101 protein-coding genes and 2 pseudogenes (1 of these 103 cut by a window edge) are annotated in these 115,343 nt (G+C 61.9%); 46 read left to right on the forward strand and 57 right to left on the reverse strand.

Annotated features, from left to right (window positions below; genetic code table 11):
- Positions 1–220 precede the first annotated feature (220 nt).
- The 3 genes from ACZ1J6_RS24730 to ACZ1J6_RS24740 form a co-directional block, all read right to left on the reverse strand.
- Positions 221–487, reverse strand: coding sequence for a hypothetical protein (locus tag ACZ1J6_RS24730; RefSeq protein ID WP_465128368.1), 267 nt, complete (start codon positions 485–487; stop codon positions 221–223).
- Positions 488–508: 21 nt separating this feature from the next.
- Entirely contained in the window at positions 509–847 is a 339-nt protein-coding gene (locus tag ACZ1J6_RS24735; RefSeq protein WP_465128369.1) for a hypothetical protein, read from the reverse strand.
- Between the two features lie 325 nt (positions 848–1,172).
- Complete coding sequence (locus tag ACZ1J6_RS24740) at positions 1,173–2,069, reverse strand: LysR family transcriptional regulator (RefSeq protein WP_132269071.1); 897 nt, start codon at positions 2,067–2,069, stop codon at positions 1,173–1,175.
- 142 nt (positions 2,070–2,211) lie between these two features.
- Between ACZ1J6_RS24740 and ACZ1J6_RS24745 the strand changes: the two genes are divergently transcribed.
- From ACZ1J6_RS24745 to ACZ1J6_RS24785, 9 genes are all read left to right on the forward strand, one after another.
- Positions 2,212–3,195: an aldo/keto reductase gene (locus tag ACZ1J6_RS24745; RefSeq protein ID WP_465128370.1), complete on the forward strand. Its 984-nt coding sequence runs from the start codon at positions 2,212–2,214 to the stop codon at positions 3,193–3,195.
- A 20-nt stretch (positions 3,196–3,215) separates the two neighbouring features.
- The gene (locus ACZ1J6_RS24750) at positions 3,216–4,073 is read left to right on the forward strand and encodes an aldo/keto reductase (RefSeq protein ID WP_465128371.1); all 858 of its coding nucleotides are present in this window, start codon (positions 3,216–3,218) and stop codon (positions 4,071–4,073) included.
- Between the two features lie 67 nt (positions 4,074–4,140).
- The gene (locus ACZ1J6_RS24755; protein WP_207913077.1) at positions 4,141–4,677 is read left to right on the forward strand and encodes a nuclear transport factor 2 family protein; all 537 of its coding nucleotides are present in this window, start codon (positions 4,141–4,143) and stop codon (positions 4,675–4,677) included.
- Between the two features lie 33 nt (positions 4,678–4,710).
- Positions 4,711–5,877, forward strand: a complete 1,167-nt coding sequence (locus tag ACZ1J6_RS24760; RefSeq protein WP_465128372.1) for a (R)-mandelonitrile lyase — start codon at positions 4,711–4,713, stop codon at positions 5,875–5,877.
- 17 nt (positions 5,878–5,894) lie between these two features.
- Positions 5,895–6,533 carry an aldehyde dehydrogenase iron-sulfur subunit PaoA gene (paoA, locus tag ACZ1J6_RS24765; protein WP_132269208.1) on the forward strand — a complete coding sequence of 213 codons (639 nt, stop codon included), beginning with the start codon at positions 5,895–5,897 and terminating at the stop codon, positions 6,531–6,533.
- Positions 6,530–7,483 (forward strand): FAD binding domain-containing protein, encoded by a 954-nt coding sequence (locus ACZ1J6_RS24770; protein ID WP_465128373.1) that lies wholly within the window; start codon positions 6,530–6,532, stop codon positions 7,481–7,483. The genes paoA and ACZ1J6_RS24770 overlap by 4 nt, the downstream gene beginning before the upstream one ends.
- The gene (locus ACZ1J6_RS24775; RefSeq protein WP_465128374.1) at positions 7,480–9,738 is read left to right on the forward strand and encodes a molybdopterin cofactor-binding domain-containing protein; all 2,259 of its coding nucleotides are present in this window, start codon (positions 7,480–7,482) and stop codon (positions 9,736–9,738) included. The genes ACZ1J6_RS24770 and ACZ1J6_RS24775 overlap by 4 nt, the downstream gene beginning before the upstream one ends.
- Positions 9,738–10,325 (forward strand): flavodoxin, encoded by a 588-nt coding sequence (locus tag ACZ1J6_RS24780; protein WP_465128375.1) that lies wholly within the window; start codon positions 9,738–9,740, stop codon positions 10,323–10,325. Before ACZ1J6_RS24775 ends, ACZ1J6_RS24780 begins: the two co-directional genes overlap by 1 nt.
- A 103-nt stretch (positions 10,326–10,428) precedes the next feature.
- Positions 10,429–11,253: an IS5 family transposase gene (locus ACZ1J6_RS24785; protein ID WP_404477960.1), complete on the forward strand. Its 825-nt coding sequence runs from the start codon at positions 10,429–10,431 to the stop codon at positions 11,251–11,253.
- Between the two features lie 372 nt (positions 11,254–11,625).
- Here ACZ1J6_RS24785 and ACZ1J6_RS24790 read toward each other — a convergent pair whose 3' ends face one another.
- Positions 11,626–12,816 (reverse strand): GAF domain-containing sensor histidine kinase, encoded by a 1,191-nt coding sequence (locus ACZ1J6_RS24790; protein ID WP_465128376.1) that lies wholly within the window; start codon positions 12,814–12,816, stop codon positions 11,626–11,628.
- A gap of 559 nt (positions 12,817–13,375) precedes the next feature.
- A complete protein-coding gene (locus ACZ1J6_RS24795) occupies positions 13,376–16,774 on the reverse strand; it encodes a DEAD/DEAH box helicase (RefSeq protein WP_465128377.1) in 3,399 nt (1,132 codons plus the stop codon).
- 118 nt (positions 16,775–16,892) lie between these two features.
- On the opposite strand from ACZ1J6_RS24795, the gene ACZ1J6_RS24800 reads away from it, so the two are divergent.
- Entirely contained in the window at positions 16,893–17,117 is a 225-nt protein-coding gene (locus tag ACZ1J6_RS24800; RefSeq protein ID WP_465128378.1) for an HU family DNA-binding protein, read from the forward strand.
- 93 nt (positions 17,118–17,210) lie between these two features.
- Here the strand turns inward: ACZ1J6_RS24800 and ACZ1J6_RS24805 are convergent, their stop codons facing one another.
- From ACZ1J6_RS24805 to ACZ1J6_RS24865, 13 genes are all read right to left on the reverse strand, one after another.
- Complete coding sequence (locus ACZ1J6_RS24805; RefSeq protein WP_465128379.1) at positions 17,211–18,233, reverse strand: cellulase family glycosylhydrolase; 1,023 nt, start codon at positions 18,231–18,233, stop codon at positions 17,211–17,213.
- Between the two features lie 9 nt (positions 18,234–18,242).
- On the reverse strand, positions 18,243–21,071 hold the full coding sequence (locus ACZ1J6_RS24810; protein ID WP_465128380.1) for a hypothetical protein: 2,829 nt from the start codon (positions 21,069–21,071) through the stop codon (positions 18,243–18,245).
- A gap of 136 nt (positions 21,072–21,207) precedes the next feature.
- Complete coding sequence (locus ACZ1J6_RS24815) at positions 21,208–22,452, reverse strand: hypothetical protein (RefSeq protein ID WP_465128381.1); 1,245 nt, start codon at positions 22,450–22,452, stop codon at positions 21,208–21,210.
- Between the two features lie 632 nt (positions 22,453–23,084).
- On the reverse strand, positions 23,085–23,672 hold the full coding sequence (locus ACZ1J6_RS24820; protein ID WP_465128382.1) for a hypothetical protein: 588 nt from the start codon (positions 23,670–23,672) through the stop codon (positions 23,085–23,087).
- On the reverse strand, positions 23,669–24,073 hold the full coding sequence (locus tag ACZ1J6_RS24825) for a hypothetical protein (protein WP_465128383.1): 405 nt from the start codon (positions 24,071–24,073) through the stop codon (positions 23,669–23,671). Before ACZ1J6_RS24825 ends, ACZ1J6_RS24820 begins: the two co-directional genes overlap by 4 nt.
- A 342-nt stretch (positions 24,074–24,415) precedes the next feature.
- Positions 24,416–25,711, reverse strand: a complete 1,296-nt coding sequence (locus ACZ1J6_RS24830) for a HipA domain-containing protein (RefSeq protein WP_465128384.1) — start codon at positions 25,709–25,711, stop codon at positions 24,416–24,418.
- Entirely contained in the window at positions 25,708–25,938 is a 231-nt protein-coding gene (locus ACZ1J6_RS24835) for a helix-turn-helix transcriptional regulator (protein WP_465128385.1), read from the reverse strand. Before ACZ1J6_RS24835 ends, ACZ1J6_RS24830 begins: the two co-directional genes overlap by 4 nt.
- A 238-nt stretch (positions 25,939–26,176) precedes the next feature.
- Entirely contained in the window at positions 26,177–26,380 is a 204-nt protein-coding gene (locus ACZ1J6_RS24840; protein WP_465128386.1) for a hypothetical protein, read from the reverse strand.
- Positions 26,381–26,738: 358 nt separating this feature from the next.
- Positions 26,739–27,179: a nuclear transport factor 2 family protein gene (locus ACZ1J6_RS24845; RefSeq protein ID WP_465128387.1), complete on the reverse strand. Its 441-nt coding sequence runs from the start codon at positions 27,177–27,179 to the stop codon at positions 26,739–26,741.
- Positions 27,180–27,207: 28 nt separating this feature from the next.
- On the reverse strand, positions 27,208–27,435 hold the full coding sequence (locus ACZ1J6_RS24850; RefSeq protein WP_465128388.1) for a hypothetical protein: 228 nt from the start codon (positions 27,433–27,435) through the stop codon (positions 27,208–27,210).
- Between the two features lie 542 nt (positions 27,436–27,977).
- Positions 27,978–28,454: a nuclear transport factor 2 family protein gene (locus ACZ1J6_RS24855; protein WP_465128854.1), complete on the reverse strand. Its 477-nt coding sequence runs from the start codon at positions 28,452–28,454 to the stop codon at positions 27,978–27,980.
- Between the two features lie 13 nt (positions 28,455–28,467).
- Complete coding sequence (locus ACZ1J6_RS24860; RefSeq protein ID WP_465128389.1) at positions 28,468–29,553, reverse strand: serine hydrolase domain-containing protein; 1,086 nt, start codon at positions 29,551–29,553, stop codon at positions 28,468–28,470.
- 392 nt (positions 29,554–29,945) lie between these two features.
- On the reverse strand, positions 29,946–30,788 hold the full coding sequence (locus ACZ1J6_RS24865) for an N-formylglutamate amidohydrolase (RefSeq protein WP_465128390.1): 843 nt from the start codon (positions 30,786–30,788) through the stop codon (positions 29,946–29,948).
- A gap of 14 nt (positions 30,789–30,802) precedes the next feature.
- On the opposite strand from ACZ1J6_RS24865, the gene ACZ1J6_RS24870 reads away from it, so the two are divergent.
- The 3 genes from ACZ1J6_RS24870 to ACZ1J6_RS24880 are packed head-to-tail and all read left to right on the forward strand — an operon-like array spanning position 30,803 to position 34,579.
- Positions 30,803–31,741 carry a transglutaminase family protein gene (locus ACZ1J6_RS24870; RefSeq protein ID WP_465128391.1) on the forward strand — a complete coding sequence of 313 codons (939 nt, stop codon included), beginning with the start codon at positions 30,803–30,805 and terminating at the stop codon, positions 31,739–31,741.
- A gap of 5 nt (positions 31,742–31,746) precedes the next feature.
- Entirely contained in the window at positions 31,747–32,562 is an 816-nt protein-coding gene (locus ACZ1J6_RS24875) for a transglutaminase-like domain-containing protein (RefSeq protein WP_465128392.1), read from the forward strand.
- The gene (locus ACZ1J6_RS24880; RefSeq protein ID WP_465128393.1) at positions 32,555–34,579 is read left to right on the forward strand and encodes a M3 family metallopeptidase; all 2,025 of its coding nucleotides are present in this window, start codon (positions 32,555–32,557) and stop codon (positions 34,577–34,579) included. The genes ACZ1J6_RS24875 and ACZ1J6_RS24880 overlap by 8 nt, the downstream gene beginning before the upstream one ends.
- A gap of 305 nt (positions 34,580–34,884) precedes the next feature.
- Here ACZ1J6_RS24880 and ACZ1J6_RS24885 read toward each other — a convergent pair whose 3' ends face one another.
- Positions 34,885–35,103, reverse strand: a complete 219-nt coding sequence (locus tag ACZ1J6_RS24885) for a hypothetical protein (RefSeq protein WP_465128394.1) — start codon at positions 35,101–35,103, stop codon at positions 34,885–34,887.
- 171 nt (positions 35,104–35,274) lie between these two features.
- Between ACZ1J6_RS24885 and ACZ1J6_RS24890 the strand changes: the two genes are divergently transcribed.
- The 3 genes from ACZ1J6_RS24890 (at position 35,275) to ACZ1J6_RS24900 (ending at position 39,563) form a co-directional block, all read left to right on the forward strand.
- The gene (locus tag ACZ1J6_RS24890) at positions 35,275–35,814 is read left to right on the forward strand and encodes a lipocalin family protein (protein ID WP_465128395.1); all 540 of its coding nucleotides are present in this window, start codon (positions 35,275–35,277) and stop codon (positions 35,812–35,814) included.
- Between the two features lie 3,333 nt (positions 35,815–39,147).
- Positions 39,148–39,360 (forward strand): hypothetical protein, encoded by a 213-nt coding sequence (locus tag ACZ1J6_RS24895; protein ID WP_132270082.1) that lies wholly within the window; start codon positions 39,148–39,150, stop codon positions 39,358–39,360.
- Between the two features lie 2 nt (positions 39,361–39,362).
- Positions 39,363–39,563 (forward strand): hypothetical protein, encoded by a 201-nt coding sequence (locus ACZ1J6_RS24900; protein WP_465128396.1) that lies wholly within the window; start codon positions 39,363–39,365, stop codon positions 39,561–39,563.
- A gap of 424 nt (positions 39,564–39,987) precedes the next feature.
- Here ACZ1J6_RS24900 and xdhC read toward each other — a convergent pair whose 3' ends face one another.
- From xdhC to ACZ1J6_RS24960, 12 genes are read right to left on the reverse strand one after another with little or no spacing between them, the layout of a single operon-like run.
- Entirely contained in the window at positions 39,988–40,902 is a 915-nt protein-coding gene (xdhC, locus tag ACZ1J6_RS24905) for a xanthine dehydrogenase accessory protein XdhC (protein ID WP_132270085.1), read from the reverse strand.
- Positions 40,899–43,208, reverse strand: coding sequence for a xanthine dehydrogenase molybdopterin binding subunit (gene xdhB / locus ACZ1J6_RS24910; protein WP_465128397.1), 2,310 nt, complete (start codon positions 43,206–43,208; stop codon positions 40,899–40,901). Before xdhB ends, xdhC begins: the two co-directional genes overlap by 4 nt.
- The gene (gene xdhA, locus ACZ1J6_RS24915; RefSeq protein WP_465128398.1) at positions 43,201–44,625 is read right to left on the reverse strand and encodes a xanthine dehydrogenase small subunit; all 1,425 of its coding nucleotides are present in this window, start codon (positions 44,623–44,625) and stop codon (positions 43,201–43,203) included. The genes xdhB and xdhA overlap by 8 nt, the downstream gene beginning before the upstream one ends.
- Positions 44,626–44,632: 7 nt before the next feature.
- Entirely contained in the window at positions 44,633–44,962 is a 330-nt protein-coding gene (gene uraH / locus ACZ1J6_RS24920) for a hydroxyisourate hydrolase (protein ID WP_132270090.1), read from the reverse strand.
- Positions 44,959–46,401, reverse strand: coding sequence for an FAD/NAD(P)-binding protein (locus ACZ1J6_RS24925; protein WP_465128399.1), 1,443 nt, complete (start codon positions 46,399–46,401; stop codon positions 44,959–44,961). Before ACZ1J6_RS24925 ends, uraH begins: the two co-directional genes overlap by 4 nt.
- Complete coding sequence (gene uraD, locus ACZ1J6_RS24930; RefSeq protein ID WP_132270094.1) at positions 46,398–46,838, reverse strand: 2-oxo-4-hydroxy-4-carboxy-5-ureidoimidazoline decarboxylase; 441 nt, start codon at positions 46,836–46,838, stop codon at positions 46,398–46,400. The genes ACZ1J6_RS24925 and uraD overlap by 4 nt, the downstream gene beginning before the upstream one ends.
- Positions 46,835–47,215 (reverse strand): AtzH-like domain-containing protein, encoded by a 381-nt coding sequence (locus ACZ1J6_RS24935; protein WP_465128400.1) that lies wholly within the window; start codon positions 47,213–47,215, stop codon positions 46,835–46,837. Before ACZ1J6_RS24935 ends, uraD begins: the two co-directional genes overlap by 4 nt.
- Positions 47,212–48,111 carry an allantoinase PuuE gene (gene puuE / locus ACZ1J6_RS24940; protein ID WP_132270098.1) on the reverse strand — a complete coding sequence of 300 codons (900 nt, stop codon included), beginning with the start codon at positions 48,109–48,111 and terminating at the stop codon, positions 47,212–47,214. The genes ACZ1J6_RS24935 and puuE overlap by 4 nt, the downstream gene beginning before the upstream one ends.
- Positions 48,108–49,331: a pyridoxal-phosphate-dependent aminotransferase family protein gene (locus ACZ1J6_RS24945; protein WP_465128855.1), complete on the reverse strand. Its 1,224-nt coding sequence runs from the start codon at positions 49,329–49,331 to the stop codon at positions 48,108–48,110. The genes puuE and ACZ1J6_RS24945 overlap by 4 nt, the downstream gene beginning before the upstream one ends.
- 4 nt (positions 49,332–49,335) lie before the next feature.
- Positions 49,336–50,640 (reverse strand): allantoate amidohydrolase, encoded by a 1,305-nt coding sequence (locus ACZ1J6_RS24950; protein WP_465128401.1) that lies wholly within the window; start codon positions 50,638–50,640, stop codon positions 49,336–49,338.
- Positions 50,634–52,214 carry a gamma-glutamyltransferase family protein gene (locus ACZ1J6_RS24955; protein WP_465128402.1) on the reverse strand — a complete coding sequence of 527 codons (1,581 nt, stop codon included), beginning with the start codon at positions 52,212–52,214 and terminating at the stop codon, positions 50,634–50,636. The genes ACZ1J6_RS24950 and ACZ1J6_RS24955 overlap by 7 nt, the downstream gene beginning before the upstream one ends.
- Before the next feature lie 8 nt (positions 52,215–52,222).
- Positions 52,223–53,587: an AtzE family amidohydrolase gene (locus ACZ1J6_RS24960; RefSeq protein WP_465128403.1), complete on the reverse strand. Its 1,365-nt coding sequence runs from the start codon at positions 53,585–53,587 to the stop codon at positions 52,223–52,225.
- Between the two features lie 521 nt (positions 53,588–54,108).
- On the opposite strand from ACZ1J6_RS24960, the gene ACZ1J6_RS24965 reads away from it, so the two are divergent.
- Together ACZ1J6_RS24965 and ACZ1J6_RS24970 are read left to right on the forward strand one after the other, a co-directional pair.
- Positions 54,109–54,261, forward strand: a complete 153-nt coding sequence (locus tag ACZ1J6_RS24965) for a DinB/UmuC family translesion DNA polymerase (protein ID WP_465128856.1) — start codon at positions 54,109–54,111, stop codon at positions 54,259–54,261.
- Between the two features lie 34 nt (positions 54,262–54,295).
- Entirely contained in the window at positions 54,296–54,460 is a 165-nt protein-coding gene (locus ACZ1J6_RS24970) for a hypothetical protein (protein ID WP_165921560.1), read from the forward strand.
- Positions 54,461–54,510: 50 nt separating this feature from the next.
- On the opposite strand, the gene ACZ1J6_RS24975 is transcribed toward ACZ1J6_RS24970, so the two are convergent.
- The 4 genes and pseudogenes from ACZ1J6_RS24975 to ACZ1J6_RS24990 all read right to left on the reverse strand — a co-directional run bounded on the left by ACZ1J6_RS24975 (position 54,511) and on the right by ACZ1J6_RS24990 (position 59,368).
- A complete protein-coding gene (locus ACZ1J6_RS24975) occupies positions 54,511–55,827 on the reverse strand; it encodes an NAD(P)/FAD-dependent oxidoreductase (protein ID WP_465128404.1) in 1,317 nt (438 codons plus the stop codon).
- 444 nt (positions 55,828–56,271) lie between these two features.
- Positions 56,272–56,592, reverse strand: a pseudogene (locus ACZ1J6_RS24980) (autotransporter domain-containing protein); the annotation flags it as partial.
- Between the two features lie 191 nt (positions 56,593–56,783).
- On the reverse strand, positions 56,784–58,010 hold the full coding sequence (locus tag ACZ1J6_RS24985) for a M24 family metallopeptidase (protein WP_465128857.1): 1,227 nt from the start codon (positions 58,008–58,010) through the stop codon (positions 56,784–56,786).
- 5 nt (positions 58,011–58,015) lie between these two features.
- Positions 58,016–59,368 carry an LLM class flavin-dependent oxidoreductase gene (locus ACZ1J6_RS24990; protein WP_465128405.1) on the reverse strand — a complete coding sequence of 451 codons (1,353 nt, stop codon included), beginning with the start codon at positions 59,366–59,368 and terminating at the stop codon, positions 58,016–58,018.
- Positions 59,369–59,761: 393 nt separating this feature from the next.
- On the opposite strand from ACZ1J6_RS24990, the gene ACZ1J6_RS24995 reads away from it, so the two are divergent.
- The 6 genes from ACZ1J6_RS24995 (at position 59,762) to ACZ1J6_RS25020 (ending at position 68,889) form a co-directional block, all read left to right on the forward strand.
- On the forward strand, positions 59,762–62,185 hold the full coding sequence (locus tag ACZ1J6_RS24995) for a TonB-dependent receptor (protein WP_465128858.1): 2,424 nt from the start codon (positions 59,762–59,764) through the stop codon (positions 62,183–62,185).
- Between the two features lie 89 nt (positions 62,186–62,274).
- Positions 62,275–64,011 carry an N-acyl-D-amino-acid deacylase family protein gene (locus ACZ1J6_RS25000; protein ID WP_465128406.1) on the forward strand — a complete coding sequence of 579 codons (1,737 nt, stop codon included), beginning with the start codon at positions 62,275–62,277 and terminating at the stop codon, positions 64,009–64,011.
- Between the two features lie 17 nt (positions 64,012–64,028).
- Positions 64,029–65,201, forward strand: a complete 1,173-nt coding sequence (locus ACZ1J6_RS25005) for a M24 family metallopeptidase (protein ID WP_465128407.1) — start codon at positions 64,029–64,031, stop codon at positions 65,199–65,201.
- A complete protein-coding gene (locus ACZ1J6_RS25010; protein WP_465128408.1) occupies positions 65,191–66,534 on the forward strand; it encodes an MFS transporter in 1,344 nt (447 codons plus the stop codon). The genes ACZ1J6_RS25005 and ACZ1J6_RS25010 overlap by 11 nt, the downstream gene beginning before the upstream one ends.
- A gap of 18 nt (positions 66,535–66,552) precedes the next feature.
- The gene (locus ACZ1J6_RS25015; protein WP_465128409.1) at positions 66,553–67,923 is read left to right on the forward strand and encodes an LLM class flavin-dependent oxidoreductase; all 1,371 of its coding nucleotides are present in this window, start codon (positions 66,553–66,555) and stop codon (positions 67,921–67,923) included.
- A gap of 30 nt (positions 67,924–67,953) precedes the next feature.
- A complete protein-coding gene (locus ACZ1J6_RS25020) occupies positions 67,954–68,889 on the forward strand; it encodes an alpha/beta fold hydrolase (RefSeq protein WP_465128410.1) in 936 nt (311 codons plus the stop codon).
- On the opposite strand, the gene ACZ1J6_RS25025 is transcribed toward ACZ1J6_RS25020, so the two are convergent.
- The 9 genes from ACZ1J6_RS25025 to ACZ1J6_RS25065 all read right to left on the reverse strand — a co-directional run bounded on the left by ACZ1J6_RS25025 (position 68,886) and on the right by ACZ1J6_RS25065 (position 76,434).
- The gene (locus ACZ1J6_RS25025) at positions 68,886–69,794 is read right to left on the reverse strand and encodes a LysR family transcriptional regulator (RefSeq protein ID WP_465128411.1); all 909 of its coding nucleotides are present in this window, start codon (positions 69,792–69,794) and stop codon (positions 68,886–68,888) included. The genes ACZ1J6_RS25020 and ACZ1J6_RS25025 overlap by 4 nt on opposite strands.
- A gap of 46 nt (positions 69,795–69,840) precedes the next feature.
- Positions 69,841–70,653 carry an alpha/beta fold hydrolase gene (locus ACZ1J6_RS25030; RefSeq protein WP_465128412.1) on the reverse strand — a complete coding sequence of 271 codons (813 nt, stop codon included), beginning with the start codon at positions 70,651–70,653 and terminating at the stop codon, positions 69,841–69,843.
- Positions 70,650–71,972 carry an MFS transporter gene (locus tag ACZ1J6_RS25035; RefSeq protein ID WP_465128413.1) on the reverse strand — a complete coding sequence of 441 codons (1,323 nt, stop codon included), beginning with the start codon at positions 71,970–71,972 and terminating at the stop codon, positions 70,650–70,652. Before ACZ1J6_RS25035 ends, ACZ1J6_RS25030 begins: the two co-directional genes overlap by 4 nt.
- A 1,130-nt stretch (positions 71,973–73,102) precedes the next feature.
- Positions 73,103–73,360, reverse strand: a complete 258-nt coding sequence (locus ACZ1J6_RS25040) for a hypothetical protein (RefSeq protein WP_465128414.1) — start codon at positions 73,358–73,360, stop codon at positions 73,103–73,105.
- Positions 73,357–73,569, reverse strand: coding sequence for a hypothetical protein (locus ACZ1J6_RS25045; protein ID WP_465128415.1), 213 nt, complete (start codon positions 73,567–73,569; stop codon positions 73,357–73,359). The genes ACZ1J6_RS25040 and ACZ1J6_RS25045 overlap by 4 nt, the downstream gene beginning before the upstream one ends.
- A 77-nt stretch (positions 73,570–73,646) precedes the next feature.
- Positions 73,647–73,856: a cold-shock protein gene (locus ACZ1J6_RS25050; RefSeq protein ID WP_465128416.1), complete on the reverse strand. Its 210-nt coding sequence runs from the start codon at positions 73,854–73,856 to the stop codon at positions 73,647–73,649.
- A 196-nt stretch (positions 73,857–74,052) separates the two neighbouring features.
- Positions 74,053–74,253: a hypothetical protein gene (locus tag ACZ1J6_RS25055; RefSeq protein WP_465128417.1), complete on the reverse strand. Its 201-nt coding sequence runs from the start codon at positions 74,251–74,253 to the stop codon at positions 74,053–74,055.
- Positions 74,254–74,511: 258 nt separating this feature from the next.
- The gene (gene infA, locus ACZ1J6_RS25060; RefSeq protein WP_465128418.1) at positions 74,512–74,778 is read right to left on the reverse strand and encodes a translation initiation factor IF-1; all 267 of its coding nucleotides are present in this window, start codon (positions 74,776–74,778) and stop codon (positions 74,512–74,514) included.
- A gap of 918 nt (positions 74,779–75,696) precedes the next feature.
- Complete coding sequence (locus ACZ1J6_RS25065; RefSeq protein ID WP_465128419.1) at positions 75,697–76,434, reverse strand: DUF1838 family protein; 738 nt, start codon at positions 76,432–76,434, stop codon at positions 75,697–75,699.
- Between the two features lie 516 nt (positions 76,435–76,950).
- Here ACZ1J6_RS25065 and ACZ1J6_RS25070 point away from each other — a divergent pair.
- Positions 76,951–77,162 (forward strand): annotated as a pseudogene (locus ACZ1J6_RS25070) (hypothetical protein); the annotation flags it as partial.
- A gap of 560 nt (positions 77,163–77,722) precedes the next feature.
- Positions 77,723–78,247, forward strand: coding sequence for a DUF3598 domain-containing protein (locus tag ACZ1J6_RS25075; RefSeq protein WP_465128420.1), 525 nt, complete (start codon positions 77,723–77,725; stop codon positions 78,245–78,247).
- A 50-nt stretch (positions 78,248–78,297) separates the two neighbouring features.
- Here ACZ1J6_RS25075 and ACZ1J6_RS25080 read toward each other — a convergent pair whose 3' ends face one another.
- Positions 78,298–78,591, reverse strand: coding sequence for a DUF1330 domain-containing protein (locus tag ACZ1J6_RS25080; RefSeq protein ID WP_465128421.1), 294 nt, complete (start codon positions 78,589–78,591; stop codon positions 78,298–78,300).
- Between the two features lie 177 nt (positions 78,592–78,768).
- On the opposite strand from ACZ1J6_RS25080, the gene ACZ1J6_RS25085 reads away from it, so the two are divergent.
- The 6 genes from ACZ1J6_RS25085 to ACZ1J6_RS25110 all read left to right on the forward strand — a co-directional run bounded on the left by ACZ1J6_RS25085 (position 78,769) and on the right by ACZ1J6_RS25110 (position 85,970).
- Positions 78,769–80,049 carry an MFS transporter gene (locus tag ACZ1J6_RS25085; protein ID WP_465128422.1) on the forward strand — a complete coding sequence of 427 codons (1,281 nt, stop codon included), beginning with the start codon at positions 78,769–78,771 and terminating at the stop codon, positions 80,047–80,049.
- Between the two features lie 93 nt (positions 80,050–80,142).
- Positions 80,143–82,359, forward strand: a complete 2,217-nt coding sequence (locus tag ACZ1J6_RS25090; protein ID WP_465128423.1) for a TonB-dependent receptor — start codon at positions 80,143–80,145, stop codon at positions 82,357–82,359.
- 119 nt (positions 82,360–82,478) lie between these two features.
- Positions 82,479–83,159 carry an isochorismatase family protein gene (locus ACZ1J6_RS25095; RefSeq protein WP_465128424.1) on the forward strand — a complete coding sequence of 227 codons (681 nt, stop codon included), beginning with the start codon at positions 82,479–82,481 and terminating at the stop codon, positions 83,157–83,159.
- Positions 83,159–84,049, forward strand: a complete 891-nt coding sequence (locus tag ACZ1J6_RS25100) for a polysaccharide deacetylase family protein (RefSeq protein ID WP_465128425.1) — start codon at positions 83,159–83,161, stop codon at positions 84,047–84,049. Before ACZ1J6_RS25095 ends, ACZ1J6_RS25100 begins: the two co-directional genes overlap by 1 nt.
- Positions 84,046–84,960, forward strand: coding sequence for a polysaccharide deacetylase family protein (locus ACZ1J6_RS25105; RefSeq protein WP_465128426.1), 915 nt, complete (start codon positions 84,046–84,048; stop codon positions 84,958–84,960). Before ACZ1J6_RS25100 ends, ACZ1J6_RS25105 begins: the two co-directional genes overlap by 4 nt.
- Positions 84,957–85,970 carry a zinc-dependent alcohol dehydrogenase family protein gene (locus tag ACZ1J6_RS25110; protein ID WP_465128427.1) on the forward strand — a complete coding sequence of 338 codons (1,014 nt, stop codon included), beginning with the start codon at positions 84,957–84,959 and terminating at the stop codon, positions 85,968–85,970. The genes ACZ1J6_RS25105 and ACZ1J6_RS25110 overlap by 4 nt, the downstream gene beginning before the upstream one ends.
- A gap of 55 nt (positions 85,971–86,025) precedes the next feature.
- Here the strand turns inward: ACZ1J6_RS25110 and ACZ1J6_RS25115 are convergent, their stop codons facing one another.
- Together ACZ1J6_RS25115 and ACZ1J6_RS25120 are read right to left on the reverse strand one after the other, a co-directional pair.
- Complete coding sequence (locus ACZ1J6_RS25115) at positions 86,026–86,838, reverse strand: GntR family transcriptional regulator (protein WP_465128428.1); 813 nt, start codon at positions 86,836–86,838, stop codon at positions 86,026–86,028.
- Positions 86,835–88,013, reverse strand: a complete 1,179-nt coding sequence (locus ACZ1J6_RS25120) for an MFS transporter (RefSeq protein WP_465128429.1) — start codon at positions 88,011–88,013, stop codon at positions 86,835–86,837. The genes ACZ1J6_RS25115 and ACZ1J6_RS25120 overlap by 4 nt, the downstream gene beginning before the upstream one ends.
- Before the next feature lie 261 nt (positions 88,014–88,274).
- On the opposite strand from ACZ1J6_RS25120, the gene ACZ1J6_RS25125 reads away from it, so the two are divergent.
- Genes ACZ1J6_RS25125 through ACZ1J6_RS25135 form a run of 3 tightly spaced genes read left to right on the forward strand, consistent with a single transcriptional unit; the run spans position 88,275 to position 92,874 of the window.
- Positions 88,275–89,969 (forward strand): alpha/beta fold hydrolase, encoded by a 1,695-nt coding sequence (locus tag ACZ1J6_RS25125; protein WP_465128430.1) that lies wholly within the window; start codon positions 88,275–88,277, stop codon positions 89,967–89,969.
- The gene (locus ACZ1J6_RS25130; protein ID WP_465128431.1) at positions 89,966–91,297 is read left to right on the forward strand and encodes an MFS transporter; all 1,332 of its coding nucleotides are present in this window, start codon (positions 89,966–89,968) and stop codon (positions 91,295–91,297) included. Before ACZ1J6_RS25125 ends, ACZ1J6_RS25130 begins: the two co-directional genes overlap by 4 nt.
- Positions 91,294–92,874, forward strand: a complete 1,581-nt coding sequence (locus ACZ1J6_RS25135) for an FAD-binding oxidoreductase (protein ID WP_465128432.1) — start codon at positions 91,294–91,296, stop codon at positions 92,872–92,874. Before ACZ1J6_RS25130 ends, ACZ1J6_RS25135 begins: the two co-directional genes overlap by 4 nt.
- A 38-nt stretch (positions 92,875–92,912) precedes the next feature.
- On the opposite strand, the gene ACZ1J6_RS25140 is transcribed toward ACZ1J6_RS25135, so the two are convergent.
- The 7 genes from ACZ1J6_RS25140 to ACZ1J6_RS25170 all read right to left on the reverse strand — a co-directional run bounded on the left by ACZ1J6_RS25140 (position 92,913) and on the right by ACZ1J6_RS25170 (position 98,698).
- Entirely contained in the window at positions 92,913–93,641 is a 729-nt protein-coding gene (locus ACZ1J6_RS25140) for a hypothetical protein (protein ID WP_465128433.1), read from the reverse strand.
- Between the two features lie 15 nt (positions 93,642–93,656).
- Positions 93,657–94,319 (reverse strand): hypothetical protein, encoded by a 663-nt coding sequence (locus ACZ1J6_RS25145; protein WP_465128434.1) that lies wholly within the window; start codon positions 94,317–94,319, stop codon positions 93,657–93,659.
- A gap of 3 nt (positions 94,320–94,322) precedes the next feature.
- Positions 94,323–95,168, reverse strand: a complete 846-nt coding sequence (locus tag ACZ1J6_RS25150; RefSeq protein ID WP_465128435.1) for an alpha/beta fold hydrolase — start codon at positions 95,166–95,168, stop codon at positions 94,323–94,325.
- Between the two features lie 2 nt (positions 95,169–95,170).
- Positions 95,171–96,061, reverse strand: a complete 891-nt coding sequence (locus tag ACZ1J6_RS25155) for a VOC family protein (protein ID WP_465128436.1) — start codon at positions 96,059–96,061, stop codon at positions 95,171–95,173.
- Positions 96,062–96,193: 132 nt separating this feature from the next.
- Positions 96,194–97,570 carry an MmgE/PrpD family protein gene (locus ACZ1J6_RS25160; protein ID WP_465128437.1) on the reverse strand — a complete coding sequence of 459 codons (1,377 nt, stop codon included), beginning with the start codon at positions 97,568–97,570 and terminating at the stop codon, positions 96,194–96,196.
- A gap of 1 nt (position 97,571) precedes the next feature.
- A complete protein-coding gene (locus ACZ1J6_RS25165) occupies positions 97,572–98,393 on the reverse strand; it encodes an SDR family NAD(P)-dependent oxidoreductase (RefSeq protein WP_465128438.1) in 822 nt (273 codons plus the stop codon).
- Positions 98,390–98,698 carry an REDY-like protein HapK gene (locus ACZ1J6_RS25170; protein WP_465128439.1) on the reverse strand — a complete coding sequence of 103 codons (309 nt, stop codon included), beginning with the start codon at positions 98,696–98,698 and terminating at the stop codon, positions 98,390–98,392. The genes ACZ1J6_RS25165 and ACZ1J6_RS25170 overlap by 4 nt, the downstream gene beginning before the upstream one ends.
- 101 nt (positions 98,699–98,799) lie before the next feature.
- Here ACZ1J6_RS25170 and ACZ1J6_RS25175 point away from each other — a divergent pair, with 101 nt between their 5' ends.
- The 9 genes from ACZ1J6_RS25175 (at position 98,800) to ACZ1J6_RS25215 (ending at position 108,669) form a co-directional block, all read left to right on the forward strand.
- Positions 98,800–100,044, forward strand: coding sequence for a class I SAM-dependent methyltransferase (locus ACZ1J6_RS25175; RefSeq protein WP_465128440.1), 1,245 nt, complete (start codon positions 98,800–98,802; stop codon positions 100,042–100,044).
- Complete coding sequence (locus tag ACZ1J6_RS25180) at positions 100,041–100,400, forward strand: hypothetical protein (RefSeq protein WP_465128441.1); 360 nt, start codon at positions 100,041–100,043, stop codon at positions 100,398–100,400. Before ACZ1J6_RS25175 ends, ACZ1J6_RS25180 begins: the two co-directional genes overlap by 4 nt.
- A complete protein-coding gene (locus ACZ1J6_RS25185; protein WP_465128442.1) occupies positions 100,397–101,806 on the forward strand; it encodes an FAD-dependent oxidoreductase in 1,410 nt (469 codons plus the stop codon). The genes ACZ1J6_RS25180 and ACZ1J6_RS25185 overlap by 4 nt, the downstream gene beginning before the upstream one ends.
- A 95-nt stretch (positions 101,807–101,901) precedes the next feature.
- A complete protein-coding gene (locus tag ACZ1J6_RS25190) occupies positions 101,902–103,539 on the forward strand; it encodes an FAD-binding oxidoreductase (RefSeq protein ID WP_465128443.1) in 1,638 nt (545 codons plus the stop codon).
- A complete protein-coding gene (locus ACZ1J6_RS25195; protein WP_465128444.1) occupies positions 103,536–104,558 on the forward strand; it encodes a zinc-binding dehydrogenase in 1,023 nt (340 codons plus the stop codon). Before ACZ1J6_RS25190 ends, ACZ1J6_RS25195 begins: the two co-directional genes overlap by 4 nt.
- 28 nt (positions 104,559–104,586) lie before the next feature.
- Positions 104,587–105,954, forward strand: a complete 1,368-nt coding sequence (locus ACZ1J6_RS25200; RefSeq protein ID WP_465128445.1) for a 3-isopropylmalate dehydratase large subunit — start codon at positions 104,587–104,589, stop codon at positions 105,952–105,954.
- A complete protein-coding gene (gene leuD, locus ACZ1J6_RS25205) occupies positions 105,951–106,556 on the forward strand; it encodes a 3-isopropylmalate dehydratase small subunit (RefSeq protein WP_465128446.1) in 606 nt (201 codons plus the stop codon). Before ACZ1J6_RS25200 ends, leuD begins: the two co-directional genes overlap by 4 nt.
- Positions 106,553–107,473, forward strand: a complete 921-nt coding sequence (locus ACZ1J6_RS25210) for a hydroxymethylglutaryl-CoA lyase (RefSeq protein ID WP_465128447.1) — start codon at positions 106,553–106,555, stop codon at positions 107,471–107,473. Before leuD ends, ACZ1J6_RS25210 begins: the two co-directional genes overlap by 4 nt.
- On the forward strand, positions 107,470–108,669 hold the full coding sequence (locus tag ACZ1J6_RS25215) for a CaiB/BaiF CoA transferase family protein (RefSeq protein WP_465128448.1): 1,200 nt from the start codon (positions 107,470–107,472) through the stop codon (positions 108,667–108,669). The genes ACZ1J6_RS25210 and ACZ1J6_RS25215 overlap by 4 nt, the downstream gene beginning before the upstream one ends.
- An 86-nt stretch (positions 108,670–108,755) precedes the next feature.
- Here the strand turns inward: ACZ1J6_RS25215 and ACZ1J6_RS25220 are convergent, their stop codons facing one another.
- The 3 genes from ACZ1J6_RS25220 to ACZ1J6_RS25230 all read right to left on the reverse strand — a co-directional run bounded on the left by ACZ1J6_RS25220 (position 108,756) and on the right by ACZ1J6_RS25230 (position 112,470).
- On the reverse strand, positions 108,756–109,499 hold the full coding sequence (locus ACZ1J6_RS25220) for a maleate cis-trans isomerase family protein (protein ID WP_465128449.1): 744 nt from the start codon (positions 109,497–109,499) through the stop codon (positions 108,756–108,758).
- A 45-nt stretch (positions 109,500–109,544) separates the two neighbouring features.
- Positions 109,545–110,762, reverse strand: a complete 1,218-nt coding sequence (locus ACZ1J6_RS25225) for an FAD-dependent oxidoreductase (protein WP_465128450.1) — start codon at positions 110,760–110,762, stop codon at positions 109,545–109,547.
- A 202-nt stretch (positions 110,763–110,964) separates the two neighbouring features.
- Positions 110,965–112,470, reverse strand: coding sequence for an aldehyde dehydrogenase family protein (locus ACZ1J6_RS25230; protein ID WP_465128451.1), 1,506 nt, complete (start codon positions 112,468–112,470; stop codon positions 110,965–110,967).
- 180 nt (positions 112,471–112,650) lie between these two features.
- On the opposite strand from ACZ1J6_RS25230, the gene ACZ1J6_RS25235 reads away from it, so the two are divergent.
- Positions 112,651–114,699: a hydantoinase/oxoprolinase family protein gene (locus ACZ1J6_RS25235; protein WP_465128452.1), complete on the forward strand. Its 2,049-nt coding sequence runs from the start codon at positions 112,651–112,653 to the stop codon at positions 114,697–114,699.
- Positions 114,700–114,712: 13 nt separating this feature from the next.
- Positions 114,713–115,343: the beginning of a hydantoinase B/oxoprolinase family protein gene (locus ACZ1J6_RS25240; protein ID WP_465128453.1), read on the forward strand. It continues 1,259 nt past the right edge of the window; the window shows 631 of its 1,890 coding nt (coding positions 1–631); the start codon lies at positions 114,713–114,715; its stop codon lies beyond the right edge, outside the window.

The raw sequence follows: 115,343 nt of genomic DNA on the forward strand, positions 1-115,343 counted from the left end.
GAAAATGCTCAACCGCTTCATATACAAATCCTGTCGTGATTATGCGTGATGGCTCACGTTCTCGCTAGAACCGTGGAGCCGTTCGATCAATCGACTACTTCGTATTCGATCAGGCAGTTGGAACGGCGAAGGCCGGTCCGCCGCCAACTTCGTCCAGTTTCGGCACTCGGATCTTTGGCAAGTTGCGCCATTTCACCTGGCCGATGCCCTGTTCATCCATCTAACCGGTTTCGATCTTCATCCGGTGGGTCAGGTAATTCACGCTACGCGAGGTATATTCTCCGCGGTTGCGCGGGCTTTCTGTGACGTCGAGGCCGATCAGGTGGAACGCGTCATCTTGGTAGCGGAACTTAAAGGCCCGGGTCTCGGCACTCCAGCCACCTAGGTTAGCGAGCTTGGACAATGCGACGACGAAAACGCCTTTGCCGGTTCTGGCATCATTGAACGGATCGATGAAAACGGGGTCGTCATTGCGCGAAATCAACATGTGTTCCTTTGCGGCCTACACCTAATCGCGCTGCGCTGGATCGTAGAAATTTACGGCTATCCGATAGGGATTACTGTCGAGCGTTTCGTCCGTCCGCTCGTTCAATGGCTTGATCTTGGCCGGATCCTGCTGATGCATAATGATAAGGACGTCCTGATGCCCATCATCGTTGAAGTCGGTCTTGACGGCCTTCTCGGTCGCCCATCCGGTTGGCACAAAAGCGGCCGCATCGGCGCCGCGCTCAGGTAGCATTGCAAAGTCGGGACCGTTTGACTGGTCGTGCGGCTCGACCGACTGAGAGGAGCATGCCGCCGCAAGCATAGGTGGAGCAGCGAACGCATAAATCGAGGACAGTTTCATCATTCCCCCCTCGGTGGCGGGGAACGTATAACAGCAAATTACCAGTGTTCAATAAATGATTTTACATCGATTAATTACGGGACGTTTTAGGAGCATCACAGAATTTTTTTCGAACTGCGATAAAGGAGCGCGGCCGCATCAAAACTCTGATCGGCCTAGCTTCAGCCAGGAAAGTGATGGGTCTCACTCCGATGATCACGGCCTTCGCCAAGCTCGTTCGCAGCCGGATGCGGAACGCCGCATGGCGGGACGAAGCTGCCGTTTCCCATCACCCCTCATAGTCAGGTCGTAGCGAAACGCGCCATTTAATCGAGAGGCGAGAACATCATTGGGACCGGTAGCGAAGCGCTTCAAGCACGATCTGGAACGCAGGAGAGGGCTGTCTGCGACTGGTGTAATACAGATAATATCCATCGAAAGGCTCGCACCATTCGTCGAGCACCCGAACAAGGGATCCGTCAGAAAAGTGATTGAGAACATGATCCTCGATCATGAAGGCAATGCCATGTCCGGAAAGCGCTGCTGTTATGATGAGCTGCGCATCGTTGAATACTAACTGACCCTCAGCCTTAACTCTCAGCTCTTTGCCCCCGCGCTCAAATTCCCAGGCATATAGTCCGCCGGACGAAGACATGCGCAGACTAATGCAATTGTGGTTTGCCAGGTCATAAGGCGTCAAGGGCGTTCCCTCGCGAGCCAGGTATGATGGAGAAGCGAATGCAGCCATTCGGAGTTTGGGACCGATTGGCACGGCAATCATGTCCTGTTCCAACGCTTCACCAAGGCGAACCCCAGCATCATATCGATCGGCAACGATATCTACGAAGCCACCCTCGATACTGACTTCGATGTTCAAGTCAGGATTTTCGCCCGTCAGGCGGTTGATGACCGGCCACAGCACCGCACGCGCCGCATGAGCGCTGGAAGTAATTCGAACAGTTCCTCCGGGACGTTGGCGAAGCTCCGTCAGCGTCGCCAGCTTGTCATCGATCGTATCGAATGCAGGTCGCAGCGTCTCAATCAGACGTTCACCGGCCTCCGTGGGTGCGACGCTGCGTGTCGTGCGGGTAAGCAACCGCAGCCCCAATCTGGCTTCCAGACGTCGCACCGTATGGCTCAGCGCAGATTGCGAAATTCCGAGCTTTGCTGCGGCTTTGGTAAAACTACGTTCTTCCGCGACGGCCAGAAACATCGCGAGATTGCCCAATTCTTCACGTTTCATACCCAGCCTAACCGATCAAGTTTCATGACTTCATGTCATAGACCCAAGCGATTTGCCCTGTCTAATTATCAGAACCGCTTCGCGCTACCTTTTGATCATCCTAGCCCCGCTTGTGACGATGGGCCGAACGAGGATTTTGATGATGCAGAAGCGCGTATTAGGCCGCAGCGGCCTTGAGGTATCGGCTCTTGGGCTTGGATGCATGGGTCTTAGCTTTGGCTACGGTCCAGCTACCGATCGCACAGAAGCGGTTTCACTACTCCGCGCCGCGTACGATCGCGGCGTTACCTTCTTCGACACGGCCGAAGCCTATGGGCCGGGGGACAATGAAGAGGTTGTCGGCGAAGCACTGGCGCCGGTTCGCAGTCAGGTGGTCATCGCTACAAAGTTCGGATTCGAGAACGGCAAACCGGGTGATGGCTTGAACAGCCGTCCCGAGCGTATCCGGCAGGTCGCGAACGAGGCGCTGTCCAGGCTGCGTACCGATCGCATCGACCTTTTTTATCAGCACCGCGTCGATCCCAATGTGCCGATTGAGGACGTAGCTGGAACGGTTCGCGACCTTATCGCAGAAGGCAAGGTCAAGCATTTCGGCCTGTCGGAAGCCGGACCGGACGCTATCCGTCGCGCCCACGCGGTGCAGCCCGTGGCCGCACTTCAAAGCGAGTATTCGATGTTCTGGCGCGAGCCGGAGTCAGAGATCCTGCCACTGCTCGAAGAGCTGGGGATCGGCTTCGTGCCGTTCGCACCGCTCGGAAAGGGCTTCCTCACCGGCAAGCTGAAGGCGGGCACGAAGTTCGCGGCCGATGACTTCCGCAGCACTGTGCCGCGCTTCCAGGCCGATGCGATGGCGGCGAACCAGGCGCTCGTCGACCTGGTCACGACGATCGCCAACGAGAAGGAGGCCACGCCCGCGCAGGTCGCGCTTGCATGGCTGCTTGCACAGCGTCCGTGGATTGTGCCCATCCCTGGTACCACCAAGCTCCACCGGCTAGAGGAAAACCTGGGCAGTGCCGATCTGGGGCTGACCGATCAGGACATGGTGCGCATGGCTGACGCCCTGTCGGGGATCGAAGTCCAAGGCGAGCGCTATGCGGCTTCGCATCAGCAGTTCGTGAATCGCTGAACCGAACGAGGACCAAGCCCATGACCAGAAACGTTCCCAGTGTCACTCTTAACAACGACGTGAAGATGCCGATCCTCGGGTTCGGCGTGTTTCAGGTGCCTGATCCCGTAGAATGCGAGCGCAGCGTCCGCGATGCCATCGACGTCGGTTATCGCCTGCTCGATACAGCCGCGTCCTACGGTAACGAGGAGGCGGTTGGCGCCGCCATCAAGAACCACGGCATCGATCGAAGCGAGTTGTTCGTTACCACCAAGCTCTGGCTGCAGGATGCCAGCTACGAGGGGGCAAAGGCTGCCTTCGAGCGGTCGCTTAATAAGCTCGGGCTCGACTATCTCGACCTATGGCTGATTCATCAGCCCTATGGTGACGTGTACGGCGCCTGGCGCGCGATGGAGGAACTGCATAGGGCCGGACGCATTCGTGCGATCGGCGTCAGCAATTTCTATCCCGATCGCCTCGTGGACTTCGTGCTGCATAACGAGGTGAAGCCGGCGGTCAACCAGATCGAGATCCACCCTTTTCACCAGCAGACCGATGCGGTGAAGATCCTTGAGGAATACGGCGTCCAGCCAGAGGCATGGGGACCGTTCGCAGAGGGCAAGAACGGCCTGTTCACGAACGAGGTGTTGCAGCCGATCGCCGACAAGCATGGGAAGAGCATCGCCCAGGTCGTGCTTCGCTGGCTGACCGACCGGGGCATCGTCGCGATCCCCAAATCGGTGCGCAAGGAGCGCATGGCGCAGAATTTCAACATCTTCGATTTCGACCTCGACGCTGGCGACCTCGATGCCATCGCCAAGCTCGATCAGAACGCCAGCAGCTTCTTCGACCACCGAGATCCGGCGATGGTGAAGTGGCTCGGCGAAAGGAAGCTCTGATCGTCATTGCCAGGCTGATGTTACGGCATCAGCCTGCCCCTTTCAAACTCAAACGGGAGCAGTTGTGATGGACACTCGATCGACCCAGGGAATGAAGCGGCTTTGCCTGCTAGGTGCCGTCGCCTTGTCGGTGCCGCCTATGCAGCCCTTGCTTGCGCAGCAAACGCCGGCTCCTCCCGCCGAGACTATCAAGACGGCCGCCACTCATACCCCGACAGAGCAGCAGGTCATCGACCTGTCGAAGACCAAATGGGCTTGGATGGCGGACAAGAAGGTCGACTCTCTCGAGACGCTCTTTGACGATCGGGCCATGTTCACCCACATGGGCGGAACCTGGGGAAAGACCCAGGAACTCGCCACCATTCAAAACGGCGGTATCTGGTACAAGAAGGCGTCGATCTACGCGGTTGATGTGCGGGTGTTCGGCAACACCGCGATCGTGTTGGAAGACCTCGATCTGGAGGCGGTGGTGGGCGGTCGCACCGTCACCAACCCCTTCATGGTCACGGAAGTTTACAACAGGCAGGCTGGCAAGTGGCGCTTGGCCCAGCTCACATTCTCGCGCCTCGTTCGACCCGTGAAGGCGAACGCTGGCAGCAATTGAGCCTAGTCGAGGACCGGAATGGGAGACGAGACGATGAAGGTCGCTTATGCAACTGCTGCCGCGCTGGCGATGGCCGTGCCGGTCGAGGCGCAGGAGCGTCCGTCGGTCGCGCCCAGGAACATGCAGGCGATCGCTCCCGCGCTTGCCGGCTATACCGACCGGGTGCTGTTTGGCGACGTGTGGGTGCGGCCGGAGCTGACTCCGCGCGACCGCAGCATCGTCACCCTGTCGGTGCTGATTGCAACCGGCAAAACCGCGCAGATGACAGGCCATCTTGGTCGTGGCCTCGATAACGGCATCAAACCGTCCGAGGTGGCCGGCATGGTGACGCAGCTTGCCTTCTATACCGGGTGGCCGAATGCCGTGTCGGCCTTGAACGAGGTCGAGAAGGTATTTGCTGGACGCGATGTCGATCTAAGGTCTCTTGCGACGATGCCTCCGGCCACTGCACCGCTCTCCAGCTCCGATCCCGCGCGTGCCGCGGCCGTCAACAGGACGCTTGACCCGATCGCCCCCAAGCTCGCGCAGCTTACCAACGACGTCGTGTTCGCCGACTTGTGGCGGCGCACCGACTTATCGCCGCGCGACCGCAGCCTCGTTACCATCGCCGCGCTTTCCGCAGGCGGTGATGGCGATCAGCTCGCCTTCCATGTCCAACGTGGCCTCGAAAACGGGCTAACGCAGCCGCAGATCGTTGAGGCCCTGACTCACCTCGCTTTCTACGCAGGGTGGCCAAAGGCGAATGCCGCCATCGGCGTCGCAGGCAAGGTGTTCGCCAGACAAGAGGTTGCCACCATGTCACAGGTTCAAGTTATCCGTCCCGGGCAGGAGCCGAAGGCTGGGCCGGCCGACTATTTCACCGGCAGCGTGTCGGTCGCATCGCCCTTCAAAGGCACCGGCGCGGCGCGCCTTGGCGGTGCTACGGTCACGTTCCAACCAGGCGCGCATACGAACTGGCACACGCATCCGCTGGGACAGTTGCTGATCGTCACTGCTGGACACGGATGGGTCCAGGTCGAGGGTGAGGCCGCGAAGCCGATCGCGACGGGCGAAACAGTGTTTATCTCGCCGGGCGTCAAGCATTGGCATGGCGCCGCGCGAAATAGCGTGATGACGCATGTGGCGGTGTCGGAAGCGCGGGACGGTACGTCCGTGACGTGGCTCGAACCAGTCGCCGACGATTTATACAACAAGCTGTAATGGGAGAGACGGCGATGATGTCGGAAATCGAAATGTCGAGGCGCGGTGTCCTTGCTGGCAGCGCCGCAGCGGCTGCGCTGGCAGCGGCCCCGCCTGCGGAAGCACAACCCGCAAAGGCACCTGCGCCTGCGATCATGCCGGTATCACTCACCATCAACGGCAAGCGTCGCGACCTCAATCTCGACACGCGCACGACGCTGCTCGATGCGCTACGCGAGCATCTGAAGCTCACCGGCACGAAGAAGGGCTGCGATCACGGGCAATGCGGAGCCTGTACCGTCATCGTCAATGGCGAGCGGATCAATTCCTGCCTTAGCCTTGCCGTCCAGCATCAGGGCGACGAGGTGAAGACGATCGAGGGGCTGGGGACACCCGACAAGCTCCATCCCATGCAGGCCGCGTTCGTGCGTCATGATGGCTACCAGTGCGGCTATTGCACGCCGGGCCAGATTTGTTCGGCCGTCGCGGTGCTGGACGAGATCAAGCGCGGCGTGCCGAGCCACGTCCAAGCCGATCTTTCTGCGCGACCGCAACCAACCGACATTGAAATGCGCGAGCGAATGAGCGGCAATATTTGCCGTTGCGGAGCCTATTCCAACATAGCCGAGGCGATGGCGGAAGTCGCGGGAGCTACGGTCAAGGAGATGGGGGCATGAAGCCCTTCACCTATGAGCGCGCGAAGACGCCGGCGCAAGCCGCTGCCGCTGTTGCCCGTCAGCCCGGAGCCAAGTTCCTTGCCGGGGGCACCAACCTGCTCGACCTGATGAAGCTGGAAATCGAAACGCCCCGGCATCTGGTCGACGTCCAGGACCTGAAGCTCGACCGGATCGAGCCGACAACGGATGGCGGCTTGCGGATCGGCGCGCTGGTCACGAACACCGCGCTGGCTGCCGACACCCGCGTCCGTCGCGATTATGGCGTATTGACCCGCGCGATCGTGGCAGGAGCTTCAGGCCAGCTTCGCAACAAGGCGACCACGGCGGGCAATCTGCTCCAGCGGACCCGGTGTCCCTATTTCTATGACTCCAACATGCCCTGCAACAAGCGCAAGCCGGGGTCGGGCTGCGCTGCGATCGGCGGCTATTCGCGCCAACTCGCGGTGATCGGTTCGAGCGACCAGTGCATCGCCACCTATCCCGGCGATATGGCAGTCGCGATGCGCGTGCTGGATGCGATGGTGGAGACGGTCAAGGCGGATGGCACGAGCCGCGCTATCCCGATCGCTGATTTCCACCGTCTGCCCGGCGAAAATCCTCACCTCGACAACAACCTTGAAGCCGGCGAGCTGATTACGGCGGTGACGCTGCCCCGGCCGCTTGGCGGCACGCACCATTATGAGAAAGTTCGCGACCGAGCATCCTATGCCTTCGCGCTCGTCTCGGTCGCAGCCGTGATCCAGAAGGACGGGAGTGGACGTGCAGCGTTCGGCGGGGTCGCACACAAGCCGTGGCGAGTCGAAGCAGCCGACGCCGTGATGACCCAAGGGGCCGCAGCCGTGACGGCCAGAGCGTTCGCGAACGCCCGACCTACAGAGAACAATGCGTTCAAGATACCGCTCGCGACGCGGGCGCTTGCAGCCACCATCGCGGAGGGCAAGTCAGCATGAAGTTCGACACGCCAGCAGGCATCAACCCAATCGATCAGGAAAAGGTCGTCGGCAAGCCGCACCCGCGCATCGAGGGGCCGCTGAAGACAACTGGACGCGCGGTCTATTCCTACGAGAACCAAGAGGCCGCGCCGAACGCCGCCTATGGCTATGTAGTCGGTTCGGGTATCGCGAAGGGGCGAATATCGTCGATGGACGTTCGCGAGGCCAAGGCCGCGCCGGGTGTCCTCGGAATCGTGACGGCTGATAATGCCGGGCCGATCAAGAAGCAGGGGTTCTACGTCGCCAAGCCGCTCGCGGGGCCGGAGATCGAGCATTACCATCAGGCTATTGCACTGGTCGTCGCGGAGACGTTCGAGGAGGCGCGTCATGCCGCCTCGCTGATCCGGGTCGATTACGCGCGTGCGCAAGGCGCATTCGACCTGGCCGCTGCGCGCGGGGGTGCCAAACCGCATCAGCGCCAACCGGACATCCGCATTGGTGACTTTGAAAAGGCGTTCGCGTCGGCACCCGTGAAGGTCGATGCGACCTACACCACGCCTGACCACAGCCATATGATGCTGGAGCCGCACGCCACGATCGCGCGCTGGGAGGGCGATCACCTCACGATCTGGTCCGCTCAACAGATTGTCGGTTGGGCGCGGCGCGACCTCGGCAACAAGCTCAGTATCCCTCAGGACAAGATCCGTGTCGTCGCGACCTACATTGGGGGTGGGTTCGGCGGAAAAGGTAGCGTCTGTTCGGACGCGATCCTCGCGGCGCTTGGCGCTCGCGCTGTCGGCCGCGCGGTGAAGGTGGCCTTGCCGCGCCCGCTAATGCCGAACAACACGACCCATCGTCCGGCCACCATCCAGCGCGTTCGTCTGGCGGCGGGTCGCGACGGTAAGCTGGTCGCGGTTGGCCACGAAACGCTGTCGGGCAATCTGCCGGGAGGCGGTCCGGAGATCGCGGCTGCACAGACGCAGTTGCTCTATGCCGGTGCCAACCGCCTCAACCTGACCCGGCTCGCGACCCTCGACTTGCCTGAAGGCAATGCGATGCGCGCACCAGGCGAGGCGTCGGGCCTGATGGCGCTTGAAGTGGCGATGGACGAGCTGGCCGAGAAGCTGGGGATGGACCCGGTGGAGCTGCGCGTCATCAACGATACCCAGGTCGTACCAGGTGACCCCGGTCGCGTCTCACCCGCTGATCCGCAATCGGCAAGCGGCAATCAGGGCAAGCCGGAACAGGGGCCGCGACCGTTCTCCATCCGGCAGTTTGTCCCATGCCTGCGCACGGGTGCCGAGCGCTTCGGTTGGAAGGAGCGAAGCCTCAGGCCCGGCAGTCGTCGTGAAGGCCGCTGGCTGATCGGCATGGGGATGGCCTCCGCGATCCGCGGTGCGCCGATCATTCCGGCGGGCGGACGTGTTACGCTTGACGGCAAGGGGATCGTGACCGTCGAAAGCAACATGACCGACATGGGGACTGGCAGCTACACCATCATCGGCCAGACGGTCGCGGAGATGATGGGCCTGTCCCTCGACCGCGTTGTGGTGAAGCTAGCGGACTCCAATTTTCCTGAAGCGTTCGGGGGTGGCGGACAGGGTGGTGCCGCATCTGCCACGGCCGGTGCCTACGCCGCGTGCGTCAAACTGCGCGAAGCCGTGGCGATGAAGCTCGGCTTCAACTCTGCCGACGCCGAGTTCGTTGACGGCGAGGTCCGTGCCGGCAACCGACGTGCCCCGCTTGGACAGGCCGCGAAGGATGGTGCGATCACCGCCGAAGACAGGATGGAATATGGCGACCTGTCAAAGCAGTTCGAGCAGCAAACCTTCGGTGCCCATTTCTGCGAGGTCGCGGTCAATGCCTACACCGGCGAAATTCGCATACGGCGGATGCTCGCCGTTTGCGCGGCCGGACGTATCCTCAATCCCATCACTGCCCGCAGCCAGGTTATCGGCGGCATGGTCGGCGGTGCGGGCGCGGCGCTGATGGAAGAGCTGGCGGTCGACAAGCGGTTCGGCTTCTTCGTCAATCACGACCTCGCCGGATACGAAGTGCCGGTTCATGCCGATATCCCACATCAGGAGGTGATTTTCCTTGAGGAGACCGATCCCACAATGTCGCCGGTGAAGGCGAAGGGCGTCGGCGAGCTTGGTATTTCCGGCGTCGCCCCCGCCATTGCCAACGCGGTCTATAACGCGACCGGGGTCCGGGTCCGGGAATATCCGATCACGCTCGACAAGCATCTGGCAAAGCTGCCGGAGATTGTGTGATGCAGGGTGCGGAGCGGTACTCCCGCCGGGACGTCCTAGCGACCTCGGCGATGCTGTCACTGGGTGGCACGGCATGTGCGGAGGAGCTAAAGCAGCCTAGCGCCGGCAAGACGCTGATCGCGTACCTTACCCGCTCGGGCAACACGCGCGTGATCGCAGGAACCTTGCAACGCACGCTAAGGGCTGATCTCTTCGAAATACGTCCCGCGCGACCCTACCCGGATGATTATGAGCAGCATGTCGCGCAGGCAACGCGCGAGCGTGACAGCGGGTTTGAACCTCCACTGACGATCAAGGTCGACAACATTGGCGCATATGGCACCGTCTTTCTTGGCTTCCCCATCTGGGGGGAAACAGCACCTCCGCCAATCCGCTCGTTCCTCAAGGCTCATGATCTAGCTGGGAAGACGCTCCGCCCGTTCATTACGCACGGCGGATATGGTGTTGGCACTAGTCTCACGGTGTTGGCTACCCAGGCGACCGGCGCAAAAATCGAAGACGCCTTCGTCATGGAGGCAGACCAGGAACGGCGCACGCTCAATCATGTCCGCGACTGGCTCGGCCAAATCAATAGCTCACAGAGTTGAATTGCTTTCCGGCAAACTGGCTTTGAAGCGAAGCCCTAAGAGGCTGTTTGGAAAATCGTTGCTGGGGGTTGTCGCGAGGCTCTGCGTCTGATTCACGCTCTGGATGTGGACCCAGCAGAGCCGAGGGCGAATGGCCCAGATTGCCAAGAAGACGAAGCGCTATCCCAGTGATCTGACCGATGAGGAATGGGATCGCCTGGCGCCCCTGATGCCCAAGCCGGGGCGCCGGGGCCGTCCACGCGAGGTGGATTTTCGCGAGGTGATCAACGCCGTGCGCTATCTTGTTCGTTCGGGCTGTGGCTGGCGGATGCTGCCGATCCATTTCGGGGCATGGCAGACAGTCTATGGCTGGTTCCGGGAACTGGCTCGCAGGTTCCTGTTCCAGACAATCCACGACATCGAACTGATGCTCGATCGCGAGCGCCAAGGGCGAGAGGCCAGTCCGAGCGCAGCAGTGATCGACAGCCAGTCGGTCAAGGCGCCATCGGCAGAAAAGCGTGGGTTCGACGCAGGCAAGAAGGTTGTCGGGCGCAAGCGGCATATCGCCGTCGATACCGATGGGCGGCTGCTGATGGTCAATCTGACCACTGCGGACATTTCGGACAGCGCGGGCGCTCAGACCATCCTCGATGGCATCCGCAAACGTTGGCCCTGGATCAAACATCTCTTCGCCGATGGCGCCTATGACCGCCTCAAGCTCATGGACAAGGCAAGCTATCTGGATTTCGTCGTCGAGGTCATTCGACGCAGCGATCAGCAGCAGGGCTTCAAGGTGCTGCCCCGACGATGGGTCGTCGAGCGGACCTTTGGCTGGATGATCCGATGGCGCCGATTGGTCCGTGACTACGAGAAGCGCATCGACGTCTCGCAGGCCATGATCCTCGTCGCTATGGGCGGCAATCTCCTACGCCGAAACGCTCACCCCTGATTTTCCAAACAGACTCTAAAGCAGCCTCATAAGCTCTGAGCGGCTGTTTTCGTCAGATCCGGTGGTTCTCGTTAGCATGGCCAGATGTCCTGATGTAGTCGCTAACTGGCGAAAGCGATCGCCACATCGTGTGACTTTGCCGATATCCGCTGGAGGCAATGGAGGGCCACTCTTACATGGAGCAGACGTTCGCCTGACAACCTTCCTGCATGCCGAAAGGCGGGGTATAAGGAATATCTGCCCCGAAACTGCGGGCTAGTCCCCATTATCCTGGCACTCGTGAGGGTTAGTTTGGAGTCCTTCCAGAGGTTCCGATGCCCACAGCGTCGTGCTTCAAACACTTCGCGCAGAAACCGTATCAATGCTCAAAAATCAATGAGCGATTGCTGGTTGTTCTAATGGCATCTGGAACAAGAAGGTCGTCTCGACTTCGTTAGACGCGACGCTCAGGCTACCGCCATGCGCCTTGGCGATCTGCGAGGCAATATACAGCCCTAACCCAAGGCCTTGAAGGCTCGGCCTGACCTCACCGCGTGAGAATGGCGCAAACAATTTGGCTCTCGCAGCCTCTGGGATTGGCTCGCCTGCATTGCTGACCTTCAGCTCGACGAGGGCTCCGGCGACATCAGCATTCACCCGCACCGGGAAATCGGGCGCACCATGAGTCAATGCATTGCCTACCAAATTCGACAGCAGTTGCCCGACGCGTACTGGGTCGCAGTTTACCACTTCGGGTAAATTGAGGTCAGCCTCGATGACCCGGTCAGGATGACCAGATACCAGTTCATCGATGACTTGTTGCAAGACAGGCGTCAGCGGCGCGAGGGTTCGAGAAAGGGTCAGGCCTCCACCCAGACGTCCACGAGCAAAATCCATGACGTTATCGATCAGACCAGCCATGCGGCTGACGCTATGATTCATCATCCCGAGGATGGACGTTCCACGATCGCTCAGCGTCTCGCCGCTGAGCAAATTCATGCCCGCAGAGATTCCGGCCAACGGATTGCGAAGGTCATGGCCTAAGACCGCGATGAACTGCTCTCGCAGCGCAGATGTCTCCTGCTCATTCAGCAAAGCCGACGCGCTGGCTTTCAGCGTGCGATTGAGTTCAATCTGATGCGCGATCATGTCGGCAAAGAGCTTGAACATCGAAACGATATGCGGCTTTTTCACAGTCGCGGGCTTCGGGCTAATCGCGCAAAGCGTGCCAAAGAATGTCCCATCGGCCAATATGATCGGCATCGAGATGTAACTCTGAAGGCCGTAATGCTTAGGGGTATGGTGGGTAAAGTATACAGGGTCTTTCGACACATCGTCGATGACGACGACTTCTCGATGCTCTCTGATCTCATGGCAGATGGTTGTTTCGATTTTCAGCTCATCGCCCGGCTTTAGCCCAAAACCAATGTCATCCTTCACACTGCAAGTGACCCACCGCTCCTCGGTCACTCGCGCGACTGCGCAGAATCCCATGCCTGTCGTCTGGCAAACAACGTCGAGAATTGTCGGGACAGATTTGATGCCCTCGATCAGTTCAATGTCTTGAGCAAAATCCCGGTTCATGCAGTCGGTCGCGCCTCAATCGAATAGTCATCTGTGTCGGTTCAAAAACCGCTGAGCGGCAGCCATACGCCCTCAGGATCGTGACCCGAACCACAGCAATCGCTTTGTCATACCCAAGCATCGTCTCTAGAGTCCATCAAAGCTTAGCGCCCACTTCGGGTCGTGGGGCGAACGGCAGGTCTAGCAGCCTTCTTTCATCGATTCACTAGCGACAGTGAAGGTAGCCTTGGGACAATCCTGCCGTTCCCAAACACCATCGCGAACGGCAGGTTCTAGATGATGCGGCCGTTTGCAGGGCGGCGCCGGTGACGGCCCTAACAAGAAAGGCAAGCCGTTCTCAACCTGCTTCACTTCTGCATCTGCTCCAAACACCCGGTCTGCGACGATTTGGTGCAGGTCCCAGCCGCTCGCGCTTTCCATTGCCTCCGCTTAGCGGATGGGTACGGCGCAAACTTGTTTTTCGTCTTGCTCATTGTAGACCCATTCTCTCAGGAAACAGGGCCTCCGGCAATCCCAGGGCGGTGCATCACAGCCCGCTTCATATTGTGAGCGCCAACACCTACCCGAGTAGGAAATCGATATCGGCATCTGTCAGACTGGTCGAACCAGGCTTCGCCTCCTCATCCCACAGCATATCGGCAAGTCCCCGCTTCCTTTCCTGAAGCGCTAGTATTTTCTCCTCGATCGTCCCGGTCGCGATAAGTCGATGAACGAATACCGGCTTAGACTGACCAATCCGATGAGCCCGGTCGATCGCCTGCGCCTCGACGGCCGGATTCCACCAAGGGTCATAAAGGATCACAGTGTCAGCTGCGGTAAGATTCACACCCGCGCCGCCCGCCTTGAGGCTGACAAGGATAATCGGAACACCGCCTTCCTGAAAGCGCCGAACCGGCCGTCCCCGGTCCCTGGTTGCGCCGCGCAGTTGCTCGAATGGGATGCCGGTACGCTCGAGATCGACCGCTATGAGATCGAGCATTGTGGTGAACTGGCTAAAGATGATGATCCGGCGGTGTTCCGCAATAAGTTCGGGGACCATCTCCCTCAGCCTCTCCCGCTTGGCGGATGCGACCTCGGCGCCAAGATCATTTGGCAGCAGCACGGGATCGCAACAAATCTGGCGCAGCTTGAGCATCGCGTCGAGCACGATGATCTGCGAGCGCATCAGCCCGACCCGGTCGATCTCGTCGCGCACTCGCTTATGCATCAGCAGACGCTGACTTTCATAGAGCCTCAGTTGCGGGGGCGCTAGATCGATGCGCTCGGGGATGATAGTCTTGGGTGGAAGATCAGCGGCGACGGCATCCTTGGTCCGGCGCAGCATAAATGGCCTGATCCGCCGCGCCAGCGCCGCGCGAGCAGACGGATCGTTGTGTTTTTCTATCGGCGTGTAGTAGTTCGTACGAAACCCTTCATAGGTGCCGAGCAGTCCCGGATTGGTAAGGCTCGCCATTGACCACAAGTCGGTGAGACGGTTCTCGACCGGTGTGCCGGTCAGCGCGACAACCTGGTCGGCCTTCAGCATCGCCGCTGCCTTGAACCCCGCAGTCTTGGGATTCTTAAGCACATGAGCTTCGTCAAGGATGGCCAGCGCAAAATCGCGCGAGCTCAAAAGACCGCTGTCGCGGGCCAACAGCGTATAGCTGGTGAGCACGATATCGGCGCCTGTAAAGTCATCGCCATGCAAGTGGCGTCGATCCGCGCCATGCCACAAAAGGCAAGTTAGACCGGGCGCAAAGCGGGCAATCTCGGCCTGCCAGTTTGGTAACACCGAGGTAGGCGCGACAATCAGCGCAGGGCGTATCGCGGCGGTACCGCCGCGAGTGACCAGAATATGCGCGATTGCCTGGAGCGTCTTGCCCAGGCCCATGTCGTCGGCGAGGATGCCCCCCATGCCCGCTTCGCGCAAAGCTGAAAGCCATCCGCAACCGGTTGCCTGGTAGGCACGCAACTGCGCATCAAGACCTGCCGGCGCCACGAAGTTTTCTCCCCCGGGCGAATTCAGTCTGGCTGCCAGGGCACGCAGGCTATCTTTCGATGCCCATGACAATCCCGCGTTGGCCAGGTCATGAACGGCCCCAAGATCGAACTTGCTGAGCTTCAGGGTCGTCGCACCACGATCGACAAGCGCCATGCGCACGATCGTTTCTATGAGAGGACGCACGGCGCCGAGACGAAGTGCTGTGAACCTGCCGCCGCCAAGCGGCAACGGGATGCGGTATTCGTCGTCTCGCTCGAGAATTTGATCAACGCCACCCGCGAGCAGTCGGCGCAGTGCCGGCAACACATCGATGCGCTGGCCGCCCTCCACGCGCGCGGCCAACTCGACATCGAACCAGTCGATTGCATTGCCGTTTACTGCCGGCAATGACCGCGGCGAAACCTCGATACCCGGCGCCTGCAAGCTGCCATCTTCAGGCGGGATGAGGACGTGCGGCCACTTCGGCGCGAATTCGATCAGCCAGCCCTCATCCCGCAAGGCCTGGGCATCGTTGACGAGGAACTCACAGAAACGCTGGTCATGCTCATCATCCTCATCGTTAAAAGCATGATCCCAGCCTTGCTGTGGCTTTGTCTCATAGCGTCCGGTCAAAACAAGAGGCACCAGTGGCGTCTGCGCCAGACGGTCAACTGCGGCCTGCTCGGCTTCGATATCCCGCACGATACGTATGACGCCTTCGGTGCCGCTTACGATCACTTCGGTTGCGGTATGGAGCGGACCAACCCGGTGCGCGCCGTAATTGAACTCGAGCCGCGCTACTAAAAGACCTTGCGATGCCGAGCGTCCTCGCCAGCCCCGATCGTAATACGGACGCCCGACCTTATCGACCAGACAGCGCAGCACTGGCTGCGGAACTATGTCCGTTAGCGATGTCGACGATATCAGTTCCGGCGCCGGCAGCATGTCGTAGGCAATGTCCTGCCAACGTGCGGCCAGCGCCGGGATCTCGTGGGAGGCGACCGGCGGCATGGCCAACAAGCGGCCGACGACCATTGGATTGCCCGCGTCGATGAGCCTGAGCTCGCTTGTGCCGAGATCATAATGGATCGGCGGATCGCCCGCAAAGATCATGTGCCCGGCGGGCTCGTGACCATCCTCGTCAAGGCCAACGACCTGCCGGCCATCAGCCAGGGTCTCCCAACGAAGCTTGCACGCGAAGTGTTCCCGCCTGACGGTAGCCGCAGGACCATCGGGTCCTTTCCAACGCAGCAGCCCCTCAACACTGGCTTCCCATAGCCAGCTCCAACCGTTTGGACCAGTGGGGCTTCGGTTCGCCGTGAAGTCGCCGCCGGCAGCATGGGACATGCGTGACAGGAGCCGCCCTGCCGCCGGCCGGAGACTGCCCCGTGCGTGTTGCACTTCCCACGGATGAGCAGCACGCCACGTAATCTCGTGGGGCCACCGCCTCCAGGCGCGGACCTGAAGGTAATATCGCTCGGGGAGCACCGAGGCGGGCATCCCCCTGCCCGGGCGCTTGCCCTGCTTGAAGATGCGGACTGGTTCGAGACTGAAGCGCAGCTCTTCGTGCTTGGCGCGCACGGCGAGATCGTCGACAACGGCCGCCTCGAGCCATTCGGCCAATGGACCGGTAACAGCCGGCACGCCCTGTCTCTGTGCCTGAATGCGTAAGCGAGGCCTTTCGCGCTCTAGCTGTCCGGCAGCTTCCGATGCCTGCAGCGCAAAGAGTACCGCTGCGACGTGCTTGCATCCCATGCCGACCGGACATGTGCATTCGCTGGCTGGAAGACCGCCGAATTCTTCGTCTTCGTCAAAAATGATTGAGGTGACATAATGGATTTTGCCGCTGCCGCGCACCAGCGCCGAAACCGTGTCGAACGGCTGATCAATCCGCAGATCCGACACGCGCCCTTGTTGGAAATAACGCTTCCCTGCCTCGACCATGCGGTCGGACTGGATGGTAAAATACAGGATGTCTTCCGAAAGCGCGGGGATCATGTCGCCGTTTTTCCTGGCTTACAACGTATTGGCAAGCGGTAGCGTGGTACATGGCGTTCTTTCAAGCCTGCTGCCCTCGCGCGCGGTTATCTAACCGCCGGCGGCGTGTGGGGGAGCATTGACGTTCAACGACCACCTCATGTCGATGACCCTGCCCGAGGTCCGGACCGGCTGCGGCGGTATGATATGTTTCCGGAAGGGATGTCGTTTCTTCATCCCGAATACCTGGTCCAGGACCTCGAAAGCATCCGATGGCCGCAATCCTGCGACGAGCGAAACCATCCAGATCGCCGCGGCGGAGAAACTCACGTTCGCTCCTGCCAAGACGGACAAGGAATGTTGAACGGCTGAAGCGCCTGAGCCACCTGGGGTCACCCGTGGCTCCGCGCAGGAATTGCCTTGTGCAGCCCGAGCGCCGCGCTAACGCCAAAAAACCTCACAACAGGAAAGGTAGCACGAGATTCGCGTACCGCGCATTGATGTAATAGGGAAAAGTCTTTCCTGGAACGAACGGCTGGAACTCGGGAAGCATGACGTTCATCACGCCGCCGTCCCCGTCCCAGCACCAGGCGAAAACCGGCCAGGAAAGCAATCGCGCGTAGCTCACGATCGCGCGCCAGTCGGTATTCGGCGCTTCGTTGCTTTCGCCAAATTCCCCGATCATGCACGGGCGGCCGGTCGCTGCGAGCAGATCGAGATCCGCAACGGTCAGCGGTCCCTTGCCATTCCACGTCTGCGGATAGACGTGCATCGATAGCACGACATTGCGATCCTGGATCGGGGTGATGCCGCCTGCGCCGGTGACCGCGTCGGCGGCGACGCGCGCCAGCTGCCCGTAGCCGGGCAGATCGATGATGAGGAGGCCGCTGTAATAACTGCGAATGGCAGCGATCGCCTGGTTGTACTGGTCGGCGTAGGCTTTCGCGCCGATCGTCTTGTGTCCCCACTCGTTCATCACGTTGATAATGAAAGGCCCGGCTTCCGCAAGCTTCTTGTAGTTGGCATTCCAGAACTGGATCGCACGGGCCATGTGCTTGGCATCGTCTGCAGGCGAGGGGTGATCGATCGCTTTGAAGCTGTGATAGGTGGCAATGACCGTGTAGCCGCGGGTCGACGCCTCGTAGATCCAGCGCGCAGCGGCATCGACGGCGAAGTCCTCAATTTCCAGGCGAAGTGTTTGAATGGCAGAAAGCGGTTTCATGAGGCTCCAGCCGAGATCGACCTCCCCGCCCGCCTGATAGGATGGCTGAAGATTTATTCCGTTGCCGAAGATCCGGCTTGCCGGCTTACTGTTGCTTCCCCGCCCGTTTCCGGGATCGGGGGTGGTGTATGGCGCATAGGCACGGGAGCTCCCCGCCCCAGGAACCGAAGCACTGTAATCGCCACGCTGCGCGCCGTAAGGCGATATTGGCTGCTGTGACTGACTGTAGCCCGATCCGCCGCCCTCTGTTCCGCTCACGTCCCGCTCCTATCTTAGCGGATAGGTTGGAAGCAGGTCGGTCTTGTTGCGCAAGTAGACGAGTTCAGTCGGCACAACCACTTCCCAAGGCGCGCCAACGAAGACTGCACCAACTGCATGCTTGAGGTTCACCGCGTCGGCACCGCCAAACGGCGGATCGATCGTCAACCTCCAGCTGGAATGATCGGCCGCGCCCGCATCCTCGATCGATACAATGCGGTAGACCTTGTACTGCACCAGGATCTCGCGATCGATGTCGTTGTCGATGGCAAGCGCGGACGGCACATCGTGTACGAGGTCCCAGTAAAGCGTAGACCCAGACAGCTCGAGCTTTTCACTGTCCGTCTTGGCCGCGATCAGGCCCGGCCGGTCGGCATAATCGCCCTGCTCTGCTTCTTTCATCTCTTGAATCATCGAGACGTAGTCGTCATCGCCCGGCAGCGGCGGCTCCCCGCTCTCGCCCCAGATCTCGTGGCGCTTCAAGTACCACAGGAAGACGTTTTCCATCCCTGGGCGGATCGGCACCTGGACGCGCGAGGCGCCCGCCATCAGAAACTTGTCGAAGAGCGGATCACCCGAATCGGCGTCGATCAAGTCCGGCCACTTGCACTTGCGAGCCCACATGCTGTGGTAGAACAGGTAGGTCATGTATTCCCACTCGAATACCTGTTCGAAGAACTGGATGATCGGCATGTCCGCCCCGAGCTTCTCGAAGTCGAATTCGGGGTAGCCGCAAGGCGCCACGTGATCGATCATCGAGCCCATACCGTTAAAATAGTTGCATAGTAGGATCGCGATAATGTGGCGCTTGAACTCGTTGCGCTCAATCTCGCGGTTGAGGAACGGATTGCGCCCCTTGATCCGGACGATATCCGTCGATTGACCCGTGACTGCTTGGTACGCCGCCAGCTTCCGACCGTAGTCTGTCATGATGAGATTGTAGATCTGGGCCTGCCAGACGGCGCGCCGCGAATCCGTCAGCTTGCAGCGGATGCTGATCGATCCGGTGAGCGAGAACGCCATTGAGGAATACCCTGCCACCGCAGCCGCAAGCGTCCCCGTTTCCTTCTGCATCGTAATGCTGCCGACCGCGGCCCAAGGTGTAGCGTCCTGGCCTCCCTGCGACCATTCGTCCATCATGCCCTTGAGCAGGTAGCGATTGCCGAGATTGATCGAGACGGCAACTTCGTCCAGCGGACCGGTGCTGCCGGGTTCGCCTGTATAGGCCCGAATATCGTAGTCGGCGTGCACCGCAGCATAGCCTTCGGGAATGTCCACTTTGCCGTCGGTCGAGGAGAAGCCCACCGACTTATCTCCGTCCGCTTCCGAGACGTTTACGGCAATTGCGATCGAAACCGTGATCTCCTCGTCGGGCGGCGCGATATCGTCGGTCGTCGCAATTGCGTACTGGTTTAGGAGACCGCTGTACGTCGTTACCGTGATGCCCGGGATGTCGACTTTGGGTTTGGGGGGCTCGTTTGCTTCCTTGTCCCCCTTCATCTTGGCGTCGTAGAGCGCCTTGAACAGAGCCGCCGGCTCAGGGATGATCATGTCGAACATCATGTGCCGGCCGTAGTTAAAAACCTGAGCATGACTGACGCGGTTGACCCAGTAGAAGATCCCCGAGCGGTGGTCGTTGCCCGCAACGGTATTGTCGATCGAGCCCTTGTTTCGCTCCTCGGTTTCCAAGAGTATCTTGCTCGTCGCAACCGTACGGATCTTCGTCTGCAGGCTTGAAACGGAGCGGTCGACCACGTCCTTCGAGTAGGATCGGGCCTGGCTCGAGGACTGCGATTTGGCATTGGTGTAAGTCACGTTGGCATGCGGCGTGATCGTGATCGAATTGCCGTACTTCAGCGTTGCGGTCACGCCGGCATCGACATTCACCTTTTTGTCGACGGTCTTCTTGACCTCGGACTGCAGAGCCGACTTCTCGCCGACCTGATGATCGCGTTCCTCACTGGTTTGGGTCTCCTGGTCGGTCTCGTTGCTCTGCTCTTTGCGGCTGAGGAACCGGTGGTTCCTGACCTTCTTTTCGCCCGCAAGGATGTTCTGGATGTCGGCGATATCGCCGGCCTCGTACCGCGCGAGCTCCTCCCTGATCAGGTAGAGATCGGCAACGTACGGCCTGATGCAGATGCAGAAGCCGCTTGGGTTGTGGCAACGCTCGTCACACGTGCAGCTGCATTTCGGGTCACCGCGCAAGAGGGTGGAAACGGTTGCCGATTGATCAACCGGCCTGGTCGCCGAACGGCATTTGCGCGCGCATCTGTCGCGGATCAGCAGCGCGGGGATCAGGATCTGCGCCGTCATGATGCGCGCAAGCAGGGCATCACTCGCTTGCTTGGAAAGCACGAAGGTCTTGCCGCCTTCGCAAGCCTTCAGCGCCAGCAGCAGCAGGTAAAGTGCCCGTATGAGCAGTTGAAAATCGTATTTGCAGCCAAGATCGAACTGCGGGGCAAGAATGGAGATCACGTAGTTGTCGGCGATCCGGGCCCACTCCTTTTCGAGATCGAACGATCCAGAAGCCTCCCAGCCGGCCAGGAACGTCTCAAAGTCCTTCGTCCGGACCGGCTGAGCCTTATAAGAGAGCCAATCGTATAGGCGCAGAAGGTCTGGATCGGGCGGGTTACGGGTCACGAGATCGGCACCCTTGCCACTCTCGGCAAACCGCTCCACCAACGATGCGTATTCCTCCGCACTCTCGGCGGCGAGCAATTGCATGGCGAGCGGCGTCAGCGGGGTAAGGCCGTAGAGCCCGAGTCCGAGGTGCCGTTTACTTTCCTCGGTAATGCGCTGTGCGGGACGCAACATTTGGAATCGACTGAGCTCAGGCATCAGTATCCCCTCCACACCAAGACTATGGTTGTATTTCGGCGCCCTTATCCTTCAGAACAAGACTCAATCACTACCATCTGTTTGAATTGCGCTCATGTAAATCGAGTCGTTTCGCAAAATATTCATGATATTCATTTCATCGGGAAGTTTGTTTGAGCGGCTCGCCGTGGGCGGCGAGAATGCAATCGTCGAGCGCCGCGCCCACTTCTCGGATGTCCGCGTGGCTCTTCCCATTCAAGGCGACGGCCACGTAGACAAGATTTGTGCCTTTGGCGGTCGTTCGCCGAATAATCCCACAGTCAGCGAAAGGCCCCTTCTTCTCGATGTAGCCGACCTTGCCTTGCTGGGTCAGCGTCAGACTTTCGTCGGCAGAGAGGTAATTGTTGATGCCGATCGCGAGATCTTCCTGATCGGTGGCCATGACATCATAAATATCGGGCGCTAGCCCGGGCGCGACGAGGCGGTCGCGCGCGATAAGCATAAGGAGTTCCGTAAGCCAGCGGGCCTTGGCATGCTCGTTGCGTGGCATCGAACCACCCCAGGCCTTGCCGCCGTAATCGAGTCCCAGGCTGAGCCCGTCCTTTTCCAATCCGGCAGCCCGGTGAGCCTCATGAATGAAAGGAAAACCGAGGTCGCGGATGCATAAAGCGGCCGCCGCGTTCACCGAGAGCTGTTCTGCAAGGATTAGGCGCGGTCGGAAACCAGCCTTGGAGAGGACCTTGTGCTGGTGCGTGGTCAGGTCGATCTTCAGCGTCTTCTTGCCCGACGCCCGCGTCGCGCTCAGTATCGCGCGAAGCTTCGGCTTGGTGTCTTTCGCGCCTCCGCCCAAGAACCCGCGCGTGAAATCCTTGGACCAGGCTTTCTCGAGCATAGCGAGAAAATCGGCGGGCACCGGTGGGGGGATGATGCTCGCAGCGGCGCCGCGCGCTGCCTGCCTCAAATGGAAGGCCGGCAGGATAAGCGAAATCTTGTCGGTACTCCCAACGAAAGTGAGGTCGTGGTCTTTGAAGCCGACATACGGCGCGTCACTGCTTTTGATGCCGGTGAGGTCGGCAAGTGCGAGCTTGAGATAAGGCTTCTTCTTGGCGAGGAGATGGAGCGCCTTATGCAACTTGCTGTTCTTGGCGGCATCGACCAGCCCCGGATTGGCCGGCGCCGGATAGGGCGACGGTGGCGGTGGTTGAGCGATCGTTCCGCCCCCGCCGGTGATCCCGCAACCAGCGCCGCCCGATCCTCCGCCCCCCGCTCCATCAGGTGCAAATGCAAGCTGGCCATGAACTGGCGACCCGTCCGGCTCAAGCGCAAGAGCATCACCCGTCCGGAGACCATCGTAGTCATCCGAGGGAAACTGAAAATCGCCGTAGCCAGTAAAGCTGCCCATTTCCGATTTTGCCCTAGAAGAGGTAGTCATCCTACAGGATTGCGCGCCGGAAGGCACGCTCGGCCCGCCGCAGCAAGCATCCACTCCGGCTCCCTCAGCACCTACAGCACCGCGATTCCGCTTGCGGTCCTGCTCACAATCCCGCGCATCACGGCGCTTATGACACCGTATTACAGGGGGGCTAACCGCTAAGTTTCGCCTTACTGAACCACTTGCCAGCGTGCTCTCGAACGGAGACGATTGCAGCCGCCCAATGCTGCGGAGATGATCCGCTCCCTCGTCGAAGGGTGGTTCTCAACCTCGAAAGCGACGAACTCGTCGTTGCGGGCCAACCTCGCTGAAACCCTGACGATTGCCTTACAAAACAAAAAATCCAGGAAAGGATGTGCTGTGTGATGAGCCGGTGTTCTGCCGATATTTTGCATTTTGCCATGATTGCGAGGGCTGGATTTGGCCAATACCGACATTTGCTAACGACTGTGATTTGATCGTTGCTAGAGTGTCTCATCCAATACGAAGTGACCCTTGGTCTGCTCGTCTTGGCGGGATCCCAACATTCCCATGCCAGCAGGCGAACGCACCCACTTTTCAGAGCGCCATCTCGCCTCATTCCGCGGGCGGAATGGCGTCACCTATGGCCGCGGTCGATAGTTTCCAAGAAGAAATGCATGAGGCGTAAGCACAGTGGCGCAAAGCGATATGCGGCGCCCTCTCTGATCGTCGGCGGTCCCGGCGTTAGGTTCGATCACGAGGCAGGATTTGTCTACGGTATCGCGCACGAAGCGATTGCCCGCGCGTCCAAACCCAGGGCCGACCGGGACCCGAGTATCCTCAAGATGAAGATCGAACGCGGTGGCTTTCAGATCGGTAATTTTGAGTGCATATCGCGAACCGAGCACCTCTATGCCGCTAGGAACACAATTCCAGTTACGACCGTCGCTCAAGCATTCGGCGGCAGCAAGGGATTCGCCGAAATAGCGTTCAGATACCATTTCCTCCATGCAGAGGTAGACAGGCATGCCTGCAGCTGCCCTATCCTTCGCGAAAGGCTGGACCGTGGTTAGCGGATTGAAAACGTTGCCTCCGTAGCCCCAGAATGTGTTCCCTAATTGGTCGATTTCCCGTGACTTGCGCGTCACAATGTCGGTCAGTGTTTCCCCAGCATGTGTCCCCACCCGCATGAAGAAAATACCGGTGCCGGGTACCAACGGGAAGGTCACGGTCGGTTCTCCAGATATTCCAATTCGTACTCACTTTCGTCCGCTTTGCCGTAATCTGGACGTTTGCGCTCGCGCACGTAGTGCACGGTGGGGCGTTGGTGAAGTCCATAGAAATGTTCCAGACGGTGATCCGCAATCCGTTCCGATTGCGCATGCGGCGCAATGTTCCCCGGGACTGCGCGCAAGAACAAATTGTACGACAGTATTTCAACGTCCAGGTGGTAATGATGCCGGCAAGGTTGTAGCTGGGAGACCCTGAAGCCATGCGCAGCGGCGAAGTTTACGCTCCCGCCGTGGTTGTGCTCACCCCACGGAGGGTTGGTGTAAAAGCAATCAAACCGACCAGGCTCCGGAAAGGGGTCGAGAACATTGTAGGTCTCTGCCGCAAGAATGTAGTCCAAGCGTTCCTTGTCAGCAAAGCGCCTGACGGCATTGACGATGCGTTCGTCGAAATCGAAACCGTTATCTTGGTAGGCCCGAAGTCGAACACGCCGCCCTTGTAAAGATAGGCTACGCAGACGCTGACCGCATCGCCGTCACCGATAAATGCAAGGCGGCAATCATTCGCCCAAGCTGCGACCACTTGGCTCTGACGGACCATGTCGCCAGTTTTCATGTAGATTTGGTCGAAATTCCTTAAGGGTCGGGGGCGGTTCTGAACCACGTCGGAAACTTTGTTGATCGCATCCAGTATGTCGAAATCCGCCATGTGCAAAACCCGGCCCTCTTCCTGCCGATATACCTCACCTGCGGGTAGCGACGGGAATTGTGAGTGGACGAAGCGATTCGAGCAAGCGTCTGCTGTTTGCCGTCAGTTCCGCGTTGAAGCGCTCGGCCCATTCGCCTTCGACATGCCGGTCTTCAGAGAGCGGCTCGATAATCGGCAAGAGTCGTGACTTCACGAACCGGCTTACGGAAGGACCTTCCATGCCGAATGCCGCTAGAAAGGCCCTCAAGTCCTCAGCGCCAACTTCTGCCGGGTACCGTGCGTTCCCAATTGTGAAGGACAGCTCGTGCGTGTGCACGTGGCTCAATGTGATGGGCACAAGATCATAGAGCGGAGCCAAACGCGGGACGGCTCCCCTATCATATAAAAGCGCATGGTTCTTTGCGTGGTTGTCGGTGTTGCCTATGGCGAGGTTAAAGACTGTTGCACGCAGGAAGTGATCAACGGCAAGAGCAGGGCTCTCTGTCCGCTTCAGGACAGCGGAAATGGCCCCCACGTCAAAGCGGCGATCGTCGCCGCCCTCCCGCTGATACTTGAGACGCGGTGGGAAACCGAGAGCCTGGGCAAAGTCCTCCTGATGAAGTCGGAATACGGCGCCATCAGCAATTCGCCGGTCAAATCGCCTGCTGATTATCGCTTCATATTGACCGATCCATCTCGAGTGCGATTGGGCGGCATCCAGACCTGAATGGGTAGCAAGACTTGCGCAGTTCGCCTCATAATAGGCCTCCCTAGGAAAAGCGCTCTCGGGAACCTTGAGGATGTGTGTGGTGGGTGCGCCTGTCCCCGCCAGCGGTACAGCATAGCGCCCGTCCGGCATCAGTGTCACAGCAATCTTTCGCTGATATCCAGAGACTGGCGAAGGGTCTCGCAGCTCATTCGGGAGAGGCGCATTTTCTCCAAGCCGGCGCACGATATCGATGAGTTGCTCGTCGTCGATTGGCATGTAGTCACGGGCAAGAACGCCGGGGAATTTAACGCGCGCAGCCCCCTCGGGAAGACAGGAGATCGCACCGGAAAGATCTGCCCCCAAGTGCTTCAAAATACCGCCGATATCATGACGCTCGAGGCGCTCGCGCACGATCACTTGGTCGAGCAGATTGTTTTCTGGAAGCAGGTTCTGGAAGAAGGCACGAACAACGCTATCGCCCAGTGAGACCTCCTGCAAAGGAAGGGACAGCGAAATGGCATGAGCTGCGCTATTGCTCAGGTAGGCGTCGCGATATGCGAAGCTGAGCCGGTCCGTCTCGCCGGTTTCAAGCCTGCCGACAGGTTCGTCAAAGGCTTCGAGCCAGACGTCGAGAACACTCATCGGTTGCGTGGTAAGGCAAGAATGTCGATACCCGCGGCCAAGCAGCATCGCAGCATGCGGTCGACCTCGATGGTGGGCTTGCCAGCCTCCAGTTCCGATACGAATCGCCGGCCCACGCCCGCCAGATCTGCGAAACGCTGCTGCGACATACCAAGCCGTCTGCGGGAATCCCTCACCAGATTGCCGATGTCGACAGTGCTAGTGATGAAGTTCTCTGTTACCTGCAAGTTGCTATCTCTCCCGACGCTGCGCGGGACGGAACCGACTGCCAAGGAAGGGGCCGATGCAGGCGAAAGAGATGGATAGGGCACGCCCGCACCGGGCGAAGCGCGTACGGGCATGATATCCTGGTCGGTAGAGTCGCGGCCAGCGATTATATCTGCGATCCTAGCCTGTTCCTGCCTATTCTTGGGCAAGCTGATTCGCAGCAAATCCTCGGACGAGCCTTTCCCGCGAGCCGCACGATCAATCGCTGACTGGTGTTTTGGTGTTTTCATCTCTGATCCTGTACGGGATCATATAGCGGATGTGCTGGTGCCATGCAACCTCAAAGTGCCCGTACGGGATCGCCTGATCCTGAGATTCCGTCCCGAACGGGATCAAAAATGCGTTGGGAACGTTGCTGAGCAACCATTGCTCCCGAGCGGGATCATGGCGCAGCCCAGCCAACCGCCCTTCCTGCTTCGGACACGGTCGTCCGGGGGCAAGGGATCACCTTCGTCAAGACCCCGCTCTGCCAAACGAACGGCATCAATCTTCAGGCGCATTGCGCTACCCCGCCTGCAGCCTGACGGATTACGCGCATTCGAGGCGCGCTCATTTTGCCCAGGATCACGGGCTGCTCTCCGGACGGAGACCGCCCAGCCAAAGCCGAGCGGGCCAACCACTTGGAATCGAAGACGACGAGCTTTCTCTCGTGGTGCCAGCATCAACGTTAATAAATCAGACTTGCGAGCCGTTTCTCAGTTCGGCCCGCTGCCCTGAGAATCACAAAGCGCGATCCCTTTTGGCAGCAGCGGATCAGGTTCTAGGCGCCCGCTTCGTTGTCGGATGCCAGTTCGCCTCCGTAATTGTCTGACGCAGGCGCGACGATCGCCGTGGCCTGGTGCGCAACGTTGATCCAGCCTTCGCCGCGGCGCGCGTACACGCGCATATGACGCGCATGCTTGGTCGGTTGCAGGCCTTCGGCAGTGCGAATGTCAGTATGATAACGCCCGGTCAGGACAGCGGTGTCGCCGTAGATCGTGGCTACATTCTCGTCGATGATGAATCTTTCGAAACGATATATGCCCTTCCGCAATCCATCGATGAATTCTGTCTTTGTGCGCCTCTTGCCCGAGCTTTCGACATGGACGTACGCCTCGTCGGTGACACGATCGAGGGTATCTATGTCGACCTCGACGAGCGCACGCGCCCTGGCCTCATCCAGCGCAAGCAACCGCCGAACTTCCCCCTCGCTCGTCGTCATCGCGGATTCCGGATGAGCTCGTGTCGCTTCATTGTCGACCCGGCCAACAGGCGAGCAACATATCAATCGCAGCGTCCAGTTCTTTCTTCGTAGCGCCGTCGGCCCGCTCGATGGAAATGCCGTTAAGGAAAGTCATGATCGTGGCGGATAACGCCGACAGGTCCGCGTTCAAGGCCACTTCACCGAGACGTTGGCCCTCATTCAGACGGACTTGCAGTGCATCACGCAGCCTCTGACGGGCCTGCCGAAGTACCATCTGCGCCGTCCCATCTCCGCCCGCGCCCCACAGCACCAGCAGACATCCGGAAGGACGATCAGGAACGGTTAAACTGGCAACCCTTGCTGCGGTTTGGGCGAAGCGTCGCGCCTAAACCTCGTGTGAGCGGCAAGCCTCCGGTTCGGCCCAGCGGGCTCAGAATACCGTCGTTTTGGACGACAGCAGTCTTTTGCTCGCATCTCATATTCGCAGGATGGCAAACCACTTTATACGGAAGTTCTAGATGACCTGGACGTTTGTCGGTCCCGACCAATTCTCGCCGTTCGCCTTTAGGACGCGAACGGCCGGATCCGCCTAAACCTGCCGATCTGGTGCCTTGAGCCGCCGGACAGCAGCGTCTCCGACATTGCCGCTAAATGGATCACCACGGCTTCTCAAAACCGGCCACAGAGAATGGCGGACCGCCCCATCTCTACGCTCCGATGCGCGATTTAGGCAAAGCCAAGCGTGCCACCTGGTGCCAGCGCCTGCAGCCACTTGCCGCCCCGCGTCACGTTTCCAATCGGGAAGCAGCCCGCGAGCTATCTGTCAGTGGCGCTTCGCTGCTCCGCAGGCGTCGCCGCGCGGTGCCCGTAACTGAGGACGCTGGTGATCCGCCAGGCGCCATCCTGCTTCGCCCAGACGATCACAAATTTGGCAATCCCTTCGCATCGTCCCGTCGCCAGTTCGCAAAAGCGGTGTTCGCCTTCCTCGATGGCACCATAGTCCTTGATCGGATAGACGCGGAACGTTGCCGGGATCAGCTCGCGCTTCACCTTTCCGCAAATGTATTTGCGAACGCCATCGACCATCGCGTCACGCTCGAACGTCGCACCGCCGGTGTCGTGGTAGAAGGCGACCTTCGGATCAAAATAGCCGGAGAAAGTCGGCAGGTCGCAGCGGTTGTAAGCGCCGAACACCTTCGCATCGAGCGCGCCGATCTCCGTCGTCAACAGATCGGCGGGGGGCGGCACGGACGTGGCGAGCAAAGCTGCGGCAACGGCGATCGCGGTCATCATGCTCATGGCCCTGTCAGTTCATCTGGCCGCGGAGGAAGGCGATCAGCTTCGGATCGCTCCCCGTGCGTTCGAGGATAGGCAGGATGACCCGCCAGCCGTTGTCGCTGTTGGTTAGGATCACGATGCCGTCGCCGCTCGGGCGATCGATCGCGGCGAAGGTGAAGGCCCCTGCATCCTTGCCGGTGTGGAGCATCGTCGTGCCGTCGGGGAAGCCGAGGAGCTGCCAGCCCAGTCCGAAGCCAGTCCAGGGCGGACAGGTGGCCGCTTTCGATCCGGCACATATTTCGGGCGTCAGGTCGCCCTGCGATTTGCTGCGCTCCGCCGCTAAAGACGCGACCAGATGCCGGTCGTTGCGGACATCAATGAGGAAGCGCGCATAATCACGCGCCGTCGCGTGTGCCAGATCGGCAGCGTTGTATCGCGTCACCCGCTCGACCGGCAGCGGCTTGCCTGCGTCGTCGTATGGCACGGCGATCGGCACCGTCTTGCCTTGCGCCGACACATAGCCCGAGCCGTTCATGTGGGCGGGTGCGAACAGCCAGCGGCCAGCAAGCGTCTCGAACGATTGCCCGATGCGGTGCTCGGCGTAGCGCGCCGCATATTGATACCCCTCGCCCGAATAGCCAGTCGTCGTGCCGGGATCATGATCGAACGCCAGTCCCTTCGCGTCGCGCCAGTTCGGCAGGCCGGTGCGATGGCTCAACGCCATGCGGACCGTCAGTTTCTTCCGCCGAGGTTCGCGCGACAAGTCGGGATCGCTCCAGTAGCGATCCATCGGCTCATCAAGGCACAGCTTGCCAGCCGACACCAGTCGCAGAATGACCTCCGCCGTCAGCGGCTTCGTCAGCGAAGCGAGATTGTATGGTGTGGAGACGGTCGCCGTACGGTTCGCCCCCACTATACCCCAAGCCCCAGTAGAGACGATCTGTCCGTCGCGGATCACGGCAATCGATGCGCTTTCCACGCGCTGTTCGCGGAGGGTTGCGGTCATATCCGACAGCGGGGTCTTTGTCTCAGCGTCCGCCATCGAGGCGCAAGCCATCAATGCGACCATGCCGACGCGAATTTTTCGCTTCAACGCGCCAACTGTATTATTCATGTGCAACAGTTAGCGGCACTGAAATTTGTCCGCAACCTTGACCGCATTTGCCAACGATGTGACAGACCTGAGAACCCGTATGAGAATTCCGAAATGGCATCCTTTCCAGGATACTCGCGAACGGCGGCTCTCGGTTGAACCTGCCGGTCGGCGAGGCCGCTGTGGATTACATGTTTGTCCCGTTTCCGACGATCGTGCCTAGTGAAACCGTCCCATCGAAGACCTTCAGTCGCTGATTCTCCGTTGACAGCAGCGGTCCGTCAGCTTTTCCATTTCGGATGCCTCAGGTCAGTCAGGTGACCGGCGGGCTTAGCGCGATCATCTCGGATAGCGGCCTTACTGAGGAGCGCAGGATCGATCCGATGAGGGCCGGCCCTTTCAGGGGATGCTTATCAAGCCATGCCCCCCTGACTGCGTTCATGGCCAGGAGTGGGAGCTTGCTCTGAGCCTTCACGCATCGACGATATTTCAGCGGCTAGTCGTGCCGCATCAGCCAGACGCGTCGCCCACGCTTCTTGTCCAGACGGGTTGCCGACAAGGTCTTGTCGCACCTCGATCTCGGCATAGGGGAGGTTTCGCGGGAACGCGTGGAACGGAACAGTGTAATCGGTCTCATCCATGGCGTAAGGCTCGTTATCGCCAACGATCAGGTCAGCCTGCTCCGCAAGTGCATCGCGCAGTCCAAGGGCAAATTCCGTCCGTCCCGTACCGTGCAGTACCCCGACGTCCCAAGGACGGGTCAATCCGTCCATCTTCGGCGTGAAGCTGTGCAACGACAGTAGGATAGTCTCCTCGACGGAAGTACGCCGAGTATCAAGGATCACTGCGATCGCGGCATGATAAGGTCCGTGGATCGCGGCGCTCCGGGCATGGCGTGCCCGATCACTCAGATGCCGATTTGCGGGAATGGGGGTACCGTCCGAAACCTCCGGGATAGCGTCGGGCCTTGCGGGCAGGCGATTGCAGTCGATGACGAGACGCGAGTAGGCCTGATGCACGAAAGGCGCATCCAGCAGACGCGCCAAGGCCTGGCCGAGACCTAACACTCCGATGTCGATTGCTATGTGGCGCCTCAGATCATCGCGTTGCAAACCAAGGGATTGCAAGCGATGCGGAACTGCAGATCCTGCGTGGTCGCCGATTATTAGGAACGGCGAGTTTCCTGCGGCGTTGAACACCACAAACGGCGCCGGATCTCCCGGACCCAGCACCTTCTCCGCCGTGCGCCCGCTCATCAGGAAACCTTTCCATGCCGTTGCTGACGATCCACCACAAAACGCGGTATCGCTACCAACAGCCTGTTTCGCTCGGTGAACATCGCATCATGATGCGTCCGCGCGAAGCGTTTGACCAGCGATTGCTGTCCGCGCGCCTCATCATTGACCCTGAGCCCAGTGAACTGCGCTGGCTGCACGACGTATTCGGCAATTCGGTCGCCGTCGCCTCTTTCGAGCGCCGCACTGCAGACCTGACAATTACCAGCGAGGCGACGCTTGAGCATGCCCCGCTCGATCAGACGCAGGTGGACGTTGAGAATTATGCGCGCTTGTTTCCCTTCACCTATTCAGCAGAGGACATGTCTGACCTTCTGCGCTCGATTGAGCGGCAGCACCTCGACCCGGAGCGCATCGTCGACAATTGGGCCCGCGCGTTTCTCAACGACGATGCAAGCACCGGGACCATTTCCCTGCTGACCGAGATGGCAACCAGCATCAAACGGGACTTCACATATGTTCCGCGTCATGAAAAGGGCACCCAGGTGCCGATCGAGACTTTGAAGAAGCGCCGGGGGACCTGCCGCGACTTTGCCGTCCTGATGATCGAGGCGGTTCGCGCGCTCGGCTTTGCGGCGCGTTTCGTCTCGGGCTACGTCTACAATCCGTCCAAGACAGAGGGCGTGGTCGGCGGCGGCAACACCCATGCCTGGGTCCGCATCTTTCTTCCCGGCTCCGGCTGGGTCGAATTCGATCCCACCAACGGCATCATCGGCAATCGCGGGCTCGTCCGCGTCGCGGTGGCGCGCGATCCCTACCAGGCATTGCCGCTGTCCGGCACCTGGTTCGGCCTGCCCGCCAGCTTCCTTGGGATGGACGTGACGGTGGACGTCCACCGGGCCGATCCCGAACAATTCCCCTCCACCGGTCATGGGGCCGTAAACAGCCGCCACTCCGGCGCTTCAGGAAAGTGACACTCATGTTGATCCGCTGCGGCTACGATATCCGCTTTGAAACCGAAACAAAGACCGCGATGATGGCGATGCTCAGCCTTCACCCCTCGCGCCACCAGGACCTGCGCACGCCCCAGCGCCTGCTGGCCGACCCCGATATTCCGCTCTATCAGTTCGAGGACGCCTTCGGGAACGTCGCCACGCGCCTCAGCATACCGGCAGGCGGCGTGACGCTGTCCTGCGAATTTGTCATCGAAGACAATGGCGAGCCGGACATGCGCCCTGCCAACGGTCCGCAGATGCCGGTCGAGGACCTTCCGGATTTCGTCATGCCATTCCTGCTGGGCAGCCGTTACTGCGAAACCGACCGCCTCATGGACGTGGCCTGGAGCAACTTCGGCCATTACAGCAACGCCCGCGACCGCGTGGATGCGATCGTCGACTTCGTTCACCGCCATATGGAGTTCGGCTACCACTATGCCCGGCCCGACAAGACGGCCTGGAACGGCTATCAGGAGCAGCAGGGCGTGTGCCGCGATTTCGCTCATCTCGCCATCACACTGTGCCGCTGCATGAATCTTCCAGCGCGCTACTGCACGGGTTATCTCGGTGACATCGGGGTGCCCGCCTCAGACTCGCCGATGGACTTCAGCGCCTGGTTCGACGTCTATATCGATGGCAGCTGGTACACGCACGATGCCCGCCACAACAAGCCACGCATCGGCCGTATCCTGATGGCACGGGGGCGCGATGCCACCGACGTTGCCCTGACGACCGCGTTCGGCCCGGCAAACCTGGTGCGGTTCGACGTCTACACCGACGAGGTCCAATCCCTTGAATGATCCGCTGACTAACCCGCTTCTGCGTCCCTGGGACGGTCCGCTCGGCGCCCCGCCCTTTGCGCAGGTGCGGGCAGAGGACTTCCTGCCCGCGTTCGAGGCCGCCACCGCTTGGCACCGCGCGGAAGTGGCGGGTATCGCCGGGCAGACGGAAGCGGCGACGTTCGAGAACACGATAGCCGCCCTGGAACGGTCGGGCGACGTGCTCGGCCGGGTTCGCCGCCTGTTCTGGACGCTGTCCTCGGCGCAGGGAACTGCTGCCGTCCGCGCGATCGAAGGGAAGGTTTCGGCGCTGCTCAGCGCGCATTCAATCGCGATCAACCACGACTCCGCGCTTGCAGCGCGCATTGCCGCCGTCCATGCCTCACGCCATGCCGCTGGCCTAACGCCCGCGCAGGTACGTCTGGTCGAGGCCAGCTACGCCGGCGCCCGTCGAACAGGGGCGGCCCTGCGCCCCGAGCAGAAGGTACGCTTTGCCGAGATAGACGCACGGCTTTCGGCGCTCTCCGTCCAGTTCGGCCACAACGTCCTGGCGGCGACGGCCGACTGGGTACTGGACCTCGGCGCGGACGACCTCGACGGGCTGCCCCCCTCACAATGTGACGCCGCTGCAGCGCGCGCCGCAGCCGCAGGGGCCCCGGGCCGATTCCACGTCAGCCTCGATCGCACCGACTATGAAAGTTTCCTGGGCTTCTCCCAGCGCCGCGACTTGCGCGAGAAACTGTGGCGCGCCTTTACCGAGCGTTGCGACGGTGGGGCGCAAGACAACTGGCCGGTCATAGCCGAAATCCTCACGCTCAGGCATGAGCGGGCAACCCTGCTAGGGTACGCCGACCATGCGCATTACGCGTTGGAGGACAGCATGGCCCACATGCCTGCCGCCGCGCTCGATCTGCTGCAGCAGTTATGGGAGCCCGGCAAGCGCCGCGCTGCCGATGAGGCGGCGGAACTGCAGGCGCTGATTGATGCCGAGGGCGGCGGGTTCAACTTGGCTCCTTGGGACTGGCGCTTTTACGCTGAGCAGGTGCGCCGTTCGCGCTATGCGCTGGACGGCGCGGCGGTGGCGCAGCATCTGCGTCTGGACGCCGTCCGGCAGGCCGCTTTCGATACGGCCGCCAGACTCTACGGACTGTCCTTCACGCGCCGCGCGGATATTCCCGGCTATCATCCCGATGTCTGGGCCTGGGAAGTGCGCGACGAGGGAGCTGGCCCTGTCGGGCTGCTGTTCACCGACTATCTCGCCCGGCCGGAAAAGCACGGCGGGGCTTGGATGGGCAGCCTGCGCGTGCAGGAATCGATGGACGGCGAGGTGCTTCCGGTCATTTACCTCGTCGCCAATTTCGCAGGCGCACCGCCGCCGGACACCGGAGCCACGCGCCTCTCCATCGACGAGGCGCGCACGCTGTTCCACGAATTCGGTCATGCCTTGCATGGCCTGCTTTCTCGCGTCACCTATCCCAGCCAGTCCGGCACCGCGGTGGCCCGCGATTTCGTCGAGTTTCCGAGCAAGTTGATGGAAAACTGGATCGTAAGCGGGGAAGTCCTGTCCGGATTCGGCGTACCCGATGCGCTGATCACCGCGATCCGGAACGCCGCGAGCTACGGGCAGGGTTTCGCGACGGTGGAACTCATCGGCTGCTCGCTGATCGACCTTGCCGTGCATGGCTCACCGCAGGCCGCCGCCGATCCCCGCGCCTTCGTCGAGGCCGAGCTTGAGCGGCTGGGCATGCCGCCAGCAGTCGGGCTGCGGCATCGCTTCCCGTATTTTACGCATATATTCGACGGCGGCTATGCCAGTGCGTATTACAGCTACGCATGGTCCGAAGCGCTCGACGCAGACGTCTTTGAAGCTTTCGTAGCCTCAGGCGACATCTTTGACGCCCGACTGGCCAAGCGGTTCCGTGAGGAAATCTTGAGCGTCGGCGACACTCGCGACCCAATGGAGTCCTTCACTGCGTTGCTTGGCAGACCCCCCGATCCGAAGGCTCTTATGCGGGCACGAGATCTGGTAGACGTTTGAACTGCCGAACGACACTCCGGTCTGGATCAAATTGAATTAGGTGCCAGCGAAGTGCGGCGACTGGATCTGAAAAAACTTCGGGAAACGTTACGCAGTGGATTCCCGCGCTCGTCAAGGGCAAGGAAATGCCCGACACTGGCTATATCGGCAAGCCGCTGGGCGGAAGCTGCCGGTTCAACAAGGGCCTCTTCAATCGCCCTGCCCCCCCTTCCCCTGCAATTGGTTCTCGCAGGCCGGCCTCGGTGTGTCCTCGATACGCAACAACTGTAGCCACCTGATGCATCTGATCCATCTACGCGGCCCGGTCAGATCGGATCCAGATCCTGGCGAAACGTCAGCGCCGCATTGTAATGGTGCATCGCGGGAAAAACCTCGAAACCGAAAGAGGTGTCCCTGAGGTAGGCGCGCTGGCGCGACCAGATCCCCGAATTATTCCCGTATTCACCGAAAATCGTCGCACTCCCCGACGACCAGACCTTTCCGAGCGTGGCGCCGGGTGCGAGACCTGACGAGATGATTGCCACGCTTCATAGTGAATTCGGGGCTATTATGGAATGGGCATCGCCGCACGAAACCGCCGGAAACCACTGCGGATCCGGATCCGTGTATGCGCCGATGTCGATATCTGTGGTTGCGGGAGCCTGCAACCACATCGCCTCAAATGGCTTATCACGTTTGAGTTTGCAGGAGCTGTCATGAAGAAATCGACGATCGCCATCGCTTTAGCCGGCACCACGATGGTGCTTGGGGCCTGCGCCTTGATCCCGCGGCCTGGCCCAGTGGGCAACTCTGCAGTTCCGCAGCCCTCAAAGGCGGTAGACGTGAAGCGATACTTGGGCCGCTGGTACGAGCAATACCGGTACGAAGCCTCATTCCAGAAAGATATGGATGACGTCACTGCCGACTACTCACTGGATGATGACGGAACCTTGAAAGTAGTGAACAGGGGCCGCCGAAATAACAAGTGGAAGGAATCAACTGGCAAGGCCAAGATAGTCGACGCGGCTATGAGTGCCAAGCTTAAGGTGTCGTTCTTCGGCCCTCTCTATGGCAACTACTGGGTGCTGGATCACGGTGAAAATTATGATTGGTCCATCGTCGGAGAGCCTTCGGGGCGCTACTTGTGGGTACTTACTCGGGAAGCCCGGCCTGACGCTGATTTGCTCGCCAGATTAGAAGCTCGAGTGAAGACGCTGGGTTACGACTGGTCGATGGTTCGTCGCACCAAACAGTAATATTGGAGCAAGGTTGATAAAGAGCGACATGCAGGATCTATTGTTGCCATCAACCCATCATCTGTTGATCGCCGGAATTATCTGAATCTTCAGATGGCATCGGCGGGGCACGAGTCCCTTGCAAATGTTCGGGCCCGCAAAGTTCAATTTAACACCAAGGATCGCGCTTGGAAACTTGGCTGGCGGAAGCGCGAATCTGCCCGCCGAGATCGCCCCCTGAAATGCCAAGCCCCAAGCGTCCCACCGCGGCATTCCTCTTGGTCAATCCAAGCAGATTAAAGGCACGCGGCGAGCGCGGATTACCACGCCCGCGGGGAAGCAATACCGATGAGGCTGCCCGGCAGGGTTTGCCGGGAAACTGCCTTGCTCGGGGCGCCGCTAGCAGACGGTGGTAGGGTCGATTAGCCAGAGAGCCTGGACGCGACCAGATCGGCCGTACTTATCTTTAGCGCGACAGGGTCCATTTGAACGCTGAGGATAGTCCGGCAAGACGGGCACTGATACGACACGGCCTTAAATCCCTCCGTTGAGAACGGAACCTTAGCGTCGACCGGCTGAATATAAACATTCGCGATCGTGTTTTCGCACTTGGGACATTTACCTCCATGAATCGACATGATCATCCTCCCCATCAGAAGTGAATTCGCAGGAAAAACGAGAGCCGCAAAACAGTCAAGGCCGGATTCATAGGATCGGGAACCCGCAACTCCGCAACGGCCTCACCCTAGACGCTTCCCGAATAGTAGCTGGCGCGATGGCTGTTCGCGCATGTGCTTTTCGCACCGGCGTGTCGTAGTACGTCAGCACCAAAATTGATCTCTAGACAAAGCATGCCTTCATAAGACCTCCACTCCCCGAACCGGTTGAAGCGCCGAAGGTGAATGCGCCCAGGTAAACAATCGCATTGGGGAAACGGCGTGGCTGCCTGTCTTCGTCGTCGCCTCCTCCTCCAAACCTTGAAGCGCGGGGCGCTAAAACGCCTATTAAGTCCTTAAGTTCCCGGCCCGCGATCGAACACACATTCTTTCGGACGAAGCGAGAGAATCGCTTGTCATCCACTTTTGTTTGGCGCAGCAATACCTCGCGACCCGAAAGAGATGAGCGTGAGCGACTCTCTGGATAACTACCCGGCCTCTGCAGGCCGGGTATTTTTTATCGCAATCAAGTCGAGTGTGCACAAATACACGATTGATACAACGATTCCGTTTTCAAGCCCCGCAAGCAGCTCTATATTGGGCCCTTACCCCGTCGGGTCGCACCAAGGGGGCGCCGGTGCGTGCCCAAGGCACCACCGGCGCAATCCTGCAGGTTTCAGGATGGCATGCTGCGGGCAATCGCCCCAGCGCATTTCAGCATCGTTTTCGCTGATTTCCCAATCGCGCAAATGAAATAACTTATTCAGCATTTAACGCGCCCCGATGCACCGGATGTTGCCCAGGCTAAGAACCGAGGCCTGCGCACCCGAAGATTTCAGAAACTGACACAAGACGCGGCCGATTTCCTGACCGCTGATCTGGTCGCACTCGACATCAAGTCCAAGATTAACGCCCAAATGCTGGATCTGCAGTGACAGCGTGACCTCAACTTGGTTCACGGTTCCACGAGAGTCGCCGCGGACTTCTTGCCAGGCGGGGTTGCCGCGCTTGCCGAAGATCTTGAAGCCCGCATCTTGAATAAGTCGTCACAGACCTTTCTATGCAAGGTTTCAGGATGACAAAGCCAATAGGTTGAATACATTGCGCGCCATGACTGAAGCCGGGTCTCGCCGGTTTGTGAGATTTCACGACATGCTGCTTTACCTCGGAATGCGCCTCGAGCCTCAAGGACGGGCCATTATCGGGCTGTTTGAATGGCTCGGTGAAACTCGCCATCCGGATACTGGCACTCATTATGGGGAGAAACTGGCCCAACTTGCGCGCCAGCATCGGTAAAGTGTGGTGCCGGCGAAAGTTCAGAGATCCGCGAGCCCTATCAAATGCTCAGCTCGAAAGGTAGCTGCGAGGCACAGCGCGACGGCTTACCTGGAAGCCAAGTCAGTGATCCCGCGATTTGAGGTCAAGCTCAAGTAGGATCGAAGCGGTCAGCGGCCAACCCTTTACTCAACCCACCTTATGCGCAGGCTATTGCCTTTCAGTGGTTTGAGGCCTTAGGGAACGACCTGCAGCGTCGCCTCTAAACGAGCGTTTGCTGCGAGCGTCGACTGGGATCCCCAAATGCCCCCAGATGGCGCGGAGGGGCCGCGGTGTCAGCGAGTGCCACGGTCCCTCCAATTTTGCGACAATGTCGGCCTATCTCGTTCAGGGTATTCCGCATATCGTTTCGGTTAGCTAACTACATGGTGTCCGGCGGGGGTACTGAACGAATACGACCCACGTTCAGAGCTGGTGGCAGCGCTTCCATACCTTTGCTGCCGCTGGCCACAATCGGCCGGAAGCGTCCGACCTTGCTCGATTCCTATGGCATCGGCTGTAACCTTGCACGGCCGTGTTTCTTGACCGTTCCGGCGCTATGCCACTTTGTAAAAATACTATGTTTTCCAGGGATGGCCTCGCTACATGCTCTTTTGTCGCCGGGTTTAAGGCGCAAGACCGTTGAGAGCGGGCTCATCGCCACAGATAGTGGCGGGCACTGATGCTTGCTATCGTCTGGTTAGGCGCTGCGACTGGAGATCTCTCCTGATTGAACAGGGACGTATGGCAACTTCCACGAAGGGTTTGAGGTACCCGCCGAACGCGGGGAGCGCGGCACCTCGGAACTGCTATCCCTTTGAAGTATTATCTCATCGTCATCTCGCGATGGCGCCACGGTGGCGGACCCTCCCCCGGCTACACCGTCAGAGGCCGTCCCTTTAGCGAGGGACGGCCTCACTCCTCCAAAGCCGTTCGGATCAGAATTAACTTCTTGCAAGCGATGGAAATGTTGGCGCCGCTGAGCGATGATGCCGCGGGGCGCTCCTGTACCCTCACAGAAGCTCTGCCCTCCCTGAACGCGCTGCGGCGCATGCGACAGACTAGACCCCGGGCAGATCTCAAGCGGTCCCCGGGGCCTCTTTTCTTCACATATCCTGTGAGGCGCCCGATCGTGGTTCGCGGGCGGTGCCACGGATAGCCTCCCCGCTCTCTAAGCAGCAAGATATCAGTATGACCACTGCGGAAAACAGCCACTTCACCTGGTGTTTCATGCTGGATAACCATATTTTATATCCGGAACGGCCTAGGGTCAGATCGCCGAAACAGCATGCAGGCCCTTGACCTCGAGAGCGGAAATGCAAAATATATTGGACGGCGGAATCACCGCCAAAGCGAGGAGAGTTGGAAGAAAGGAGGCAAAGCAATGTCCCTCTCCAAATTTCATCATCCGTTCGAGTTTATGGGGCGTCCCCAGCTCGAGCCGGAGGTCAAGCGTGCGATTCTGGCGTCTTGGATTTGCGACGCTCACGCAGCCGAAAACCGCCCCGATCTGAGGCGTCCGCCTGGCGGATCGCAGGTCAACCGGCTTGTCGACAAAACGTCTGCTATGCGCAGCGCTGATGCTCACGAGGCGTGACCATGTCGGAGCAGTTATTCACCCTCTTGCGCCAAGAGCGCGAACGCTTGGAAAGAGCGATAGCGAAAGCAGAAGCTGAAAAAGGACATCCTTCCGAAGTGAAGCGCATGAAAGTGCTCCATAGGATAGTGAATGAGCAAATCTGCAGTTGGATGCGAGACCTTTATGGCACCGATCCACAGCGGTTGAAACAAGCCGCATAACTCCAGAGATGAGCCGGAGGCCTGAACTCCGGCTCATCACCGGGACGCATCTCTGCTTAACCTGGGACGCGGGCACAGGCGCGGAGCGCGGACGACGTTTGGCCGGTCTGTCGCAGCCCAGCCTGCTCGGCATGAACCGTCGCTTCTCGGGTGCCAATCGCATCCCGTAGGAACTAGTTTCACCGCAGCGCAGAGTAAGCCACGATCACGCTTCTGCATTGACTATCCGTCACATCTGTCCCCTTCCATCTTTAATTTCCCTCCTCCGCAAGCAAGAGCTACTGGCTAAGACATTCTTATTGAAAGGCAATTCCATCCAAACCCTGCCAACCCCCGGCGGTGATTACTGTCCAAACGCGGCCTAAATCAATTTCCCAAACCCGTATTTGAGACTGTGTTTCTGCCTGCTCGCTTTCAAAAAAGTCTAGCCTTCGATCTGAAGCAGCTGCGCGACCACGGAGATGGCAATCACATCCGGCTCTTTACCTGTCACACCGGGAATACCGATAGGCGCCGTGAGCCGGGCGAGGGCATCCTCACGCACCCCGTCAGCCAGAAGCTTTGACCGGAATCGGGCGATTTTGGTCGACGACCCGATCAGGCCCACGAAAGACAAAGGCGAGCGCCTCATAGCCGCAAGCGTCAGACTGTAGTCCAATGGATGATCGTGTGTGAGGATAGCGAGGGCAGCATCGGCCGGTGCTTCTGCCACACAATGCAATATCTCCGTCTCCTGCATCACCGTGACCCCGTCGATGGCCGCCATTTCGGGCCTCGTATCAAACCATGCAAGTTGTAGGGGGAGGCCAATCATGTGCCGCACGATTGCCTGACCGACGTGTCCTGCCCCGAAAAGATAGAACGGGCGGAGTCGCTGGCCTACCGGCTCAACGATGCGGGCGCCGATGTCGGGCCTTTCGCCCCGCGCAGACTGATGCGTTGCCGTCTCCTGCCGGAAGACGGCGCGTTCGATACGACTTTGTCCTAGTGTCGTCACCAGCATGTGGCCTGGTTCTGCATCCTGCAGCCAGTCAAGCCCGCCGGGGTCCAGGTGCTCGATCAGCAGTCGCACCCGCCCACCGCAACACTGGGCGAGCAGCGGACCAAGCGGATAGTCTTGCACCCGCCAGGTTCCAACAGGCAAGGACAGTACGGCCCGGGCCTGTTCGAGTGCCCGGTATTCCAATTGGCCGCCGCCGATCGTGCCAAACTGGCCGCCTGCCGTCGCTACCATGCGCGTGCCGGCCGCGCGCGGCGCGGAGCCTTCGGTGGCTAAAATAGTGACGAGTGCGCAAGGTTCATCTGGCAGGCGGCCAAGCCAGTCAATCCATTGCGTCACGGTGAGGCAAATTGGGCTATGGCTGCCATAACCCGCTCGGGCGTAGCCGGTGCATCAAGCTGCGCCATTTCCCGGCCATCGGGTGCAGCTGCTGCAATGGCACGGTTAAGGGCTGAAAACACCGAAATGGCCAGCATGAAAGGCGGTTCGCCGACCGCCTTCGATCGATTAATGGTGGGTTCGATGTTTTCTCCGTCCCACAGGTTCACAACGAAATGCTTGGCCCGATCGGACGCCGTAGGGATCTTGTAGGTTGCCGGACTATGGGTAAGGAGCCGACCTTCGTGGTCGAACACGAGGTCCTCAGTCGTCAGCCAGCCTTGCCCTTGCAAAAAGCCGCCTTCGATCTGCCCCTTGTCTATCAGAGGATTAAGCGAGCGGCCAACGTCGTGGAGGATATCGACTGCCAGCACTCGGTGTTCGCCGGTGAGCGTGTCAATCGCCACTTCTGAAACCGCAGCGCCGTAAGCGAAGTAATAAAACGGTCTGCCTCGATGGGCTGCACGGTCATATTGGATGCCCGGTGTTGCGTAAAAACCAGTGGCAGAAAGAGAGATACGCCCTATGTGCGCCTTGCGAGCAGCTTCCGCAAAAGTCATTCTTTCCTCGCCAGCCGTTACACCCTCGAGAGAGAACGCAACGTCCCCTTGCCTGCATCCATACAGGCGGGCAAGGAAAGCAGCGAGCCGCTCGCGGATGGTCATTGCCGCATTATGCGCGGCCATGCCGTTGAGGTCCGCCCCCGAGCTGGCCGCGGTGGCCGAGGTATTGGGAACCTTGTCGGTTCGGGTTGCCGTGACGCGCACCTGTGTGAGTGGCACCGCAAAGACGTCGGCAACGATCTGCGCCACTTTCACATGGAGGCCCTGCCCCATTTCGGTGCCGCCGTGGTTCAGCTGGATCGAACCATCCGCATAAAGGTGGACCAGAGCTCCCGCCTGATTGAGATGCGTCGTGGTGAAGCTGATCCCGAACTTCACCGGCGTCAGCGCAATGCCTCTCTTGATCACCGGGCTGGCAGCATTGGATACTTCGATCGCCCTCACTCTCGCATCGTAGTTTGTGTCGCTGCGCAGCCGGGCGATCAACGCGGGGGCGATGTTATCGCTTACCATCATCCCGTAGGGCGTAACGTCCCGGCCCGGGCCGTAGAGGTTCGCAACGCGAACTTCTAATGGTTCTTTTCCCAGCGCAATAGCGACGTGATCGATGATCCGCTCGATTGCGAGCATACCCTGCGGGCCCCCGAAACCGCGAAACGCCGTGGCTGACACGGTGTTGGTCTTCAGCCTTTCAGAAACGATCTCGACGTCTGGCAGGAAATAGCAATTGTCGACGTGGAACATCGCTCGGTCGTTGATCGCAGGAGAAAGATCCTGGCTCGCGCCGCACCGCGATGCGAGATGCAGCGAAAGTGCCAGGATCTGTCCGGCCGCGTCGAACCCGACCTGATAAGCTACCTCGAATTCATGGCGCTTGCCGGTAAGGATCATGTCGTCGTCACGGTCGACTCGGAACTTCGCAGGTCGCCCGGTCTTGGCAGCAACCAAGGCCGCGGCAGCTGCAAAGCCGGTCGCCTGCGTTTCCTTGCCTCCAAAGCCGCCACCCAACCGCCGCACTTCCACCGTGACATCGGCAGAAGAAAGGTTCAGCAAGTTGGCAACCAGATGTTGCACCTCGCTGGGATGCTGCGTGGAGCACAGCAGGTGCAGCTGTCCATCTTCCCCCGGGGTTGCCACGCAGATATGGCCTTCCAGGTAAAAGTGATCTTGCCCTCCCATCGCAAATTCGCCCGAGATGCGCTGTGGAGCCGCCGCCAGAGCCGCGGCGCAGTCGCCGCGTGCCATGCGCTGAGTTTCCTCGATACGGCTGCCTGCCTTACGCGCTTCAGCAATGGAAACGGCAGCGGGCCGTTTCTCGTAGACCACCTTGCCAAGCCGCGCAGCCTTTCGCGCGCTGCGCTGGCTGGTTGCAGCAACAAGGAACAAGGGCTGGCCAGGAAACACCACTTCTCCATCTGCCAACATGGTTTCATCATGGCGAACCGGCCCAGTGTTGTTTTCTCCCGGGATGTCAGCGGCAGTAAAGACCGCCACCACGCCTTCCGCCGCGCGCACTGCCGATAGGTCCATAGATACGATCCGCGCGCTAGTCTCGCTCGCCTGCCCGAAAGCGAGGTGAAGCATGTCTGATGGCTCAGGCGCATCGTCAGCATATCGAGCAAGACCGGTGACGTGCAGATGAGCAGAATCATGCGGATTGTCTGGCTTCAAGCCGGCGCTCCAGGTGTGATCACGTTCAGCCATCTACGGCTTCCACCTGCAGCACGGAAATGCCGGCGCCCTGTTCCCGAAGCCAGAGGCGGCGCAGCAGCATAGCCGCGGCATCGAGACGGTAGCGCGCCGAACCACGTACATCGCTGAGCGGTGCGAAGTCGGCGCGCAACGCCTCGGCAGCAAATGCGAGCGTTGCCTCGCTGAATGGCGCGCCGATCAAAGCAGCCTCGCAGCCTCGAGCACGGCGGGGCGTCGCTGCCATACCGCCAAAAGCGACTCGCGCATCGACGATCAATCCTTGGTCGAGGGTTAGCTTGATCGCGCCGCAAACTGCCGAGATATCGCTGTCGAAACGGCGCGAAAGCTTGGCGATGTGTATGACGTCCTCCGGCTGGGGACGCGGGATGCTGATGCTTTCTACGAACTCACCGGCCCGGCGGTCCTGCTTGCCGTAATCTAGGAAGAAGGAATCCAGCGGTATTGTCCGGCGTCCGGAAAGCGAGCGCAGTGTCAGCTGCGCTCCCAGGGCGATGAGCCCCGGCGGCCCATCGCCAATCGGCGAGCCATTGGCAATGTTGCCGCCCACGGTTGCAGCGCTCCTCACTTGCAATCCGCCGATACGCCGCACCAGTTCTCCAAGGTCCGGATGAAGTCGCGCCATCGGCCCGTGCGCCTCGGCATAACGGACCGCGCCACCCAGCCTCAGGTTCGATGGGCCTTCGTCTATCTCGCTCAGGTCGGCCACATCGCCGAGGAAGATCACCTCACCGAGATCCCTCAGCCCCTTCGTTACCCACACGCCCACATCGGTTGCGCCTGCCACCATTACTGCCTGGGGATGGTCCGCAAGAAGTATCGCCAGTTCATGCGATGTGCGCGGGGCAAACCACGGTTGGCCGCGCCATTCGCCCTTGGTTCCGCCTTCACCGATGGTACTGAGCCGCGCCGCCAAGGGGGCCTCATCCAGAACACGCGTTTGGACTTGTTCGCCAGCTTCGATGATGGGCCCATAACCGGTACAACGGCACAGGTTGCCAGAAAGCATATCGGCTACCGGCAGGTCGCATCCAAGCGCGCCGATGGCCTTTCCCTGCAGCGACATGACGATTCCCGGGGTGCAAAAGCCGCATTGCGATGCACCATTGGCCGCCATGCAGGCCTGTACGCGATTGAGCCGGCCATCGGCTGATAGACTCTCGACCGTCCGCACTGCTTTACCATGAAGCATGGGTAGAAACTGGATGCAGGAATTGACAGCGCGCCATCGAATCTGGCCGTTGGAAGGTGCGCCGACCAGCACCGTGCACGCCCCGCAATCCCCCTCGGCACATCCCTCCTTCGTTCCCGTCCGTCTGCAGGAATAGCGCAGGTAATCGAGGAGCGTCGTGCCGGGATCAAACTCGGTCAATTCGCAGGCGTGCTCGTTAAGTAAAAACCGGACTGTCATGGCGGACCTAGCTCCCCCGATACGTCGAATAGCCGTGGGGCGAGATTAGCAAAGGTACATGATAATGCCCCGCTCCCGCCACACCGAAAGCTATGGGCACACGGTCGAGGAACGGCGGCTGCGACAGAACGATGCCCTTTGCCCGGAAATAGTCCGCGACCGAAAAGGTCAGTAGATAGGAGCCGGGCCCGAGCCTCGGTATGCCAGGGCACCGTCCATCCGCATCGGTTACACCGGTGAAAAGCACACCGCCATCGGCCGCGGCAAGCTCCAGCGCTATTCCCTCGGCCGGACAACCGAAAGTCGTATCGAGGACATGGGTCGACAAACCCGTCATGCAGCTTCCCCCTGGCCCGGCAACTGGTCTGGCGCCGGCCAGCTGCCCAGAAACTCTTGCTCATCGTACGTCAGGAATTCGGCCATCAAGGCATCGCGATCATCGAGGAACAATTGATTGGCCAAGCCCTTCAACAGGCGCGGCAAGGCATTTTGCAGCCCCGAAAGCGCCGAGGCCGATAGTCCAAGGCTGACCAGCGCGGAGTAATTGAACGCAAACAGGCCGTGGATCCGCGCAGGATCCGCGCCCTGTCGCGCAACAAATTCAAAGGCTGGTCCAAGATATGGATGCGCATCGATCAAGGCATGACGCGGGCCAGACGGCGTCACACGCTCACCCCAACGCAAGATAAGATCGGCCACGTCGGCCAACTCAGGGCGTAGTCCCGGATCGCTTATAAACCCTGTCGAAACCACCACAAAATCGAATTCGTGGCTTGCCTGCGGCGTAGTCACCTGAATGAGCCCATCGCGCGCGGCCACATCGAGCCAAGGCGCGCCAAGATGAAGCGCGAAGCCGGGCTTGGCAGAGGCGTTCTCAAAGGAATCGTTCGTGGGAGGCTGGTTGTGCCCGAGGAAGCAGCGCATCGCTGCATACTTGGTCTCATCGTCGAGCGCCGGGTAGCGGGCGGTAAACCCTACGCGCTCCATGAAACGGATCGGGTTGACGCGGGGCAAGTCCTTGCGGCGGATAAAGACTTCCGCAGCTGCTACACCCTGAGAAAGCGCAAAGCCAGCATTGTCGAAGGCCGAAGCACCGCCGCCTAGAATGCCTATGCGCTTGCCATGAAGAGCAGCGAAGTCGATCGGTTCGCTGGTGTGGGCCCAGAGCCCCCGCGGCAGATTTTCCCGAACCACCGGCGGTGTATACCACTCGCCTCCGCCTTGAATACCCGTTGCAAGAACGACCTTGCGAGCATGAACCGGCGCGCCTTCGGTGAAGTGCAGGCGGTGCAGCCCTTCCGCCTGCAGAGGCTCGATCCGCACCAGTTTCGCGTCATTTTTCACGGGTAGCGCGAGCACGCGGCGATACCACCGTAAATATTCCATCCAGTCTCGGCGGGCAATCTTGTCGACGCCGGCCCAGCCCTGCGCCCCATGCTGCGCTTCCCACCAGGCACGAAAAGTCAGCGAGGGAATGCCGAAGTCGATGGGATTGAGATGCTTGGGCGTCCGCAGTGTCACCATGCGCGCATAGTTCTCCCATGGCCCTTCGAAACCGGCCGGGTTCTCATCGAAAACCATCGCATGCGGAACGCCCTGCGAACGCAGACCAAAAGCGACTGACAAGCCGCACTGGCCGCCGCCAATTACGGCCACATCAAGAACCCGTGCCCCTTCAAAGTCACGAGGGCGCACCCATTCGGGACGGTTGTGGCCGATCAGTTCGAGTTCGCGCGCAAGCTGCGCTTCGAGTGCTGTCAGGCCTATCGCGCTCATGTCGGATCCTCCAGCCTCAGGCGCACGATTTCACCGATCTGTTCGAGCGCAGCGCCGATTTCCTCCTGCCTACCGTTCTCGAGGCGACGTTCCATAGCCGCCAGAATGCTGTTCTTGTCGTTCAGACGCACACAGATGATGAAGGGAAAGTGGAAGCGCGCGCGATAGGCCGCGTTCATGGCGTGGAAGCGTGCGAACTCCTCCGGGCTAAGCCTGTCGAGCCCGGCGCTCGCCTGCTCGATGGCGGAAGCCTTGGTGAGAGTCCCGTCGATCGCTGCCTTGCCGCCCAATTCCGGGTGCGCGCGGATCAGCCCAAGTTGTTCCTCGATATCGGCCTCGTACATCACCGCGAGCAGATCTGCATGACGATCGCCCGACGACGGCCTGGTATCTGCGCGCGCCTCGAGCCATGGACTGTGTTCGAACAGCGAGGTCACGAAACGCCATCTTCAGGGCTGACATTCCCGGAAACAACCTTCCAGCCATCGCCGAAGCGAACCCAGGTAAGTGTCTGAAGATCCCCGTGCTCGGAGCCGTCGCGCAAGAGCTCGGTTTCGACGGTAACGAACCCATCCCCATCAACGGTGATCACGGCCCGGCCCAGCAGTTGCCGCGGAGAATCCCTTGGAACCTCGCGGAACGCAGGAGTTTCCTCGAGCTCGTAAATCACCTCGCCACCGCGGTAACGGTTCTTGGTAACGACCTCATGGACCAGCGCGCCCTTCGCCGGAATGTCGTCCGCCATCAAAGCACTTTCATATGGATGAAATGCAGCGCTTGTTTCGGCGTGGAACCGGGGGGCCTCGATCGTCAAGCCCCTGCTCCCTGATAAGGATGGTGCCTGATCCAGTGCCGGGCTATGTCGATACGACGCGCCACCCAAGCTTCTCCGCTGGACGTGACATGGTCGAGGAAACGCGCCAGCCAGCGGGCGCGGCCGGGCTTTCCGGCTATGCGGCCGTGCAACCCTACCGACATCATTCGGCCGCCCTCCTCGCGCAATTGGTCGAACGTGTCGCGCATGTGGCGGAAGAACTGCTCGCCTTCGGTAAAGCCGTTAAGCGCAACGATCTTCATGTCGTTAACGTCGAGCGTGTAGGGAACGATGAGCTGCGGCCTACCATAACGGTTGTCCCAATAGGGCAAGTCGTCGGCGTAGGAATCAGCGTCATAGAGAAAGCCGGCCTCCTGCGCCACGATCTGCGCGGTGCGCGGCGAGGTGCGGCCCTGATACCAACCCAGGGGACGACTGCCCGTCAGCTTTTCGTGAAGGCAGATGGCCTCCGCGATGTGCGCCCGCTCGGTGGCTTCCGGCACGGACTGGTAGTCGATCCAGCGCAGCCCGTGGCTGGCGATCTCCCAATCTGCATCAAGCATGGCGGCCACGGCCTGGGGATTCATCTCCATAGCCTTGGCAACCCCGAACACGGTAACGGGAAGCTCGCGCTCGAGGAAAAGGCGGTACAACCGCCAAAACCCGGTGCGGCTACCATATTCATACAAACTCTCCATTGCCATCGCCCGGTCCGGGTAGCTCGCCGCGCCAACCATCTCGCTAAGGAAAGCTTCCGACCGTGCATCACCGTTGAGGACGCAGTTCTCGGCGCCCTCTTCGTAGTTGATGACAAATTGCACGGCTACACGCGCGCGGCCGGGCCAACGCGGATCCGGCGGAGTACGGCCATAGCCAACGAGGTCGCGAGGCTTCATGCGTCCCAAGCCCGCATGGCGGCGGGGACTGCTGTGCCCGGCGGCAGGGAGTAGCCTTGCATGCCAAGGCAAGCCTCGAGCGCCGCCAGCGTAAGTAGCACCTTGTGCTTCATCGCATTGTATCCCATCGCTCCGATCCGCCAGATCCTGCCCTCAAGCGGGCCAAAGGCAGTGCCGATTTCGATCTCGAACTGCTCCCGCATGGCCAGGCGTACTGTCTCGCCGTCGACATCTTTCGGGACGAACACGCCGGTAACGTTGGTCATGCGATGAGCATCCTCCCCGAAGATCTCGAGTCCCATCGCGCGAAGGCCTGCCGTCATCGCCCTCCCCGCGGCTTCATGGCGGGCATAACGCGCGGCCAGCCCCTCCTCCAGCACGATGCGCGCACACTCCCGCGCCGCATAGAGCATCGAGGTCGCCTCGGTGTGATGGTTAAGGCGCTTGTCCGACCAGTAGTCCATGACCATGGCGAGATCGAAGTAATTGGACACGATGCGCGGTCCTTGCCCGTCTGCAATGTCGGGGCGGCGAATGCCCTGCTCGAGATGACGGCGCCGGGTTATGTGTTCGGCGGCCGTGTCGGAAATGGTGATCGGTGCTGAGCCCGAGGGACCTCCCAGGCATTTCTGCAGACCGCCGCTCACCACGTCCACCTCCCAGCGATCGGCTGCCAGTTCCATCCCGCCGATGGTGGCGGTAGCATCGACGTAGCTGAGCGCGCCCGCTGCGCGGCATAACGCGCCAAACCCATCCAACGGCTGGACCATGGTGGTCGAGGTATCGCCGTGGATCGTCGCGACCACTTTCGGCTGGCAGCGTGCAATGCCCGCCGCAATGGCATCGAGAGATACGATCTCGCCCCAAGGAGCCTCGACGGTCTCGACGACCGCGCCGATACGAGCGAGGATCTCGCCAAGCAGCAGGCCGAAGCGACCAAAATTGACCACCAGAACCACGTCTCCCGGTGCTACGAGGCTGACCAATGCCGCCTCTATTCCCGCCCGGGCAGTGCCGTCGACAAGCATGGTCCAGCGGTTCGCGGTGCCGAATATCGGCCGGTACAGCGCCATGACCTGATTCATGTAACCAGTCATCTCCGGATCGAACTGTCCGAGGAGGTCGGCGCTCATTGCTCGCAGGACGCGTGGATGAGCGTTGATCGGGCCCGGCCCCATAAGCAGGCGCTGGGGCGGATCGATCTCTCCCAGCAACAGCATCGGATCAAGTTCGATCGGCAAGCGATTCTCCCAAAACTTTCCGGTTCAGTCGCTCAATGAAGCCAAGCATGACCTCAAGCGCAACGTCGGCATCACCAGGCTCGACATGCTCGGCCGGATTGTGACTGACGCCATCCTTGCAGCGAATGAACAGCATGGCAGCAGGGCACAGTGCGGACATGACCATTGCATCATGCCCCGCTCCTGAAACAAGGCGCCGGAGCGGCTGCCCAGCCTCGGCCATGGCGCTCTCCAGCAATTGCATGAGGGCGGCATCGCAGGGGCTGGCAGGCAGATCGTGAACAAGCGCAAGATCGAGAACCAGGCCTCGCTGCGAGGCAAGTAGCTCCAGTTTTTCCTCAATTGCCTTGGCAGCGCGGTCACGCCGTGCCGCCTCGCCGGCACGTATATCGATCGAAAAGCGCACTTCGCCTGCTATCACGTTGGCAGCTCCGGGAGCCGCTTCAAACTTGCCAACAGTGGCCACGAGATCCGACGCGTCTCTCCTCGCTACTTGCTCGACGGCTAGCACCATCTCGGCGGCACCTGCCAACGCGTCCCGGCGTAGCGGCATGGAGGAGGTGCCGGCGTGGCCTGCCGCGCCTCGCAGCGTAACCGCATAGCGCAGCTGCGCGGCGATGCCGGTGACGATACCCAGCGCCAGGCCTTCGGCTTCGAGGACAGGGCCCTGTTCGATATGGGCCTCAAGATAGCCGACGATCTCACCGGGCGAGCGTCGCGCGGCCTCGAAGGTTTTCAGATCAAGCCTGCGAGTAGGCGTGCTGGCGGTAACCACGTCGTAATCGGTTTTGAACGAGGCAAGCGCGGCGGCCAGCGAAACGCCATCGGCATCGGCTATCCGGGCAAGGTCGCCGTCCAGCGTCCCTGCCACTGCCCTGCTCGTCAACATGGCGGCGGGAAAACGCGAGCCTTCCTCGTCCCCGAAACCATAGACTTCTATGGCAAAAGGCAAGCGGCGCTGCTGATCGTTCAGCGCGGCCACGCATTCGATACCCAACAGCACCCCCAACGGCCCATCATAGCGTCCGCCGTCGCGGACAGAATCGAGATGGCTGCCGATCACCAGCGCCGGCGCTCCAGGGTTCTGGCCTTCATAGCGGCCCAGGAGGTTCGCCGCAGGATCGAGGTCCACATGCATTCCCGCCTCCACCATCCAGGCACCGACGAGGTCCAAAGTGGTATGATGGGCAGGCGTCAGATAGCCCCGGTACAGGCCATGCTCAAACTCGCTATAGGGCGCGCGTCCAAGGACGTCGCAGCGGGCCGCCGCGCGGGCTCCGCCTACCATGCCGCCACCGCGCCATCGCTGCGCGGATCGCTGGCGCCTTCGAAAGTACCGTCCGTCAGGCGCACGACGGCGCCGGCATGGCCCATCATCTGAGTAAGCGGGCCGACGCGCTGAAGATCGTGCCCGGCCTCGGCAAGTTCAGCATAAAGCGCCTCGCTAAAGCCTTCCTCCAGCTTGAGGGAAGTCGTGACTTCACCCCATGTGCGACCGAGCAACCAGCGCGGGGCGCTGATTGCCTGCTGAAGATCGACGTCAAAGCGGGCATAGCGGCTGAACAGCGCGGCCTGCGTCTGCGGCTGGCCCTCGCCGCCCATGGTGCCATAGGCCATTACTCGCCCGTCGTCGAAGGCGGCCAGCGCCGGATTGAGCGTGTGGAAAGGTTTGCGGCCAGGTTTCAATGCATTCCAGCCACTTCTGGCAAGCCGGAACGAACTTCCCCGATTCTGTATGATTATCCCGGTCTGCGGAAGGACGAGCCCGGAGCCGAATTCGAAATAAGTCGACTGTATGGCAGAGACCACCCGGCCTTCACTGTCAGCCGCTCCGAACCAGCACGTATCGCCCCATTGCGGCGGTTGGGGCCAAGGCAACGCCTTGTCAGGCTCGATTCGCGCCGCAAGCGCATCGACAGCGTCCGGATCTCTCAGCAAGCCCTGGAAGTCGAACCGCGTGTGGCCCGGATCACCCACATGTAGGTCTCGCAGCAGGAATGCCTGCTTTGTCGCCTCGACCAGACCGTGGACGTGCGCGAAACCATCCGGCGCATCGACGCCGAGGCGGTCAAACAATGCCAAGATTAGGAGAGAGGCGAAACCCTGTGTTGGCGGCGCGGTGTTGAAGAGGCGTGCGCCCTTTATCCTGGCTGTAAGCGGTTGGGGACGGGTCGCCTCGTGAGCGGCGAGGTCCGAAGCTGAAATCGGACTGCCAAGCGCGGCAAGGTCCTCAGCTATGCGTGCAGCAAGGCCGCCCCGGTAAAAGCTGTCGAGCCCGTCCGCTGCAAGCGTTCTGAATGTCTGGGCAAGCGCCAGATTGCACAGAATGTCTCCTTTGGCCAATGGACGGCCGCGGGGCTCGAAAACGGACCTGTAGGCCCCCGGCTGAAGGCGTAGCTCATAGCCCTTGCCAGCGGCGATGGCTGCGCCCCCTGCGGTGACGGGCACTCCTTTTTCGGCATAGTGGATCGCACTAAGCAGCAGCCGTTCAAGCGAGAGTTCTCCGCCTCCTGTGCCGAGGGCTGCGGCCCAGGCCGAGATCGTCCCTGGCACTGTGTTCGCCGCCAGAGGCCCGCGCGCAGGCACTGCTTCGAGCCCGTCGTAGAGCGCCAGGTCGGCACGTGCGGCAGCGCCTCCGCAGCCATGAACAGCGTGAACATGACCATCGGGCTCACGTATCAGCCAGAAACCGTCTCCCCCGATCGCTGTCATGTGCGGATAGACCACGGAAAGGACTGCGGCGGTAGCAACGCTGGCTTCCACCGCGTTGCCCCCGTCGCGCAGGACTGAAACCCCAGCCTCGGCCGCCAGGTGATGCGGCGCCGTCACTATACCGTGAGAGGCCTTTGTGGCCGCGGTCATGCAACGGTTCACGCCGCCGTCCATTGCATATCGAACCACGCTGGCATAGCCGCGGCGGATGACACCACGAAGCCGGTAATGCCGTCGTCCTCAAGCTTCGCCGCAAAATGCATTAAGTCGGGCTCGCCGCCGGGCTTGCCGATCAGTTGCAATCCGATCGGTAACCTTCCTTCTCGGCGCAGCGGAACCGACAGCGAAGGTAACCCAGCAAAGGTGATCGGCTGAGTATGGATCCCGAGGTCAGCGCGGGCGGGTGAAAGTGCGCCGTCGATCAGAATCCGCGGGTCTTCGATCAAAGGCGCCGTGCAAGGCGTGGTCGGCGCGAGCAGTACGTCGAAATCGGCCATTACCTTTTGGAGTTCGCGCAGGAACGACCGCCTGAACCTGGACGCCTCTTCGTAGATACCACGAGGCAACAATACTCCGGCGAGAAGACGATCCCGCGTCGCCGGATCAAACGCCATGGCCTGTTCCGACAGAGCATCGCGATGTTGGCTCCCCCCCTCGAAGGCCGTCATGAGAAACGCAGCAGAACGCGCACGGCCGACATCCGGGAACTCGACCAACGGCGTGCCGCCTGCGATGACGTCAATCGCCGCAAGCTGCTCGGGATCGGCGTTCTCGCGAAACCGTCCTCCAAGGCGCGCTACTCTTAGCGGGCGGCCGCAGGGCGCGGCGTCTCTGCTCGAAAGAACTTCCCATACCAGCGCCATATCGCCCGCGCTGACGGTGAAGGGCCCGACATCATCGAAACTCTTTGCAAATGGAAAGACGCCTGTCAGCGGCAAACCTTCATGGGAGGGCTTCAGACCGTAAATACCCGTGAGGCTGGCGGGAACGCGCACCGAGCCATTTGTGTCCGACCCGAGCGAAAATGGCAGCATGCCACCGGCAACCGCTGCCGCAGACCCGCCTGACGAACCACCTGCCAACCGGCTCTGATCGTGTGGGTTGCGAGTAGTGCCGTGGCGCGCATTGATCGTCGCGAAGCCGTAGGCAAACTCGTCCATGTTGAGCGTCGCAACCAGGATCGCACCGGCGTTGCGTAGCCGGGCGATGGCCTCGGCATCGGCTTTGGCCGGCGGCGCTTCCGCATAGATTGTAGAACCTGCGGTGGTCGGCAAACCTGCAATGTCAAACAGATCCTTGACGCCATATGGCACACCCGCCAGAGGCCCCGGATCCGCGCCAGCTGCCACTAATGCGTCCACAGCCCGCGCTTCGGCTCGGGCGCGTTCGGGCAAAAGGCGAGTTATTGCATGGAGAGAATCACGTGATGGATCCGGCAACGCGGCAAGGCATTTCTCCAACAGGTCGATAGCGGAAATACGCCTGGAAAGAACGGCAGAAGCGATGTCGCGGACCGGGCTCAATGCCGGTTCTTTCCGGAAATCCCCCGCATCGTCGAAACGTGCCTGGAGATAATTTCAAGATTATCCTTCAATCCGGCATGGCACCTTTCCGGAACTGTAAGGCCCTGTGCGCTCGCCGCTTCTGCAATCTGCTCATCTGTCAGAGGAAGCTGGGCTAAATCTGTTTGGTTCTTGTAGTCAGGTATCGTGCTTACCCCTGCCTGGCCGGCAATCAAGGCGGCGAATTGGCGACCTTGGATCGCTCCACGACCTTAGGCGCACTCCCGACCGGGTCTATATCATATTGGCACACGCCCCGTTCGAGAAATGCGGGCGGCTGTCTCTCGAAGCCTCTTGGCGGCATCGAGCTGCACCATTCGGGGTTCATTTTGCGAAGATCACAGACCGGTCAATCCCAACCGGGGTCGTAACTCTTCTGAATCCGAGACAATGTCTGACCGCAGCCTCACAGCTCCTGAAGAGATCAAGGCTGGCGTTGTCAGGATGCCGAACATCATTAGCGCTGGCGCGCGCCTCGGCAGATTTTCAGTCACACCGTTAAGGTGAAAATTAAATACCCCGACTCCAAGCAAATCACCCGCAGTCGCAGCCAAACAAAACCGATGCTAAGGCAGGAGCTTCTGCTGCACGCTGCAAAGGAACTCGGCTGGTTCACGTCACGGTGTGAACCTTAGCAGCCGTCTTCCCGCAGGAGTTATAGCTCCGCCGATGCGCGAAGCCGAGCAGGAGGCATTATGCCTGATTTTGTTCGGCCCCCTGCCCTTCCCTGCCTTGCTACCCGGCTCGATTGTCATCCACGAAACAGAGAAACGGGCGCTGTTCGGCCGCATCGGCGTATGCGACCAGCAGCCGTCCTGTTTCCAAGGCCGTTAGAAGAAGTCATGCGCATTTCAGACAGCAGTGGACAAGCAGCGGCGGTCGCGTCAATGCAGTTTCAGGCGCGGCCGGACGATGCGGTTCACATGACCTACGACGATCAGTGCCGCGCCCTTAATCCAGCCGTGAATTGCAATCAGGTGCATGCGATACAGCGACATGTAGAGGAACCTGGCCAGCCGGCCTTCGACGGCCAACTTTCCGCCGACCAGATTGCCCATCAGCGATCCCACCGTCGAGAAGCGGCTGAGTGACACCAAGGATCCGTGATCCTTATAAACGAACGGAACCGTCGCGTTGCCGGTCATAAGGCGGCCCAGATTGCGGAACACTACGTCGGCCATCTGGTGCGCGGCCTGCGCGCGCGGAGGCACAGGACGTTCCTGGCCCGCCAACACGCAGAATGCACAGTCACCGATAGCGAAGACACGTTCATCTTTAGTTGATTGCAAGCTGGGACGTACCACGACCTGGCCCGAACGAGCCAATTCTAATCCATCCAGTCCACCGTCGATGGGTGCGGCCTTAACGCCGGCCGCCCAGACCTGGAGATCCGCAGCGATCACCTCGCCGCCGCGCGTCACCATACCTTCGGCTGTAGAAGCAATAATTTGGGTATCGGTGAGCACGCGCACGCCCAACGCCTCCAGTTCGTGATGGGCAGCGGCCGCAAGCCGTTCGGGCAGGGCCGGCAGGATGCGCGGCCCGGCTTCGATAAGCGTCACTTCGAGGCGGCTGCCGTCGAACACTTCAAGCCCATAGAAGCCCAGCGCATCTGCCGCGTTGAACAGTTCGGCCGCCAGTTCCACGCCGGTAGCCCCGCCGCCCACGATCGCAATCCGAACTCGCGCGTTGCTTGCCGGATTAGCAGTCATCTCGCGCGATACGCGCAAACACTGGTCGAGCAGCCGATCGCGGAACCGGTCTGCTTGCTTGTGGCTGTCCAGGAAGGTGCAGTTCGCTGCGACACCCGGAGTGCCAAAATCATTAGTAACCGATCCGTAGGCCAGCACCAGATAGTCGTAGCGAATGGTGTGGGCGGCAACCACTTCCCTGCCGGTGTCGTCGTTGACCGGGGCCAGATGGACTTGGCGCGCCGCGCGATCGATTGAGGAGAGCGTCCCGTAGAAGTAGCGATAGCCCCAGCGATGGCAGTGGCTGCGATAGCCTACCTCGTCCATGTTGGCATCGAGCGACCCCGTTGCAACTTCATGGAGCAGCGGTTTCCAGATATGCGTGCGGTTGCGATCGATCAGGATGATGTCGTGGTGCTTACGCCCGTAGCGCCTTCCCAGCTTGGCGGCGAGTTCGAGCCCCGCCGCGCCCCCTCCGACGATCACGATCTGCGTCTTGCCGATCTTCATTATCTACTCCGGGAAATTGAGGCGCTGTTTTATCAAAAAGAAAAGCCGGCCACTTGGGCCGGCTTTGAAAAGTATGGGAGAGGATGCCTGAAAGGCGCTTCGATGTTCCGTCATGCTGCAACGCAGCACAAGTGCAAATTTAGCGCTAAGCGATGAAAATAACTCAAGCGATGTTCCTGGTCTTATCATCGGGCGCCGTGAGCGATCCCGCACCATCCGTAAAAAGCATCTGGCTGCCGCTGCACAAGTTAAGGCGTTGAAATCGATTTGCGTGACGTCAACCCAAACGCACAATTTTCTCGACACTTAAATTCGCCGCTTCTCTCCTGCTACAACTCAGGGGTTTTCATCCCGTTGCACCTACCAGACCAGCCCGCTGCGAAATCGAGGCCGACACCGATCGGTGCAGAGTTGCGGGAAAGTGGCGTACCCGTCACCGCAAAGTTAGGCGCCTGCCCGTCGAAGCCCAGTGAGCCATCGGCAGGCAGGTCCCCGAAACCGTGCTGCCAAGTGCGGCAGCAATGCCGAGTTCTCGCCCATTTCGAAACGCGCTTGCGCCCTGATGCCCAGCGACGAGAACAGTGCATCGGCGTTCGACACCTTACCGGTTAGCGACACAGCCGAACCGCTTTCGTTGATGCTGCACGCGCCGAGATAGGCATAGGACAGACCTACGAAAGGCTTCAATGCCCCCTCCTTCAGGCCGATCGGATGGCTCGCTTCTCCGAACACCTGAGCGGCTGTGGCTTGATAGTCATCGCCCTCCTTGCTGCTGAAGCGGCGAAAGCCACGGAGCGGTCGATCAAAATGTCGTTATCCGCTACGCTGGCCTCAGCGGCGCGTCGCATTGCGCGACTATGGCCTGACCAGCTTCTGATAAGGCTCGAATACCGACGAAGGGTGGCATCCAGCGCATCAGCAGCGCACCTCGCTTAAAGGAGTTTTTGCCCGAGCTCTTAAATTCGCAAGAACGGAGCATCCAGAGCGTTAAGCGGCTCGCAGCCGCTTTCGGTAATCAACCACAGATCCTCCAGATGTACATTTCCGCCAGCATCCAGATGCAGCACAGGGCAATCCACGCTAAGCACCATATCCTTGCCGATAACATGATCCGCCTTGTTGAAATGGATCGTGTCGCCTTCAAAGGCTTCATCGGTATGGTACAGGCCAACGCTATGGGGCGTACAAGCTATATCGACGTCATGGCCCGCTGCGCGCGCCGCCTCCTTCCCAATCCGGCGCACGTCAGAATAGCGCAGACCCGGTGCAAGTGCTTGCGCAATAGCGTTATTAGCGCAGCTGGCCGCTTCCACCATCCGCAGAACTACAGGGTCGGGCTCACCAACAAATACCGTTCGGCCATAGTCGCCATGATAGCCCGCATAGTGGCTGACTGCGTCGACCTGAAAACTGCGTCCCTCACGGATCACACCATCGCGCTGGCGCATAGCCATGCTGTCAGTGGAAATGAACAGCGGAATTCCTCCGCGCCTGCCGGTTTCCGCAAAGAATGCTCTTCGCAGCTCCTCGTAAGTGTTGCCCGCCGAGATCGAACAAATAGCCGCGCGTGCCGCCTCGGCATTGCTTCGCGCCGCGTGACGCATCAGTGCAATCTCCCGCCGAGATTTCACCATTCGTATCCGGCGAAGCAGGGGCTCGGCGGCAAACGAACGGCAAGCCTCACTAAGCAGGCCCCCAACCACTGGCGCGTCGGCACAGAGGCTTCCCAGAAAAGGGGCAGTGGCCGCCTTGAGCGCCGAGGCGACGTCGGGATAAGCCGAAGTGCGCGCGAGAACATTAAGCGTGGATCGGCGGCTGAACCCGTCCCACGGATCCTCCCGGCCGCCAACCGGTTCAGCCAGGAAAACCGGCGCGGCGGCATCGCCTTCAAGCCCTTCGGGCGCGGTATAGAGCAGAATCTCGAGCCCACCTTCGTCGGCGGCATCATCGACGTCATGCAGATAATGGATGAACTGGCTGGTGATGAGCGTTACCGGCCGGGCGGCGTCTGCCGGCACGACCGCGAATGCCGCGCCGGTCTGCCCCATGGCCACCGTTTGCGGCCAAAAACCGCTTGCGTGATAAATGTTGGTGGGATCTGCCAAAACGAGCGCACCGACACCGCGCTCCCCCATCACCCGTTGCGCCTCGGCGCGATTGATCAGCGGGGCCAATCCCGACATGCCCGTCACCAGACCTCCGGCTTGCAGCGCAATTCCGGATGCGTCCCGAACATGTTCTCGGGAACGTCGAGGCCCAGGTTCTCACGTAAAGTCGTCCCTTCGTAAGACTTGCGGAAATGCCCCCGCTCCTGAAGTACGGGCACGACGTGGTCGACGAAGTCTTCCAGTCCGCCTGGAAGAAACGGAGGAGAAATGACGAAACCGTCCGCCGCGCCTTCGCCTTCCCAGTGTATCAAAGTGTCGGCGACATCCTGAGCCGTGCCAACGATCGTGTGCCCGGTGCGCCCCGCCGCAACGCGGCGCGCCAGTTCCCGGATTGGCAAGCGCTCACGTGCAGCCAATTCCAAAACACGGTCACGGGTGGAGTTCTGCCCCGCCAACGCCGCTTCGGGCAGCGACGGCAAAAGCGCATCGGGATCAGCCTGCGACAGATCGATGTTGCCCAAAAGTGCTTCCAGCTTCGAGAGCGCAACCGCCGCCGGGATCAAGTCGTCCAGTTCGCGCTTGAGTTCCTCCGCCTCGCGCCGCGAATGGCCGATGACTGGGGTGACGGCCGGCATGACCTTCAGGCTTCCCGGCAGGCGGCCCAGTACGGCGAGTTGCTCGTGCATGGCCGAGCGGAATGCCTTCGCCGTCTCGATCGAGGGATGGGAGGTGAAGATGACCTCAGCATGCGTGGCGGCGAACTGGCGCCCTGTCGCCGAAGCGCCGGCCTGAACCAGCACGGGATACCCCTGCGGGGGACGCGGTACGGTAAGCGGACCGGCGACGCGAAAGTGCTCGCCGATATGATCCAGCGCACTGATGCGGGCCGGATCGGTGTAGCGACCACTGGCCTTGTCGGCGAGCACCGCCCCCTCCTGCCAGCTGTCCCACAGCCGGCGCGCAATGGAGACGAATTCATCGGCGCGGGCGTAGCGCTCAGCATGCCCCATATGCGCTTCGAGACCGAAATTGTGTGCCTCGTTTTCCATCGTCGAAGTTACGATGTTCCAGCCGGCACGGCCTGCGCTCAGGTGATCGAGCGATGCGAAACGCCGCGCAAGGTCGTAGGGTTGGCTATAAGTGGTGGAAGCCGTTCCGATCAGCCCGAGGTTGCTGGTCTCCGCCGCGATCGTCGCCAGTACCGCGATAGGGTCGAGCTTGGGTGTTTCCAGTCCGGCGAACACGTCCGCGCCTTTGACCGGGTGATAGCCGAGATAGTCTGCCAGAAACACTCCGTCGAACAGACCGCGTTCGGCCGTGCGGCCCAAGTCGCGGAAGTAGTCGGCGTGGCATAAGGCCCGCGTGGCCGCGCGCGAGTGGCGCCAGCCGGCGATATGGCCGCCGGTCTGCATCAGGAAGGCAAGCAGTTTCATGACGTCGTTTTCGCCTCGCCTTTAAGGAACTGGTGCGGAATGAAGCGGCACGGAAAGACGCCCAAGGCTGCCGTGCCGCCGCTGGCATGGGCCTGTTAACAAGCACGGCCTCGTCCCGGGCGCCAATCAGGAATTCTTGGAGGTGATAAGCGCTTCTGATGCCCGGGACGCAAAATAGCGATGATACTATGCACCCATAGAGCGACGGAACGATGACAACAGGGTTTCGTTGAACAGCGAAAATCTGAATTACAACAGATAAAAAGCACGCTCGCAGGAAGAACGATCTCAAAGACTCAGGCCAATAACGGTCGGGGATCGATACGGGGAAGAAACATGACAAGCATCTCCGGGCTCCGCAGCGCCCTTCTATTGTCCTGCGCATCGCTCATCATGAACGCGGGCAATGCCATCTCGGCCAGGGCACAGGATTCTACGCCAAGCGCGGCTACTAGCTTACCCGGCGACATTGTTGTTACTGCGCGCAAGAGGGGAGAAGACATTCTCAAGACGCCGATTTCGGTGACTGCGCTTTCCGGCGAGGACATGAAGGCGCGTGGTGTGCAGTCCGTAACTGACTTGTCCGCCTTCACGCCCAGCATGAAGATCGTCTCCAGTTCCTCCGGCCGCAACGACCGCTCGTTCCAGCAGGTCATCATCCGGGGCTTCACGCCTTCCAGCGCCTCGGTGCAGACCGCCTCGATCTTCATAGACGGCGTGCCGGTTTCCACAGCCACCGGCATCCAAGCGATAACCGATCCCGAGCGCATCGAAGTGCTGAAAGGTCCGCAGAGCGCCTATTTCGGCCGCCAGACTTTCGCTGGTGCGGTAAATGTCGTCACCAAGGCGACACCCGAACGGCTCGAGGGCAGCTTCTCGGGCATGATCGGCACAAGGGACAATCACGAGCTCCAAGCGTCGATCGGCGCGCCGTTGATAGAGGGCCTCGTCGGCTTTCGCGCCACCTTGCAAGAAACCGCGAAAGGCGGATCATGGAAGAACCAGAGCGTCCCCGGCCAGACGCTCGGTGACCAGCGCACCCGGGCCGCGACCCTCGCTATGGAATTCACCCCTGCATCAAATCTCAAGGCCAAGGCATTCGGCCTGATTTCGAAAAACAATGACGGTCCCAACGCCACCGGGCTGCTCGCAGCCCACGCCGTCACCAATCCGGCTAACAGCGCGGTGATCGTGCCCGACAGTTCGAACTGCGCCTTTGGCAACAACCGCTACTTCTGCGGCAGCCTACCTAGCCTGCCCGCCGGCGCCCCTTCGATGAATACGGTCGATACGCCGTTCATCCAGGACTTCCTCGCCAACCCGCGCGGCCGGCTGATTGATCCCAAGGACGGCGTGCAGGGCTACGGCCTGCGCAGCCGCTTCTACCACCTGCATTTCAATGTTGACTGGGAAGTCGGCAGCGGCGTGACGCTGTCCTCCCTCACCGGCTACAACAACGAGCGCCGCAGTCAGCTTTCGGACCTCGATCTCTATTACAACACGACCGCGCCGAATTCGAACAACGCGGTCGGCACCGCGCCGGGCGCGCCGAGCTATTTCGACTATCCCTATCTCGTTGAGGCCGTCAGCAAGGACTTCTCGCAGGAACTGCGTGCCAGCTTTGACGACGGCGGCCCGTTCTCGGCGACGCTGGGCGGCAGCTATCTCAACGCCACCTTCCAGGGCGGCGGCGGCGGCAACAACGGCGCGCTCGGGACCAGCCAGTTCAGCGTCGTCTCCGGCAAGACCCGCAATCGCACGTTCGGTGCATTCTTCGGCCTGGGTTACAAGATCACGCCGGAGCTGAGCGTCAACTTCGACGGTCGCTACCAGATCGACACGATGTACGCCTATGCCCGTCCCGGCGGCCAGACGATCGCCTCTGCCGCCTTCGCGACGCCGGGATTTTACGAGGAAGGTACGATCCTCGCCAAACAGACCTATAAGAACTTCACCCCGCGTGTGATTGTCAATTACGACGTGACCCCGGACATGATGGTCTATGCCTCCTATTCGAAGGGGGTAAACCCGGCGGCGTTCAACACCGTGTTCCTCTCCAACCTGAGCCCCGCGGCGCAAGTGCTGGCGGCCAATGCCGGGCTCCGCATCGCAGTTGAGCCGGAAAAGCTCGACAACTTCGAGATCGGTGCCAAGGGCCGCGCTTTCGGCAACCGCATGCGCTACACGTTTGCCGCCTATTACGGCATCTGGAAGGACCAGCTCAACGCCAACGTCATCACTCTAGTCGATCCGGCGACGAGCGTGGTCTACAATATCCAGGCCCAGCTCAACACCGGCAAGGTCAAGATGTACGGCCTTGAAGGCGACGTCTCGTTCGCTGTAGGCGAACGCCTGACGCTCGGCGTGAACGGTTCCTACAACGAGAGCGATATCAGCAAGCTGAGTGCTCCTACGGTCACCGCTCTGACCGGGATCACGGACTTCAACGGCAACCACAACCCGTTGGCTTCGCGTTACAACGCTTCGGCATCGGTCAACTACACCGTACCTCTGCGCGGCGATGTCGAAGCTTTTGCCCGCGCCGACTTCAGCTACAAGTCGGGCGTCTACACCAATGCCTCGAACCTGACGAAGACCCCTGACATGACGCAAGTGAACCTGCGGCTCGGCTTCGGCAATGACCGGTACACGCTCGAAGGTTTCGTTACCAACCTGTTCAACAACAAGGCTTATCAGGCTGCCACCGACTTCACGTTGCTGGAACGCACCAACGCCTACCTCTCGCCCTTCTCGGCGGTAGCCGTGGCACTGCGCGATCTCAGGACGTTCGGCGTGCGGTCCACTATCAAGTTCTGAGCCCCAGGCTGGTTCGAACCTCTTGCCGGGGCGCCCTATTTTTCCCTCTGGCGCCCCGGCCTCTTTGCCCTGCAGAAATGGAGACGGCGATGAGCGACTATGATCTCGTCATTCGCGGCGGCACCGTGGCCGATGGCACCGGTGCCGGGCTGTGGGACGGCGACGTTGCTATAGCGAACGGGCATATCGTCGCGACCGGGGCCGTCCCCGGTTCGGGGCGCGAGGAAATCGACGCGCGCGGCAAATTAGTTACGCCGGGCTTCGTCGACATCCACACGCATTACGATGCCCAGGTCACTTGGGATACGCAGTTCTCGCCCTCGACCAACCACGGCGTCACCACCGTGCTGATGGGCAATTGCGGCGTCGGTTTTGCGCCCTGCCGGCCCGAGATGCGCGCACAGATGATCGACGTCATGGAAGGCGTGGAAGACATCCCCGGCATCGTCATGGCCAAAGGCCTTCCCTGGAATTGGGAAACTTTCCCGGAATACATGGACGCCATCGCGCAGCGGCAGATGGATGCCGACTTCGCCGTGGCAGTTCCCCATATTCCAGTGCGGGTCCACGCAATGGGCCAGCGCGCGATCGCGCGCGAACCGGCCACCCCCGCCGATATGCAAACCATGGCCGCGCTCGTGTCTGATGGCGTAGCGGCGGGCGCTTTCGGCTTTTCCACCACACGGGTGGTCGGTCACCGCACGGCCAGCGGCGAGCAGCTTCCTGTAACGACCGCGAGCGAGGACGAACTCATGGCCATCGCCCTGGCCATGAAGCCGCATGGGCAGCACCTGTTCATGTCGGCGTCCGAGTTCGACACGGCCAACGGCTTCTCCTCCGAATTCCGCATGCTCGCCCGTATCGCCGAGGCGTCGGGCCATACGGTGACGTTCCCACTACTCCAATACAACGAGGCCCCGGATCGCTGGCAGGAGATTGCCGAGGCTTGCGCCGCCGAGCGCGAGCGCGGGCTCGATATCTATGGGCAAATCGTCGGCCGTCCCGTTGGCGTGCTCTACGGACTGCAACTCAGTCTCAACCCATTCCGAGGCTGTCCCAGTTACGATCGCATTGAGCACCTGCCTGTCGCGAACCGCGCCGCCGAAATGCGCAAGTCCGAGGTGCGCGCGGCGATCTTGGCCGAGATGGAGCTACCGCTCGATCCTGTGAAGTATCCGGCGTTCATGCGCGATATCGCCCGCTGCTACGCGATGGGCGGCACCCCCGATTATGCACCTCCCGAACGCGAGCGCTTCGACAACCTGGCCCGCGAGCGCGGCTGCACAGTTGCGGAAGTGGCCTACGACGCGTTGCTGGAGGATGACGGCCAGGCGATCCTCTATTTCCCAGCACGCAATTTCACCCGCTACAACCTCGACGTCGTCCACGATATGCTGACGCGCGAGGAAACCGTGCTCGGCCTCGGCGACGGCGGCGCTCATGTCGGCGCGATCTGCGACGGCTCGATGCAGACCTTTGTGCTCACCTACTGGACCCGAGACCGCAGGGGCGAGCGCCTGCCTATTGAGGAAGCCGTGCGGCGGATGACTCGTCATACCGCACAAGTAGGCGGGTTCGGCGATCGCGGCCTAATCCTACCGCGCTTCAAGGCGGACCTCAACGTGATCGACTACGACAAGCTCTCCCTCGCCGCGCCGCGCGCCAGCTTCGACTTGCCCGCCGGCGGCCGCCGCCTGACCCAGACCGCCAGCGGCTATGCCGCCACCGTGGTGTCTGGCCTCGTCACCGCCCGCGACGACAGGCCCACCGGCGCGCTGCCAGGGCGTCTTGTGCGCGGACGACGCTCCTCTCCTCGCCCCAACTGACCAGATCGAGAATGCCCTTGCTCCTGAATCGTGAACGCGCCGACGCCCTGATGGACCGGGATCGCATCGATCTCGTCGTCGCATCCAGTCCGATCAACACCTACTACCTCTCCAGCTGGGCGACCGACGCCAGTTGGGGCTTTGGCGATCTTGCCTTGGCGCTCCTGCCCCGCGACCCTTCGCGCGACGCCGCCGTGCTCACCGTCGAAGTAGACATGGGCCAGCCTCAGCAGGGGCAGGGCACCTGGATGATCGTCCGCGGCTATGCCCGCAAGCCCGGCATCGGCGCCGGCGGCGTACAAGGTGTGCTCACCGCCGAGGGCCTGCCGCAGAACCATCAGGAGGCGGTGGCCCAATACTTGCGCGAGCTCGGTTTGGACAAGGGCCGCATCGCCTTCGAGGATCGCGGACTAGGCCTTGACGTGAACGCCCTCCTGGGCGGCACCATCCAGGTGCTCCCTGCGCGCGATCTTCTGCGCGACATGCGCATGGTCAAGACTCCGGCGGAAATAGGCAATATGCGTGCCGCCGCCCGCAAGACCGAACTGGCCTTGCAGATCTCCGCCGAAGCCCTGGCCGCCGGCGCCACTTGCGCCGAGGCCGAGCGGGTATTCTGGTCCGCCGCTGCACTCGCGGGCGGACGCCCGGTGTTCCTGCTCATCACCCCCTACCGCCCCGGGTTCGGCCGTCTGGCCAAGACCACCGAACTGCAACATGGCGACATGGTGACTTTCGACGCAACCGCCGAATTTGCCCATTACACCAGCGATATCGGCCGTACCGCCGTGATCGGCGAACCCTCCGCCGAACAACTAAAGCGCTACAATGCCACGCGTCTGGGCTGGCAAGCCGCGCTGCCGGAATTTCGCGCCGGCCGGCTGTCCACCGATGTCGAGCAGGCTGTCGTCGCCTCGATCCAGGCCCACGGAAATCCAGAGTTCCGGGCCTGCGGGCTCCACTCGGTGGGGCTGGAGCACACGGATCATCCCCACCCCGGCGGCGGCATGCACAGTTTCGAACTGATCGACCGCATGGTCCTGAGCTGCGACCTGCCTTGGATCGGCCCAGAAATCGGCAAGTTCCATTTCGAGGATATCATCTATCTCGACGGCGACAGGGTCGAGATCCTCAACGATGCAGACGGCCGCCTGCTGGCCTGCATCGATGGACGCACTGTCCGTGTCGACTGATACCTCTCCTTTCCCGCCGGTCCGGCAGACGCTCTGGCCGATGCTGCTGCTGTTTCTTGCCGCGAACTTCTACAGCATCGACAAGGCGATCGTCGGTGTCTTGGCAGAGCCGATAAAGGCGGATCTCGGCATCGACGATATCCGCATGGGCCTCCTCATGGGCCTTGCCTATTCGCTGCTGAGCGGCGTGTGCGGCCTATGGCTCGGCTCCCTGGTGGACCGGCATGTACGAAAGCGTGTTCTGGGCGGCGCGATCATTGTCTGGAGCCTGTCGACCGCGCTTGGCGGCCTGGCCCCGAACTTTGCGACGTTCTTCGTATTGCGCGCCTTGGTCGGCCTCGGCGAAGCGGCAATCGCCCCGGCGGCGATGTCGCTAATCGCGGACATGTTCCCGCCGGAGCGGCGCGGGCGAGCGCTCAGCGCCTATCTTATCGGTGCAACCATCGGGACTTCATTGTCGTCGGTCGTTCCTGGAGCGATCCTCGCTGCCAACCTGCATATCGCGCTGCCGGGCTATGGACTGGTCATTCCCTGGCGCAGTGCCTTCCTGCTGTGCGGCGCCATCGGACCCCTCGTCGGCCTGGCTTTTCTGACCATCCGCGAACCCGCCCGTCGAGGGATCGGCGCCAGCCAGACTTGCGAGGCAGAGGTACCGGCGCAAGTGGGCGAGAAGCTGTCCTACCTATGGCGTCACCGTACGCTGGTCGCGCCACTGTTCGGAGGCTTTTGCCTCTATTACGTCGCCTTCGTAGGCGTGACGTCGTGGACCGCGCCGCTGCTGATGCGGACATATGGCCTCACCCTTCCGCAGATCGCCAACCTGCTGGGCCTGGGCATGCTGATCGCAGGTATCAGCGGCTATGTCCTGGGCGGTCTTGCTGCAGATAGCCGTGCCAAGGCACGCAAGTCCGGCCGGATCGGGCTGATGGTCGTACTGCCGATCCTTGCCCTGCCGGCCGCCTTTTCGGGACTTGCCCCGGGCCTCGGATTCGCCATCGCGGCGCTTGCCACGATCAGCCTCACCACGCCCATGCTTAACGTCGCCATGAACGCGACCGTGCAAGAGATCGTGCCCAACGGCATGCGGGGCTTCTCTTATTCCTTCCTCAGTGTCGTGGCCGCGCTGCCGGCCGGTGCCGGCGGCCCCTTCGCCATCGCCTTCGTATCCGAAAACGTTCTGGGCGGTCCCTCGCGCATCGCCGCCTCCTTCGTCTGCGTCGTCCTGCCCTGCCTCATGCTGGCAGCGGCGTGCTTCGCTCTTGCCGCTCGCGCCTTTCGTACCGCGCCCGCGGACGGAGAACTGGCGCGCGTCATCGCTGCCAGCCAAAATTGATTTTCCCGGAGTTCAACAATGACTGACGCCCCCAGGCAAATGATCCTCGCCACCTTCATACATAACAGCGGCGCCCATCCTGGCGGCTGGCGCTGGCCGGGAGCCCCGGCGGCCGATCAGCACGACTTCGCGCATTACGCCCAACTCGCCCAGACGGCCGAGCGCGGCAAGATGCACTGCTATTTTTCGGGCGATTCCCAAGGATTTCCGCATATATCGGGCCGCGATGCCTTCGCCGCCACCGACTACGGCGGCAAGCTGGAGCCGACCACGCTGCTGGCAGCGCTGGCAGTCGTGACGAAGCACATCGGCCTGATCGCAACGGCTTCCACCACCTACAATGAGCCTTACGCGATCGCCCGCCGCTATGCCTCGCTCGACCATATCTCCAAGGGCCGTGCGGGCTGGAACGTGGTGACTTCGGCCAGCGACAGCGAGGCACGCAACTTTGGCCGCAACGTCAACATGGACCACAGCGCCCGCTATGCCCGCGCCGAGGAATTCGTCGACGTAGTCCGTAATCTCTGGGACAGCTGGGAAGACGGCGCGATCCTGCGTGACCGCGCGGCCGCGCGCTATTTCGATCCGGGCAAAGTCCATCAGCTCGACCACAAGGGTGAGCATTTTGCCGTCGCCGGTCCGCTGAATATCGCTCGCCCGCCGCAAGGTCATCCCGTTATCGTCCAGGCCGGCGGCTCCGGGCCGGGACGGGCACTAGCGGCACGCACGGCGGACATGATCTTCACTGCCGCCAGCTCGCTGGAAGTGGCCCGGGAATTTCGAGCCGACATGCGCGGCCGCGCCGCCGCCTTCGGGCGCAACCCGGATCACGTCAAAGTCATCCCCTCCGTCCAGCTCATGGTCCGTGCCAGCGAAGCCGAGGCGCGTCGCGCCGACGAGGAGCTGCTCGATCTCGTGCCCGAAGCGCTGGCACTGCGCACGTTGAGCCTGCAACTTGGCGTCGACCTCTCGCACCTCTCAGTAAACGATCGCCTGCCCGACCTGCCGGAGACCAACGGCGGTAAGTGGGTGCAGCAGCAGATCCTGCGCATGGCGCGAGAAGAGGATCTGCCGATCGGTCTGCTCGCCCGCCGCGTCGTCGTCTCGCGCGCGAGCTTCTCGTATACCGGCACCCCAGAACAGGTAGCGGACCTCTGCGAAAACTGGTTCCGCGCGGGCAGCGCCGATGGCTTCTCGCTCTCGCCGAATTACCAGCCGGGCGTTTTGGAGGACTTCGTGGACCAGGTCATACCCATCCTGCAGAAACGCGGACTATTCCGCCGCGAGTACGAAGGCGATACGCTTCGCGAAAATCTCGGCCTGCCCAGACCGGAGAACGCATTCGTCGCCGATCCCGGCCTCGGTCGCGAGCCGGATATATGGGCCTGACCGTCCCCAACGTCGAAAAGGAATAGAGGAATGTTGAACCGTCGCGATGCCGCCAAAATGCTGGCCATTGCCGGTGCGATGAGCGCCCTTCCCGTAAAGGCCGCGCACAGTGCCGGCCCCACCGTCGTTCCTCCCGCCGGGCCATGGACGCGCCAGGGCGATCTGCGCCGCGCGGGCGGCGTCCTGCACCACGCCGTTATCGGAGAAGCGGTTACCGGCAAGCCACCGATCGTCTTGTTGCACAAGCTCGGTGGTTGGCTTTCCGACTGGCGCTTCGTGGCGCCGATGCTGGCCGAAGGACGGCAGGTGATCGCCTTTGACCTCCCAGGCCACGGCGGTTCGCGCTGGGATGGCCCCGCGCCCTACATCCAGACGTTGGGCGAGACGGCCGCCTTGCTCGTTGGTGCTTTCGACGAACTTGGTCTGGAGCGGGTCGACCTGATCGGCACGTCCCTAGGCGGTTGCCTTGCCGTACCGCTCGCTGCGTTCTGGCCCGAGCGGGTACGCAAGCTGGCGCTAGTTTCGTGCGCGCTTGGCCCGCGGCGTTCGCTGTCCGAAGTCAAGGCCGCGGTGGACGACAAGCAGGGTGCCCTTTTCGATAAGAACGGCGATCCCCTGCCAACGCCGCCCGAACTGCTGACGCAGATCTTCGGCATCATCAACACCGGCCCGATCAATGCCGATGGCGTGCTCAGCCGCAAAGCCGCCGGCCGCTGGATCCAGCCTTCCGAGCGCGGCGTCGCCGTGACCGATATCGCCGGAACGCTGGCGCGCGTCCAGGCGCCGACGCTCTTGGTCTACGGCGATCGTGACAAGGCCTATCCCAAATTCCGTCCCGCCGCCGAAGCCGCGCTGAAAAGCAGCCGCACTGCCGTAATCAAGAACGCGGGCGCGTTCGTGATGCAGGACAATCCGCCTGCAACCGGCAAAGTTCTCAAATCCTTTGTAGGGGACTTTGACCTCTAGCCGGCCCGATGCGCGCAGCAATGGCGAACGATCGCCTTGAGCTGCCGCACCGTTCGGTTTTCGTAACGTTCGTTCAGGGTAATGAACCCAAACGCGGGGGCTGGAATTTCCGAGCCGGGCAGGCGCCGGAGCGACCCGCTCGCCAGTTCGTCAGCCACGGCCTCGCAGGCAACCATACCGATCATCCCCGAGTGAAGGATCATGCTCTTCACGAAAGTGGTGGATGACGCCTTCACTGCCTTGCACTGCTTCGAATAGCCGAACTTGCGCAGGATCGTGACGACATCGTCGTTGTCTATCGGATCGGCGGTCTCGTAAGCGCTGACATGAGCCCAAACGAAATCGGTCCCTGCCGCGAAATCGTGTTCGTCCATCGCGAACACCGGATGGTCGGGCACCGCCACGACTGCATATTCGCGCTTGAACAGGGGTTCGAACGCGAACGTCTCGCTGCTGTATCCGTCGGGCAACCCGCAGAAAGCGAAGTCCAGTTCGCCGGCGGACAACAGGTCGAGAAGCTGGGTCGTGTACCCTTCGCGCACCCACATGTCGACTGGCCCCGACTGGTCGACGAACTGGCGCATGGCTCGGCTCATCATGTCGTTCATGATGATCGGATGAACTCCTACCGCCACTTTGGGAACGCGGTTGGCGGTCGCCAGATCGTTTATGATCCGCTGCTCTTCCATCAGCATCAGCCGGGCGCGCTGGACCAGCTTTTCACACATTTCGGTCGGGCGCACGCCGGTCGGACCCCGCTCGAACAGGCTAGTGTTGAACTCTTCCTCGAGCTGCCGGATGCTGAGCGTCAGCGCGGGCTGGGTGACACCGACCGACTTGGATGCCTTGCGCAGGCTGCCGCTCTCGTAAATCGCGATCATTCGCTTGAGCTGCACCAGGTTCACGAAGCGTTTTGCTCCTTAAAACCACAGGATCGCATGTTCGTGCGGATTAGCCAAGAAACGCTGCGATCTCGCTCACCACGCGCGCTGTTTCCAGTTTGAGTACACCGTGCTTCACGTCTGCCAGATCCACGCGCCGACCGTTCCGGAAAGTATGTGCGGTGGCCAAAGTCACGTCCCACAAGTCGTCTTCCGGGTTCATCACCAGCACCGGCTGCTCAACCTGCGCCATAGCGCCGAGGAAATCGTAGCGATAAACCGAGATATATCCCCAGGGCATTCGCGCGCCCAGACGCAGGCATTCGGCCATGTTGACATGGCGCTCTTCCCAGGAGATGCGCGGATCGCTCAGTTCGCCGATGATCGACCAGAGCCTCTCCACATGGTCGAGCGAAGGCCCCGGCGGCGGGAAAGCCTTGAGCAGATTGGCCAGTTTGTCCTCACGCACTTCGGCGGGATAGGCAGCTAGTCCGAAGACGACGACCTTACGCACCCTATCTGGCAGGCTGCGAGCAAGCTGCGTCGCGATGAGGGAGCCGGTGTGAAATCCCAAGACATCAAAGCAGCCCGAAGCAATGACGCCCTGTGCACCCAGGTCCGCCATAAGCTGCGCCATTATCTCGGCGAAGTCCTCGATACTCGCGGGTTGAGGCGGTGCGTCGCTCATGCCGTAACCGGGCGTGTCCACCGCAATCACCGTGCGACCGGTGGAAAGCGGTCCCATCACCGGCAGCCAGTCCGCGCTGCTACTGGGGGTCTGGTGCAGGCAAAGCAGCGGCACCCCCGCACCATTGCTATGCGCAAGGCGGTAGTGAAGCTGGCCAAAGCGGCTCTTGGCGTAGCCGCGCGTGATCGTGGTCATGGCAGGTTCCGTACTTGGGAGGAAATGCGTGACGCAGCGCGCAATGCGAGCAGCGCCGAGATGAGGAGAGCCGCCATTCCCACCACGGCCATTGAGTGGCCCACGGCCAGCGGTGAGGCGAAAACGGACTCGGTGAGATAGGCGACAGCCAGCGGACCCAGTGATCCGCCGATGATCGTCATCACGAAGGCATAGAGCGCCACGGCAAAACCCCTGACCTTGTTCGGGGAAATCTCGGAAATCACCGAAAGCATGGTGGTGCCGTAGATCGCGCTCACCATCATGACCTCACCCAACAGGACCATCGCCGCCGTCCCGCTGCTTGCAAGGAGCGGCAGGCTTGAGGGAATTCCCAAGAGCGCGATGCCCGCCGCAAGGCGCATGCGGCCTCCCGGGCCGGAACGTGCGCCGACCCGGTCGACCACAATCCCGGCAACGATCGCACCTGCCACCGCCCAACAGACCTGGCTCATACCCAGCCCCTTTCCGGCCGCACCGAGCGGGTATCCGAATGCCCGCGTCAGGAACACCGCCCCCCAGCCGGTGGCGACCGAGCCACCCATTGCGAAGAGGGCCAAGGAGCCGTAAAGCGGCAGAAAGACCGCACGCTGCGCGGCCAGCAATGCCAATCCCTCGGCAAACGAAACCTTGGAATCGCCATCGCCCCCGTCAGTCTGCCGCACCGGCTCGCGAAGCAGGAACAACAGCAGCACTATCAACAGCCCCGACGCGCCGACCAACGCAAAGGCAATGCGCCAGGGGACAAGATGTCCGATGAACGGCAGGTTCGCAAAGATGCCTTTGGGTGCAAGATCCAGGATAACCCCGCTGATCAGCGAACCCAAACCGTACGCAATCATGCTGCCGAACACGTAAAGCGCCATGGGACGTCCGCGCCGTTCGGGCGGGAACAGATCGCTTATCATCGTGACCGCGCAAGGCCCGAGCACGGCCTCTCCCACGCCAATGAACAGGCGCGAGGCAAACATCGAGCCGAACCCTTGCGCGAAACCACCCGCAACGGTTGCCGCGCTCCAGACGAGAATGCCGGCGATCAAGAGCCTACGGCGGTTCACGACATCGGCCACGGCGCCAAGGGGCAGGCCAACCGTGACGTAGAAGATCGAGAAGGCAAAGCCCTGAAGCAGTGCGATCTGCATTTCGCTGATGTCCAGGTCGCGGCGTACCGGATCGATAACAAGCGCAAGCATCCCGCGATCCACCGTCGAAACGATCTGCGCGATGAACAATGTTGCGACCGTAATCCAGGCTATGGCCGGGCCGATAGTCTGGTTTTTGGCGTATTGCCCGTGGGCCATGCATTTCCTTTCTGGCGCTTGGGGCAAAGCTTATCGTGTGTCTAACTCCGGTCATGCAAGTGCCGGCGACTATCCGCTTGACGACAACCCGTGGTACACGGCGGCTCCGTCTCTCACCGCAAGGTCCAAAACATCGGACTATTCAGCAAAACTGGGATAAAGCCGTTTAGGCATCTGAGCAGCGCCACGATGGGTCTAATCGAGGCTCCTGGTGGTCGTTGAAGTCATCAACGCGGCAACGAGTCTGTCGGCTAGTGATCCGCATCACACGCTTGGTCCCCGCCGGAGAACGGCAGAAAACGCCCTATGTCAGATTTCGCGGGAGGTGTCGGAATGGCATCTGTGGCCGCCCCTTCGGATGCAAGCAGCAAATCGGGGTATGTTGGCACGTTGTCGGATGCTCTCATCTGTCCGGCCTCGATGAGCAACGCCATAAGCTGCGGGCCAGTATGGGAGTTCGCGGACTGGATCCATTACAGTTTTACGCGCTTGGCTAGCGCTCTGCCATTTCCTGGTTCTTCCAGCCCCGTCTCGCCGACGGTTGTGCCATACCCTGCTTCGACCGCCTACGTCCCCGACGCCTCTGACCGCAGTCTTGGCTTACACCGCGACAGCTGTCGGAGCTCTGTAATCTTCATTCTTGGTGAGCAGCGCCCAGATCATGCGCGCCATCTTGCTAGCTAGCGCGACCGGCTTTTGCCGAGTGCGACGTCCACATAGGAAGGTTCCGTCCGCCGAAGACCCACCGCGCGGCGGCCCATGGCGACCGCGAAGACGACCCTGAACCCGGCATACGGTCAGCTCAAAATCTGCTTGCCAGCGAGCTGCGATTAGACGACCCATCAGCTATCTGGCACTGATACATAAAAAAGTGCTGTTCCGGACACGCCCTCTTTCGGACGTTCAACAACCTATTCCCCAATGGCAGCCACGGGCCGATAAGGACTGTCCGGTCCGGAGCCGGGTAGCGGGGATAGCTGACACGCAATCGGAATAGGCTGCCGACCACTTCCAGATGTTCGCAGACTAGCGTATCAAGCGCCGCTACTACCACAACCCACCAATGGCGCTTCTCGGCTCAACCAAAATGACAGAAGTCTAGGCACGAGCCTATTCCCTACTGGCCCCAGCTACTTCGGCGCAACGACGACAGCAAACAACTGATCGAGGTTCAACTGTAACTCCTGAACGGCACGGTTTCCGGCGTATTTCGGCAGGCCGAACGGGAGGCTCATACTGTCATACATTGCCGAAGTCTCTGCGTCGGTCAGTAAGCCGCGCTTCCGCAAAATGTTGGCAAGGCAGACGATCCCATTAGTCGCGGAAACGTCAGACGCCTCATGAGCTTCAATCAGGGTCTTCGCAGTAAGGGTCAGGTTTTCAGTCATTGCGGAACGCCGATCCATTGGCCTTCGGCAAGTCTCTTCTGCGCGGCAAGCTCGCGGGTGCGAGCGACTTCGAGCATCTGGTTGGCCATCCTCCGCCATGCTGTTTCCGAGCGCAATGCGCGTTCCCGCACCTTTTCCAGCACGGAACATGCTGCTTCCTGCGCCGCCTGTTCCGCGCGCTCAATGAGGAATTCGTAGGAAAGTGCCATAAGCATTCACTCCTGGTACGGGGCATGGAATCAGGTGTTCCGGCAAACCCCGAATGGAATGCCGGAACAAGCGTTGATCAGTTGGCGTTGCTAAGATTAATCGCCGATTCCTTGCCGTTGCGGCCTGTCTCGACGTCATAGGACACGCGCTGGTCCCTGCTCAGAATACCCAGGCCAGCCGCCTGCACGGCGGAGATATGAACGAAGCTGTCCTTCCCGCCGTTATCAGGCTGAATGAAACCATAGCCCTTGCCTTCGTCGAAGAATTTTACGGTTCCGATAGTCATGTACGTTTCCTTTCAAGAAACGGGGGTGGCCGTCAGCGATTGCGGACGGTGTCTTGCGTCAAGTTGTTACTTGAAAGGAAGTCGTCGTCTTGCAGGAATGGAAACGGATTTTCCAGTTCTGAAATCAAATCGTCGATACCGGTCGAACTTCAACAAGAGCAGGATTGAGCACCAGCATTAGGCTGGCGGAGTGCTATCAGGCGCGTACACACCCAGCGGTCTGGGTCATGCTCCAGGCGCCGGCCGCTGCCGCGCCCAGTTCACGCTGAAAGACGCTGATCCGGTTGGCTATAGACAAGGCCTGGGCGAGATGCGCCCGGCGATCGTCGTTGCACGCCGAATTATCGGCCCGCATCAGGGCATGCTGGTGAGCGGCGTATTCTTTGTTGATATCCAAGGGCAATCTCCTGCCAGATGCGGTCATGCCTCGGCTCGACCGCCAGTTTTATTGTTCAGTCGACCATCGCAGCGACAAGCCGTCGCAGTTCGAGGGTCGAAAGCATGGCGGAGAAAGACGGGCGCCGCCCCCTAGGTTCGTTGCCCGCCGAGCTTTTACTTGACGAGGTAGTGTGGCGCCAAGCAGCGCCAGCATTCATACAATTCATTATATTCCTGCGTGCAGCGGTTTTGCCGCCGCCTTTTTGTTGAAATCGGATCAGCGCCTGATCACACGGCGCCGGACGCCGGCCGGACCTTGCCCGAGGGTCTGTTCGCGATAGATGATCCGACCTTTGGTTAGATCGTAAGGCTTCATTTCCATGTGTACGTGGTCTCCAACGACCGAGCGAATCCGGTGACGGCGCAATTTCCCCGCCGTGTAAGCGATGATCCGATGCTCATTATCGAGTGTCACGCCGAAGCGTCCGTCAGGCGAGATCTCGTTGATCTTGCCTCCCACTGTCATGAGCTCTTCGTTCGCCAAACCAGTTCCTTGCGTACAAATAGTCGTCCGCGATCGGATGTGTCCCGTCACGGAGCCATGAAGATTGAAAAGGAAGAGGTAGGCCGAAAAAGCGGCTATCAAATTCCGTCGCAAACGACGTTTAGCTATTTCTATATATAGCCATGCATAATATTTGCAAGCCTTTAGCCTCAAATGGTTTGAGTCAGTCGTTATTGCTTCACAGCCAATCGGCTTTTTTGCTTGAACCGCGGTCCTTAAATGTCCCGGCCAAGGCGCAACCGCTGTCGAATAGCATGGGTCGGCGCAATGCGGTCTCATCGCAAACGGCCAGCGGCGGCTGTTGGAATCTTTCGCATCGGCAGCAATTGCTTCTCACAATCGGAACTCTTATGCGGAGAAGTGGTTTTGGGTCAAATAAAATTGGCGGGAGGCCCATGTAATGAAATTGGGATCAACTGATAATTCGGTGATAAATTGGGAAGGGTCCGAACCCATGACGTCTACGTTCGGTGGGAACAGCCCAATGCGCCGCTGATACCGAATGAATTCTATCGCCGTTCTCTTCGCAGCCGTGAAAAGTTTGTGTGGCAAACCTGATTAACTGGCGACCACCCATCTTGCCGCTGACGAACCCGACTGCCAATGGATACAGAACCGACAGGTTTCGGGGGCCGCCGATCACACTAGGAATGACCGATTAGGGCGCAAAGCCGCGCAGAAGGTAGCGGGACTATGCATACTGACACACGAGCAGGGTCAGGCGCGGCTACGGCATTCTCGCCAGTAGCGCCAGCGCACCTGCGCACGGGAGACAGGTGTCTACTTAGCCCAGCAGCGTATCGCGCGTAGAATCCATCCCGCTGGGACATTGGTGCCTGACGGGGCGATCCCGAAGGAGAAGGCACCTCTGGGGGCGTACCGGAGTGTAGTCCCCGGTCAGCCCGCGACCGAGGGCTTCGCGTCGAGCGCCGCAATGGGATCGGCGGCGATCTTGGGATAGTGCTTTTCCAGCAGTGCATGGAAGTCTTCGGGCAGATCTTCAAACCGGCTAACCTTGGCGCCGTTGGCGAAGAGGTTGAGCGTGCCAGGCCGGTCTCCCATCTTCAGCCAATCGGGCCAGCTGCGCACGTCGTTCGATTGAACACGCGCTTCCAGGTAATGAACCGAGGGATCGAGCGCGAGCGCTTTTGGCGCGGACAAAGTCGACACTTCGTTGAGGTGCGAAATAAACCCGTCGGGCGCGGTGACTTTTGCGTGAGAACGGTCGCGTACCGCGATATCGGTCTTGCCGATGTCGAACGGCTTGATCGGCAGATGTGTGTGCTCGTATATCGGCTGACCGGGCAGCTTGGCGATTTCGGCGTCGTTCGTGGCGGTGAAACGCACCGGGAACGGCACGGGGCCGCGCCCTCCCACTTTCACTATCTCGCCGGTGATCGGGTTGCGCAGTTTGGAGAGGCGCTCGCCGGTTTCCACGTCGACGCGGAAGCTCATCTCCAGGTCGATGAGGCTGAAGCTGCCGTCAGGGTTTTGCGTGACGCGTTGGATCGAGCCCAGATTGAGCGCATAGACCGGAATCAGATCGCCCTGATAGGCCGCATAGTACGGCCCCTTGAGCCAGGAGAAGACCAGCCCGTCGTCGGTCCGAAAACGCAGCTTGCGATAGATGAGCAAAGTATCGGCGGGGTTGGCGGGATCGAGCGTCCGTTTCTTCACCTGGCTGGCCGCTGCGGCACTCACGGGCATAGTGGCTGCCGCCAGCGCGATCGCGCCGAGCCGCAGTGCGCTGCGGCGATCCAGCCCTGCCGCTTGGCAATTCTCTATCATCTTATCCCCCTCGATACTGCTTTTCGTAACGCAGCTTGTTCTCAGGCGTGCTGTCTACATTACGGCACACAGAAATTGATCGCGCTTCGGATAGGGGGCTGCTGTCAGGCAACTGTGCTCACGTCAGATGGGCCCGTGCAATCTTAGTGAATGACCGCTTCTAAGTAAACGAACGGCGCTGTTCGACGGCGACAATCGGCGCAAAGCTGCTGTTTGACGATGCCAGCTCGAACATCGCCGTCCCACACACCTTGGCCATTCAAGAATCTGGGCAGACGGGTACCAAGCGTCAGATTTTGACCACTAACTGATGATAAACGCCGACATGGACAGACACGCTCGCGTTGCAGAGTCGCCTGAATGGGCGCCGACAATATCATCGTAAACAATGTTCTATCGATCGCAGACATTTGGGGAGCGGGCAACATCCCACCCCTAACGTTCCGCTCCGCCGCTACGGATCGCCAGAGGAAAACCTGACAGCCGCCGTGCTGTTTCTCGCCGGCAAGGATGCTCGGTTCGTCACTGGCTACCGTCTGACGCCTGATGGCGGGATGATTTTCGACAGCGCACGACAGGACGCTCCTCCGACAAAAATGTTATTTCCTGATCGCCGCCTCATGATTGCTGTTTCTGACTTCGCCCGGTCATTGGCGCTTTACGATCAAGGCCTTGCTCCCCACCTTATGCAGCTGATTTTCAGTGGTGAGATGGCAGAAGCTAGCGCGGCCGGATTTCGTGCCTGAGCACCTGACTTCTGGATTATCGGAGATGTCCAAACCAGGGTAAGCTTTCTCCTGAAGATCGCCGCGATCTCAACACGGCACACTTCCTAGAACGTGTCCGATTATCTTAGGTGGGTTTAGCTGCCACTCATCAACGGAAGATCCTGTTTACAGGTCCGAACCGATCGCGCCCACCTTCTCATGACCATAATGAAGTTGAAGGACATTTGAGCTGCCAGGACCACCTCAAGCGTCGCTATAGCTTCCTGAAGGCCTTGCGGGACCTACCGCCTCTATCCGCATAACGGATAGCTTCGACCCATCGTCCACCAGTTCCTCGATAACCGCGCAAACTTGCGAAACAGGGGGTAACTCCTGCTGTTTCAGACCTGCGGAGGCAAGGAGATATCATGTCCGAGTTGATGAACGAGCCCGGGGTTCGCGATGCGATGCCACTGCTCGCGTCGAACGAAGGCGTCTGGGAGGGCTGGTACCGCTACTATGACGCGAAGACCGGCGAACTGACGGACCAGCACCGCTCGCGCCTGATCTGCCGCCTGTTTGAAAAGGACGGCGTCGATCACTATCACCAGACCAACTACTATTTCTGGGACGATGGCCGCGTCGAAGTGCGGGACTTTCCTGCCGTCTACAAGAACGGCCGGATCTGGTGGGATAACGACCTCATCAAAGGCTGGGCTGCAGCGATGCAACCCGACGATTTCAATCGTTCGACATGCCTGAACTGGACCCGCACCGACGAGCCCGGTATCTATCTATACGAGATGATCCAGAACAACGACGAGCGTACCCATCGCGCACGCACCTGGCAGTGGTTCCGTGAAGGAAAGTGCTACCAGCGGACGCTGATCGACGAGGTCTTCGTGACCCGCGACTGGCAGAACTGGACCAACGACGACGCGCCCGGCATCTGACGGACGCTCTCGCCCCTGCCGGCTCGCTGCCGGCAGGGGCGGCTTCCGTGTCACGCGCCGACAAGCGTGACCGAGATGTCCGCCAAACCCTCGCGCAGCTTCTTAGCCGAGGTGTATTCCGGCGAATTCCAGAATGCGAGCGCGCTTGCACGGTCCGGCCATTCGGAGACTACGATCGAACCACCGTCCGGACCCTCGCCTTCCAGAACCGTGCCGCCTGGTGCGCGCACGACATAATTTCCGCCATAATTGACCAGCGCCTCGGCGGCGGCCTGGGCATAGCCGCAGGACATGAATGCCTCGCGGTCCTTCAGATGGGCGGTAACGACAAGCCAGGCGGGCATGGAATTATCTCCTTGTGTTGATTGCGGAGTGATTGCCCGCCGACAGTCCCTCCATCGCATGCCATGTGGCACTGTGCGTTCCACGCTATCCGCTGTGCGGATGCACACGTGCCAGTGCTGTAATTGCCCAGGCAGACGCGGTTCCCTGCCCCATCGCGGATTTCATGGAGGCATGACTTGCAGACAGACCGGATCGAACACGCCGCTTTCGCACCTCGATACGAGACAAGTGCCGAGACCGGTGTCGATGGCGAGTTCGCCCGTGGCTGGACGATCCTGCTGGCCTCATTGATCGGCATAGGCAGCGGCCTGGTTTCGCTGCCGTTCTACACCTTCGGCATCTTCGCCCCGCATCTGGCCCGCGAATTCGGGTGGTCTATGGGCGAGATCATGGGTGGTTTGACGATCACGACACTCGCCCTCCTCGTGGCTGCCCCCGTAGCCGGGCTGCTGTGCGAGCGCTTCGGCGCAAGGCCCGTTGCAGCGACTTCGCTCGCCCTGTTCGGGCTGTCCTACCTGTCCCTCGCCACGCTGAACGGCTCGCTAACACAGTATTACGTCACGTGGGGCCTAGCCGCTGCCGTTGGCGCGGGGAGCCTGCCGATCACCTTCACCCGCACAGTGAACCGATGGTTCGACCGGAATCGCGGGCTGGCTCTTGGCATCGCCATGATGGGCACCGGCCTGTTCGGCATAGCCTGCAAGCCGATCCTTGCCTGGGTGATCGGCGACTATGGCTGGCGTACCGGCTATGCAGCGCTTGGTTGCCTGCCCTTGCTTTTCGCGACGCCAGTGACGGTGCTGCTGTTCCGCGATCCATCCGGTACCGACCACCGCCGGAGCGGCAGTGGCGCGCCGATCGCCCCCGTTTCCGGCTTTACACGCGGGGAAGCGCTGCGCCAGTGGCGCTTCTGGCTGATCGCGATGCTCCTGATCCCATTGTCATTCGCGCTGGCGGGCACGCCGCCCAACCTCGAATCGATTCTGAGCGACAAGGGCCTCGACCCTGCCACTATCGTCCGGCTTACGCCGCTCATCGGTCTGGCATCAATTAGCGGTCGGCTTGTCGGCGGCTTCCTGCTCGACCGGTTCTGGGCACCCGCCGTTGCTTTCGTTATCCTCAGCGTTCCTGTGGCATCCTGCTTGATCCTGTCGGCCGGACATCTCGAACCGACCACCGCCGGCTTCGCGATTTTCCTCATCGGCTTTGCTCTCGGCGTCGAATTCGACGTCGTCGCCTATCTAACCGCGCGATACTTCGGGATGCGAGCCTACGCCGCGATCTACGGGCTGTTCTACGTCTGCTTCACCGTGGGAGCAGGCTTCGCGCCGCTTGTCTTCGGGATGATTCGCGACGCTGCTCACAATTTCAATCCTGCGCTTGTGACGTGCGCCGCGATCCTGCCCATCAGTGCCGCCGGCTTCCTTCTACTCGGGCGATATCCGCGATTTTCCTGAATTGGACACGGCCGCGCCTACCAATTGACATATTGTTATATGAATATACCAATATGCGTCGGCGAATGGTCGCCATTCCATGAGGGAATCGCCATGACCGATTACCGACTGCTCCTCTCCACGATACTCATCCCGCTCAGCCTGATCTCCGCTCAGGCTGCGGCCCAGGAAGCACCCGCGCAAACCGGCGCAAAGACCGGCGGGCTCGAAGACATCGTCGTCACCACGCAGCGCCGCCAGGAAAAGCTGCAGGACGTTCCGGTCACGGTCACCGCGTTCAATGAGGCCATGCTGGAGCGCCTTAACGTCAACGACGCGATCTCCACGTCCAAGTTCGTTCCCGGCATGGTCTCGCAGCACAACGCCGGCCTTGCATCCGCGAATGCCTATTACTTGCGGGGACTGGGCAACAGCCAGTCGACCCCCACGTTCGATGCCCCAGTGACGACTTACGTCGACGACGTCTACGTGGCCCGCCAGAACGCCAATAACTATGCCTTCTTCGATACCGAGCGCGTGGAAGTCATGCGTGGTCCGCAAGGAACCCTGTTCGGTCGCAATACCACGGGCGGTGCAATCAACGTCATCATGCGCAAGCCATCCGACACGGCAGGCATGAAGATGGAGGTGACCGGCGGCTCTTACGAGCGCTACACCGTCAAGGCGACCGCCGACTTGCCACTCACTGACCAGGTCCTCACCAAGTTTTCGGGCTACGTCGTGCAGGACCGGGGCTATCTGAAAAACATCACCACCGGCGACTGGTTCAATGGTGAAAGCAGCTACGGACTGCGCGGCGACGTGCGACTGCTGCCGACCGACCGCCTGACTATCGACCTCGCCGCCGAATATACCCGCAATTCGGGAACCTACACTGGCCTTCGCAATGTCCCAGGCACGAACCCCTATATTGCCGGTGCCACCACGCGCCCGGTCTTTTACGAATCCGCCTCGGGCTTGCCGACGACGAGCTGCACCGACAACAATGTCGCCACACTGCTCTCGGTGGGCGCCGGCAATTGCAACCTTTCCGAGAACGTGGCGATTAGCGCCAATGCGAATTACGAACTCGACAACGGCTCACTGACCTACATCTTCGGCTACCGCCATCTCGATCAGGGCTATATCACCGAGTACAATGCCAGCGCAGCCAACAAGTACGCCGGCTATATCATCACCGACAACGGCACGCATGAGCAGTGGTCCAGCGAACTTAAATACAACGCCGACCTCTTCGGCGACCGCGTTCATCTCGTCACCGGCCTGTTCTACCTCAATGAAAAGTCGGACGACCGCCAGACCAGCTTCTCTGGTGGGAGCACCGCGTTCCGGCTGGTCCAGGATCAGCATCTCTTGCCAAAGACCGAAACCGGCGCTGTCTACGCACAGGCGGACTTCGACTTGACCGATCAGCTCACCCTGACGGCCGGCGGACGCTATACGATCGAGACCAAGAAGGTGGGATATCTCGCTTCCGAGGAATTTCCGGGCTTCGGCTATGACAGCGCCGCCGTCTCCGCCTATGGCATTCCGCTCAAACGCACTTACCGCAAGTTTACGCCGCGCTTGGCAGTCAACTACAAGATCAATCCCGACGTCATGATCTTCGCCTCTGCCACCAATGGCTTCAAGTCGGGCGGCTGGAACGGCGGCGCGGCGGCGCCTTTCAACGCCGTGCTGTTCGATCCCGAGAAGACCTGGTCGTTCGAAGGCGGGATAAAGTCCGAACTGTTCGATCGCAAGCTGCGCTTCAACGCGACGGGTTACTACGCGAAGACTAAGGATCTGCAGGTCACCGCTGCCGTCACCAGCCCGATCACCGGCACGATCTCCCAGCTGCCTTTCAATGCCGGCACTTTCGAAGCCTATGGCATCGAAATCGAGAGCACGGCGAAGTTTGGCTATCTCAGCCTGTTCGCCAATCCGTCACTGATGCACGGCGAATACACCTACATTGTTCCGACATCGACCACTCTCACCACCGCCTTCAGGCCGGTGCGCGTGCCGAAGTTCCAGTTCAGCGGCGGCGCGGCCTATGACGTGCCGGTCGAGGCTCTGGCCGGAACCTTGGGCGCTTCTGCCACATGGCGGCACAATTCACCTTACTGGATCGCCGTGCTCAACACTGCAACGACACAGACCGAAGATTATATCGACGCTGCCGTAAGCTACACCACGATGGACGAGAAGATGAAGATCGCCTTCGAGGTTTCCAACCTCACCGACCAGAAGACGGTCACCGCGAACTTCATCTCGCTCTTCCCGGGCGATCCGCGCCGCTACACGGTGCGACTCAAGTTCCAGATCTGACGCTCAGCATCACCGCGCGGTGTCCGCAGGTCGGACAGGCTGGTCCTCCCAGCGGACACCGCGCGGCTGGCACGCTCCTATCGCGGGGGCATCCTTCCCCAAGAACGAGGTATTTTCCCATGAGCATCGTCGGCACCCGGATGGTCAGCGACGGCAAGACCGCGCGGCAGATCTTCGAGGAAGTCATGGCGAACCCCGCCCGCACGAAGTTCGGCTTCGGCGAGAAACTGGCGATCGTGAACGTCGATTTCCAGAACGCCTATACCCGGATCGACGAGTTCAAGACCGCCTACGAGACCGATCCCCGCCAGATCGAGCATACCAACACGATCTCGGCACTTGCACGCTCCAAGGGCATGCCGGTGATCTGGACCCACGTCGCCTATACCCAGGATGCCAGCGATGCCGGTGTCTGGGGCACACGCACGAACACGCCGGATTCGCTCCAGAACATTAGGTACGACAGCCGTCGCCACGCTTTCGACGAGCGCTGCGAGATCGATGCCGCCGACATGATCTACACCAAGCGCATGCCTTCGGCCTTCTTCGAAACGCCGCTGCAAAGTCTGCTCGTCTGGCACAAGGTAGATACCCTGGTGATTACCGGCGGCTCCACTTCGGGCTGCATCCGCGCTACTGCGGTCGACAGCCTGAGCCGCGGCTACCGCACCATCGTCCCGATTGAGACTTGCGCTGACAAGCACGAGAGCTACCACTTTGCCAATCTCACCGACCTCCAACTCAAATATGCGGACGTGGAGCCCGTGCAGGCCGTGATCGACTGGCTGGAGGCCCGCTGATGCAGGAGGGACAAGCCGACCCCGGGCTCTACGACTTCGCGCCCTATCGCGACCGGACGCCATACTCATGGCCAGGGGAGAAGAAAGTCGCCGTCTGGATCTCGCCCAATCTCGAATATTACGAGATCGATCCGCCCGTGAACCCCCACCGCAAGACCTGGGCAAAGCCGCATCCGGACGTTGTCGGCTATTCCCACCGCGACCATGCCAACCGCGTTGGTCACTGGCGTATGGCCGAAGTCATGACCAAGCACGGCTTTCCCGGCTCAGTCAGTCTCTCGGTGGCGCTGTGTCAGCACCACCCCGAGGTGGTGGCGGACGCCCATGCGCGCGGCTGGGAATTCTTCAGTCACGGCATCTACAACACGCGCTATTCCTACAGCATGGACGAGGCGCAGGAGCGTGCGATCATCGAGGATTCGATCCGCACCGTGCGCGAGGCCACCGGTCAGACGATCCGCGGATGGCTCGCCCCGGCGCTTACACATACCCCGCGCACGCTGGACCTTATCGCCGAATACGGGCTCGACTATACCTGCGACCTCTATCATGACGACCAGCCCCAGCGCGTGAACACGGCCAGCGGCGACCTGATCTCTATGCCCTACAGCTTGGAGGTCAACGACCACTACGGCTTCTTCATCTACAACATGAGCCCGCGCGAGTACGCGCACACGTTGATCCGCCAGTACGAACGGCTCGCCGCCGAACCTTCGGGCACGGTGATGTGCATCCCCCTGCACTCCTATCTCATCGGCCAGCCACACCGCATCGGTCCTTTCGAGGAAGTCCTGCGCCACATCGCCGCGGACGGCCGCGCCTGGATCACGCGCTCAGGCGACATTGCCGATGCGTGGAGAGCCGTTCAGACCAGGGAGGCGGCCGTATGACCCTCGACCCCAACTATCTCGAATATCCCGCGCGCCGCCTTGGCTACGACCACGATCTCTATCCCTACAGCATGCTGCCCAGCCGCAAGCCGCTGGCATGGCCCGGCGGCAAGAGCGTCGCGACATGGATCGTCGTCAGCCTCGAATGGTTTCCGATCACGCCGAACGACACCCCGTTCCGCGCACCGGGACACATGCAGACGGCCTATCCGGACTACCGCCACTACACCTCACGCGAATACGGAACGCGGGTTGGTTTCTACCGCCTACTCGACGCTTTTGCGAAGACCGGCGTGAAAGTTTCGGTCGCGGCAAACGGCGCGATCGCCGAACGCTATCCCTCGATCATTCGAGACGTAGTGGACGCCGGACACGAGGTCATCGCTCATTCGACCGACATGAACGGGACGATCGCCTCCACGCTGCCAATTGAGGACGAACGCGCCCTCATCCGCGACAGCATCGCCGCGCTTTCCGAAGTCACCGGCACAGCCCCGCGCGGCTGGCTCTCGGTCGCCCGTTCGCAGAGCTTCGCCACGCCCGACCTGCTGGTCGAGGCGGGAATCGAATATTGCTGCGACTGGGCGAACGACGAGGTGCCTTGGGCTTTCGCCAATGGCCTTGTCAATCTACCGCTCAACCACGAACTGTCGGACCGACAGATTCTCAACGTCCAGCAACAGTCGGTCGACAGCTATGCCGAGCAGGTGCTCGACGCCCACGACTGGCTGAGCGCCGAGGCGAGGACCCAGGGCGCTCGCCTGCTCCCGCTGCATCTCACGCCCTATATCATTGGCCTGCCTTACCGCATGGACGCTTTGGAGCGCCTGCTGGCAGACCTCGCCGTACGCCCGGAAACGTGGTTCGCGCGCGGATCGGACATTTTCGACAGCTTCAGGAGCCAGATGTGAAAGCCTATCAACTCGGCGCGCAGGACGGCCTGTCCTCGCTTACCCCGGTAACCCGCCCCGATCCCGTGGCAGGGCCCGGTGAGGCGGTGCTCAAGGTCCGCTACGTCTCGCTCAACAACCGCGACCTGCAAATACTCGAAGGCCGCTACGGCGCAAAGAAGCCGGAAGAGCGTGTGCCGTTCTCCGAAGGGATCGGCGAAGTCGTCGCGCTGGGCGAAGGTGCCGCCGGGATCGCCGTGGGCGACCGCGCGGTCCTTTCGCACTTCATCGCCTGGCACGACGGCCCGTTCGACATGCGCTATTTCGGCTCCGATGTCGGCATTACGCAGGACGGCTGGATGGCCGAATACCTGAAAGTTCCGGCCTCGGCACTGATCCGCGTGCCGGACAGCCTGACCGACGAGCAGGCCGCCCCGCTGGCCGCCGCCACGCTCACGGCGTGGCACGCAGTCGTCGAGATCGGCCAAGCCAAGGCCGGCGACCTCATTGTCGCGCTCGGCACCGGCGGGGTCGCCATGGCAGCGCTCCAGATCGCCAAGGCCAACGGAGCCTTCGTCGCGATCACCTCTTCCAGCGACGAAAAGCTCGAACTGGCGCGCAAGGCGGGCGCGGACTATACCGTGAACTACGCCAAGCATCCCGATTGGGCTGCGGAGCTGGCCAAGCAGACCGGCGGCCGCGGGGCGGACGTGGTCGTCGAGACCGGCGGCCAGCACACCCTGCCTCAGTCGATCAACGCCTGCGCGGTCAATGCCCGGATCGTCGTCATCGGTGCCGGCGCGGGAGACGGCCCCCTGCCCAACTACGGCGCGATCATCGGCAAGAACCTCACCATCAAGGGCATAGCGGCAGGCAGCCGGGGCATGCTCGTGCGGCTGCTGCGAGCGATGGAGGCCAATCCCTTCGCTCCGGTGGTGGACCGGGTATTTGAGTTCGACGAGGCGCTGGGGGCCTGCGAATACCTCAAGTCCGGCAGCCATCTCGGCAAAGTCCTGATCCGGGTTTCCTGAGTCTGCAAGTGATCCCGGAAAGGCGCCGGTCCGCCTAAGCGGCCCGGCGCCTTTCTCAATCGGCGCCGGGGTTCTGCAGGTCCATTCGGATGTTGAAGCGGTCCGAGCGGTAATGCGCGTAAGTACGCAGAAACGGCTTGTCCTCGGCATCATAGACCGTGCGGGTGATGCGTAGAATGGCGGAGAGCGGTTCGACGTGAAGCCGTTCGACACACAGCACGTCGGCCTGCATGGCACCGATGGTCTGCTCGGCATGCTTGGCACGGTGGCCGGCCTCTTCGAGCAGTTTCAAGATCGGCGCACGCACCAGCGAGCTTTCGTTGATGATCGAACCCAGCGCCCCGGGCACATAGCTGACGACATAGCCGATCGGCACACCGTCCAGACAGCGCACGCGGACCGCCCGGACCACTGGGGAGCCCATGTCCAAGTGTAGAGCGCTGGCGACGGTGGCGGTCGCTTCCCGGGTCTCGACCGAAATGACATTGACGGTCGTTCCCTCGCCCAGCGCCAAAAGCGAATCCACCGCCTGATTGATGTTCGCCTCCAGCGGCTTGGCCGGGGACTTGAAGATCACCCGCGTGCCGAGACGGCGCTTGCGCTCGACATAGTGCTGCTCGGCAAGATCGCCCAGCACGCGGCGGGCGGTGATGCGCGACACGCCGTAAAGATCGGAAACCTCCGCCTCGGTGGGCATGGCGCTGCCATAGGGACGCTGGCCGCTGAGAATCTCGTCGCGCAGCATCAGGTAGATTTGGTGATAGAGCGGCACAGCCGCATCGCGATCGAGCACGTCATTCCCCCACGAGGCGATTTCGGGCCGGGCGGCGCCGTTCTTGCTCTTCGGAGCCAACTTCCGCTTAGTCAAGGCGCAGCGGCTTCCCTCCAGAGCGGATAGCGGCCCATTCCCAGCAGCGCTATTCCGCCCACGACGAGGCAACCGACCCCGGCCATCAGCGCGGCATCGTAGCGGCCCATCGTGTCGAACGCCCAGCCATAGACCACCGGTCCAAGCCCGCCCCCGAACGCGATTACGGTATAGAAGCAGCCATAGATCGTCCCGTAGTTGCGGCGGCCGAAATAGCGGGCAATCAGATAGGCCAGCAGGTCGAATTCGAACCCCGCGCCAAGGCCAAGCGCGATGACGGACAGCACGGCATTGGTCGTATCGATTTGCGGATGCGCGAGCATGAAACTGCCGGTTGCCGGTAGCGCCAGGATCGCGAGCGCGCAGCCCGGCGCCCAGAAACGGTCGAGCAGCCAGCCGCCGATCACGCGTCCGGCTATTACTGAAAGGCCAAACCCAGCTGTGATCGCGCCAATCTGCGCCAGCGCGAAATGGCGTGTCTTGAGGATGTTTTCCAGATTAGGCGTCGGCGCAGTCAGCGCGAAGGCGATCAGCAGGAACGCGAAGGCCATAATCCAGAAACGACGTTCGCGCAGAGCTTCTCGCAGCGTCATTCCGACCTCTGTCATGTCGGAGGTGGCGGTCCTGGCGGCGGGGCGGACACCGCGCTCGCGAAACAGCATCGCCACCACCGGCACGCCGATCACGATAGGCAGCGCACCGATCGCCACGAAAGCACCGCGCCAGCCGAAACTGCCGATGAGCCAAGCCGCAAAAGGCTTGACCAGAAAGCCGGTGATGCCGGTTCCGGTGCTCGCGACGCCGATCGCGAGACCGCGATGCTTCTCGAACCAGCCGTTGACCGTATACATCCAGGTCGCCGTCAGCGTGCCCGCTCCGACAACAGACATCAGCACCCACTGGGCGTAATAGACCCAGAGATTGCCGTTACTGAGCGAAAGGCTCATGAACGTCAGCCCGAACAGTACCAGAGAGACCAGTGCCACCGGTCGCGGTCCGTGGCGATCGACCGCAAGACCGGCCAGCGGTCCAGTCGCCATGACCACCAGCGACTGCACGGTGATCGCGCCCATCAACGAGGCGAAACTCCAGCCAAAAGCACCCTGCAGTTCCGGCGCGAACATGCCCGCGGTATAGAAAGGCAGCGGGCTCAGCCCCATTGCCAATCCGATCATTGCTGCAAAGACCACGACCCAACCGGCCGCACTGTCGCGCGCGGGAAGGCTCGCTGAAGCGTTCCCCGCCTGGTCCAAAGGTGCTGCCGCGAAAACCGGGGAAGGGGTTGGCATCGTGTTCGACCTCACTCTTGCTCGCCTGTCGGACGGGGTGTGCCTGGCACTGGACTTCGCGGTGATCCTGACAGAGTATTGGTTATATTCATATAACATATTGACATGCTGCTACCCTGAGCAGCAGCCGAAGGAAGGACGGGCTGCATGACCACCACGACCGCCACGGCTATCGCATGCCGCTACGTCACCGCAGGCGGCCGGCAAATGCATTACCGGGTTTGCGGTGAGGGCCCAGCGGTGGTCCTGCTGCACGATTCTCCCAGATCTTCGCGCCTGCACAGTCCTGCGATGAAAATGCTCGCCAGCCGGTTTCGAGTCTTCGCGCTCGACACGCCAGGCTACGGCAATTCGGACTCGCTGCCGGGCTGCGACCCCACGATCCCCGACTTTGCCGAGGCCCTGGGACATACGCTGGCGGCACTCGGACTGGAACGCGCGCCGCTCTACGCCCCCCACACCGGCGCCAAGATCGCGCTGGCGCTGGCTGCGCGCGGCGGAAAGATGCCACTCCTTGTACTGGACGGCCTCGCAATTCCGCCAGCGCCGGCCCCCGAAAGTTTCATTCAGGCCTATATGCGTCCCTTCCGGCCCGATGCAGATGGAGCCTATCTCGCCTCCGAATGGGTCCACCTCCGCGACATGCTGCGCTGGTTCCCGTGGTTCTCACGCAAGGCAGAAGCCCGCATTGCCATGGACCCGCCGAGCGCCGAATGGCTGGAAAACTACTGTATCGATCTGTTCAGCGCCGGACCGCATTATTCGGACGCCTATGCCGCCGCAATGCGCTGGAGCCCGATGGAAGACCTGTTGGCCGTCAAGGTGCCTACGCTGGTCGCAGCCAAGAGCGACGACGTGCTTTACGGTTCCCTCGAGCAAGTGCCCTTGGCGCACAATCCGATGCTTTCAGTCAAGCGCCTCGGCAGCGACCGGGGCGAATGGCTCGACTGGCTGGTGACCACGCTGGCGAAAGCCGCATGCCTTGAAGCGGGGGATCGACCGTGCCCGGACATTTCAACCGCGCGCGGATATGTCGAGCTGCCGCATGGCCAGCTCCACTGGCGCAAGGGCGGCGCCGCGACTGGCCGACCGCTGCTGGTGCTATCGGCGCCCTCGACGCTCGAAGCGATGGAGTGGGCGCGGGCGCTGGGCGTCGATCGGCCGATACTGGTGCCGGACCTGCCGGGCTTCGGCGACTCCGCCCCCCTTCCGGACCCCGGCGCCGATGCCATGGCAGACAGCCTCGCCGCGCTGATCGAGGGGTCGGATATGGGCCCAATGGACGTGCTCGCCGTGGATCTCGCCGCTCCCATCGGTGCCAGACTGGCCGCACGCCATCCCGCGCGGGTGCGCACGCTGGCGATCCACGGCGCGCCGCCACTGGATCGCGACGACGCCCTTGCCATCGCGATCTGCCCGGACATCGCCTTCGACCCTCAGGCCGGCACGCACCTCCACTGCATCTGGCACATGCTTCGCGACAGCCAGATCCAGTGGCCGTGGTTCGACCGTTCGCAGGCCGCCGCGCGAAAGAACGCCGTTCTCCCCGAACCCGAAGCGATGCAAGCCGCGCTCACCGGCATCCTCAAGCAGCGGCGGTCCTATGGCGACAGCGTTATCGCTGCCCTCGGTGCTACAAGCGCGTCCGATTGGGCCCAAGTCGGCGTGCCCACGCTGTTCTTTCTTGGTGACGACCCGGCACAGCGCGAGGCGCAGAAGATCGCCGAACAGGTGCCGAGCAGCCGCACCATTGCCCTTCCCCCCAATCGCGCGGAGGCCGCCCCTGTGCTGGCAGCCGCGCTCGCCAGGCCCGTCGCTGCGCCGGTCGGGGTGACCCGGTGAGCGCCGAGGTCGTCTGGCCGCGTCGGTCCTACGCTTGGTCCATCCTCGCCCTCCTCACTCTGGCCTATGCGCTGGCAATCCTCGACCGGGTGTCGATCGCCTTGCTTATCGAACCACTGCAAGAGTCACTCGCCATCGACGACACCCAGTTCGGGCTACTCCAGGGCATGGCCTTCAGCGTGGTTTACAGCGTTCTGGGCCTGCCGCTCGGCATGCTCAGCGACCGTTCCCGCCGCGTGCCGATCCTGGTCGGCGGACTTGCCTTGTGGAGCCTGGCGACGATCGGCTGTTCGCTCGCCACCACCTTCCACGAACTCTTCGCGGCCCGCATGATGGTAGGCGTTGGCGAGGCCGCGCTGGTACCGGTAGCGACATCGCTGATCGCTGACTACTTTGCCCCCGGCGTGCGTCCCAAGGCTTACGGCCTGTTCGTGACCGGCAGTTCGCTCGGCACGGCGGCAGCGATGGCGCTGGGCGGCATGTTCCTCGACTGGGCAGACGAACTGATCGCCGGGATGCCGGCATTTTTTGGTAACATGCAGCCATGGCAGGTCGTGTTCGTACTTTGCGGCACACCAGGCTTGATACTGGCAATGGTCCTCCTGGTGAGCACCCGCGAACCACTTCGGCAGGGCGGGGCCCGCATCACCGAACCGCTCAGCCTGCGCCCGATCCTGCGCCTGTTTGCCGAGCGCCCCGGCGCCTTTGCGCTGTTCATGCTCGGGTCTGTGCTCAACCTCGTTTGCGTCTACGCCATCGTCGGCTGGTTCCCAGCATTGTTCATCCGCGTCCACGGCTGGGGAGCGGCGGAAACGGGCAAGATCCTTGGCACTTACGGGTTGCCGGTGTCGATCTTCGCGGCGGTGAACAGTGGCTGGGTGATCGCCTGGCTGGCTCGGCGGGGCCACAGGGACGCCCCGATCCTCTGCGCCATGGGCTGCGCCGCCTCCATGGCCGTGTTTGGCACGCTCGCCTGCCTGGCGCCCAGCGGCAGCCTTGCGTTGACTGGATATCTTCTCAACGCGCTTTTCCTCAACTGGAACACCTCGGCAGTCTATTCCGGTTTTGCGCAGATCACCCCTAACACCCTGCGCGCGCAAGTCATGGCGCTACAGACGATCGCCTCCGGCCTCGTCGCGCTGACAGCGGGCAACTTCATTGTAGGCTTCCTGTCCGACACCATTTTCACCGAAAAAACCGGCATCGCCTGGTCGCTTGGCAGTGTGTTCTTCGTCTGTGGTCTCGGCGCGTTCCTGATCTTGATGGCGGCGCGGCGCAGCTTCCGTGAAGCCGCCGCTGATCTCGCCGTATCGGAGCCTGCCCTATGACCTCCAACCTCGCACCGCTGCTGGCATCACTCCGAAGCGTCCTGGGCAACGAGGGTCTGCTCACCGATAGGGAAAACTTGCGCCTCCATGGCTCGGACCTGCTTTGCGAAGGCGCAGACTGCGCGATCGTGGTGCGCCCGCACACGGTAGAGGCATTGGCGGAGGCGGTTGGCCTTATCGGGCAGGCCGGAATCGCGATGGCCCCGCGCGGCGGTGGTCTGACTTATGTGCGCGGCTATACGCCCGCTAGCCGCCGCTTCGCTGCGATCGACCTTTCCCGGCTTAACCGCGTTCTCTCGGTGAGCGAAGAGGACATGATCGTGACCGTCGAGGCCGGGACGACATGGAAGCAGATCCACGAAGCTCTGGCGCCGCTCGGCCTGCGCCTTCCGTTTTTCGGCACCTTCTCGGGAAGCCGCGCCACGGTGGGCGGTGGCTTGTCCAACGGCGCGCTGTTCCTAGGCACGGCACGCCATGTCTCGGCGGCCGAGGCAGTCGTCGGCATGGAAATCGTGCTGGCAGACGGATCTATTCTCCACACGGGCCAGCAGTCGGTGGCGCGGGCGCCGCTTCCTTTCCTGCGCACTTTCGGCCCAGACACGACGGGCCTTTTCGTACACGATGCCGGCGCGCTCGGGATCAAGGCCCGCGTGAGCTTGCGGCTAATCCGCGCACCGCGCCATAAGGACTACCTTTCTTTCGGTTTTAGGAGTCAGGCAGACGGCATCGCCGCACTTTGCGAGATCGCACGCGGTGACCTGGCCGAGGACGCCTACCTGATGGACCCGGACAAGACGCGCATTGCCCTCTCCGGGCCTGCCGACCTCGCCCGCGATGCCCGGGTCCTCGCCAAAGTCGTCCGGCAGGAGCGCGGCTTGGTCGAGGGCCTGAAAGCAGGCGCGAAACTGGCGATGGCCGGGCGGACATTCATCGATGCCGGATGCCATTCGCTGCACCTCGTCCTCGCCGGACGCAGCCACGCGGCGGTCAAGGCGGACACTGCCGCCGCGCGTGATATCGCCACGCGGTTCGGGGGCCGCGAACTGAACGATTCCATCCCCCGCGCTGGCAGGGCCGACCTGTTCGCGCCCGTCGCGGGAATGATACTCGGCCCCGAGGCTGATCGCTGGATCGCCCTCAATGCCAAAGTCCCGCACAGCGAGGCGATGCGCCTGACCCAAGCGGTCGAGACGCTGCTCGCGCGCCACAAGCTCGCTTTCGACGCCCATGGCATCACCGTCTCGCGCCTTTTGACAGTCATGGGAACTCATGCCTTCAGCTACGAACCAGTCCTCAACTGGCGCGATGCCTGGCTGCCGCTGCACCGCGACGTGCTCGGTTCCTCCCCTCGGCTGACCGAGCCTCCCGCCGCGCCGGACGCGCGTGCGGTGGTCATGGAAGTGCGCGCCGAACTGATCGCGCTGTTCGCCGATCTCGGCGCAGCGTCAAATCAGATCGGGCGGACCTATCCCTATGCCTCGGTTCTGCGTCCGGAGGCGCGTGGACTGCTAGAAGCGCTCAAGCGCGCGGTCGATCCGCAGGGCCTGATGAATCCGGGCGCCTTGGAGCTGGGCTGAGCCGGAGAAGCCTCCCCAGCCCGCCCCGGTCAACCGCCTCAGCGGCTTAGTTCGACCAGCTCGTACCAGGTCTGCATGTAGCCCCCGACGCCGCCCTGCACGAAGATCGCGTCCTCGTCTGCCGTCACCCACAGCTCGTAAGGCGGGTGTGCATGGCCATCGACGGAGATCATGCCGCCGGCATCGTCGGTAAACTGGTACTTGTAGCAATCGAACGTCCCCGCCGCGACGGTAACGGTTTCCTCGCCCACATAGCCAAGATCAATGTTCGATTCCGCGATCAGCGGCGGCGTAGCGCCGCGGTGGTCAGGCGAAGGTAGGAAGCAGCGGAAATTGCGCTTATGCAAGCCGAGCGAGCGGTCCATCTTCTTGGTGATATAGGCGTCGCCCGAGATCGGATGCGTGCCGAAGCCATCGAAGTCGCCGCCGAGGGGCATCGTCTGCGAGATACGCCCGATCGAAGGGCCGTAGCTTTCGCACTCCACGCTATCCTTGCCGATGATAAAGAGGCCGGCTCCCATGAACCTATCGCCGATCGTAAGACGCACGAAGCAGTCCATCGGCCGGTCGTTCTCGTCGAGACTGTAGACGACGTCGCGGTGGACGCTCGGAGCGGGCTCGTCGATTTCGCAGCGGGCGCGCAAGGAGCGCTTGCCGTCGGTATGATGCGTGAAGGTGAACCATTCGCGTCCGCGTTCCTGGCCTTCACGGCCGGGCTTGCGGGAGGTGTAGAGGATCTTTCCGCTGATCGTGCGATGCTGTTGCATGGTTTCTCCGTAAGCTCAAAGCGGGGTGGCAATGCCGAGGAAACAGGCGATCAGCACCAGTCCCCAGATGGTGAGGACGCTGATGCGCGCACGGCCGTTGACATGCGCGATCACGCGGTCAGTTTCCGGCGTCGGGCCGCTTTCGCGCATCTGGATGATTGCCGGAAACAGGGGGACTAGCTGGCGGCGCACGACAAGGCCGAGCGTAATGCAGGCGCCAAGCGCCAACATCTTGAGGATGATGAACAAGGGAAGCGCGATCTGGCCGGCGAGGCCCAGAATGACGGTGGCCGCCAGCCCCGCCAAGACGAAATAACGCACGAGAATATCGAAGCGCTTGAACGCCTGCCCTTGCGGTCCGTGCTTCAGATGCACGGCCCAGGCAAGCGCCACCCACGCCAAACCCAGCAACCCGGCCACGATCCCCCAGCTTACCGGCAGGTCCAGCCACCCTTTGGCGATCGCGAGGCCGAAGCCGGTCGGAAAGGCCAGGATCAGCGTCGTGCGCGGGGCCATGTCGATGTTGTTCAAAATGGTCAGCGCCATCATCCGCTCCGGAACCGAGCGTTTCGGATCGACCATGAAGCGCGACCCGTAAAAGGCACCGAGGTCCCCGCCCAACCAGTAAACCGGGATCAGGATATGAAGAAGCGTAAGGAGCGAAAGACCAATATCCATGGCTCAGGTATGTCCTGCGAAGAAGGCGGCCATCGCATCGTGGCGCGCGGCGCGGAATCCGGGATCGTCGAAGCGCGGCAGTTCCAGAAAGCGCCCTCCCGCCGGCAGCGGAGCCAGGGCCACGCTGACTTCGTAAAGCGGATCGTTGACTGCCGCCGTCACCAGCACCGGGCAGCGCAAAAGGGGCAGACGTTTGTCGGCGGGCCACTTAAAGGCGGCGCGGTAGTTGAGGTGATAGGTAGTGCTCGCCTTCATCACTTCGGTGACCCAGGCGTGCAGATCCTCAGCGCTGCCCAGCCCACCATCGCGGCGCCCCCCGCGGGTGCGGCGATACCAGGGGAAAAATAGGTACTGGTCGCGGCAGAACTGGAACAACCGAGCAAGGTAGGCTCCGTCCAGATCCGGCTCGAAGGGGAAGGCATATGTCGCCAGCACTTCCTCCAGCTCCGGCCCCTCCATCAGGCTTACGCCGTCAAGCACGAGGTGGCTGACGCGCTCGGGGGCCAGAATCGCCAATTCGGCGGCGATGGCAGCCCCAGTGTGCGAACCGTAGAGGCGCACCTGGTCGAGGCCCATGGCATCGAGATATTCCAACGTGGCAAAGGCAAGCGCGGTAATCTCGGGTTCCTTGGCCGAGACTGCATCGCTGTCGCCATTGCCAGGCGTATCGGGTGCGAAGACCATGGCCTCGCCGGCGAAGTCCTCGATCAGTCGCACTTGCTGACGCGAACTGCCGGGCGACGCATGAAGGATCAGCAGAGGCTGCCCCCTGTCCCCGGCGCTGCGGTAGTGGGTCTGGCCATGGGAAAGATCGGCAAAACCGCGGCGGATGCGGACTTGAGTAGCCATCGTCAAAGCGCTCCGCCTTCGATCACTTCTAACAAAGCCCCCTCGGGTGTCAGCAACACGCCTGTGCGCCGCCCCCCGTAGAGCGGCCCCTCGCGCACCGTCGGCGGCGAGGCCCAGCGCGCTTCGAGGCGCGCGAAGTCGGGATGAAGCATTGTCGTGATCGCCACGCCCGGCGGCAAGGCACCGGGATGGCGCGGCCGTTCGCTCGCACCTTCAGGATACTGGTCGAGTTCGAGGAACACCTGCCCGGCGCCCTTGGCCGTGACAAGTTCGGTCTTCGCATCCTCGTCGAGACCGAAGCTGAGGGTGATCATCGAATAGCGGATTGCGACCGGATCGATAACCGGCAGGCCCAGCACCTCCTCCACCCACTGCGCCGATTTGCGCAAGTCGGGACAAGCCAGGACCATGATGAAGGGCCGATCGACCAGCGAGCGCGGCTGCGGCAGGCCGGTATCCGGCCCTGGCTGAAGTATCTCGGTGAGGTAGACCGTCTCGAGATCGGCGCCGCGCACCTGCATCGGCTTGACCGTGGCGAAGCCGTCGAGCGCCTTGGGCGGACCGATCACCTCGAACGGGCTTTCGATCATCTTCGCATTCACGGCTTCGACATCGGAAACGCAGAGTTCTATCGCCGCCCAGCCGTAACTGCGGATCGGTGCATAGCCCGGCACCGGTTCGCCCTCGACGAAGCGCAGGAAAACAGCCTCTCCCGACGCCGGCTGAAGCACCGCGTAGGCCCTGCCGGCGCTCGCCGGAGCCTGCCAAGCAGCGGCAAGGTCTTCAGGGACCACGCCCTCATCCACCAGGCGGTAGCTCATCCAGGTTTCGTACCGTTCGATCGCCGCCGAAATGTCCGCGACGACATGGGTGGCACACTTGAGTAAGGTCATCTCGGCTCCCTGCCCGGCCTGTCGGTTTATTTGATATAATAATATGCCATATTGCAAGAGAGAAAGGTGCACCTTTGCCCGGCTGGCTGACTGTCCAGCGGCAAGGATATCCGTACCGCGGAGAGACCGGCTTCAGCCGATCACGCCGCTGCTGTGCAGTACCGCCATCGCATCCGGTGCTGCCGGCAAGCAGGCTACTGCATCTGCCAGCGCCGCATGGCGATCTTCCAGCCCGGCGAACGCCAAGCATCCGCGCATCTTGTCCAGATGCTCCACGTCGCTGAGCGGCCACTGGGGCGAGCCGAACTGCGCTGTCACATTCTCGACTAACTGCCGCCCGTCGGTCGTGCGGGCCACGGCATGCGCGGGTACGAAAGCGGCAAGATCGGGATTGTCGTCCGCCACCACGCTAATGCGCGCCGCGAGCGCGAGCACCGCCGGATTATCCAGGGTTTCGCGCTGGAAATCGGCAAGCGAAACCGTTCCCCGCAGCAACGTCACGCTTGCCAGGAACGGCAGGCAAAGCCGCGCATAGCCAGGCTCCATGCCCGACTTCGCGGGTCGCCCAACCAGTCGGTGGATCAATGGCGGGGCATGATATTCCAGGCTTTCCACGACTTCGGCAGCAAGGCCCTGATGCGCCATCAGGCGCTGAACGGCGACGATGCCGCCGTGTCCCGCCCGGCCGGTGGGAAACGGCTTCCAGCTGACTTCGGTGATCCGGTGTCCCTGCCGCAGCCGAGCGAGCGCAGCCACCAGTTCCGCGCGCTTTTCCATCAACGCGAAATAGCCGAACGGCCCATCGAGCGGATGCGCCACGCCCGGCATCCCGCCGCGCGCCAGGTCGATGGCCACCAGGCTGTTCCTCGCCGCATTGGCGACCTGCACAGGCAGTGCTGGCTTCCCCTCCAAATGCGCCTGCATCGTCCCCGAGGCGAAAGCCATCGCATGGCCGAAAGCATCGAGCGTCGTCTCGCGCGGCATCGCCCGCAGGGCGGCGATTGCCGCCACGCAGCCAAAGATTCCGGCCGTCGCCGGGCGGAAGAATTGGAGCGCGTCCGGCGCGGCGATACCCAGCGTCACGGCCACGTCCACGCCCGCAACAAGCGCCGCCAGAAACTGCGCGCCGCTCACCGGGTCGCCGCGCTCGGCCTCGGCCAGCAGGGCCGCCAGCACCGTCGCCAGCGGATGAAGCACGGCGGGCTCGTGCACGCAGTCGTATTCCTGCCCATGGATCTGAAAGGCGTTGACGAATGCGGCCGAAGGCGCCGGAAGCCTGCTGCCCGGACGACCGAGCACGCCTGCTACGGAACCATCACCCCATCCCTTCGCCATTGCCAGGACCGCATCGGCGTGGGCGGCGTTCCGCCCGGCGACCCCGACCGCAAGACTATCGTGCAGGAACGCCGACGTCATGCACCGCACGTCATGCGAAAACCACTCCCAACGCAGCGCAAGCGCATGGTCGATCAGCACATGCGCAGGGTTTTCCGCTTCGGCCGCGCTCATTTCAGTGCGGCTCCTCGCCGCCAGAGACATTCATGCTTTCACCGGTAATATAAGCCGCCTCGTCGGAGCACAGGAAGGCGACCGCGCCGGCCGTATCCTGTGGCAGGCCCGGCCGTCCCATCGGAATGCGCGCTGCCATGCGCCGCAAGTACTCCTCCACCGAGACGCCCTGGAGTTCGGCGAAGTGCTCGTTCTGCCACTTGCCAAGCCCCGTGGTGACGTGGTTGGGGCAGACGTTGTTGACGGTAATGCCTTCCGGCCCCAGTTCGATCGAGGCCGACCGCACCAGTCCGACGAGTCCGTGCTTGGACGCCGTATAGGCCTGGGCATGCGGAAACCCGGACTTTGCCGCCTGGCTGGCGATGTTGACGATCCGCCCGCCGCGCCGCTGCCGGATCATACGCTCGGCAGCGGCTTGAAGGCCGAACCAAGCGCCGGTCAGGTTGACGTCGATCACGGCGCGCCAATCTTCCGCAGACACATCGCCCAGCGGCTTCATGATATAGCCGATACCGGCGTTATTCACCCAGATGTCAAGCGATCCATGCCTCTCGACCGCATGGTCGGCAAGCGCCGCGACTTGGACCGGATCGCGCACATCGCAGACAAATGTTGAGGCATGAGTCGGCAGGGACGCCGCCACCTGCTGCATCTCGGACGAACTGCCGATCATCGCACCGGGCGTCGCGGCATCGCGCGAGCCTCCGATGTCGGAAATCACGACCTTCGCGCCTTCTTCCGACAGTCGCCGTGCAATCGCCTCGCCCAGCCCGCCCGCACGGCCCGAGCCAGTAACGACCGCAACTTTACCCGCGAACCTCATGCCGTGATTTCCTCGGTAGTCAGAAACGTCACTTCGACCATGCCTTGGAACGCGGCCGCCACTTCCTGCATCGCGGCGGTCGCGACATCGGTGCCCAACTTGTCCATGTCCTTCACGTCGAGCACCTCTATGTAGCCGAACGGCGGCGGCGCATCGCTGCCCAGCATGCCGGTCGTGCGAAACACGCGGAAGCTCTCGATCGAAGGCAGCGCATTGACGGTGGGCAGGTCCGACTCTCGGGCCCAGGCCTCATAGTCTGCCACCGAAACGCCCGCCTTCAGATTGAACAGCGCGAAAATCAGCATTCGTCTTCCCTTCCTTGTCGCCTGCCGGTCATCGCCTGCAAGCATGCTTGCTTCTGGCGCACGGTCAATATATTATATTTCTATAACAAATGAGGTAGGCCGTGAAGACGTCTCAGAAGCCCCATTCAGCCGCGCCCTCCAATGGCAATCCTAGCGTCGGCTACGATGGCCCGCCGGACTATCGGGTGATTGGCCGCCACGCGGTTTTCCCCGAAACCAGCCATGATGAGATCGAACGGATCAACTTCCTGGCGCAAATGAACCGGCACCTCGCCGCGCGCGTGGTTCCAGGCGTCAAGGCGGCCTACGACAACCGTGTGGTGCCCAGCTTCGAGGCGGGGAATGACCGCCCGCTCGCTAATCGGCACGAGGCGCGTAAGGCCATGCTCGAAGACCCGGCGTTCCAGACCTGGTCGGCGCTACGCCGCATGACGATGGAGCAACGCCAGCAGGCCGGGCGCTGGACGGCTCTTCGCCAGAGCGAGCGGCTTGCCCGGATCGCCGCCGATCTCACCGAGGGTGACGCGCGGCTGAGCCTCGACCCGGCCGTCGCCATCCCGCGCTATGTCTCGGCGGTCGACCACCATTGCATGCCAGGCAGCTACCATACCGAATACTTCCCAGGAGACGTCACCAACGGCGCCAACTACGACCACGCCGGATTCGTCACCACCAGCGGCCTGCTCGGCAAGTATTCGGATGGCGGTGGCCATGCCGTGGTAAAATGGGTCCAGCGTAACCTGCCGGACTTCAAGCCTCGCAAGATTCTCGAAATCGGCGGCACCGTGGGACATTCCAGCCTGCCCCTGGCGCAGGCCTTCCCCAATGCCGAACTGACCATCGCGGACCTGGGTGCACCGGTGCTGCGCTACGGCCTCGCCCGCGCCAAGTCGCTCGGCGTCGGGAACGTGCGCTTCGTGCAGGCCAGCGGCGAAGATCTGTCGCTTTTCGAGGACCAGAGCTTCGATTGGATACAGACGACGATGTTCCTGCACGAGCTGTCGACCAAGGCCCTGCGCAACATCTTTGCCGAAACGCATCGCTTGCTGCGCCCTGGCGGGGTGGTTCTTCACGTCGAGCAGCCGCAGTACGCCCCTGAAATGCCGCTGTTTGAGCAGGCGATGCGCGACTGGGACGCCTTCTACAACAACGAGCCGTTCTGGAGTCGCATGCACGAGATGGACCTCGACGCAGAAATGCTCGCCGCCGGCTTCGCGCCTGACAGTCTGATCCACGGCGGCGTGTTCGGTGTCGTTGACCGCGAGTTGTTCCCCGATGCAGCCGAGGACGAAACCGAAGATTACGGCCGCAAGGCGGCCTGGCACGTGATTGGAGCCGTGGCATGAGCTTTACAGATGCCCTGAACCATGCCGGCGCCAAGCCCGCTGGTAAGCGCCCCTATTTCCTGGAACCGCAAGTCGAGCGCGTCCTCGCGATCACCATGGCGGTGGCGCAGGAACTGGCGGTCACCCGCCAGCGGGCCGATACGCTGGAACGCCTGCTGCTCGAAAAGGGCGTACTGTCCAAGGGTGAGATCGACGCCTTCGCACCGAGCCCTGACGCTTCGGCGGAACGACAGATGTGGAACCAGGAATACATCGCCCGCATCCTGCGCATCGTGCAGCAGGAGAACGAGGCCGCCATGCAGGCACAGGATGTAGCCTCCGGCGATGTCGGGGACGAACTGGCAGGCGAAGGATGAGCGAAGCTTTCGAATTCAGCATTCCGGTGCTTGTGGTGGGCGGCGGCGCCTGCGGCTGCATCGCCGCGCTTTCCGCCCGCGAGGCCGGAGCCCAAGTCCTGCTGATCGAGCAGGACGAGCGACCGATGGGCTCGACCGGCATGTCGCAAGGGCTGATCTGCGCCGCCGGGACCAGGTCTCAGGCCGAGAACGATATTACCGACGATGCCGAAGCGTATTACGCGGACATCATTGCCAAAACGCGGGGGCAGACCGACCCGGCCCTGGCGCGTGCGATCTCGGAAAATGCCGGACCAACGGTAGACTGGATGGTGGACAGCCTCCACATGCCTTGGCAGCTCGATACCGGCTTCCGCCCCGCATATGGCAACAGCACCTACCGCGTTCATGGGTGGCGCGGGCATTCGGGGCAGGACATGGTGGACCTGCTGCACCGGCGGCTCGACGATGCCGGGGTGGACGTCATGCTGGGTACCCGGCTTTCCGAAGTCCATGCCGATGAAGTTGGCCGAATCCTGGGGGTTTCTCTCGCCCGGTCGGACGGCACCGTAGAGCGCGTCGGCTGTGACGCGCTGGTGCTTGCATGCGGCGGATTCGCGGCCAACCATGCCATGGTCGCGCGCCACATGCCCGACATGGCCCATGCCCGGAATAATGGCCATGAAGGCAGTCAGGGAACGGCCGTGCGCATCGGCAAGCAGCTGGGCGCAGCGTTTGGCGACATGGGGGCCTACCAGGGCTACGCCATGCTCACCCACCCTCAGGGCATCCCGGTGCCGCCGTGCGTTCCGGTCGAAGGCGGCGTGCTCGTCAACACGGCCGGCGAGCGCTTCGTCAATGAGACGGCGGACATCGCCGGCATGGTCCATCCGGTGTTGGCGCAGGCGGGAGATCACGTTTGGGTGGTGTTCGACGCGCGGATCGAGGCCGCCGCCGACTATATTCCCGAGATGCAGCAGTTGCAGGCCCTCAATGCTCTGAAGCAAGCTGATTCCACTGCCGAACTGGCCGATGCCATAGGCGTTCCGTCCGTAGCGCTCGAAGCGACACTGAAAGCAGCACGAACGGCGCAAAGCGAGCGCAAAGCGGACGTGTTCAAGCGCCTGTGGGGCGACGACCTGCCTCCGGCTCCGCCTTACCGCGCGCTCAAGGTGGTGGGGGCAATCTTCCATACACAGGGCGGACTCCAGATCGACGGCGATGCCCAGGTGCTGCGCAAAGACGGTACCCTGCTCCCCAACCTCTTTGCTGGCGGCGGCGCCGCGCGCTCAGTATCGGGCCCTGCTTATTGGGGCTACCTGCCTGCGATGGGCCTCGCCACAGCAGTGACGTTCGGACGGCTTGCAGGCCTCGGCGCGGCGCGGGTTGCGCAGGCCGCCACCGAAACAAAAGTGTCCGCTAAGTGATCACGCATGTCCGACAGGCGAGCAAGGCCGACCCGTCCGGACAATTGACCTAACAACAAGCCATATCACGGCTTCCAGTGTCCGGGAACGAGACCATGTCCGCCAAACCTGCCTCCAAACAGACCCCGACCTCCATCAGCCCCTGCCCGGCCGACCTTCGCGCTGCTTTCGCGGCTATCGTCGGGCCTGAAAACGTGAGCGACGACGAGGCCCGCCTGCGCCTGTTCAGCGAAGACGTCTGGACCCGTGCCGATCACGTCGCGATGCTGGCGGTAGCCCCGGCAACCACCACTGAACTTGCTGCCGTCGTCGAGGCTGCCAATGCGGCCGGCGTAGCCATTGCCCCGCGCGGCGCGGGCATGAGCTATACCGAAAGCTACCTGCCCGTCACTGACGACACCGTGACCATCGACACAACCCGCATGGACAAGGTGCTCAAGATCAGCCCGGAGGACATGACCGTCACCGTCCAGTGCGGCTGCACCTGGCGCTCGCTCAACGCCGCGCTGCAACCGCTAGGCCTGCGTACGCCGTTCTGGGGGCCGATGTCAGGCATCTACTCCACCATCGGCGGCGGTCTTTCTCAGCTCAATGCGATGTTCGGCGCCGGGCATCATGGCACCTCCAGCGAGAGCGTGATTGCGGTGACCATGGTGCTCGCCGATGGACGCACCTTGCGCACCGGCGCGCGCGGACCTGACGGCGACACCCCGCATTACCGCCACTTCGGGCCCGATCTTGCAGGCCTGTTCTGCGGCGATTCCGGCACGCTTGGGCTCAAGGCCGAAGTCACCTTCCGCCTGATCCGCGCGCCCCGGTTCGAGGATTCGGTCTCCTTCTCGTTCCCGGACGGCAAGGTCATGATCGAGGCGCTGGCGGAAATGACCCGCGCCGGGATCGCCTCGGAAAGCTGCGGCTTCGACCCCGGTCTCACCAAGGTCCGTATGCGCCGCATGTCGCTTGCCAGCGACGTGAAGACGCTGAGCAAAGTCGTCGCCAAGGAGAAATCGCTCGGCAAGGGCCTCCTGGCCGCCGCGAAAATCGCCATGGGTGGGCGCGACTTCATCCCCGAGGATGACTATCCACTGCACATCACCGCGGAAGGCCGCTGCAAGGAATCCGTGGCGGCCGACGTCGCCGCCGCCCGTGAGATCGCCAAGCGCTTCGGCGGCACCGAGGTGGAGAACTCCATCGCCAAGGTGATCCGCGCCATGCCTTTCCCGGCGCCGAACTCGATCCTCGGCCCCGAAGGCGAAAGCTGGGTACCGGTCCACGGGCAAGCCTCGCTGTCCACCGCGCCCGCCATGTTCGGCGAAATCCGCGCCTACTTCGATACCATGAAGGCGCGCTTCGATACGCTGGGCATTCACAACGGCTTCCTGTTTTCCTCGCTCTCCACCAATGCCATCGTCATCGAGCCGGTGTTCTTCTGGCCCGAAGGCTATCGCCCGGTCCACAAATCCATGGTTGAGCCCGAGCATCTAAAGCGCCTGAAGCAGCTTGGCTCTGCGCCAGAGGCGACCGCCCTCGTCGCGGAAGCGCGCGAGCAGGTGAAAGCGATCTGCAAGAAGTACGGCACTGCCCATTTCCAGATCGGCCGCGCCTACCCCTACCGCGAGACGCGCGATCCCGCCTTCCTCGACGTGCTGGACGCGGTGAAGAACGTAATGGACCCCAAGGGCCTGTTCAATCCGGGCGGGCTTGGCTTCCCGCAGGGAAAGATCGCGCAATGAGCGAAACCTACCGCGCCATCCGCCTCGAACGCGTCGCGTCTTCGTTCCGCGGGGGCAGCGAGATCGTGGAACTGCCGCTTGCCGCGCCCGGCCCGGACGAGATCCGCGTGCGCAACCTGCATTGCGGCGTCAACGGCATCTTCGACACCCAGATCGCCCGCAACGCGGTAGACTACGTAAAGGTCGCCCTGCCCACCTTCACCGGCGTCGAGGCGATCGGAATCGTGGAAGCAGTGGGCGTGGGCGTAACCGATTTCTTGCCCGGCGACGCGGCGGTTACCGTGCGCTTCACCGGCGGATACCGCGAGGCCAATGTCGGCGCCGCCAGCCAGTTCGCCAAGGCCCCGGCGCCGACGCGGGAATACTTGGCACTGGCCTCCACCGGCGTTTCCGCTCTTGTTGCGCTGGAGAAAATCGGCGAACTGAAAGCGGGCGAGACCATTGCCATTTCGGCGGCCGCAGGCGGCCTCGGCCACCTGCTCGTCCAGCTGGCCGTGCTCAAGAGCGCGCGCGTGATCGGCGTCGCGGGCGGCAAGGCCAAATGCGATTTCGTCGCCTCTCTGGGGGCTGAGCGGGTGATCGACTACAAGTCGGAGGATGTCGCTGCAGTGCTCGCAGCCGAGTATCCCGGCGGGCTCGACGTGGCGGTGGACACCGTGAGCGGAGCGATCTTCGATGCCTTCCTCGCTCATCTCGCCAACCACGGCCGTCTGGTGGTCGGCGGCGCGGCCTCTGACCTGGAAGGCCGCCCCGAGGTCGTCACCGGCCCACGCATCGCCCATGCCATCTACTACAAAGGCGCCTCGGTGCGCGGTTTCATGAACGGGCTGCTCACACACCACTGGGCCGAGGCGCGCCAAAGGCTCTTCGCGCTTTACGCCGAGGGCAGGCTGAGAGTGCATTTCGACGACCAGCCCAACTTGGGCATCGAGGGCGTTTTCGGAGCCGTGGAGCGCCTGCTTTCCGGCGGCTCCATGGGCAAGGTCGTGGTCGATCTTGCCACCCAGCAGAGCGCCTGAACTGGCGCTAGCCCGGGTAGGACAAGAGATGACAGAAAAGACACTCTTCGAAAAGATATGGGAGGCGCACCGCGTCGCTGGCACCGCGACCGGCGCCTCGCTGATCGCCATCGACCGCGTGTTCCTCCACGAACGCACCGGGGCGGCCGCCCTCAAATCGATGGCACAGGCCAATCGGCCCGTGCGCGATCCGGCGCGCGTCTTCGCCGTGATGGACCATATCGTCGATACTCGGCCCGGGCGCGGCGACGGCACCTTGATGGAAGGTGGATCGGCCTTCATTACCGAGACCCGCGCGGCTGCAAGGGCCGCCGGGATCACCCTGTTCGACGTGAACGATCGCGACCAGGGCATCACGCATGTGATTTCGCCGGAACTCGGCATCGTCCTGCCCGGCGTCACCCTCGTCGCGCCCGACAGCCATACCTGCACGCAAGGCGCGCTGGGAGCGTGGGCGTGGGGGATCGGGTCGAGCGAGGCCGAACATGCCATGGCCACCGGCGTTCTGCGGATGGACCGTCCCGCAACGATGCGCGTCTCTTATACCGGCACCCTGTCGCCCGGCGTTACCGCCAAGGACATGGCGCTGGCGCTGATCGCCGCTCACGGCGCGGGCGGCGGCGCGGGCCATGTCGTGGAGTTTGCGGGCGAGGCAGTGCGCGCGCTCGATATCGAGGCGCGGATGACCTTGTGCAACATGGCCACCGAATTCGCGGCCATGACCGGTATCGTCGCACCGGACGCGAAGACTTTCGAATATCTCGCAGACCGCCGCTATGCGCCGGAGGGTTTCGAAGATCCTTACTGGCATGAGCTGCGCACCGACGAAGGCGCCCGCTTCGACCGCGAGATCGTCATCGACGCCTCGGCGCTTTCGCCGATGGTGAGCTGGGGCACGAGTCCCGAACATGCGATGCCGATCGGCGGCAGCGTACCGCAAGGACCGACGCGCGCGCACGACTATATCGGCCTAGATGCCGGCGCCCGCCTGTTGGGCACGCCCATCGACGTGGCCTTCATAGGGTCCTGTACCAATGCCCGCCTCTCGGACCTGCGCCGCGCCGCCGCGATGGTCAAAGGGCGCCATGTCGCGCCGTCGATCCGCAAGGCCATGGTCGTGCCCGGCAGCTCGGCGGTTAAGCGCGCCGCCGAGGCCGAGGGGCTCGACGCGGTATTCACGGCGGCGGGGTTCGAATGGCGCGAGAGCGGCTGTTCCTTATGCTTCTTTGCCGGCGGCGAGCGCTTTCCCGAGGGCAGCCGAACGATCAGCAGCACCAATCGCAACTTTGAGGGACGGCAGGGCCCGGGCATCCGCACGCATCTCGCGAGCCCCGAAACCGTAATCGCCAGTGCGATCGCCGGCGCGATCGCCGATCCTCGGGAGATCGCGAAGTGACCCCTTTCACTGTCCTCATCTCGCGCGCAGCGGCGCTGCTGCGCGACAATGTTGATACCGACGCGATCATCCCGAGCCGCGAGATGAAGACGACCGGGCGAACCGGGCTGGCAGACGGGCTGTTCGCTCCTTGGCGCTATCTGGACGCCGCCGCGCGCACGCCCGATCCGGAATTTCCGCTCAATCGTCCCGAAGCGCAGGGCGCCCGGATCCTGCTAGGCGGAGCCAACTTCGGCTGCGGATCGAGCCGCGAACACGCCGTTTGGGCGCTCGCCGAATATGGCATCCGCTGCGTGATCGCCGAGAGCTTCGCGCCGATCTTCCGCGCCAATTGCATCCGCAATGGCGTGCTGCCGATCGCCTTGCCGCCGCAGGTCGTGGCCGCGCTGGCGTGGCAGGTCGTAACGGTGGACCTCGCCGCACAGGACGTGCGCTGCGGCGATGCTCTCTACCGCTTCGAAATGGAGCCCGAGCCGCGAGAGATGCTGCTCGAAGGGCTCGACGCCATTGACCTCACGCTCAAGGCCCTGCCGCAGATCGAGGACTGGACCTCCTCCGACCGGTCAGCAAGGCCCTGGGTCTACCTCGGAAAGACACAATGACGCAGATCCTCGTTTCCGAAGTCGGCCCGCGCGACGGGTTGCAGTCGATCAAGGCGATGATGCCGCTGGAGGCCAAGAAGGCCTGGATTACCGCTGAAGCCGCCGCCGGGGTGCGCGAGATCGAGGTGGGCAGCTTCGTGCCGCCTAACCTCCTGCCGCAGATGGCCGACACTGCCGAACTGGTCCGCTTCGCGCGCGGGATAGAGGGACTCAATGTCGTCGCCCTCGTGCCCAATGCCAAGGGCGCGCAGCGCGCCGTCAATGCCGGCGTCCACGCCATGTCGATCCCCCTTTCGATGAGCGAGACCCATTCGATCCGCAACGTGCGCAAGGACCATCCGGCGATGCTGGCGGAAATCACGGAAGCCGCCGGGATCGCCAAGGCGGCGGGCGTGCACTTCGCCGTCGGCCTTGCCACAGCATTCGGATGCACCATCGAGGGCGCGGTGCCTGAGGATACCGTGGTGCGTCTCGCCCTTGCGGCCGCCGAAGCGGGCGCGCAGGAGTTCAGCCTTTCCGACACCACCGGCTATGCTGATCCCGCACAGGTCAAACGGCTCGTCCGTAAGGTCAAGGAGGCGGTCGGCGCCGACATGCTGACCACGCTCCACCTCCACAACACGCGCGGGCTCGGCCTCGCCAATGCGCTGGCCGGGCTGGAAGAGGGCATCACCACGCTCGATGCCTCGCTTGGCGGACTCGGCGGCTGCCCCGCCGCGCCGGGTGCCTCGGGCAATCTCGTGACCGAGGATCTCGTGCTCATGCTCAATGCGATGGGGCTCGATACCGGCATCGACCTCGAACGCCTGCTGGAAGTACGCCAGATTCTGGTCGCGGCCCTGCCCGGCGAACCGCTCTACGGCTTCACCCCCGATGCCGGGCCGATGCTCGACTACAACGAAAGGATCGCCCGATGAGCGAGAACGTGGCACAACCCGTGGTCCCGCAGCCTTTGGCCGGAATCCGCGTCGTCGAGTTCACGCATATGGTCATGGGCCCCGCCGTGGGTCACATCCTCGCCGGGCTCGGTGCCGAAGTGGTGCGCATAGAGCCTATCGGCGGCGACCAGACGCGGCGCCTCTTGGGCTCAGGCTCAGGCTATTTCCCAATGTACAACCGGGGCAAGCAGTCGATTTGCCTCGACCTCAAGTCGGTGGAAGGTCTGCAGGTCGCCCGCGACCTCGCCGAGGGCGCCGATGTGCTGATCGAGAACTTCCGCCCCGGCGCGCTCGACCGGCTCGGCCTGTCCTACGAACAACTGGCGAAGGTCAATCCGCGACTGATCTACTGCTCGGAAAAAGGCTTTCTGCCCGGCCCCTACGAACAGCGCACGGCGCTGGACGAAGTGGCGCAGATGATGGGCGGCCTTGCCTATATGACCGGCCCGCCGGGACGCCCATTGCGCGCGGGCTCCAGCGTAATCGATGTGACCGGCGGCATGTTCGGTGTGATCGGCATCCTAGCCGCGCTGGAAGAACGCCACCGCACCGGGCGCGGCCAGAAGGTCGTCGCCAGCCTGTTCGAGACGACGATCTACCTCGTTGGCCAGCACATGGCGCAGTTCGCCGTCACCGGGAAGGCCGCCGCGCCGATGCCCGCGCGCATCTCGGCCTGGGCGATCTACGACGTGTTCGAGACCCGCGACGAGCCCGTCTTCATCGGCGTGGTTAGCGACGTGCTCTGGGAGAAGTTCTGCGCGTTGTTCGAACTGCACGAGCTGTGGGCCGACGAGAGCCTGCGCTCCAACAACCAGCGCGTCCTCGCCCGCGACCGCATCCTGCCGCAAGTCCGCCAACTCATCGCCTCAATGACGCGGGACGAGATCGTGGCGAAGCTGGAAGGCACCGGCCTGCCGTTCGCGCCGATCGCCCGGCCGGAGGACATGTTCGACGATCCTCAGCTTGCCGAAGGCGGGCTGGAACCGGTCGTGCTCGACACCGGCGAGCAAACCCGCCTGCCGACAATACCGCTTCAGATGGGCGGCCTTCGCCCCGGCGCCCCGGTCAGGCTTCCCACCCCCGGTGCCGACAGCCGCGCGGTGCTGGCGGCCCTGGGCTATCCGTCGGAGCGGATCGACACCCTTGTCGCACAAGGCGCGGTCGGCGCGGATTGAACGCCCCGCTTCGCTCGCTCCTTGGAAAAGAGGGGCGGATCCTGCGATCCGCCCCTCTTTTTTTCGTCCAGCCCAATGTGTGAAAATCAAAACTCGGCGAGCAGTCGTCCCATGCCCTCGATCTTGTCCGTGATACCCTGCGCGCGCAGCGCGTGCCAGTACGTCGCGGTGTTGATCGCGATCACCGGTTTGCCCAGCTTCGCCTCGTATTCGGCAGCCAGGTCCACCATCGAGAGATTGGTGCCGACCTGGACGATGGCATCGACGTCGTCACCGTCCAACTCAGCAATCACTTCGCGCAGGCTATCCGTACCGACCTTGGCGATATCGGTCCAGCGCCGGCATTCCAGCGGCACGTCGCGCTTCACGGTGAAGCCCGATTCCTCCAGAAAGTTGCGCACTTCGGCATTGGCAACCGGGTAATAGGGAGAGACGAAGCTCACCGAGCTGGCACCATAGGCATGGAGCGCTGCCGCCACCGACTCCGCGCCCGTGGAGGCACCGATGCCGGCCAGATCCTCGACCTGCTTCTTCCATTTCCGGCTACCCTCGACGCCGCCGTAGAAGGTGATCGCCGACATGCCGAGCACGAGGTAGTCCGGACGACACGTCATGACCGAGCGCACCGCATCCAGCGTGTTCTCGGCGATCGCCGTGGTCCCGGCGATGAAATCCTCGTTCGAGAGCGCCAGGGGGTCCTCCACATAGATGCGCGAGAAATGGTTGGTCACGCCTTCCGGACGCATCCGCTCCATGTCGGGCTGGACCACGGTGTTGGTGGAGGGGGCGATGACACCCAGCAGCTTGCGCCAACCAAGAACGTCTCCCATTGCGAATACTCCTGTTGCGGACCAATTACGGTGCCGGGATATATTTCAGCCGATCGCCGCCGCCTGCGACAGGCTCTCGTACATCGCCTGACGCAGCATGTAGGCGCGACGGCGCGTATCGTCCTGCTTGATCGCAAGCATGGCCTCGCGGCGGCGTTGGTGCGCCTCATCCTGCCCGCCGCGGATCATCGCCATGTTTTCCTTGGTCTGCATCTGCGTGAAACTATGCGTCACTTCACGGCGTTGACGATCGTAGAGCGCCAGGTTCTCGTCGGCCGCCCCGCCCGTCTTCTTGCCGTTAAGTATCGGCAGGAGCTTCTCGAACAGGTTGAAGGCGTCATGCACGCCCGAGTTCATGCCGAAACCTCCCAGCGGGTTGTTGAGATGCGCCGCATCCCCCGCCAGCATCACGCGGCCCTGCCGGAACGACTGGGCGACGCGCTGGTGGACACGGTAAAGCGTGCGGTGCTGCGTCTCCACCATCGATCCATCGCCGACGAGGCGGCTGAAGATCGCATCCTTCATCGCGTCCGAACGCAGTTCCTCATCGCTAAGCGAACCGTCGGTCGGCACCAGGACCCGCCAGAGCGTGGGCACCCGCAACAGCACCAGCCACTCCTCGGGATCCGACACGTAGTTGACCCAGGCCAGGTTCGGCAGGTGCTGGCCAATGTCGAAGGCGGTCGAAAGACAGAGGAAACGTTCGGGATAAGTAAATCCGTCGAATTCGACACCCAGCCATTTGCGCACGATCGAATTCGCGCCATCGGCACCGATCAGGTAGTCACAGCGCAGGCGATCGATTCCGGTCATGGTTTCGATGGCGAGGTCAACGCCGCTTGCGTCTTCTTCGAACGTCAGCAGCCGGCTGCCGAAGCGCACATCGGCATTGCCCAGCTTTTCCAGACCCGAAGCGAGCGCCCGCGAGAGGTGATACTGCTCGCACTGGATGCGGAAGGGATAGCGCGTCACGTCGCCGATTTCGGCAAGATCGAAGTCGATCACTTCGCCCGAATGCCGATCGCGCCAGTGATAGACAGGTGCCTTGAGTCCCTTTTCCAGCAGCATCGGCGTAATTCCGATCTGATCGAGCATTTCCAGCGTCGGAGGATGGAACGTCGAGGCGCGCAAGTCCTGCGCGCAGTCGCTTCCGACCTCCAGCACCACGACGTCGATGCCTGCCTGGGCCAGCAGCGTCGCCAGAACCGTTCCGACCGGCCCCGCCCCCGCGATTGCTACCTGACACCGTTCAACTGCCGTCATATCGAGCAGACTCCATTTCCTGTTGCAGGTTTCGGCTATGGACCCATTGGTGGGAAGCAATCGGCCAAGTCGCCGAACTATCCGAGGTTCGGGGAGGAATGATCGGATGGCGAGCAACAGGCCGGGGATAGCGCCGCAGCACAACGAAAAGGGGCGCGCCTAACGGCGCGCCCCTCCCCCTCCATACAACGAAAACCTCGGCTCAGACAACCGCGCAGACGGTCTTCCATTCGAGGTAATTCTCCAGCGCCTGCCGCCCGCTGTCGCGGCCCCAGCCCGACTGCTTGACGCCGCCGATCGCCAGCGTGGCATCGTACATGGCGTGGCAGTTGATCCACACCGTGCCCGCCTTGATCGCGCTCGACATGCGGTGGGCATTGGATAGCCCCTCCGTCCAGACGCTGGCGGCAAGGCCGTATTCGCTGTCGTTAGCGGCGGCGATCACTTCCTCGACATCGTCGAACGCCTGCGCGACAAGCACCGGGCCGAACACTTCCTCGCGCACGATCTCCATGCCAGGCTTTACGTCGACGACCACGGTGGGCGTGATGAAAGTCCCCGCCTCGCCGGTGCGTTCGCCGCCCGCGAGCATCGTTGCCCCCTCGGCCCGCGCGCGCTGGAGGAAACCTTCAACCCGCTCGGCATGGCGCAACGAGACCACCGGGCCCATCTGCGTATCGGCGGCAAGGCCGTGGCCGAGCTTCAAGCCCTTGGCATACTCCGCCACGCCTTCGACCACCTGGTCGTGGACCGAGCGGTGAACATAGAGCCGCGATCCCGCGATGCACACCTGGCCGCCGTTGAAGTAGATCGCATTGGCCACGCCCGGTATCGCCAGAGACAGGTCGGCGTCGGGCATGACGATAGAAGGCGACTTGCCGCCCAGTTCCAACGTGACGCGCTTGAAATTGGTCTTGGCGGCATCGAGCACCGCGCGGCCCGTGGCGGTGGATCCGGTGAAAGCGATCTTGTCCACTCCGGGATGCGAGGCCAACGCCGCGCCGGTTTCCCCGCCAAGCCCGGTGACGATGTTGATGACGCCCGCGGGAACGCCTGCCTCCACCATCAGCTCGGCGAGGCGCAGAGCCGTGAGCGAGGTGTCTTCGGCGGGCTTGAGCACCACCGCGCAGCCCGCTGCCAGCGCCGGCGCCAGCTTCATCGCGGTTAGTACCAAGGGTGAATTCCACGGCACGATGGCCGCCACCACACCGACCGGCTCGCGCACGGTCCAGGTGCGCATCTGCTTGCCCTGGGGTTGGTAGTTGATCGAGCTTTCCAGCGTGCTGCCCTCGATCGCCATGGCCTGGCCCGCGAAGAAGCGGAACTGGTTTACGGCGCCGGGGATCTCCGCCCAGCGCCCGACGAACAGCGGCTTGCCCTGATCAAGCGTTTCCAACTCCGCCAGATCGTCGATATTCGCCTCGATCAGTTCTGCTACTTTCCAGAGAATGCGCGCGCGCTCGACCGGAACGGTCGCGCTCCACCCCGCCAGCGCGGCGCGGGCAGCAGAAACCGCGGCATCGACGTCGGCCGCGCCCGCGCGGGCGACTTGCCCCAGCTCACTACTGGTCGCCGGATCGAGCGTGGCGAATGTACCGCCCTCCGCAGCCGCGCCCCACTCTCCGCCGATCAGCAGCCCCTGCCCGCTCGCGCGTCGTGCGAGGAACTCCTTCGTGCCGGGGCGAAGCGTGCTGAAGTCGAGTGGCATGGTTGTCTCCTTTGTTGCGACCTTTCTTAATGTGGTGGACGGCGCGGCGGCCCCTCGCCACCCCAAAAATTCGCTTGGCGGATAACTCTGTCCGAAACCACAGCCATGGGCCCTCGCTCCGATAGGCACGGAGACAGAACCAGCGGCGACTCCCGCCGCGCACCAACGATCGGGGACAGCATGACCTATCGCCTGGGTGTGGACGTCGGAGGGACGTTCACCGATCTGCTTCTTTTCAACCAGGACAACGGCGAGTTCTGGCGTCACAAGACGCCCTCGACCCCGCATGACAGTTCCGAAGGCATCCTCAACGGGGTCACCGCAGTCTGCGAGAAGGGTGGCATCGCACCGTCCGACGTCGAGTTCTTCCTCCACGGCACCACGGTCGCCACCAATGCCGTGCTCGAAGGCAAAGGCGCGCGCGTCGGCCTCATCACCACCGACGGTTACCGGCAGGTCATGCAGATCGCGCGTTCCTTCGTTCCCGGCGGCCTGGCCGGCTGGATCGTCTGGCCCAAGCCCGAGCCGCTGGCCGCGCTGGAAGACACGTTCGAGATCAAGGGCCGCATGAACGCCCGCGGCGAGGAAACCGCCGCCATCGACGAGGGCGAGATCCGCGCCGCACTCGAAGCACTCAAGGACGCGGGTGTCGAGGCGCTGACCGTCGCGCTCATCAACGCCTATCTCAACGGCGGCCACGAACTCCGCGTGGCCGAGCTTGCCGCAGAGATCATGCCTGAAGTGCCGATCTCCCTCAGCCATCTGGTCCTGCCCGAAATGCAGGAATACGAACGCACCCTCACCACGGTCGCCAATGCGGCGGTACGCCCGGTCGTGGGCAAGTACGTCCGCAACTTGCGCGCTTCCCTGCGCGGCGCCGGCATGGCGGGTTCGCTCTCACTGCTGCGCTCCGATGGGGGGCTCATGAGTTCCGAAAAGTCGGAAGAACACCCCGTCTCGCTGCTGATGTCGGGTCCGGCCGGCGGTGTGACCGGGGCGATCTGGGTCGGTCGCAATGCCGGCATCAAGAACATCCTGACGCTAGACGTCGGTGGCACATCCACGGACGTTGCGCTGATCGAGAATCTCGAAGCTCGCCGCCAGCGCACCACCGAAGTCGGCCACCTCTCGGTCCGCGCCTCGGCGCTGGACGTGAAGACGGTCGGCGCGGGCGGCGGTTCGATCGCCTACGTGCCCGAACTGACCAAGGCCCTGCGCGTCGGCCCGCAGTCGGCAGGCGCCGTGCCGGGCCCCGTCGCTTACGGCAAGGGCGGCACTCTGCCCACCGTCACCGACGCCAATGTCGTGCTCGGCTACCTGCCGGAGAACCTCCTCGGCGGCACCTTCAAGCTCGACCGCGAAGGCGCCAAGGCGGCGGTCCAGACCATTGCCGACGCGCTCGGCATCGGCCTGATGGAAGCCGCGCGTGGCATCATTGACATCGTCAACGAGAACATGTTCGGCGCGCTGCGCATGATTTCAGTGCAGCAGGGCTACGATCCGCGCGATTTCGCGGTGATGGGTTTCGGCGGCGCCGGGCCGCTCCACGTCAACGCGGTCGCGCGACTCATGGGATCGTGGCCTGCGGTCTCGCCGGTTTCGCCGGGCGTGCTCTGCGCACTCGGGGACGCCACCACCCGCATGCGCACCGAGACGGCGCGTTCGTTCTCGCAGCGCGTGGCGGACACCAGTGAGGGCGATGTGCTTGCCCTGCTGGACGAAATGGCTGCCCAGACCCGCGCGGAACTCGCCGCCGAAGGCATCGCCGATGCGGACATCACCAGCCAGTTCGAACTCGACGTGCGCTATGAAGGCCAGGCCTTCGAAGTGCCGCTCTCGATCGACCCGGAAACGCTCAAGGTCGACGGTCTTGCCGGCGTCACGGCCCGTTTCGATGCCGAGCACTTGCGCCTATTCACTTTCAACATGGATAGCGCCCATGAACTGGTGAACTTGCGCGCCGTTGCCATGGGCCCGGCGCTCGAACTGCCCTCGCCGCCGCTGGAGCAAGGCGACGGCGATCCGATCCGCGCCAAGATCCGCGACCACGAATTGTGGACCGGTACCGAAATGCAGGCCGCCGTCATCTACGACCGCGCGAAACTGCGCGCCGGAGACGTGATCCCCGGACCCGCCGTGGTCACCGAGATGGACTCGACCACGCTGATCGAGGCCGACTGCGTCGGCACCGTCGATCACGCCGGCAACATCCTCATCAACCTCGCCTGAGGGGGAAACCAACATGTCCGCACGTATCATCCAGGCCATCGAGGCCCCGTTCCAGACTGTACCCGTCGATCCGGTAACGCTCGACATCATCGAGAACGCCCTGCGCAATGCCCGCATCGAGATGGACGCTACGCTCGTGCGCACCGCCATGTCGCCGGGCATCCGCGAACAGGGAGACGCCTTCCCGCTGATCGCCGACCACCAGGGCCGCATGATCGTCGGGCAGTTCGGCAGCTATATCGGCCCGTTCCTCGAAGGCTTCGACGGCACCGTCGAGGACGGCGACCTGATCTTCCTGTCAGACCCCTATTCGGTGGGCGGCGCCATCAGCCATTCCAACGACTGGCTGGTGCTGCTGCCGGTGTTCAAGGACGGACGTCTGATCGCCTATACCTCGATGTTCGGTCACCAGAGCGACATCGGCGGCATGGTCCCCGGCTCGATGCCGATCCACGCCACCGAAATCTTCCAGGAAGGCGTACGCATCCCGCCCGTCAAGATCTGGAAGCGCGGTGAGTACAACGAGGACCTGATCAAGCTCGTCATGCATCAGTCCCGCACGCCGGACTGGTGCAAGGCGGACCTCAACGCCCTGATCGCCTCGTGCCGCGTTGCTGCACACCGCGTGGTGGAGATGGTCGAGC

It is taken from the genome of Novosphingobium sp. BL-S-21 (genome assembly GCF_055521655.1).

Bases quoted from the DNA above. Each gene is read 5' to 3' on its own strand.
- ACZ1J6_RS24730 (WP_465128368.1), bottom strand. From the start codon at position 487: ATGTTGATTTCGCGCAATGACGACCCCGTTTTCATCGATCCGTTCAAT.
- ACZ1J6_RS24735 (WP_465128369.1), bottom strand. From the start codon at position 847: ATGAAACTGTCCTCGATTTATGCGTTCGCTGCTCCACCTATGCTTGCG.
- ACZ1J6_RS24740 (WP_132269071.1), bottom strand. From the start codon at position 2,069: ATGAAACGTGAAGAATTGGGCAATCTCGCGATGTTTCTGGCCGTCGCG.
- ACZ1J6_RS24745 (WP_465128370.1), top strand. From the start codon at position 2,212: ATGCAGAAGCGCGTATTAGGCCGCAGCGGCCTTGAGGTATCGGCTCTT.
- ACZ1J6_RS24750 (WP_465128371.1), top strand. From the start codon at position 3,216: ATGACCAGAAACGTTCCCAGTGTCACTCTTAACAACGACGTGAAGATG.
- ACZ1J6_RS24755 (WP_207913077.1), top strand. From the start codon at position 4,141: ATGGACACTCGATCGACCCAGGGAATGAAGCGGCTTTGCCTGCTAGGT.
- ACZ1J6_RS24760 (WP_465128372.1), top strand. From the start codon at position 4,711: ATGAAGGTCGCTTATGCAACTGCTGCCGCGCTGGCGATGGCCGTGCCG.
- paoA (WP_132269208.1), top strand. From the start codon at position 5,895: ATGTCGGAAATCGAAATGTCGAGGCGCGGTGTCCTTGCTGGCAGCGCC.
- ACZ1J6_RS24770 (WP_465128373.1), top strand. From the start codon at position 6,530: ATGAAGCCCTTCACCTATGAGCGCGCGAAGACGCCGGCGCAAGCCGCT.
- ACZ1J6_RS24775 (WP_465128374.1), top strand. From the start codon at position 7,480: ATGAAGTTCGACACGCCAGCAGGCATCAACCCAATCGATCAGGAAAAG.
- ACZ1J6_RS24780 (WP_465128375.1), top strand. From the start codon at position 9,738: ATGCAGGGTGCGGAGCGGTACTCCCGCCGGGACGTCCTAGCGACCTCG.
- ACZ1J6_RS24785 (WP_404477960.1), top strand. From the start codon at position 10,429: ATGTGGACCCAGCAGAGCCGAGGGCGAATGGCCCAGATTGCCAAGAAG.
- ACZ1J6_RS24790 (WP_465128376.1), bottom strand. From the start codon at position 12,816: ATGAACCGGGATTTTGCTCAAGACATTGAACTGATCGAGGGCATCAAA.
- ACZ1J6_RS24795 (WP_465128377.1), bottom strand. From the start codon at position 16,774: ATGATCCCCGCGCTTTCGGAAGACATCCTGTATTTTACCATCCAGTCC.
- ACZ1J6_RS24810 (WP_465128380.1), bottom strand. From the start codon at position 21,071: ATGCCTGAGCTCAGTCGATTCCAAATGTTGCGTCCCGCACAGCGCATT.
- ACZ1J6_RS24815 (WP_465128381.1), bottom strand. From the start codon at position 22,452: ATGGGCAGCTTTACTGGCTACGGCGATTTTCAGTTTCCCTCGGATGAC.
- ACZ1J6_RS24830 (WP_465128384.1), bottom strand. From the start codon at position 25,711: ATGAGTGTTCTCGACGTCTGGCTCGAAGCCTTTGACGAACCTGTCGGC.
- ACZ1J6_RS24845 (WP_465128387.1), bottom strand. From the start codon at position 27,179: ATGACGACGAGCGAGGGGGAAGTTCGGCGGTTGCTTGCGCTGGATGAG.
- ACZ1J6_RS24850 (WP_465128388.1), bottom strand. From the start codon at position 27,435: ATGGTACTTCGGCAGGCCCGTCAGAGGCTGCGTGATGCACTGCAAGTC.
- ACZ1J6_RS24855 (WP_465128854.1), bottom strand. From the start codon at position 28,454: ATGATGACCGCGATCGCCGTTGCCGCAGCTTTGCTCGCCACGTCCGTG.
- ACZ1J6_RS24860 (WP_465128389.1), bottom strand. From the start codon at position 29,553: ATGAATAATACAGTTGGCGCGTTGAAGCGAAAAATTCGCGTCGGCATG.
- ACZ1J6_RS24865 (WP_465128390.1), bottom strand. From the start codon at position 30,788: ATGAGCGGGCGCACGGCGGAGAAGGTGCTGGGTCCGGGAGATCCGGCG.
- ACZ1J6_RS24870 (WP_465128391.1), top strand. From the start codon at position 30,803: ATGCCGTTGCTGACGATCCACCACAAAACGCGGTATCGCTACCAACAG.
- ACZ1J6_RS24875 (WP_465128392.1), top strand. From the start codon at position 31,747: ATGTTGATCCGCTGCGGCTACGATATCCGCTTTGAAACCGAAACAAAG.
- ACZ1J6_RS24890 (WP_465128395.1), top strand. From the start codon at position 35,275: ATGAAGAAATCGACGATCGCCATCGCTTTAGCCGGCACCACGATGGTG.
- ACZ1J6_RS24895 (WP_132270082.1), top strand. From the start codon at position 39,148: ATGTCCCTCTCCAAATTTCATCATCCGTTCGAGTTTATGGGGCGTCCC.
- ACZ1J6_RS24900 (WP_465128396.1), top strand. From the start codon at position 39,363: ATGTCGGAGCAGTTATTCACCCTCTTGCGCCAAGAGCGCGAACGCTTG.
- xdhB (WP_465128397.1), bottom strand. From the start codon at position 43,208: ATGGCTGAACGTGATCACACCTGGAGCGCCGGCTTGAAGCCAGACAAT.
- xdhA (WP_465128398.1), bottom strand. From the start codon at position 44,625: ATGACAGTCCGGTTTTTACTTAACGAGCACGCCTGCGAATTGACCGAG.
- uraH (WP_132270090.1), bottom strand. From the start codon at position 44,962: ATGACGGGTTTGTCGACCCATGTCCTCGATACGACTTTCGGTTGTCCG.
- ACZ1J6_RS24925 (WP_465128399.1), bottom strand. From the start codon at position 46,401: ATGAGCGCGATAGGCCTGACAGCACTCGAAGCGCAGCTTGCGCGCGAA.
- puuE (WP_132270098.1), bottom strand. From the start codon at position 48,111: ATGAAGCCTCGCGACCTCGTTGGCTATGGCCGTACTCCGCCGGATCCG.
- ACZ1J6_RS24945 (WP_465128855.1), bottom strand. From the start codon at position 49,331: ATGCTGTTGCTGGGAGAGATCGATCCGCCCCAGCGCCTGCTTATGGGG.
- ACZ1J6_RS24950 (WP_465128401.1), bottom strand. From the start codon at position 50,640: ATGGTAGGCGGAGCCCGCGCGGCGGCCCGCTGCGACGTCCTTGGACGC.
- ACZ1J6_RS24955 (WP_465128402.1), bottom strand. From the start codon at position 52,214: ATGACCGCGGCCACAAAGGCCTCTCACGGTATAGTGACGGCGCCGCAT.
- ACZ1J6_RS24970 (WP_165921560.1), top strand. From the start codon at position 54,296: ATGCGCGAAGCCGAGCAGGAGGCATTATGCCTGATTTTGTTCGGCCCC.
- ACZ1J6_RS24975 (WP_465128404.1), bottom strand. From the start codon at position 55,827: ATGAAGATCGGCAAGACGCAGATCGTGATCGTCGGAGGGGGCGCGGCG.
- ACZ1J6_RS24985 (WP_465128857.1), bottom strand. From the start codon at position 58,010: ATGTCGGGATTGGCCCCGCTGATCAATCGCGCCGAGGCGCAACGGGTG.
- ACZ1J6_RS24990 (WP_465128405.1), bottom strand. From the start codon at position 59,368: ATGAAACTGCTTGCCTTCCTGATGCAGACCGGCGGCCATATCGCCGGC.
- ACZ1J6_RS24995 (WP_465128858.1), top strand. From the start codon at position 59,762: ATGAACGCGGGCAATGCCATCTCGGCCAGGGCACAGGATTCTACGCCA.
- ACZ1J6_RS25000 (WP_465128406.1), top strand. From the start codon at position 62,275: ATGAGCGACTATGATCTCGTCATTCGCGGCGGCACCGTGGCCGATGGC.
- ACZ1J6_RS25015 (WP_465128409.1), top strand. From the start codon at position 66,553: ATGACTGACGCCCCCAGGCAAATGATCCTCGCCACCTTCATACATAAC.
- ACZ1J6_RS25020 (WP_465128410.1), top strand. From the start codon at position 67,954: ATGTTGAACCGTCGCGATGCCGCCAAAATGCTGGCCATTGCCGGTGCG.
- ACZ1J6_RS25030 (WP_465128412.1), bottom strand. From the start codon at position 70,653: ATGACCACGATCACGCGCGGCTACGCCAAGAGCCGCTTTGGCCAGCTT.
- ACZ1J6_RS25035 (WP_465128413.1), bottom strand. From the start codon at position 71,972: ATGGCCCACGGGCAATACGCCAAAAACCAGACTATCGGCCCGGCCATA.
- ACZ1J6_RS25040 (WP_465128414.1), bottom strand. From the start codon at position 73,360: ATGACTGAAAACCTGACCCTTACTGCGAAGACCCTGATTGAAGCTCAT.
- ACZ1J6_RS25045 (WP_465128415.1), bottom strand. From the start codon at position 73,569: ATGGCACTTTCCTACGAATTCCTCATTGAGCGCGCGGAACAGGCGGCG.
- ACZ1J6_RS25050 (WP_465128416.1), bottom strand. From the start codon at position 73,856: ATGACTATCGGAACCGTAAAATTCTTCGACGAAGGCAAGGGCTATGGT.
- ACZ1J6_RS25075 (WP_465128420.1), top strand. From the start codon at position 77,723: ATGTCCGAGTTGATGAACGAGCCCGGGGTTCGCGATGCGATGCCACTG.
- ACZ1J6_RS25080 (WP_465128421.1), bottom strand. From the start codon at position 78,591: ATGCCCGCCTGGCTTGTCGTTACCGCCCATCTGAAGGACCGCGAGGCA.
- ACZ1J6_RS25090 (WP_465128423.1), top strand. From the start codon at position 80,143: ATGACCGATTACCGACTGCTCCTCTCCACGATACTCATCCCGCTCAGC.
- ACZ1J6_RS25095 (WP_465128424.1), top strand. From the start codon at position 82,479: ATGAGCATCGTCGGCACCCGGATGGTCAGCGACGGCAAGACCGCGCGG.
- ACZ1J6_RS25100 (WP_465128425.1), top strand. From the start codon at position 83,159: ATGCAGGAGGGACAAGCCGACCCCGGGCTCTACGACTTCGCGCCCTAT.
- ACZ1J6_RS25105 (WP_465128426.1), top strand. From the start codon at position 84,046: ATGACCCTCGACCCCAACTATCTCGAATATCCCGCGCGCCGCCTTGGC.
- ACZ1J6_RS25120 (WP_465128429.1), bottom strand. From the start codon at position 88,013: ATGATCGGATTGGCAATGGGGCTGAGCCCGCTGCCTTTCTATACCGCG.
- ACZ1J6_RS25125 (WP_465128430.1), top strand. From the start codon at position 88,275: ATGACCACCACGACCGCCACGGCTATCGCATGCCGCTACGTCACCGCA.
- ACZ1J6_RS25135 (WP_465128432.1), top strand. From the start codon at position 91,294: ATGACCTCCAACCTCGCACCGCTGCTGGCATCACTCCGAAGCGTCCTG.
- ACZ1J6_RS25140 (WP_465128433.1), bottom strand. From the start codon at position 93,641: ATGCAACAGCATCGCACGATCAGCGGAAAGATCCTCTACACCTCCCGC.
- ACZ1J6_RS25145 (WP_465128434.1), bottom strand. From the start codon at position 94,319: ATGGATATTGGTCTTTCGCTCCTTACGCTTCTTCATATCCTGATCCCG.
- ACZ1J6_RS25150 (WP_465128435.1), bottom strand. From the start codon at position 95,168: ATGGCTACTCAAGTCCGCATCCGCCGCGGTTTTGCCGATCTTTCCCAT.
- ACZ1J6_RS25155 (WP_465128436.1), bottom strand. From the start codon at position 96,061: ATGACCTTACTCAAGTGTGCCACCCATGTCGTCGCGGACATTTCGGCG.
- ACZ1J6_RS25160 (WP_465128437.1), bottom strand. From the start codon at position 97,570: ATGAGCGCGGCCGAAGCGGAAAACCCTGCGCATGTGCTGATCGACCAT.
- ACZ1J6_RS25165 (WP_465128438.1), bottom strand. From the start codon at position 98,393: ATGAGGTTCGCGGGTAAAGTTGCGGTCGTTACTGGCTCGGGCCGTGCG.
- ACZ1J6_RS25170 (WP_465128439.1), bottom strand. From the start codon at position 98,698: ATGCTGATTTTCGCGCTGTTCAATCTGAAGGCGGGCGTTTCGGTGGCA.
- ACZ1J6_RS25180 (WP_465128441.1), top strand. From the start codon at position 100,041: ATGAGCTTTACAGATGCCCTGAACCATGCCGGCGCCAAGCCCGCTGGT.
- ACZ1J6_RS25185 (WP_465128442.1), top strand. From the start codon at position 100,397: ATGAGCGAAGCTTTCGAATTCAGCATTCCGGTGCTTGTGGTGGGCGGC.
- ACZ1J6_RS25190 (WP_465128443.1), top strand. From the start codon at position 101,902: ATGTCCGCCAAACCTGCCTCCAAACAGACCCCGACCTCCATCAGCCCC.
- ACZ1J6_RS25195 (WP_465128444.1), top strand. From the start codon at position 103,536: ATGAGCGAAACCTACCGCGCCATCCGCCTCGAACGCGTCGCGTCTTCG.
- ACZ1J6_RS25200 (WP_465128445.1), top strand. From the start codon at position 104,587: ATGACAGAAAAGACACTCTTCGAAAAGATATGGGAGGCGCACCGCGTC.
- ACZ1J6_RS25210 (WP_465128447.1), top strand. From the start codon at position 106,553: ATGACGCAGATCCTCGTTTCCGAAGTCGGCCCGCGCGACGGGTTGCAG.
- ACZ1J6_RS25215 (WP_465128448.1), top strand. From the start codon at position 107,470: ATGAGCGAGAACGTGGCACAACCCGTGGTCCCGCAGCCTTTGGCCGGA.
- ACZ1J6_RS25220 (WP_465128449.1), bottom strand. From the start codon at position 109,499: ATGGGAGACGTTCTTGGTTGGCGCAAGCTGCTGGGTGTCATCGCCCCC.
- ACZ1J6_RS25225 (WP_465128450.1), bottom strand. From the start codon at position 110,762: ATGACGGCAGTTGAACGGTGTCAGGTAGCAATCGCGGGGGCGGGGCCG.
- ACZ1J6_RS25230 (WP_465128451.1), bottom strand. From the start codon at position 112,470: ATGCCACTCGACTTCAGCACGCTTCGCCCCGGCACGAAGGAGTTCCTC.
- ACZ1J6_RS25235 (WP_465128452.1), top strand. From the start codon at position 112,651: ATGACCTATCGCCTGGGTGTGGACGTCGGAGGGACGTTCACCGATCTG.